This window comes from Pseudomonas sp. TNT3 (assembly GCF_010095445.2).
Taxonomy (GTDB): domain Bacteria; phylum Pseudomonadota; class Gammaproteobacteria; order Pseudomonadales; family Pseudomonadaceae; genus Aquipseudomonas.
This window is the reverse complement of sequence record NZ_WFGV02000007.1, coordinates 1-113,642: the sequence shown is the minus strand read 5'-3', so window position 1 is coordinate 113,642 and position 113,642 is coordinate 1. Positions and strand designations below refer to the sequence as shown.

At 55.8% G+C, this 113,642-nt stretch carries 108 protein-coding genes, 1 tRNA gene and 8 pseudogenes (1 of these 117 running past the window's edge); 52 read left to right on the top strand and 65 right to left on the bottom strand.

Features of this window, described 5'->3' with window-relative positions:
- Positions 1-1,401, bottom strand: partial view of a DNA cytosine methyltransferase gene (locus tag GBC55_RS06900; protein WP_162436536.1) — the 5' portion only. The gene continues 693 nt to the left of window position 1, outside the view; 1,401 of the gene's 2,094 nt are visible here — the first part of the coding sequence; the start codon lies at positions 1,399-1,401; its stop codon lies beyond the left edge, outside the window.
- 47 nt (positions 1,402-1,448) lie between these two features.
- Here GBC55_RS06900 and GBC55_RS06895 point away from each other — a divergent pair, with 47 nt between their 5' ends.
- Entirely contained in the window at positions 1,449-1,973 is a 525-nt protein-coding gene (locus GBC55_RS06895; protein WP_162436535.1) for a hypothetical protein, read from the top strand.
- Positions 1,974-2,053: 80 nt separating this feature from the next.
- Positions 2,054-2,608 carry a hypothetical protein gene (locus GBC55_RS06890; protein ID WP_162436534.1) on the top strand — a complete coding sequence of 185 codons (555 nt, stop codon included), beginning with the start codon at positions 2,054-2,056 and terminating at the stop codon, positions 2,606-2,608.
- A gap of 6 nt (positions 2,609-2,614) precedes the next feature.
- Here GBC55_RS06890 and GBC55_RS06885 read toward each other — a convergent pair.
- From GBC55_RS06885 to GBC55_RS06865, 5 genes and pseudogenes are all read right to left on the bottom strand, one after another.
- Positions 2,615-3,244, bottom strand: a pseudogene (locus tag GBC55_RS06885) (nucleoid-associated protein); the annotation flags it as partial.
- A 40-nt stretch (positions 3,245-3,284) separates the two neighbouring features.
- Positions 3,285-4,811 carry an IS66 family transposase gene (locus tag GBC55_RS06880; protein WP_162436532.1) on the bottom strand — a complete coding sequence of 509 codons (1,527 nt, stop codon included), beginning with the start codon at positions 4,809-4,811 and terminating at the stop codon, positions 3,285-3,287.
- A gap of 83 nt (positions 4,812-4,894) precedes the next feature.
- The gene (gene tnpB / locus GBC55_RS06875; RefSeq protein WP_162436531.1) at positions 4,895-5,230 is read right to left on the bottom strand and encodes an IS66 family insertion sequence element accessory protein TnpB; all 336 of its coding nucleotides are present in this window, start codon (positions 5,228-5,230) and stop codon (positions 4,895-4,897) included.
- The gene (locus GBC55_RS06870) at positions 5,227-5,559 is read right to left on the bottom strand and encodes a transposase (protein ID WP_223441328.1); all 333 of its coding nucleotides are present in this window, start codon (positions 5,557-5,559) and stop codon (positions 5,227-5,229) included. Before GBC55_RS06870 ends, tnpB begins: the two co-directional genes overlap by 4 nt.
- A 107-nt stretch (positions 5,560-5,666) precedes the next feature.
- A pseudogene (locus tag GBC55_RS06865) lies at positions 5,667-6,038 on the bottom strand (nucleoid-associated protein); the annotation flags it as partial.
- Between the two features lie 125 nt (positions 6,039-6,163).
- Between GBC55_RS06865 and GBC55_RS06860 the strand changes: the two are divergent.
- Positions 6,164-6,607, top strand: a complete 444-nt coding sequence (locus GBC55_RS06860; protein ID WP_162436530.1) for a hypothetical protein — start codon at positions 6,164-6,166, stop codon at positions 6,605-6,607.
- Positions 6,608-6,672: 65 nt separating this feature from the next.
- On the opposite strand, the gene GBC55_RS06855 is transcribed toward GBC55_RS06860, so the two are convergent.
- The 3 genes from GBC55_RS06855 to GBC55_RS06845 form a co-directional block, all read right to left on the bottom strand.
- Positions 6,673-6,906, bottom strand: coding sequence for a hypothetical protein (locus GBC55_RS06855; RefSeq protein WP_348650975.1), 234 nt, complete (start codon positions 6,904-6,906; stop codon positions 6,673-6,675).
- Positions 6,907-6,979: 73 nt separating this feature from the next.
- Positions 6,980-8,155 carry a hypothetical protein gene (locus GBC55_RS06850; RefSeq protein WP_162436529.1) on the bottom strand — a complete coding sequence of 392 codons (1,176 nt, stop codon included), beginning with the start codon at positions 8,153-8,155 and terminating at the stop codon, positions 6,980-6,982.
- A 275-nt stretch (positions 8,156-8,430) separates the two neighbouring features.
- On the bottom strand, positions 8,431-8,625 hold the full coding sequence (locus GBC55_RS06845; RefSeq protein ID WP_162436528.1) for a hypothetical protein: 195 nt from the start codon (positions 8,623-8,625) through the stop codon (positions 8,431-8,433).
- Between the two features lie 153 nt (positions 8,626-8,778).
- On the opposite strand from GBC55_RS06845, the gene GBC55_RS06840 reads away from it, so the two are divergent.
- From GBC55_RS06840 to GBC55_RS06815, 7 genes and pseudogenes are all read left to right on the top strand, one after another.
- The gene (locus GBC55_RS06840; protein ID WP_162436527.1) at positions 8,779-9,201 is read left to right on the top strand and encodes a phage regulatory CII family protein; all 423 of its coding nucleotides are present in this window, start codon (positions 8,779-8,781) and stop codon (positions 9,199-9,201) included.
- 255 nt (positions 9,202-9,456) lie between these two features.
- Positions 9,457-9,645: pseudogene (locus tag GBC55_RS06835) on the top strand (Rha family transcriptional regulator); the annotation flags it as partial.
- Positions 9,646-9,707: 62 nt separating this feature from the next.
- Positions 9,708-10,019, top strand: a complete 312-nt coding sequence (locus tag GBC55_RS06830; protein WP_162436526.1) for a hypothetical protein — start codon at positions 9,708-9,710, stop codon at positions 10,017-10,019.
- Between the two features lie 119 nt (positions 10,020-10,138).
- Positions 10,139-10,735: a hypothetical protein gene (locus GBC55_RS06825; RefSeq protein WP_162436525.1), complete on the top strand. Its 597-nt coding sequence runs from the start codon at positions 10,139-10,141 to the stop codon at positions 10,733-10,735.
- The gene (locus tag GBC55_RS06820; RefSeq protein ID WP_162436524.1) at positions 10,732-11,148 is read left to right on the top strand and encodes a phage tail terminator-like protein; all 417 of its coding nucleotides are present in this window, start codon (positions 10,732-10,734) and stop codon (positions 11,146-11,148) included. Before GBC55_RS06825 ends, GBC55_RS06820 begins: the two co-directional genes overlap by 4 nt.
- A gap of 69 nt (positions 11,149-11,217) precedes the next feature.
- Positions 11,218-11,349 carry a hypothetical protein gene (locus GBC55_RS29790; RefSeq protein ID WP_281508180.1) on the top strand — a complete coding sequence of 44 codons (132 nt, stop codon included), beginning with the start codon at positions 11,218-11,220 and terminating at the stop codon, positions 11,347-11,349.
- Complete coding sequence (locus tag GBC55_RS06815; RefSeq protein WP_348650974.1) at positions 11,333-11,716, top strand: DUF1799 domain-containing protein; 384 nt, start codon at positions 11,333-11,335, stop codon at positions 11,714-11,716. Before GBC55_RS29790 ends, GBC55_RS06815 begins: the two co-directional genes overlap by 17 nt.
- Here GBC55_RS06815 and GBC55_RS06810 read toward each other — a convergent pair.
- Positions 11,713-12,003, bottom strand: a complete 291-nt coding sequence (locus GBC55_RS06810) for a hypothetical protein (protein ID WP_162436523.1) — start codon at positions 12,001-12,003, stop codon at positions 11,713-11,715. The two genes, GBC55_RS06815 and GBC55_RS06810, sit on opposite strands and share 4 nt — an antisense overlap.
- Positions 12,004-12,351: 348 nt before the next feature.
- Here GBC55_RS06810 and GBC55_RS06805 point away from each other — a divergent pair, with 348 nt between their 5' ends.
- Together GBC55_RS06805 and GBC55_RS06800 are read left to right on the top strand one after the other, a co-directional pair.
- On the top strand, positions 12,352-13,116 hold the full coding sequence (locus GBC55_RS06805) for a C40 family peptidase (protein WP_162436582.1): 765 nt from the start codon (positions 12,352-12,354) through the stop codon (positions 13,114-13,116).
- Between the two features lie 24 nt (positions 13,117-13,140).
- The gene (locus GBC55_RS06800; RefSeq protein WP_162436522.1) at positions 13,141-13,278 is read left to right on the top strand and encodes a hypothetical protein; all 138 of its coding nucleotides are present in this window, start codon (positions 13,141-13,143) and stop codon (positions 13,276-13,278) included.
- On the opposite strand, the gene GBC55_RS06795 is transcribed toward GBC55_RS06800, so the two are convergent.
- Complete coding sequence (locus tag GBC55_RS06795; RefSeq protein ID WP_162436521.1) at positions 13,268-13,531, bottom strand: hypothetical protein; 264 nt, start codon at positions 13,529-13,531, stop codon at positions 13,268-13,270. The two genes, GBC55_RS06800 and GBC55_RS06795, sit on opposite strands and share 11 nt — an antisense overlap.
- Positions 13,532-13,728: 197 nt before the next feature.
- Between GBC55_RS06795 and GBC55_RS06790 the strand changes: the two genes are divergently transcribed.
- The gene (locus GBC55_RS06790) at positions 13,729-14,148 is read left to right on the top strand and encodes a GNAT family N-acetyltransferase (protein ID WP_162436520.1); all 420 of its coding nucleotides are present in this window, start codon (positions 13,729-13,731) and stop codon (positions 14,146-14,148) included.
- Between the two features lie 75 nt (positions 14,149-14,223).
- On the opposite strand, the gene GBC55_RS06785 is transcribed toward GBC55_RS06790, so the two are convergent.
- The gene (locus GBC55_RS06785) at positions 14,224-15,102 is read right to left on the bottom strand and encodes a hypothetical protein (protein WP_162436519.1); all 879 of its coding nucleotides are present in this window, start codon (positions 15,100-15,102) and stop codon (positions 14,224-14,226) included.
- Between the two features lie 152 nt (positions 15,103-15,254).
- On the opposite strand from GBC55_RS06785, the gene GBC55_RS06780 reads away from it, so the two are divergent.
- The 9 genes and pseudogenes from GBC55_RS06780 to GBC55_RS06740 all read left to right on the top strand — a co-directional run bounded on the left by GBC55_RS06780 (position 15,255) and on the right by GBC55_RS06740 (position 22,205).
- The gene (locus GBC55_RS06780; protein ID WP_162436518.1) at positions 15,255-15,677 is read left to right on the top strand and encodes a hypothetical protein; all 423 of its coding nucleotides are present in this window, start codon (positions 15,255-15,257) and stop codon (positions 15,675-15,677) included.
- Positions 15,678-15,729: 52 nt separating this feature from the next.
- Positions 15,730-16,332, top strand: a pseudogene (locus tag GBC55_RS06775) (tail assembly protein).
- A 27-nt stretch (positions 16,333-16,359) separates the two neighbouring features.
- Positions 16,360-16,986 carry a hypothetical protein gene (locus tag GBC55_RS06770; RefSeq protein WP_162436517.1) on the top strand — a complete coding sequence of 209 codons (627 nt, stop codon included), beginning with the start codon at positions 16,360-16,362 and terminating at the stop codon, positions 16,984-16,986.
- A 59-nt stretch (positions 16,987-17,045) separates the two neighbouring features.
- Positions 17,046-18,419, top strand: a pseudogene (locus GBC55_RS06765) (phage tail protein); the annotation flags it as partial.
- A 9-nt stretch (positions 18,420-18,428) separates the two neighbouring features.
- Complete coding sequence (locus GBC55_RS06760) at positions 18,429-19,532, top strand: hypothetical protein (RefSeq protein ID WP_348650976.1); 1,104 nt, start codon at positions 18,429-18,431, stop codon at positions 19,530-19,532.
- A gap of 157 nt (positions 19,533-19,689) precedes the next feature.
- Positions 19,690-20,508: a hypothetical protein gene (locus tag GBC55_RS06755; protein ID WP_162436515.1), complete on the top strand. Its 819-nt coding sequence runs from the start codon at positions 19,690-19,692 to the stop codon at positions 20,506-20,508.
- Positions 20,509-20,914: 406 nt separating this feature from the next.
- Complete coding sequence (locus tag GBC55_RS06750; protein ID WP_162436581.1) at positions 20,915-21,241, top strand: phage tail protein; 327 nt, start codon at positions 20,915-20,917, stop codon at positions 21,239-21,241.
- A gap of 59 nt (positions 21,242-21,300) precedes the next feature.
- Positions 21,301-21,726, top strand: coding sequence for a cell wall hydrolase (locus GBC55_RS06745; RefSeq protein WP_162436514.1), 426 nt, complete (start codon positions 21,301-21,303; stop codon positions 21,724-21,726).
- A 224-nt stretch (positions 21,727-21,950) separates the two neighbouring features.
- Positions 21,951-22,205 carry a hypothetical protein gene (locus GBC55_RS06740; RefSeq protein ID WP_162436513.1) on the top strand — a complete coding sequence of 85 codons (255 nt, stop codon included), beginning with the start codon at positions 21,951-21,953 and terminating at the stop codon, positions 22,203-22,205.
- Positions 22,206-22,781: 576 nt separating this feature from the next.
- Here the strand turns inward: GBC55_RS06740 and GBC55_RS06735 are convergent.
- From GBC55_RS06735 to GBC55_RS06725, 3 genes are all read right to left on the bottom strand, one after another.
- Complete coding sequence (locus tag GBC55_RS06735) at positions 22,782-23,462, bottom strand: SOS response-associated peptidase family protein (RefSeq protein ID WP_162436512.1); 681 nt, start codon at positions 23,460-23,462, stop codon at positions 22,782-22,784.
- Between the two features lie 2 nt (positions 23,463-23,464).
- The gene (locus GBC55_RS06730) at positions 23,465-23,791 is read right to left on the bottom strand and encodes a hypothetical protein (protein ID WP_162436511.1); all 327 of its coding nucleotides are present in this window, start codon (positions 23,789-23,791) and stop codon (positions 23,465-23,467) included.
- Positions 23,792-24,000: 209 nt separating this feature from the next.
- Positions 24,001-24,372: a hypothetical protein gene (locus GBC55_RS06725; RefSeq protein ID WP_162436510.1), complete on the bottom strand. Its 372-nt coding sequence runs from the start codon at positions 24,370-24,372 to the stop codon at positions 24,001-24,003.
- Between the two features lie 380 nt (positions 24,373-24,752).
- Here GBC55_RS06725 and GBC55_RS06720 point away from each other — a divergent pair.
- Positions 24,753-24,830: transfer RNA gene (locus GBC55_RS06720), tRNA-OTHER, on the top strand.
- 197 nt (positions 24,831-25,027) lie between these two features.
- The gene (locus GBC55_RS06715; protein WP_162436509.1) at positions 25,028-25,336 is read left to right on the top strand and encodes a hypothetical protein; all 309 of its coding nucleotides are present in this window, start codon (positions 25,028-25,030) and stop codon (positions 25,334-25,336) included.
- 169 nt (positions 25,337-25,505) lie between these two features.
- Here GBC55_RS06715 and GBC55_RS06710 read toward each other — a convergent pair whose 3' ends face one another.
- The 11 genes from GBC55_RS06710 to GBC55_RS06660 form a co-directional block, all read right to left on the bottom strand.
- Positions 25,506-25,694 carry a hypothetical protein gene (locus tag GBC55_RS06710; RefSeq protein WP_162436508.1) on the bottom strand — a complete coding sequence of 63 codons (189 nt, stop codon included), beginning with the start codon at positions 25,692-25,694 and terminating at the stop codon, positions 25,506-25,508.
- A 240-nt stretch (positions 25,695-25,934) separates the two neighbouring features.
- Complete coding sequence (locus tag GBC55_RS06705) at positions 25,935-26,363, bottom strand: hypothetical protein (RefSeq protein WP_162436507.1); 429 nt, start codon at positions 26,361-26,363, stop codon at positions 25,935-25,937.
- A gap of 65 nt (positions 26,364-26,428) precedes the next feature.
- Positions 26,429-26,713 carry a hypothetical protein gene (locus GBC55_RS06700; RefSeq protein ID WP_162436506.1) on the bottom strand — a complete coding sequence of 95 codons (285 nt, stop codon included), beginning with the start codon at positions 26,711-26,713 and terminating at the stop codon, positions 26,429-26,431.
- Positions 26,714-27,015: 302 nt separating this feature from the next.
- Positions 27,016-27,246, bottom strand: coding sequence for a hypothetical protein (locus tag GBC55_RS06695; RefSeq protein WP_140671772.1), 231 nt, complete (start codon positions 27,244-27,246; stop codon positions 27,016-27,018).
- A 111-nt stretch (positions 27,247-27,357) separates the two neighbouring features.
- A complete protein-coding gene (locus GBC55_RS06690; RefSeq protein ID WP_162436580.1) occupies positions 27,358-27,579 on the bottom strand; it encodes a hypothetical protein in 222 nt (73 codons plus the stop codon).
- Positions 27,580-27,650: 71 nt separating this feature from the next.
- Positions 27,651-29,300 carry an ABC-F family ATP-binding cassette domain-containing protein gene (locus GBC55_RS06685; protein ID WP_162436505.1) on the bottom strand — a complete coding sequence of 550 codons (1,650 nt, stop codon included), beginning with the start codon at positions 29,298-29,300 and terminating at the stop codon, positions 27,651-27,653.
- A gap of 266 nt (positions 29,301-29,566) precedes the next feature.
- Positions 29,567-30,613: a DNA topoisomerase IB gene (locus tag GBC55_RS06680; RefSeq protein ID WP_162436504.1), complete on the bottom strand. Its 1,047-nt coding sequence runs from the start codon at positions 30,611-30,613 to the stop codon at positions 29,567-29,569.
- Between the two features lie 74 nt (positions 30,614-30,687).
- Positions 30,688-31,767 (bottom strand): molybdenum ABC transporter ATP-binding protein, encoded by a 1,080-nt coding sequence (gene modC, locus GBC55_RS06675; protein ID WP_162436503.1) that lies wholly within the window; start codon positions 31,765-31,767, stop codon positions 30,688-30,690.
- Between the two features lie 3 nt (positions 31,768-31,770).
- Positions 31,771-32,451 (bottom strand): molybdate ABC transporter permease subunit, encoded by a 681-nt coding sequence (modB, locus tag GBC55_RS06670; protein ID WP_162436502.1) that lies wholly within the window; start codon positions 32,449-32,451, stop codon positions 31,771-31,773.
- Positions 32,452-33,219 carry a molybdate ABC transporter substrate-binding protein gene (gene modA / locus GBC55_RS06665; protein ID WP_162436501.1) on the bottom strand — a complete coding sequence of 256 codons (768 nt, stop codon included), beginning with the start codon at positions 33,217-33,219 and terminating at the stop codon, positions 32,452-32,454. It lies immediately after the preceding gene.
- A 298-nt stretch (positions 33,220-33,517) separates the two neighbouring features.
- A complete protein-coding gene (locus tag GBC55_RS06660) occupies positions 33,518-34,579 on the bottom strand; it encodes a nitronate monooxygenase (protein ID WP_162436500.1) in 1,062 nt (353 codons plus the stop codon).
- Between the two features lie 191 nt (positions 34,580-34,770).
- Between GBC55_RS06660 and GBC55_RS06655 the strand changes: the two genes are divergently transcribed.
- Entirely contained in the window at positions 34,771-35,754 is a 984-nt protein-coding gene (locus GBC55_RS06655; RefSeq protein WP_162436499.1) for an MDR family oxidoreductase, read from the top strand.
- A 109-nt stretch (positions 35,755-35,863) separates the two neighbouring features.
- On the opposite strand, the gene ada is transcribed toward GBC55_RS06655, so the two are convergent.
- The 5 genes from ada to GBC55_RS06630 form a co-directional block, all read right to left on the bottom strand.
- Positions 35,864-36,928, bottom strand: a complete 1,065-nt coding sequence (gene ada / locus GBC55_RS06650; RefSeq protein ID WP_162436579.1) for a bifunctional DNA-binding transcriptional regulator/O6-methylguanine-DNA methyltransferase Ada — start codon at positions 36,926-36,928, stop codon at positions 35,864-35,866.
- An 86-nt stretch (positions 36,929-37,014) separates the two neighbouring features.
- The gene (gene alkB, locus GBC55_RS06645; protein WP_162436498.1) at positions 37,015-37,680 is read right to left on the bottom strand and encodes a DNA oxidative demethylase AlkB; all 666 of its coding nucleotides are present in this window, start codon (positions 37,678-37,680) and stop codon (positions 37,015-37,017) included.
- A gap of 3 nt (positions 37,681-37,683) precedes the next feature.
- Complete coding sequence (locus GBC55_RS06640; protein ID WP_162436497.1) at positions 37,684-38,391, bottom strand: 2OG-Fe(II) oxygenase; 708 nt, start codon at positions 38,389-38,391, stop codon at positions 37,684-37,686.
- A gap of 108 nt (positions 38,392-38,499) precedes the next feature.
- Complete coding sequence (locus tag GBC55_RS06635; RefSeq protein WP_178114276.1) at positions 38,500-38,676, bottom strand: hypothetical protein; 177 nt, start codon at positions 38,674-38,676, stop codon at positions 38,500-38,502.
- 28 nt (positions 38,677-38,704) lie between these two features.
- Positions 38,705-39,007 (bottom strand): DUF1883 domain-containing protein, encoded by a 303-nt coding sequence (locus tag GBC55_RS06630; protein WP_162436496.1) that lies wholly within the window; start codon positions 39,005-39,007, stop codon positions 38,705-38,707.
- A 211-nt stretch (positions 39,008-39,218) separates the two neighbouring features.
- Between GBC55_RS06630 and GBC55_RS06625 the strand changes: the two genes are divergently transcribed.
- Together GBC55_RS06625 and GBC55_RS06620 are read left to right on the top strand one after the other, a co-directional pair.
- The gene (locus GBC55_RS06625; RefSeq protein WP_162436578.1) at positions 39,219-39,575 is read left to right on the top strand and encodes a hypothetical protein; all 357 of its coding nucleotides are present in this window, start codon (positions 39,219-39,221) and stop codon (positions 39,573-39,575) included.
- Between the two features lie 73 nt (positions 39,576-39,648).
- Positions 39,649-39,879: a hypothetical protein gene (locus tag GBC55_RS06620; protein ID WP_162436495.1), complete on the top strand. Its 231-nt coding sequence runs from the start codon at positions 39,649-39,651 to the stop codon at positions 39,877-39,879.
- A 10-nt stretch (positions 39,880-39,889) separates the two neighbouring features.
- Here the strand turns inward: GBC55_RS06620 and GBC55_RS06615 are convergent, their stop codons facing one another.
- Positions 39,890-40,171, bottom strand: a complete 282-nt coding sequence (locus GBC55_RS06615; RefSeq protein ID WP_162436494.1) for a hypothetical protein — start codon at positions 40,169-40,171, stop codon at positions 39,890-39,892.
- Between the two features lie 140 nt (positions 40,172-40,311).
- Positions 40,312-40,500: a hypothetical protein gene (locus GBC55_RS06610; protein ID WP_162436493.1), complete on the bottom strand. Its 189-nt coding sequence runs from the start codon at positions 40,498-40,500 to the stop codon at positions 40,312-40,314.
- A 290-nt stretch (positions 40,501-40,790) separates the two neighbouring features.
- On the opposite strand from GBC55_RS06610, the gene galU reads away from it, so the two are divergent.
- Both galU and gorA read left to right on the top strand, forming a co-directional pair.
- Positions 40,791-41,630, top strand: coding sequence for a UTP--glucose-1-phosphate uridylyltransferase GalU (gene galU, locus GBC55_RS06605; protein WP_010460715.1), 840 nt, complete (start codon positions 40,791-40,793; stop codon positions 41,628-41,630).
- 341 nt (positions 41,631-41,971) lie between these two features.
- A complete protein-coding gene (gene gorA, locus GBC55_RS06600; protein ID WP_162436492.1) occupies positions 41,972-43,330 on the top strand; it encodes a glutathione-disulfide reductase in 1,359 nt (452 codons plus the stop codon).
- Here gorA and GBC55_RS06595 read toward each other — a convergent pair.
- Positions 43,327-44,337 carry a DNA-binding protein gene (locus GBC55_RS06595; RefSeq protein WP_162436491.1) on the bottom strand — a complete coding sequence of 337 codons (1,011 nt, stop codon included), beginning with the start codon at positions 44,335-44,337 and terminating at the stop codon, positions 43,327-43,329. The genes gorA and GBC55_RS06595 overlap by 4 nt on opposite strands.
- Before the next feature lie 215 nt (positions 44,338-44,552).
- Here GBC55_RS06595 and GBC55_RS06590 point away from each other — a divergent pair, with 215 nt between their 5' ends.
- The 3 genes from GBC55_RS06590 to ahpF all read left to right on the top strand — a co-directional run bounded on the left by GBC55_RS06590 (position 44,553) and on the right by ahpF (position 48,146).
- Positions 44,553-45,491, top strand: a complete 939-nt coding sequence (locus tag GBC55_RS06590; protein WP_162436490.1) for a site-specific integrase — start codon at positions 44,553-44,555, stop codon at positions 45,489-45,491.
- 404 nt (positions 45,492-45,895) lie between these two features.
- A complete protein-coding gene (ahpC, locus tag GBC55_RS06585) occupies positions 45,896-46,459 on the top strand; it encodes an alkyl hydroperoxide reductase subunit C (RefSeq protein WP_010460707.1) in 564 nt (187 codons plus the stop codon).
- 124 nt (positions 46,460-46,583) lie between these two features.
- Positions 46,584-48,146, top strand: a complete 1,563-nt coding sequence (gene ahpF / locus GBC55_RS06580) for an alkyl hydroperoxide reductase subunit F (protein ID WP_162436489.1) — start codon at positions 46,584-46,586, stop codon at positions 48,144-48,146.
- A gap of 147 nt (positions 48,147-48,293) precedes the next feature.
- Here the strand turns inward: ahpF and gloA are convergent, their stop codons facing one another.
- Positions 48,294-48,815: a lactoylglutathione lyase gene (gene gloA / locus GBC55_RS06575; protein ID WP_162436488.1), complete on the bottom strand. Its 522-nt coding sequence runs from the start codon at positions 48,813-48,815 to the stop codon at positions 48,294-48,296.
- Positions 48,816-48,960: 145 nt separating this feature from the next.
- Between gloA and GBC55_RS06570 the strand changes: the two genes are divergently transcribed.
- Positions 48,961-49,485 (top strand): DUF4946 domain-containing protein, encoded by a 525-nt coding sequence (locus GBC55_RS06570; RefSeq protein ID WP_162436487.1) that lies wholly within the window; start codon positions 48,961-48,963, stop codon positions 49,483-49,485.
- A gap of 164 nt (positions 49,486-49,649) precedes the next feature.
- On the opposite strand, the gene GBC55_RS06565 is transcribed toward GBC55_RS06570, so the two are convergent.
- Positions 49,650-50,015, bottom strand: coding sequence for a histone-like nucleoid-structuring protein, MvaT/MvaU family (locus GBC55_RS06565; RefSeq protein ID WP_162436486.1), 366 nt, complete (start codon positions 50,013-50,015; stop codon positions 49,650-49,652).
- Between the two features lie 231 nt (positions 50,016-50,246).
- Positions 50,247-51,782, bottom strand: a pseudogene (locus GBC55_RS06560) (EAL domain-containing protein).
- A 440-nt stretch (positions 51,783-52,222) separates the two neighbouring features.
- Between GBC55_RS06560 and hppD the strand changes: the two are divergent.
- Positions 52,223-53,299, top strand: a complete 1,077-nt coding sequence (gene hppD / locus GBC55_RS06555; protein ID WP_162436485.1) for a 4-hydroxyphenylpyruvate dioxygenase — start codon at positions 52,223-52,225, stop codon at positions 53,297-53,299.
- A 123-nt stretch (positions 53,300-53,422) separates the two neighbouring features.
- Here the strand turns inward: hppD and rarD are convergent, their stop codons facing one another.
- The 4 genes and pseudogenes from rarD to GBC55_RS06535 all read right to left on the bottom strand — a co-directional run bounded on the left by rarD (position 53,423) and on the right by GBC55_RS06535 (position 57,410).
- Complete coding sequence (gene rarD, locus GBC55_RS06550) at positions 53,423-54,304, bottom strand: EamA family transporter RarD (protein WP_162436484.1); 882 nt, start codon at positions 54,302-54,304, stop codon at positions 53,423-53,425.
- A gap of 316 nt (positions 54,305-54,620) precedes the next feature.
- Positions 54,621-55,168 (bottom strand): annotated as a pseudogene (locus GBC55_RS06545) (aldo/keto reductase); the annotation flags it as partial.
- 154 nt (positions 55,169-55,322) lie between these two features.
- On the bottom strand, positions 55,323-55,829 hold the full coding sequence (locus tag GBC55_RS06540) for a hypothetical protein (protein WP_162436483.1): 507 nt from the start codon (positions 55,827-55,829) through the stop codon (positions 55,323-55,325).
- A gap of 567 nt (positions 55,830-56,396) precedes the next feature.
- Positions 56,397-57,410, bottom strand: coding sequence for an aldo/keto reductase (locus tag GBC55_RS06535; protein WP_162436482.1), 1,014 nt, complete (start codon positions 57,408-57,410; stop codon positions 56,397-56,399).
- A gap of 339 nt (positions 57,411-57,749) precedes the next feature.
- Between GBC55_RS06535 and GBC55_RS06530 the strand changes: the two genes are divergently transcribed.
- The 3 genes from GBC55_RS06530 (at position 57,750) to GBC55_RS06520 (ending at position 63,709) form a co-directional block, all read left to right on the top strand.
- Complete coding sequence (locus GBC55_RS06530) at positions 57,750-59,717, top strand: hypothetical protein (protein ID WP_162436481.1); 1,968 nt, start codon at positions 57,750-57,752, stop codon at positions 59,715-59,717.
- Between the two features lie 171 nt (positions 59,718-59,888).
- Entirely contained in the window at positions 59,889-62,090 is a 2,202-nt protein-coding gene (locus tag GBC55_RS06525; protein ID WP_162436480.1) for an autotransporter outer membrane beta-barrel domain-containing protein, read from the top strand.
- A gap of 137 nt (positions 62,091-62,227) precedes the next feature.
- Positions 62,228-63,709, top strand: coding sequence for a hypothetical protein (locus tag GBC55_RS06520; RefSeq protein ID WP_162436479.1), 1,482 nt, complete (start codon positions 62,228-62,230; stop codon positions 63,707-63,709).
- A 51-nt stretch (positions 63,710-63,760) separates the two neighbouring features.
- Here the strand turns inward: GBC55_RS06520 and GBC55_RS06515 are convergent, their stop codons facing one another.
- The 5 genes from GBC55_RS06515 to GBC55_RS06495 form a co-directional block, all read right to left on the bottom strand.
- Positions 63,761-64,510 (bottom strand): fimbrial protein, encoded by a 750-nt coding sequence (locus GBC55_RS06515; protein ID WP_162436478.1) that lies wholly within the window; start codon positions 64,508-64,510, stop codon positions 63,761-63,763.
- Between the two features lie 411 nt (positions 64,511-64,921).
- Positions 64,922-67,429 carry a fimbria/pilus outer membrane usher protein gene (locus tag GBC55_RS06510; RefSeq protein WP_162436477.1) on the bottom strand — a complete coding sequence of 836 codons (2,508 nt, stop codon included), beginning with the start codon at positions 67,427-67,429 and terminating at the stop codon, positions 64,922-64,924.
- 31 nt (positions 67,430-67,460) lie between these two features.
- A complete protein-coding gene (locus GBC55_RS06505) occupies positions 67,461-68,216 on the bottom strand; it encodes a molecular chaperone (RefSeq protein ID WP_162436476.1) in 756 nt (251 codons plus the stop codon).
- Between the two features lie 86 nt (positions 68,217-68,302).
- A complete protein-coding gene (locus tag GBC55_RS06500) occupies positions 68,303-68,860 on the bottom strand; it encodes a fimbrial protein (RefSeq protein WP_162436475.1) in 558 nt (185 codons plus the stop codon).
- A gap of 270 nt (positions 68,861-69,130) precedes the next feature.
- Complete coding sequence (locus GBC55_RS06495; protein WP_162436474.1) at positions 69,131-74,242, bottom strand: RHS repeat-associated core domain-containing protein; 5,112 nt, start codon at positions 74,240-74,242, stop codon at positions 69,131-69,133.
- Between the two features lie 454 nt (positions 74,243-74,696).
- Between GBC55_RS06495 and GBC55_RS06490 the strand changes: the two genes are divergently transcribed.
- The 7 genes and pseudogenes from GBC55_RS06490 (at position 74,697) to GBC55_RS06460 (ending at position 87,563) form a co-directional block, all read left to right on the top strand.
- Complete coding sequence (locus tag GBC55_RS06490; RefSeq protein WP_162436473.1) at positions 74,697-76,502, top strand: hypothetical protein; 1,806 nt, start codon at positions 74,697-74,699, stop codon at positions 76,500-76,502.
- 58 nt (positions 76,503-76,560) lie between these two features.
- Entirely contained in the window at positions 76,561-78,906 is a 2,346-nt protein-coding gene (locus tag GBC55_RS06485; protein WP_162436472.1) for a hypothetical protein, read from the top strand.
- A gap of 125 nt (positions 78,907-79,031) precedes the next feature.
- Entirely contained in the window at positions 79,032-81,836 is a 2,805-nt protein-coding gene (locus GBC55_RS06480) for a hypothetical protein (RefSeq protein WP_162436471.1), read from the top strand.
- Between the two features lie 66 nt (positions 81,837-81,902).
- Positions 81,903-85,826 (top strand): RHS repeat protein, encoded by a 3,924-nt coding sequence (locus GBC55_RS06475; protein WP_162436470.1) that lies wholly within the window; start codon positions 81,903-81,905, stop codon positions 85,824-85,826.
- Positions 85,826-86,587: an RHS repeat-associated core domain-containing protein gene (locus GBC55_RS06470; RefSeq protein WP_162436469.1), complete on the top strand. Its 762-nt coding sequence runs from the start codon at positions 85,826-85,828 to the stop codon at positions 86,585-86,587. Before GBC55_RS06475 ends, GBC55_RS06470 begins: the two co-directional genes overlap by 1 nt.
- A gap of 145 nt (positions 86,588-86,732) precedes the next feature.
- Positions 86,733-86,975 (top strand): annotated as a pseudogene (locus tag GBC55_RS06465) (RHS repeat-associated core domain-containing protein); the annotation flags it as partial.
- A gap of 345 nt (positions 86,976-87,320) precedes the next feature.
- Complete coding sequence (locus tag GBC55_RS06460) at positions 87,321-87,563, top strand: hypothetical protein (protein WP_247266874.1); 243 nt, start codon at positions 87,321-87,323, stop codon at positions 87,561-87,563.
- Between the two features lie 60 nt (positions 87,564-87,623).
- Here GBC55_RS06460 and GBC55_RS06455 read toward each other — a convergent pair whose 3' ends face one another.
- Positions 87,624-88,364 (bottom strand): response regulator transcription factor, encoded by a 741-nt coding sequence (locus GBC55_RS06455; RefSeq protein WP_162436468.1) that lies wholly within the window; start codon positions 88,362-88,364, stop codon positions 87,624-87,626.
- Between the two features lie 53 nt (positions 88,365-88,417).
- Positions 88,418-88,702 carry a LuxR family transcriptional regulator gene (locus GBC55_RS06450; protein WP_281508179.1) on the bottom strand — a complete coding sequence of 95 codons (285 nt, stop codon included), beginning with the start codon at positions 88,700-88,702 and terminating at the stop codon, positions 88,418-88,420.
- A gap of 348 nt (positions 88,703-89,050) precedes the next feature.
- Here GBC55_RS06450 and GBC55_RS06445 point away from each other — a divergent pair, with 348 nt between their 5' ends.
- On the top strand, positions 89,051-90,238 hold the full coding sequence (locus tag GBC55_RS06445) for a pyridoxal phosphate-dependent aminotransferase (RefSeq protein ID WP_162436467.1): 1,188 nt from the start codon (positions 89,051-89,053) through the stop codon (positions 90,236-90,238).
- Between the two features lie 113 nt (positions 90,239-90,351).
- On the opposite strand, the gene GBC55_RS06440 is transcribed toward GBC55_RS06445, so the two are convergent.
- The 7 genes from GBC55_RS06440 to GBC55_RS06410 form a co-directional block, all read right to left on the bottom strand.
- The gene (locus GBC55_RS06440) at positions 90,352-91,329 is read right to left on the bottom strand and encodes an NAD(P)-dependent oxidoreductase (protein ID WP_162436466.1); all 978 of its coding nucleotides are present in this window, start codon (positions 91,327-91,329) and stop codon (positions 90,352-90,354) included.
- A 21-nt stretch (positions 91,330-91,350) separates the two neighbouring features.
- On the bottom strand, positions 91,351-92,649 hold the full coding sequence (locus GBC55_RS06435) for an MFS transporter (protein WP_162436465.1): 1,299 nt from the start codon (positions 92,647-92,649) through the stop codon (positions 91,351-91,353).
- A 104-nt stretch (positions 92,650-92,753) separates the two neighbouring features.
- On the bottom strand, positions 92,754-93,740 hold the full coding sequence (locus GBC55_RS06430) for a sugar kinase (protein WP_162436464.1): 987 nt from the start codon (positions 93,738-93,740) through the stop codon (positions 92,754-92,756).
- The gene (locus GBC55_RS06425; protein ID WP_162436463.1) at positions 93,733-94,515 is read right to left on the bottom strand and encodes a TIM barrel protein; all 783 of its coding nucleotides are present in this window, start codon (positions 94,513-94,515) and stop codon (positions 93,733-93,735) included. Before GBC55_RS06425 ends, GBC55_RS06430 begins: the two co-directional genes overlap by 8 nt.
- Before the next feature lie 91 nt (positions 94,516-94,606).
- A complete protein-coding gene (locus GBC55_RS06420; protein WP_162436462.1) occupies positions 94,607-95,632 on the bottom strand; it encodes a LacI family DNA-binding transcriptional regulator in 1,026 nt (341 codons plus the stop codon).
- 122 nt (positions 95,633-95,754) lie between these two features.
- Entirely contained in the window at positions 95,755-96,363 is a 609-nt protein-coding gene (locus tag GBC55_RS06415) for a LysE family translocator (protein ID WP_162436461.1), read from the bottom strand.
- A gap of 52 nt (positions 96,364-96,415) precedes the next feature.
- Entirely contained in the window at positions 96,416-97,255 is an 840-nt protein-coding gene (locus tag GBC55_RS06410) for an AraC family transcriptional regulator (RefSeq protein ID WP_162436460.1), read from the bottom strand.
- Between the two features lie 275 nt (positions 97,256-97,530).
- Here GBC55_RS06410 and GBC55_RS06405 point away from each other — a divergent pair, with 275 nt between their 5' ends.
- Positions 97,531-99,732, top strand: coding sequence for a fibronectin type III domain-containing protein (locus GBC55_RS06405; RefSeq protein ID WP_162436459.1), 2,202 nt, complete (start codon positions 97,531-97,533; stop codon positions 99,730-99,732).
- A 43-nt stretch (positions 99,733-99,775) separates the two neighbouring features.
- Here the strand turns inward: GBC55_RS06405 and GBC55_RS06400 are convergent, their stop codons facing one another.
- The 3 genes from GBC55_RS06400 to GBC55_RS06390 all read right to left on the bottom strand — a co-directional run bounded on the left by GBC55_RS06400 (position 99,776) and on the right by GBC55_RS06390 (position 104,878).
- Entirely contained in the window at positions 99,776-100,417 is a 642-nt protein-coding gene (locus GBC55_RS06400; RefSeq protein WP_162436458.1) for a DUF1345 domain-containing protein, read from the bottom strand.
- 189 nt (positions 100,418-100,606) lie between these two features.
- Entirely contained in the window at positions 100,607-103,705 is a 3,099-nt protein-coding gene (locus tag GBC55_RS06395) for an efflux RND transporter permease subunit (protein ID WP_162436457.1), read from the bottom strand.
- A 15-nt stretch (positions 103,706-103,720) separates the two neighbouring features.
- Positions 103,721-104,878 (bottom strand): efflux RND transporter periplasmic adaptor subunit, encoded by a 1,158-nt coding sequence (locus GBC55_RS06390; protein ID WP_162436456.1) that lies wholly within the window; start codon positions 104,876-104,878, stop codon positions 103,721-103,723.
- A 294-nt stretch (positions 104,879-105,172) separates the two neighbouring features.
- Between GBC55_RS06390 and GBC55_RS06385 the strand changes: the two genes are divergently transcribed.
- Together GBC55_RS06385 and GBC55_RS06380 are read left to right on the top strand one after the other, a co-directional pair.
- Positions 105,173-105,874: a response regulator transcription factor gene (locus tag GBC55_RS06385; RefSeq protein WP_162436455.1), complete on the top strand. Its 702-nt coding sequence runs from the start codon at positions 105,173-105,175 to the stop codon at positions 105,872-105,874.
- A gap of 4 nt (positions 105,875-105,878) precedes the next feature.
- A complete protein-coding gene (locus GBC55_RS06380) occupies positions 105,879-107,180 on the top strand; it encodes an ATP-binding protein (RefSeq protein WP_162436454.1) in 1,302 nt (433 codons plus the stop codon).
- Between the two features lie 108 nt (positions 107,181-107,288).
- On the opposite strand, the gene GBC55_RS06375 is transcribed toward GBC55_RS06380, so the two are convergent.
- Complete coding sequence (locus tag GBC55_RS06375; protein ID WP_162436453.1) at positions 107,289-107,816, bottom strand: tetratricopeptide repeat protein; 528 nt, start codon at positions 107,814-107,816, stop codon at positions 107,289-107,291.
- 138 nt (positions 107,817-107,954) lie between these two features.
- Between GBC55_RS06375 and GBC55_RS06370 the strand changes: the two genes are divergently transcribed.
- Positions 107,955-108,728 carry a class I SAM-dependent methyltransferase gene (locus GBC55_RS06370; protein ID WP_162436452.1) on the top strand — a complete coding sequence of 258 codons (774 nt, stop codon included), beginning with the start codon at positions 107,955-107,957 and terminating at the stop codon, positions 108,726-108,728.
- A 60-nt stretch (positions 108,729-108,788) separates the two neighbouring features.
- On the opposite strand, the gene GBC55_RS06365 is transcribed toward GBC55_RS06370, so the two are convergent.
- The 4 genes from GBC55_RS06365 to GBC55_RS06350 all read right to left on the bottom strand — a co-directional run bounded on the left by GBC55_RS06365 (position 108,789) and on the right by GBC55_RS06350 (position 111,747).
- Positions 108,789-109,742 (bottom strand): D-2-hydroxyacid dehydrogenase family protein, encoded by a 954-nt coding sequence (locus GBC55_RS06365; protein ID WP_162436451.1) that lies wholly within the window; start codon positions 109,740-109,742, stop codon positions 108,789-108,791.
- A 13-nt stretch (positions 109,743-109,755) separates the two neighbouring features.
- Positions 109,756-110,781 carry an alpha/beta hydrolase gene (locus GBC55_RS06360; protein WP_162436450.1) on the bottom strand — a complete coding sequence of 342 codons (1,026 nt, stop codon included), beginning with the start codon at positions 110,779-110,781 and terminating at the stop codon, positions 109,756-109,758.
- Between the two features lie 85 nt (positions 110,782-110,866).
- On the bottom strand, positions 110,867-111,301 hold the full coding sequence (locus GBC55_RS06355) for a YqaA family protein (protein WP_162436449.1): 435 nt from the start codon (positions 111,299-111,301) through the stop codon (positions 110,867-110,869).
- Positions 111,301-111,747, bottom strand: a complete 447-nt coding sequence (locus GBC55_RS06350) for a DUF411 domain-containing protein (protein WP_162436448.1) — start codon at positions 111,745-111,747, stop codon at positions 111,301-111,303. The genes GBC55_RS06355 and GBC55_RS06350 overlap by 1 nt, the downstream gene beginning before the upstream one ends.
- Between GBC55_RS06350 and GBC55_RS06345 the strand changes: the two genes are divergently transcribed.
- Positions 111,746-111,952 carry a hypothetical protein gene (locus GBC55_RS06345; RefSeq protein ID WP_162436447.1) on the top strand — a complete coding sequence of 69 codons (207 nt, stop codon included), beginning with the start codon at positions 111,746-111,748 and terminating at the stop codon, positions 111,950-111,952. The genes GBC55_RS06350 and GBC55_RS06345 overlap by 2 nt on opposite strands.
- 4 nt (positions 111,953-111,956) lie before the next feature.
- Here the strand turns inward: GBC55_RS06345 and GBC55_RS29785 are convergent, their stop codons facing one another.
- Positions 111,957-112,091 (bottom strand): hypothetical protein, encoded by a 135-nt coding sequence (locus tag GBC55_RS29785; protein ID WP_268932905.1) that lies wholly within the window; start codon positions 112,089-112,091, stop codon positions 111,957-111,959.
- Positions 112,092-112,250: 159 nt separating this feature from the next.
- Between GBC55_RS29785 and GBC55_RS06340 the strand changes: the two genes are divergently transcribed.
- Entirely contained in the window at positions 112,251-112,439 is a 189-nt protein-coding gene (locus tag GBC55_RS06340) for a hypothetical protein (RefSeq protein WP_162436446.1), read from the top strand.
- Between the two features lie 21 nt (positions 112,440-112,460).
- Here GBC55_RS06340 and GBC55_RS06335 read toward each other — a convergent pair whose 3' ends face one another.
- The gene (locus GBC55_RS06335) at positions 112,461-112,832 is read right to left on the bottom strand and encodes a fe2+ zn2+ uptake regulation protein (RefSeq protein ID WP_162436445.1); all 372 of its coding nucleotides are present in this window, start codon (positions 112,830-112,832) and stop codon (positions 112,461-112,463) included.
- Between the two features lie 244 nt (positions 112,833-113,076).
- On the opposite strand from GBC55_RS06335, the gene GBC55_RS06330 reads away from it, so the two are divergent.
- On the top strand, positions 113,077-113,642 hold a 566-nt coding region (locus GBC55_RS06330), incomplete at its 3' end, for a penicillin acylase family protein (protein ID WP_281508178.1).

The following is a 113,642-nucleotide window of genomic DNA, read 5'->3' as shown; positions in this document are numbered from 1 at the left end:
GAACACCGTCGAGATGCCCATTGCATGGGCAGCACCGGCCGGGCGCTGATAGTTGCCACCGCTGGTGATGGTTGGCAGCGGCTCATCGAGCGCCTTGCCTTCATCAGCAAACCGGAACTTCACCAAGTGCGCAGCGGCAACGGCGTACTTTCCGCCGGAAGCCATGATGGTGCCGAGCGGCTCATGCTGGTCGGCAGTTCGGGGCGCGGAGCCTGGCTTGTCACCATTGCCCAGCTGAACAAGTGTTGCAGCTGAAAGTGTCAGTTCACCGCGGTTGGCGCAGGTCACCGTCGGCAATGGTGCGAGCGGGTCGTTGATCCGATCACTGCCCTGGTGCGTGGCTGGCGCGATGATGGGGCTGGCCATGGCGAACGATCCGCCGCGCGGCCAAGAGGTGACGGTGCGCAGCGGGTCGTGTGCTGACTGCACGCTTTCGCCGGACCAGTTCGCGATCGGCACGATGAACGGGTCAGCGGCATCGATGACGAACTTCTTCATGCCCTTGGCGATCCGCCGCAGTGTGGCCGGCGCCAGAGGCTTCGGCCGGTCGAAGATGCTTTTGCTCGGGATGCTCCAGTCGATGCATTCTGCGGCGGTGCGCCACTTCTTCTGGCCCTTCACGGGGTACTTGGCGTGCGTCGGTGCTGGCCAGACAATCGGCTCGCCGTCGCAACGGGCGATCATGAACAGGCGTTCGCGGCTGGTCGGCGCGCCGAAGTCACAGGCTTTGATCACGCGCCACTCGACGACGTAGCCCAAGTGCTGCAGCTCGGCGACAAAGGTTGCCCAGGTCTGCCCACGGCGTTTTGGGTCAGGTACCAGGAACTGCTGGTGAACCGGGACGACTTCGCCCAGATCTGCAACGCGGTTAATCATGCTTTTAGGTTTGGTCGGGTGCGGAATCAGGTCCAAAGTAACGACCCGCCCGGTCACCTTGCAGCGCTTGGCAATCAGCGGCCCCCACTGGAGGATCTGCTTCACGTTCTCAAGGCTGATGACGCGGGGCTTCTTCTTGCCAGCCCACTTCAGGCCGATCCATGACAGGTTCCGAATCTCCCGCTTACGTGGCTGACCGCCTGCTGCCTGGCTGTGATGCGTGCAGTCGGGCGACATATGAAACCAACCGACTGCCTTGCCGCCGCACTCAGTGTCCGGATCACCCTCGAACACGTCGGTGGTGTAATGCAGTGCGCCTGGGTGGTTGACGGTGTGCATGCTGATTGCTTGGGGGCTGTGGTTCTTGGCTACGTTTACAGCGCGACCAAGACCAATTTCCAGCCCGGTACCGGCGCCGCCGCCACCGCAGAAGAAATCGACAACGATCTCATCGTCCTGAGAGGTGAAGCCAAGTCCGTATTGGGTTTTGAAATCGAAGGGGTGTTTCTTCTGGTGTGCGGACATAGGGGATCCTCGCCGGTATAGTTCCGGAATCTACAGGGGAGTGGGTTATGAGCTGGGAAGTCGTTTCTTGCTGGATCGAGCATCACCCAGGACTTGCGTCGTGGGTTCAGGCTGTCGGGTCAATCGCCGCAATATTGGCGGCTATCTGGATAGCAAGCCGCGATTCAAGACTGAGAAGAAGAGCAGAGATTGAGGTCAAATCACATTCCATTGTTCGGGCGAAAACTGTTGTGGGCGATGCAGGCCGCCGCGTCTACTCAGCGATCGAAACGGTGAAGAAATTTATTGTCACTCCTGATCTGATGGGATCGATATCCGCTGACTTGAACCAAACTCAGCAGCACTTAAAAGAAGCTATGTCGAGTCCTGGAGTTGATTCGGAAATATATACTCTGATTTTTTTGGCCAGAACCGCGGTTGAGGAAGTTGCTCAGGTTATGCAGATGATAGAAAAGAAAATGGACCTCGAGAAGAGGTTGGTAGAACAAGCCGAAATCGCATTGAATCAAATTACCGCTGCATACGAATCATTAAAAATAATGAGTAGCCTTCTTAGAGTCAGCTCATCTTGAGTGTTCAGTGCGGAACTGGTGGAATGCTCACGCTGCCCGCTCGCAACTCTTTGCATTGCTATAGTTTATGGAGGTCGTTTGTGACAGAGTTGAAAGATCTAATTCCTATGGCCGGTCCTGTGATGGCCGCTTTAATCGCGGGATCCATATCGTTTGTTGTTACGGTTCTTGCCAAAGACCAGAAAACCTCAGAGTTTAGGCAATCGTGGATCGACTCTCTGCGTTCAGAAATTTGCGAGCTTGGGGCAAATTTGATTGCCATGAAAGATATTATGGAGTTGTTTGATCAATCAGATAAGCAAAAAAAACTCGATTATCTTATTGAGCGGCATGATGACTTTGTAAAAATGGAAAAATGCATGATGAGTATTCGTCTGCGTATTAATCCTGTGGAGTGTGTAGAGCTTGTTGCTGTACTAGATCGGATTCAGTCACAGTTAGATAAAGATGATATATCTGAAGAGCTGGTGAGTGAGTTCGTTAAAAAATCACAGAAGGTTTTAAAAAGTGAATGGGAGAGAGTTAAGCGCGGCGAATTATCTTTTAGGTTGTTGAAATGGGGTTCTTCAATTTTGGTCGTTTTGGCGTTAGTCGCTGTTGCGATACGCTTCACTTCGTATTTGCAGTGGCCCTAAAAATAACTAGGAAGTAGCACGTTTGATTTGCTCGGTAAGCTGAGATGGCAGGCCGCGCAATGTCAGCGTGCCGCCAGCTTCGTCGAACTCAACCTTTGAGCCCAGTAGGCCGTGTTCGAAGCTGATCGACATGCCCTCGCACCGGCCGGTGAAGCGCCGAAATTTGTTCAGGGTCTTCTTGTCCGGCGGCAGGGAAGCTGACAGCCCGTAGTCATTGTCGCGGATGAATTCGGCAAATGCCTTTGGCTGCTCATCGTCGAGCACCTCGGACAACTCGTCGAGGGTAAGCGGTTCGCTGAGCTTGGCTTGGGCCATCGCGTAGCTGACCAAGGTGTTGGTCTTCTCTCGGGCAGATTCCTCGCCGAGGTCTTCGCTTTCAACGAAGTCGCTGAACGCCTTGAGTAGGGTGCGGGTTTCGCCCGGGCCGTCGACGCCTTCCAGCGCGCCGATGAAGTCGCGGAAGTACTCGCCGACCTTGCGTCCCTGCTTACCCTTCAGATACGAGATGTACTGGCGCGATTGTGGGTTGTTCTGCCACTCGCTCAGATTAATTCGAGCCGCCAAGCGGATATGGTCTAAGTCGAGACGCTTGACCGTCATCAAGTGCAGCCCTTCGGTCATGGTGACCGCCTCCGTTTCCTGCATCGTAAGCGTCCGCCAAACACACCTTGTGTGATTAAACGGGCGCCCACCTGTGCGGCAACAGCTCGGTTATCTCACTCGCACGCTGCGTCGGCAGGCGTGTAAGAACATCCTTCAAGTAAGCATACGGATCATGTCCGTTGAGCCGCGCCGACTGGATCAAACTCATGATCGCCGCTGCACGTTTACCGCTGCGTAACGAGCCCGCGAACAGCCAGTTCGAGCGCCCAAGAGCCCACGGCCGGATTTGATTCTCGCACCAGTTATTATCGATGGGCACAGCACCGTCATCGAGATAGCGCGTCAGCGCTATCCAGCGTTTGAGGCTGTAATCCAGGGCCTTGGCGATGGCCGAACCCTCAGGCACAAGCTGTCTTTGGGCGGTCATCCAGGTATGAAGTGCGTCGGCGATTGGAGGTGCTTTTTCCTGCCGTATTCGCTGTCGATCACCCGGTTCCAGGTCGCGGACGTCTCGTTCAACTTCGTACAAGGCCGCGATGTAGTGCAGCGCTTTTTCGGCGATCTGGCTCTTGTTGGTCGCATGCAAGTCGAAGAACTTTCGGCGGGCATGGGCCATGCAGCCGATCTCCGTAACGCCCAGTTCAAAGCCTGCCTTGTAGCCGGCAAAGTCATCGCAGACCAGCTTGCCGTTCCAACTGCCCAGGAAGGCTCGGGCATGTTCGCCAGCGCGGCTTGGGCTGAAGTCGTAAACGACCGCCGCCAGGTCAGAGAACTGACTGGTGGCATAGGCCCAGACATAAGCGCGATGAGTTTTTTTAGCGCCAGGCGTCAGCATTTGTACCGGCGTCTCGTCGGCGTGAACGATGCCGTGCGTCAGCACGGCTTCGCGCAGCGCATCGACTAGTGGTTGGAGTTGCACGCCGCAGTTGCCCACCCACTGCGCCAAGGTCGAACGGGCGATGGGCAGCCCGGCGCGACCGAAGATTTTTTCCTGACGATACAGCGGCAAATGATCAGCGAACTTGGCCACCATGACATGGGCCAGCAGGCCTGCGGTCGGTATGCCTTTGTCGATGACGTGCGCAGGTACCGGCGCCTGGATTAGCGTTTCGCACTGCTCGCAGGCCCATTTCCCACGGATGTGACGCTCGACGGTGAACACGCCGGGCGTGTAGTCGAGTTTTTCACTGGCATCTTCGCCGATGCGCTTGAGAGCACAGCCGCACTGGCAATGGCTGTTGTCCGGCTCGTGATGGATCAGCGTGCGAGGAAATTGCGGCGGCAGCGCTGCGCGCTTAGGTTGCTGGCGCACTTTGGCTTCGACGGGTGTCGGTTGCAGCGCCTCAAGCTCGGCTTCGATAGCGGCAATATCAGTATCGATCAAATCGTCGAGCAAGCTGGCCTGATCTGGACTTAGTTGCTCGCTGCGTTTGGCAAACTTGAAGCGCTTGAGCAGCGCGATCTCGTGGGCCAGCTTCTCGTTGACCGACTTTTGATGATTGATCTGCTTGTCCATCGTCTCGACGCGCTGGATCAACTGCGCCGCCAAAGCACGCAGTTCTTCAGGGTTTAATTGATCGAGATTCGGATGCGAAGTCATGCCGCCGATTTTGCCAGAGTGGGCTATGGGCGGCGATAGACTGATGCGCCAATTGCGCTGGCAAGCAGGCCATGGCAGGCGAGTTAGAGCACCGTGATGGCTCCTCCGGAACCGACGCGTTGCCAAGGTAAGCCGAGCACCAAGGCTTGAAGTTGCTCTGCATCCAGCTCGACTTCAGAGCCGTGCCGCACGCCAGGCCAAAAGAAACGTCCTTGATTTAAGCGCCGGGCAGCAAGCCAAATCCCCAAGCCATCATGCACCAGCACTTTCATGCGATTGGCACGACGGTTGGCAAACAGATAAGCACAGTGCGGCTTCGCCGCACCGAACACCGCCACGACCCGCGCCAGCTCAGTTTCAGTGCCGGCGCGCATGTCCATGGGCTCGGTGGCGAGCCAGATGGAGTCGATGCGGATCATCGCAGCAGGTCTCGCAGGAAAGCAGAGCACGCCGCTGCATTTTCTGCCGGCCAACTCACCACGACTACGCCTTTTGAATGCGGCACTTCGATTCGGATCGTGGCAGGAAGGGCCTGATGCATCGGCAACGGCGGCGATGTCTTAACCGGGATGAAGGCGGTTTGAAGTGTCAGGCTTTTCTGCGCATGCACGCGTATCCATTTATGGACGAGGTTGGCGTTGAGGTTGTGGGTCAACGCGACATTGGCAATCGAGGTGTCAGGCTGCGCGCATTCGGCGATGACCTGGGCCTTGAAGGACTTTGAATAGGAACGGCGTTCTTGTGGCATAGGCGTCCGCTTAAAAAGGCTAAAAATGGTGTCCACTTAAATTTAGGTGGACACCATCGCCTCAAGCGACGGTGTCAGGAAGGTGTGTTGCCCGGACGGTTACCCTGCATCAGCGCGATGACAAGGTAATCGGTCAGACCTTGCCGGTAGTGACAGATGAGGGCGTGCCCGCCGGTAGTCAGGTTTGACTCTTCCATCAGTTTGGTCAGGTGTTCGACGGCGATGACACTGAATTTAAGGAAGTCGGAAACACCAGCCAGGTACTTGCCAAGCCAACCACTGAATGGGTACGCACCCGACTCCGCGTGAAAGAAACCCCAGCCCTTGCCTGCGGTGGCGTTGTAGCTTTCGTTGAACTGGCTCATCAAGTCGTCACGAGCTTGGCTCTCGACCTGCTCGGTGCCGCCGAGAAACAGAGCAGCCGGGCTGCCGTCTGGCTTCTTGTCGATTTTGTGAATTACGCTGTGGAGTACGGGCATTGCAGTTACCTCAGGTAGGCGCCGCCCTCCGTGACCGGATGCGACACAGTGGCAATTTGGGGTTATATGGTCTAAGAAGGTCTAGCACTGTCGAGCTACGACAAACTAAAAATAGGTGTTGATGAATGGATTTCGCTCAAGAACCAGATGTGTTTGTAAATTACTTGTCGAAAATTGGGCGTGATTACAATCACGCAAAGTCCAACTTTCTCGGTTACATCGATCACTGGAAGCTCCTGGCGGAGCGTAACTACGGCCATCTTGTGATAATTGAGCACCTACCAGATGAGCGTGGTTACAGCGGAACGATCCTCGGGAAACCGTTTGCCATCGAAATCACTCCAATTGCCGTAGAGGCGGAAGGCCGCGTTGAAGCGATTGTGACCGTACCGCACCTTGGCGGAGGTAAAACCGAAATTGGTCGATTTCGGATCAACCGCGACGGCGCACTAGCAGATGGTGACGCTCAAAATGGTGGGAGCCACGACGACTACATGAGCGTCAAAATCTTTATGGGAGTTTTAAAGCAAGTATTGGAATTCTCGGTTCGGGCTGGTCACTCTTCATGACTTAGCCTTGTTGCCTCACGGTTGAAGGCGATCTTTAGTTTCCGCGACACGTTTTCGGGTATCACTTATTCGTGTCGCGGCGGATCAAGCATCGGCAGGCACTTTTGAGGCCCCAACTCATGTATCCGGTAAATCATCAGCGTGATAGCCTCGCCCTGTTCCTCGATGCCGCTCCAGGCCATCAACTCAGCGAGTGCTTGGCGTGTTCCGGCCATACAATGCAGCCTGATTTCTTCCTCGCCGCGAGTCTTTCGCCTCGCCGCAGTCTTTGCCGATCGTTCTTTCTGTGCGGCTGCCATGGTTTACCTCTTCGATTCCGCTGGCCGAGATTTCGCGCCAGGTCTGTCGTTTGGGCTGCAACGCGGAACTGCCTCATGTCGCTACTTTGCCCGGATGCCTGGCGCGAAGCCAAGCGCGAGCAGTGTCGAGATCCACGTCGAAGCCCAGGGCGACAATCTCGACGATGTCTTCAACCGGCGGCGCGGTTGAAGTTACATCGTCTGATTCGGCAGAGACTGCTTTTTCGCTGATAGGAGTGCATTCGACTGTCTCTACCGCCATAGATGCAGCCGCGGGGGTGGCTGGAGCTGGTACGGTAGCTTGGGCTCGCAGACGCGCTAACTCTTCTTGGTCACGCTGATATTGCGCGTCGCGTTCGCGCTGCTGGCGCTGTTGCTCTTCCTGCTGCTCACGCTGATTGCGTTGCTGTGCTTCCATGTCGCGGCGCTGCTGGTCCAGCTCGTCTTGCTGTTGCTTCAAGCGCTTGCGATCTTCTTCGGCGCGCTGCTTGCGCAGTTCCTCGGCTTCAGCGTCTGCAATGCGTTGTTTCTCGCGTAGTTCGTCGAGTTCTTTCTGCTGGGCCAGTAGCTTGGCGGCAGCCTCTTCTCGTTCAACGGCAGACTTGTGCAGCGTTTCAAGCTGCTCAATAGCGCTGTCGCGAGCGATGGTGCCTTCAGCTTCAAACTCGGCATACTCTTCGGGCAGGATTACCGACACCTTGACGCCTTGCAGGACATTGGCGATATCGGCAGCGCTCCGGCTGGCATATGCAGCCGCGACAGAGATGAATCGGTTGATCTTTGCTCGAATGGTCTCAATACGCTCAGCCTCGATACGCTCGCGTTCGGCTTTTGCGTCAGCTACGCGCTTTTCCTCGGCCTTAATGGCTTCGTCGACAGGCGTTTCGATCGCCAGCACTCGATCCTTCAGCGCCTCGCCGAACTCCTTAACCTGGTTGACGCGAGCCTGGGCATCTTTGACTTTTTGTTGATAAGGAACGAGCGCCGTCTTGGTGGTTTGTGCCAGGGCATAGCGCACGTCGCGGATATCGGTGCGGACTTCCTTCGCATTCGCCAGACCTTCGCTGGTCGAGCAGTCAACAACCAACTTCGCGTAAGTGGTTTCCAGACGCACGATTTGTTCTTCGTGTGGCCGATATTCTGCGATGTCGGTGACGGCTACTGTTGGGGATACAGATTTTTGCGCATTGACGCTTTCACTTGCTTCGAGCGTTTCTTGGGCGTGTGTTTTCTTAGTATTTGCGGGCATGACAATTCCTCGCCGCGCGGTGCGCAGCGTTTGTAGGTGTGGGTTATTGAGTTACGCGGTCAGCGAGGGCGCTGAGCAACATCAGGAAGGCGACGAGGGCGAGCACAGGAAGGGACCCACGCCAGATCAGCAGGCGCCGGGCGCGCTGCCGGCTGTTCATTGGAGAAACCTCTGAGCGACTTGCGGGAGCTGACAGACGCCAGATGCTTCACGCTTGATGTTGTAAGCCAGCATCAAAAGGAGCAGGCCAGCGGCGAGTAGCCAAAATACTGGCTTCATGGCCGAATCCTGACTGCGATCCGGCCGCCCTTCATGGTGGCCGCCAAGCGCTTCGGGAGGCTCGCAACTGCACGTCCGCGCGGCTGACCAATCACTTCGTTAAACGGAAGACCGAAGCCAAGCATGACCAGCTTCGATTCGATCTCATCAAGCTGATCTTCGATCAGAGATTTAACTGGTGGCGTCGTCATGCTGCGGCTCCCTGTTTGTTTGAATTGTTGTAAGAGGCGTAAATCTGGTCGATCCGCGCCCGGTAAGGGACCCACCTGCTGCCTTCTATTCATGAACCAATTCTTGCCCACCCTCTGCCTGGGCTCCACGGAAACAAAATTGAGGTTTTACGAATGGAAGATTTTCTGAGGACCTGTCAGAGCACTGTTCTTGATAACGAGGCAAAGGTCTTGGCGTCGAAGATGGGTGTCCCTCACGTCGGCTTGCTCCAGCGCGCCAACCCTGACAACGAAGCTCATCACCTGACCATTGAGCATCTGTTCGGGATCTTGCTTCACACCGAAGACATGCGGCCTCTTGCAGCGCTTGCAGACGCTTTCGGCTTCGATTTGGTCGCGAGAAATGCTCCAAAACCGCAGGAGCTCACCAAATCCATGATTGGTGTCGGCAAAGAATTCGCCGACCTGACCATCGCAGTGCACGAAGCGCTGCAAGACGGCAGGGTGTGTCAGTTCGACAAATCAACGATTCGCCGTGAGATCAGCCACATCCGGGAAAGCCTGGACGTGATGGATGAGTCGGTGAAGGTCGCCTGAAGATTTCGCATGCGAAATGTTTTGGCTTGCGTGAGCCGAGAAGGATTTCAGCCGTTCTTTGAGATGTGGAGCACTGCCTATCCACTATTAGGAATAGCTAACAGAAACCCCGGGCACAAAAAAGCCGACGGTCGAGGTCGGCTAATTCATTGAAACTTTGTGAGATCGACTATGCAGAGCCAACCAACTTCAAGCAATACCCTGAATCAGGTCGCGACACAATTTGTTAATTCTGAAAACGTGTCGCGGACCACGATGTGCTCCCGCGAGATCGCCAACGTCAGCGGTAAACGCCACTACAACGCGAAGCGCGATATCGTTTCAATGCTCAAAGACCTGAAAGTAGATGTACTCAGTTTTGAGGACATCTACATCGATGGCCGCAACAGGGAACAGATGCAGTACCTGCTCGATCGCGAGCACACCGATTGCCTGCTAACCGGCTAGACAAAGTAAACTCGACGTAATAGCGTTGTGCCTTAACTTTTCAGCTGTGAGCGAAGTATATGGATATGCGCGGCATTGTTACGTCGGTTGGCATGGTGGCTTTCTTTTCAGCTGCTGCGTATGCAGACACCGATGTAAAAAAAGAGATCATTGACCGGTGCAAGGCACAGATGGGGACTTATGGATCTGCAATGGTGAAGGCTTGCGTTGATCAAGATATTGAAGCCGTAGCCGGCATCAAGCAAATCCCCGAACAGTACAAGCCGACAATAGCGCGTTGCATGAAGCAAATGCGTCAATACGGTTTCTCCATGGTGAAAGCTTGTGCCGATCAAGATATTGAGGCGGAGAAAGCCCTCAACGAATACTGAGCGAGAAAATGTGTGATTCCTTGAATAGACGACTAATAGTATTGGGAAATCAAACTCGCCGTCGATAGCCCGCCATTGAGCGGGTTTTTCCTATCAGATTCCTGTCTGTGGAGTTCATCGTGTTTTCCAAACACTCACGCCAGTCCGGCAGCTTTGCACTAAGCCTTGCCGAATTCGCGGCCCAGACCACGGAAGCCATCGACGTCAGTCTGCGCGAGATCATTATCGAAGTCGGCAGTAGCGTCATTCGCATGTCACCAGTGGGCAACCCCGAGATTTGGGCGCAGAACGCGGTAGCCAACCAGTACAACAAAGCTGTGGACGACCACAACAGCGATTTGCGTAACGATCCGGCGAACCTGACGAAGGCTGGGCGGCTAAAGCCGGGACGCAAGTTGAAAGATGGTATGGACATCGTCGCCCCTGAAGGTTACGTGGGTGGCCGGTTCAGGGCGAATTGGCATCTATCAATCGATATCGTCGAAAACGTTACTTTCGATGAGGTAGACCCGAGTGGGAACGAGACAATTGCAGCACTGGTTTCGGCCGTAAGCGACTTCACTGCCGGCCAGACTGCCTACCTCATCAACAACCTGCCTTACGCCATTCCACTTGAGTTCGGTCATTCGACCCAGGCACCGGGTGGCATGGTCCGCATCACCGTCGCGCGCTTCCAGCAGATAGTCGATGAAGCCATCAGGAACAACCAGGTATGAGCCACAACATCATCGCTTCGATCTACGAAGCCAGGTTGATCAACTGGGCAAAAGCTCTGCCGGTACCGCTCAAGGTCGTCGTCGAGAACGAAGCCTATAAGCCATCTGACGGCGAGACATATCTGAAGGCTTTCACGCTGCCAGCAGGCACAGCAAGCAACACGCTCGGCGGTGATCACAAACTATACACCGGCGTGTTTCAGGTCAGCATCGTGACGCCTTCGGGCAAGTACCGCGGCGCGGCTGGCGCATTGGCTGATCAGATCGCCGCCTTGTTCCCGCTGTACGAGCGCAACACGAAGGGCGCACTGACCGTGGTAACGATGACACCAGTCGATCCTGGCCCCGGCATTGCGGACGACACCACCTTCATCGTGCCTGTGTCGTTTCTGTACCGCGCCGACTCGAACTAACCCGCCCGTTGGGCAAACTCAGAACCCGCCATTGAGCGGGTTTTGTCATTTCTGCAAAGAGGAAAACCTATGAGCGTCAAGATTCCCAACGGCACCACGTTCGAGATCGCGGCCACGTTGAGCCTTGCGAAACTCTTCACTGCCATCAGCAACGCCAAACCGGCGGTGCTCACTGCGGCCGCGCATGGCCTGCAGTCGTAAAAGCGTACAGCGAGGCCTTCGGCAAAGCTCGCTTGGGAAACTGACCGCCGCTGCCCGCGCGCTTTACGAGTCTGACGGCGACGCCGAACAGATGGCCTTGTTCGGATTCTCGCCAGAGGACTATGACGAAACCTTCGAAGTCTGGCCGGACAACTGGAAGGCGTTCCTCGTCATGGATTCGATGGGGACGCAGTGGCGCACTGGCGCATGCGGCGCAACTGGACTCGATTACGGTGTCCTGCCCGATGTGATGAAGCTCGTCGGGGTCCCGGTGAAAGATCGCCCGGGCATGTTTCAGGACATCCGCATCATGGAGTCTGAGGCCATCGCATCGATGGCCGAATCGAGACAGCGGATAGGAACCTAAAGCCCCAAGCCTTCAGTGAGGATGCGACCGTTTATTTGGAGGTAAATCATTTCTTTCAACTCTGGTTCTTTCGAAAGCTCTTCTGCGATCGCCAAGCAACGCTCCTTTTGAGAAACAGCAGGATCGAGCTCAGGCCTCAATTCTCCGTTTGGCTGATGAAGCTGCTCGGAGATTAATTGGCTGTCCACGGCCGTTCCTTTCAAGCCGAAAAACAAATCGTGCATGTTCTTTGAGGCAGGCCCATAGAGGCTTGAAAGAATTCTTTCCGCGCGTTCTTCGTTAGTCATAAAAACCATAAAAATCAGTTGGGTAAGCTTACTTTTTACTTGGCGATTTACGACTGGTCAATACAAAAAGCGTTGTGCCATCTGCCGCCGATTGTTTTCAGGTTTGCGGTTGAATTTGGAGCGTAGCTTGGAGCACTTATGAACATTGCAGAACTCGGCATCAAGGTCGACTCGGCTGATGCCGCCCACGCTGCGACCGATCTCGACAAACTGACAAAGGCAGGTGATCGCGCGGAGCAATCCGCCGTCGGCCTGATGAAAGAGATGGAGGCGCTGGAAAAGTCCCTCTCGAAATCCGTTGCCGTTTGGTGGATTCCCCGCCGTCTCCCTGATTGCACGGAGCTGATCATGCGCAAACATATTTTGAATTCGATTCAGGAGCATGCGGCAGCCGAATACCCGAAAGAGTGTTGCGGTCTTCTGCTGAGGATTGGCCGCAAGCAACAGTACTTCCCGTGCCGGAACGTCTCGACCGAACCGAACGAAGAATTTCGTATCGATCCTGAGGAGTATGCCGCAGCAGAAGATATAGGGGAGGTGATCGGCATCGTTCATTCACACCCGGACACTACCAGCCGGCCGTCACCGCGTGACTTAGCTATGTGCGAAGCGACCGCGATGCCATGGCACATCCTGAGTTGGCCAGAGGGTGATCTGCGCACGGTGGTGCCGACAGGAGATGTAACGCTGCTCAAGCGCCCATTCGTTCACGGTGCCTGGGATTGCTGGCAGGTCTGCGCGGATTGGTATAGGCGCGAGTGGGGGCTGGAATTTGAGGCTTTCAAGCGCACTGATGGTTGGTGGGAAAGCACTGAAAACACAAGCCTGTACGAAGCGAACTACGAAGACGCCGGATTCTACCGGGTCGACAAACCGCAGCGCGGCGACATGATCGTGATGGAAGTCGGGAGGACAGTTTACCCGAATCACGCGGGCATCTTTCTCGGTCCTGATCCAGCGCTATCCGGTGAAGATTCAGCCACCTTCGGACCCGGTCCTTTTTTGCTCCACCACCAATACGGGCGCCCTAGCGAAATCATCGTCTACGGCGGGCCGTGGCTTCAACGAGCTCGCCTGATCCTTAGGCACAAAGATGCACAATTAACCACATGATGCGGCGGCGCCGCGGAGAGATCCATGATCAAAAATATCGCGAATGACAAAAAGGATAAGAATGGCACGCCATTGTGGGTGCTGTGCAAAGATGGCCGCTTGTTTCTTTCCGCTGACGCGGTAAAAAAAGCGGCCATCAGTAAGGCTTACATCAAGAGTTGATTTCCTGATGTTTCTTCGCAAAATCTGCCTCACTCAGTGCAACGGAAGGCTTGGCGTTCGGAAAGGTTGATTTGTAGATTTCCTCAACCAACTCCACACCATGTCCCTTTGCGCGAGACCCCTCAACTGCTATAGCAAGGTTGCCTTGTGTCAGTTCTGGTGCCAATTGCGCCAAAACTCTGGACAGAGCCATGACAGCGTTTGTCAGCTGCAAAATTGCCTTGTCTGGCTCGATTATGTACCCGTCGCTCATATTACTTTCCTTGCGTTATCCGCGCCGAAATTGGCGCAATCCCAGTCCTTGGGCTTGCAGGCAAAGGACTGGGAAATCCGTTGTGTGGCGGCAGTAGGCTACTACGGTGGCTGGCGGGGCGTTACTGGCATTCCATCCAGCTGTCCCCATGTTGAAGAACCATCTAGGATTGAGGGTTTGGTATTGGGGTATTTGAGATGCAGGAAAGCATCAAGCTGATGCGTAGCTCAGACTGGGCATGCGCTGAACAGATGGTACTTGGCGATCCAGATAGATCATTCGCAGACGCTAAATGTAATGCTGAAGAGTTCGAACTCCTGATGATTGAGTTCAATGGGAAAAAGACTGGATTCGTTCTTCTGGGATATTGGAACGATGACGAGGAAAAGACTGTTGAAGTGTCGAAGTTCCTCGTTCTTCCGCCTCATCGTGGAAAAGATGGTATTTCACTGGCTGCTGCGAGAGCAGTCTTCTCGCTGATGAGTCACCGCAGCTATAAAAATTACACGCTGCAATCGCTCAATTCTAAGGCTTCCCATTTCTGGAGGAAAGCGTTGTCGGGAATGAAGTATAGGGAAGACGGTAACCTTTTTAGGATTGGAGAATGGGATTACTAACGCGGACCGCAAGAGCCCAGCCCCGCGCTGGGCTTTTGCATTTGGTAGCTAATTAAAGGTCTAGGTCGATCGGGACTATTTTTTGAGAGTGTCCAAGCGTTCCTCGGTCGGCGAGCGGCCTTGGCGCGCTGTACTTGTGTCGTTTTTCGAGCCTTCGTCATGCAGTGCGTTGCCGTTGCCGTTGCCGTTGCCGTTTTCGCTTGGAGGTAGAGCCTCCGACGCAGTCGGATTTAGGCTTCCGTGCTGAAGAGTCTCTGGCTGCGGGATGCTCACACGCGCTTGAGCGGGATTATTGCTCTCGCTTTGTGGATTTTGATTCTTAGATTTTACTTGTACGAATGCGGCGGTGCACAACCCAATAAATATGGCGCTAACCAGGATCATCCCAACAATAATGGTCCGAGCAGCGATTTTTCTGATTTTTTGATAACCAGGCTCACCATTCTTCACTAAGTCCCAAGTTACCTTAAGCAGCGGGGTGGCACTGTCCCGAATGTCATCACTGAACTTTGCGGCCTCATTGTATCGGCGATCGTTAAAAAGCTGCCGTGTTTTTAGGATGTTAGCCATTAGCGTGGCCTCCGCGCCATCCGGGAACTCTTTGATGTGCGTCGGGTTCAGCCTCATCTGGATTTTTGAAAGGCTCTCTACCACTTTTCCATAAGCATCGCGAGTTTCAAGGTGGCGTTCACGTCTGAGTTCTACTAGAGTTTTTTCCTCCTTATCGTTATGTTCATAGAGCTTGTTTCCATCAACCCTCACAAGCTCGCGGACCGCAGCTGTGTAGGTTGCGATCTCCTCACGCAGCCCATCAATCCATGCGAGACGGAATTCTGAAACCTTATTTTCCTTCGCGCTAACGAGATTCAGGTAGGAGAAGAAGCCGGCCAGCAAGGCCGCTGTGATCACGCCGAATGCGACGAAAATAGTTGGTGGTATAGAAAAACTATCCATGTTTGTAGACGCCTTGAAAACTGCAATTATTAAAAAGATTGTGGCGTAATGCTACTATGGCTAGGTCCAATCCGGTCACTGCTCTTTCGTCCCCGCTGGATGCCCGAATAGTACCGCGCTACAGTCACGCCTTTTCAGGACAAGGAAGAATCATGCGGATTTTGATAGGGGCGGTGGTTTTTGCGTTGCTGACTGGGTGCGCTTCGTCCGCGATACCCGTCAATCAGGCCGAGCCGGTTCCGAGCGATGAGCTCTATGCCTTTCAAAGCAAGCCAGCCGGCGAAAGCGGAAAACTAACGGTAGTCAGAGACTCGGGTGCGGTTGGGTCTGGATGTGACATCGTTGTTTACGTAGATGGCCGTAAAGCGGCAAAAATCGGAACGGGACAAAGGGCAAGCTTTTATCTTCCCCCAGGAACTCCCAACTTGGGTGCCGGACTTGCAGGCTCGGGCCTGTGCGGGGGAGCCGCTATCCGGACCATTTCAGCAAGCGTCCAGGTCGGCAAAGAAAACCTCTACCGAATCAGCGGCGACATGGCTGGATTTTATATAGGGCCTTACGTCGATTACCAATGAGCATCATCCAATCAGCGGCCCTCGGGCGGTTTTTTGTTATTCGGAGAAAGTCATGTCGGCGACGGCTACACATCATCACCCTATGACAACGATCAAGTTGTCCGGATCCCTGGCCACGAAATTTGGCCGCATGCACCGGCGTTTACTAGATTCCGGTCAAACGTGGGAAGCGTTCAAGGCGTTAAAAGCGACTCTTGAAGGGTTTAATGAGGAAATTCAACGACTGGACAGGCTTGGAATGCGCTTCGCAATTTTCCGTAACTGAAAAAATGTTGGGGAGAGCGAATTCAGCTTGGGTGGTGCCAGTGAAATTCGAATTGTTCCAATCATCGGAGGCAGTAAAAGAGGCGGACTGATCCAAACGATTCTTGGGGCAGTAATGATTGTTGCGGGGACCTTTCTTTCAGCAACGCCGTTTGGTGCACCACTTATTGGTGCAGGAATTGGCTTGGTCGCAGGCGGAGTGATCCAGATGCTGAGCCCGCAGCAGGGCGGTCTTTCGCAAACTTCATCCCCTGAGAACGCCCCGTCCTACGCCTTCGGCAGCGCTAAGAACACCACAGCCAGTGGCAACCCGGTCCCAATCTGCATCGGCGACCGCCGATGGGGCGGCATGATCATTTCTGCATCGATCCACGCCGAAGATAAGATATGATTATTTTTTTTACAGTTGAAAACGGTCATGGAAGCAAAAAAATTCTTTAGAGGAGCGGTCAACCATCTTTCGAGGGCGACAGATCTCTTTGCAAGAGCTCAATCAAATACTGATTGTTATTTTTATTGTGCTTTAGAGCTTCGTTTCGGTATAGAGTCAAGGCTGCGGGAGTATTTGCAGTATCAATCGCACGTCGCTCAGAAGAAGAAAAATGGATGGCAAATTGCGGCGCTTGGGAGAGATGTAGAACAGGCTTTTTATGGATGCACAAAAGAGGTTCGTGTTGAAATATGGTCCGACGGTTTTCCAATGATTCGATGCAAGTACACTCCCGTCACGCCACAGTTGCGTGCTATTGGAGAGCAGCTGGGTAACTATCTTCACGCCCCGAAAACTGATGATCTCCGAGAGATGGAGCAATGGTCTGATTTTGAATCCAAGCTCGATCTGGGCTTGAGGCTTTTAACATATTCCTGCAGCGGGATTCTCCTCGGTGTTCCACTGGTCAGCCCAAGTGCGAAAAAAGGTGTAAATAAAACTGCTAATATGAATTTAAGTCTGTCACCAGATCAAAATGACTTAATGAAAGAACTTTATCGCCAGAAAAAGCAGATCGAATTTAAAGTAAGTTACGGTGATCCTGTGTCGTCCTGATCTTAAATTTTATATTAAGCCCGCCAACTGAGCGGGCTTTTTTTCGCCTGGAGGAAAGCATGGGCGCAGCACAAAAGATTGATATCCACGGCGAGAAGGGCGGCAGCAGCAAGCCAAAGTCGCCAACTGAAGCCAGCGACAGTCTGCGCTCGACTAACCTCGCCAAGATGCTCATTGCTGTGGGAGAGGGCGAGTTCGATGAAGTCCCGACCGACTACAGCGTCTATCTGGACAACACCCCGATTCGGGATGCGAGCGGAAACTACAACTTCCCGAACGTGAAATGGGACTGGCGCCCCGGATCCGTCGATCAGACCTACATCCCCGGCATCCCAGCGGTTGAGAGCGAAACGTCGCTCAACGTTGAATTGCGAAGTGGTAACGCGTGGGTCCGTTCGATCACGAACATTCAACTGTCTGCCGTCCGCTTGCGTTTTGCTTGGCCCGCTCTGCAACGCCAGGACGATAACGGCAACATCGTAGGTTACCGCATCGAGTACGCAATCGACGTAGCCACCGATGGCGGCGCCTATCAACAGGTCGCTCTTGATGCTGTAGACGGCAAAAGCAGCACTCGTTACGAGCGCTCGCGCCGCATCGACTTGCCTACCGCTACCACCGGCTGGCAGATCCGCGTTCGCCGCCTCACGGCGAACCAGAACAGCAACAAGATCGCTGACACCATGTTGATCGCCGGTTACACCGAAGTGATCGACACGAAGCTGCGGTACCCGAACACCGCGTTGCTCTACATCGAATTCGACGCTGAGCAGTTCACCAACATTCCGGTCGTCACCGTGAAATGTCGTGCTCGCAAATGGCAGGTGCCGAGCAACTATGACCCGATCGCTCGGACGTACACCGGCACTTGGGACGGCACCATGAAGCAGGCTTGGACGAACAACCCTGCGTGGGTCACGTTTGGCGTATGCACCGAGGATCGCTTCGGCCTCGGCAAGCGCATCAAGCCGTTTATGGTCGATAAATGGGAGCTCTACCGGATTTCCCAGTACTGCGACCAACTGGTGCCGAACGGTCTCGGTGGTACAGAGCCCCGTTTTCTCTGCGACATGAACCTGCAGGGCAAGGCCAATGCCTGGTCACTGCTGCGCGATATTTCCGGCATTTACCGTGGCATGACTTACTGGGCCCAGGGGCAGCTGGTGATGCAGGCCGACATGCCGCGCGCACAAGACTTCGACTACGTTTTCACTCGCGCCAATGTCATCGACGGGAAATTCTCCTACGGCAGCGCTTCGGCGAAGACCCGATACACCCGTGCCCTGGTGAGCTACGACAACCCGGCGAACAACTATGACACCGATGTCATCCCGTTCGCCGACCTTGACCTTCAGCGTCGTTATGGCGACCGGCCAACCGAATTAAGTGCAATCGGTTGCACGCGTGCATCCGAGGCACAGCGCCGCGGCAAACTAACCACGATGTGGTCTGTGAAGATGCAGGTCAACGCACATGGTCAGTACATCGCGGCCGGTATGGGGAAAGACACAGTTTTTTATTGTCGTGCCGTTGGTGGACTTGCAGCGAGAAACCGGAAAAAAGCCGGGCGTCACCTTGGCTGGCGGCGTCCTGTCTTGGGCATACTCCTATGCCACCAACGGTTGGGGATACTTCTCGGCGAACTGCAGGATCTATTATGGATATTACTGATGGCGAAATTTTCTAAGGACAGCGGCCAGCTGCTGTTTGACACCGACTTAATCTGTTACGGCCTCATAAAAAGTGGATCAATGGCGTATCAGCAATCATGGACGCGCAGATATTTGCGCTCAGCTCAGTTGGACCCAAATAACGGCGCTAACTGGACGGCATCGGTGGTGACCTCGGGAACAGCCGGCGCGGATAGTCTCTACGGGTTCACGGTATACAACTCCCTATCACCGATCGTGTTTATCACCGGTCCCGGCTGTATGGTGGGTTCGGCCAGAGCAGGGGCGGCGCTAACATTCTTTTATTCAAACGCCGACAGCAGCACCAGGTTTTACTGCTTTGATTTGATGCAAGACAACATTCCCGGTGGGCCGTATTTGAAGACGCGGACTCCTGACGGGGTGATCACATTCAATTCACTCCAGCCTCCAGTCAATGTCATCGGCGCTGTTCAGGCCCCCGGGCCTGGCGGCCTGGATCGTTTCGGCCGTTACATCACCACCTACGGCGGTGGCTATAACCGACATCGACAAGCGGCAGCAGGGGGGGAAGTCACAAAGGTGGATTCAGTGGTCGACATTGGGCTTGCCCCGGGAATTGAATATGCGGCCTATCTTCCTTGGTCGCGCACGTGCGGGATAAGCGACTTGTATGGTGGCAACGCGTTCCCACATACGATGTACAGCGGTTCGGAAGGCGCCTACGGCCGCGTAGGCGGTATATCGTTCATGTTTGGCGCTACAGGTGGGACTACGCAGTCTTACCCGCAGACATCCGGATATGCGCTGTACTATTCGTTTTTTAACTTGCCGACTGATCGCTTTCCGGTAGCGTTGATTATTACAACAGGCGGCCTTCCATTTCCTTATAACTGATTAGTTCCGAGTAGGCCCGCCAAGCGCGGGTTTTTTATTGACCAAATTTTGGAGTGTTCGATGCCTTGGCTAAGAGGTGGGACAGTTACGGTTACCAAAGGATCGACGACAGTCACCGGCATAAAAGCGGACTTTGCTGCTAACTGTAGAATCGGTGATGCGTTTGGGCGGACCCGACGGCATAACTTACGAGATCGGGAACGTTGCGAGTGCGACGGTCATTTCAATTGTTCCGGCCTATAAGGGGACGACGGTAGCCGGTGCGGCTTATGCAATCATGCCCGTGCAAGGCTATTCGAAAGCCCTGGCCGACAAAGTGCGCGACATCGTAAACACCTACGGCGAACAGCTGGCGGCACTGAAAACGACGGGTAACTATGACATCTTGCCAGCTTCCAAGGGAGGTACTGGGCTCAAAGAACTCTCGTTAGTCATTCTCGATCTGCTAGATGATAAAGATGCTACCGAGGCGCGCGAAACATTGTCTGCTGCGAAATCGGGTGCAAACAAAGACATTACTGCACTGAGCGCACTGACTACAGCGCTCTCGGTGGATCAGGGCGGTACAGGTGCAAAAAATAAGGAAGATGCGCGTGTTGCCTTTGGTTTGAAAAATGCTGCGCTTGCTGACATTGTTGGTACGATGGCTGCTGGTGCTATCATGGAAGTAGGCACTAACGCGACTGGACAATACATCAAGTTTTTTGGTGGGTTAGCCATCGTGAAGTGTGCTCCTTTCAATCTGCTGGCGGCAGAAAATGCGATTACAGTAAGCAACGTTAACCTCCCAATTGATTTTGTTGGGGATTATCAGGTGATTGCTACAGGTATCCCAACTGTTAGTAACACCCAATACGGTTATCCTAGTGGCTATGTGAATACACCTTATCAAGCATCTATTGTCCATTTGAATGGACCAAATGCACAGACAATGGTTACGCGAGTGACTTGTATTGGCTTCTGGGAGGCAGTTTAAAAAGGAACTATAAATGCATATCAAGATGCAACCAAAAAGAGACGATACTGCTTATGTTGCTGCGAGGTTTGGCGAAAAGTTGATCATCGATAATGAGGAATTTGATTTCTCTAGAATTGCCGATGGAGAAACGCTACCAGTCCGAGCTATTTCATGTAATCGATTTGCAGAAGATGTTCAAAGAAAGGATGGTGTACTGCGCCTGGCACTTTTTTTACCCAACCCTGTAAATTACAGCCAAGCTCAGGCGTTCCCCGCGCCGCTGAATGATCCCGCTGATGGGCAGCTTGTATTCCCTAAAGCGCTCCCGAATGAAAATGGTGAGTACGATCCAACACCTGAATATGACAGCAATATCCCAGTTACGTCTGGTGTGATTGACTGGCCCCAGCTGGTGACCAAGGCTATGAAAGAAGCTGCCGAGCGTGAAGCAGAATTGCTTGCGACCAAAAGCGCCTTGGCTCAACGCAATGCGAGCGCTGCGTTACGCATAACGCGCATTGAAGACCGCATTAAAACTCTGGGCTACGGCATCGAAGCTGGAAAAGCGACAGAAGTGGATGAAGCCGAACAGGCGGCGTTACTGCTCAGTCTGAGTGCTTGGAAGGGATACAAATTCGATCTGGGCAAAGTCACCTCACAAGCAACATGGCCGAGCGCGCCCGTTTGGCCGATCGAACCTCCCGTACCAGACATTGCCGCCGACCCTGAGTTGTTGATCGAAACGCAGTAACTACCGTTCCGTGTCCGCCACCCGCCTTGAGCGGGTTTATTTTTGTCTGGAGAAAAGTAATGACCATTACCGAACATGATCGCGACATCCTCGCGCGCACGCTGTGGGGCGAAGCTCGCGGCGAAAGCCTTGTTGGTTTGATCGCGGTAGCCTGGACCATTCGCAACCGCGTGAACGACGGGAAAACTACATCGTGGTGGGGGGAGGGTTATGCAGGAGTGTGTCAAAAGCCGTGGCAGTTCAGTTGCTGGAATCGTAACGATCGGAACTACGTCTACCTCAGCGGCGCGAAGACGATTCCGTTCCGCGAATTTGCCCAAGCGCAGATCGCTGCTGACTTGGTGATGGCGGGGAAAGCGCCGGATCCAACAGGCGGTGCAACCCACTACTACGCGACGACGATGTCAAATCCACCAGCTTGGGCCAAAAATGCAAATCAGACACTAAAACTTGGTAGCCACATCTTTTTTAATAATGTGCCATAAATCTTGTTGGAGTAAATCTTCAGCTTTTGATAAGTGTATATTGATGCGTTCAAATCTTAAGGGGGCAATGCTAAATTAGAACTTGTGCACAAAATCTGTAAAATAAATGAGAAATATGCTTTCGTTTATTGCTGGGTGGAATAATTCTAGTTTCTATTTAATATTTCGTGCGTGTAAATGCGGTCTATTATCCGGAGGGGGGGTAATGTCTGGAGGTGGTCCGTATGAAAGCTCTAGTGGTGTTCTTTGCAATGCTTTTCTCTGTTAGTGCCTATTGTGGAGAAAAGGAAGACTGCGTTCAAGTGTGTGTGGATGCTCTGGATAAATGTCCAGGTGCGAATACTAATCCCAAGTGTGGTTTCGACTACACAAAATGCGAAAATGCATGTACTAGCAAATATGGAGCTTTGTTGATTGATGATCCATTTCGTGAGGTTGTATTGTTACAACCGTCTGCAGATGCGCGCGATCTGAAGTAGTCTTCGATTTCTAAGCTTGATAACAGCCAGCGGTTTGATCGCTGGCTGCGTCAATGAATATGCTAATGTCAATCTGGAATGCGAAGATTGTCGTTATCTTTCGCCTTTTTTTTAGACGAGTACCATAATTCGAACAGTACCATTATCACTATTCCGAAAATATACAGGGTGAGGAAGTAGTCAAATGTAAACTTTCCGAAGAAGCATATTGCTAAAGCAAAATATAGGTTAATCCCACTGTTTGCTCCATGTCTGATGAGGAGGGAGAAGTGGTCCATTTGTCTAATGCCATCTGGCACTGGAAAACTGCCTAATTCAGAAGCTATAGATACTAAATAAGGTACAAGCAAGCAGGGTAATGTTAACGATAGCGAAAGTAAAAGTAAAAGTAGCTTTATAATGTCCAGGTTGGTAAATAAATCTCTGTTGAAGAAAAAGATTATAAGGCAGCCTGGTGCGAATACCGAAAATAAGACAATGGTTGTCGCAACAATTGAGGGTATGTTGAGTAATTTTAAACTGTCTGATAGCGGCACCATTCACATCCTGTTCTGGGAAAGTCGCGTATTTTTCACTTTAGTCTAAAGGGCGAATAAGCTCGTGGCCATGATTTCTCACATTTCCCACTGTGCGGCCTACTTTGAACCACTCGAACGTCTCGGTCGGCTCCCCTTGGAGGAGCACCATCTGTTCGGCGCGCTCGTTTGGCGTAGCCGGGTCCAGCCACTCTCGAGCAAGTTCAGGTCTCAATGCCACCGGCCGACGGTCGTGGATGTCCACCATACCGCCCGCACTGTCAGCAGTGATGATGACAAAGCCGTCATGCACGCCTGGTTCATGATCAGCGTTAGGGTACTGTCCGATAGCGGCGCACAGAATCGGTGTCTGATCCCTGTGTCGTATGAGGTAGGGCTGTTTCTTCGGACCACCCTCATCGACCCACTCGAACCAGTTGTTGATCGCGATTATTGCTCGGTGCGGCCAGATCGCCCGAAAGAAGGGGCCGTGAGCGACTTTCTCCACTCGGGCATTGATCGGCGCAGCGCGGTCCTTTGCCCAGTGCGGTCTCCATCCCCACCGAACCATATCCGCGTGCAGGTAATCACCCTCTTGGTGGAAGATCGCGAGTTGAGTAGTAGGGGCGGCGTTGTATCGCTCGAACGGCTGATCGCCTGCGTTGTTGACCAGCGGGTTAGGCATGCTCAGCGCTGCTACGAATTCGTGGATACCGTGGTATTGGGATAGTCGTCCGCACATGGTCATCTCCTGTGATTCAGCTTGAGCGCCTGCAGCTCCCGAATGACGGCTTCTTTCTGGTCAAGAATCCGGTTCAGACGCTGAATATCGGTCAACTGCTCGGTGGTCTCCGATTCGAGGTTCGCGATCCACGCTCGCTTCCTTTGGAGATCGGCGGACAGCTCATCGTTCATTGTGATGAGACCAGTGATATTTTCCTTTGCTCCGCGAATTTCCAGCTTCAGAGCCTGAATATCTTCCTCGAGCATGCTCGCGTAATGCTTCAGGGTTTCGAGCCTGGTCGGACAGCCAAGCCAATCGCTGGTGTCTTCGATTTCATGCGGTTCCACGATCACACCTTTCAAGTACTGTTTGGATGTACAGTGCTCGAGGCAGGGCATCTATAGCGAGGGAGACTCGACGAGCTGCTATCTGGTCTGTGTTCGTTTGGCAAAAAGCCTGCGAAAAAACGCGATTCGGATCTGGCATTGAAGCGATAGGACGGAAGTGTTAGCCGGGCATTCCGAAAGCCACGAAGCGCCCGGTCTCATCTGCGTTGTTAAGTGATTACGCCCAAAAGTTTGGCGCTGTCATACGCCATGGGAGGGGCGTCCGACGAAGTGCGTCGATTTGTGAACCCAACACAAGCTTCCAGCAGAGTCAGATCTTGAATGTCCCCGCGGGTTACCAATTCATAATTGGTCGTGTCGATGACGACAACTGAATCCTTCGTACAGTCGAATCCCGTGTCTTTGCAAAGCAAATAGCAAATTTCTCTAGCGCTGGCTCCTGATTGCAAGGCGCAAAACGATGCCGTTTCACTCCAGAACGAATTTGGAGCAAGCGTTTTGAGGCTTCTGATGAATGCGTCGTTCCGGCTGCCGAAGCTGTAGTCGCGCTTGATCGTGTAGGTAATGATGAATTGATTCATGATTCGTCCTTGATCGCGATGTGATGGTGAGGACGTTACCTTCGATTGATTTGGGCTTCAAAAAACGTTGGTTTCTGGATGTGGCGTGGGAATTATTTTCTCAATCGGCAGGACGCCGGAGATGGGATTTAGACTGAGAATGATTGCTTAGGAGGCTGCAATTCCCTGTGTGGAATGTCCGGCACCAGGGGCTGCAGTGAAGCGGGTAGTATGCGTGATCGGCATAATCCAATTCGTTTGAACGCTCCGACGGCTGATCTTTTTTAGCGAGAAGGCGGGCGTTTTCCGGTCCGCAATGAATTATAGCCATACGAAAACATTGGCTCACATTGGCTCTTCCTGAGGACAATTGCGGACCGGAAAACCTATTGGAAGCCGCAGCCTGATTGATTTTCCCTCGGGACTTAAAATCCCCCGCTCGTAAGGGCGTGCCGGTTCGATTCCGGCTTCGGGCACCATCTTAAATCAAGGGTTTGCGGGCGTAAGCTGTCGCAAACCCTTGTTTGTTTCTGATCCGCATTCGTCCCTTCATAAGCCCAGCCATCGCGCTGGGTTTTCTGTATCCGCCGTTCGTCCATCGTCTGGCACTTACGATCCTCGGCCGTCTCTCAATGCTAAGCACGCGCAATTCTGCGTTTCACAAGGGAGAGCGAGTATGGACATTGATGAAAATGCACCTGGGAATATTTCCCAGAAGGGCGTAATGAGTGGCACCGATAACGAAACGGGCCACGACCCTAGAAGAACTGATCCAGAGGTCCCGTTACCGGCGGACGATGAGTCGCCGGTCGATGAAGACATGGCCGACGTTGCTGCCACTGACTCGGTATCGAGTGAGCATCCAGAAGCGGGTACGGCCAGCCGCGTCGCTAACCCGAAGGCCGACCCACAGATGAACGATCAGGACGAAAATGAACAGGAGGCTCGCGGCATGCCTGCTAGCGATCCTGAATCAGGCGCTTGAATGAGTTCGACTGCTCTAGCGTAGTAAAACGCGAAAGCCCGGCACCAGGCCGGGCTTTCTTTTGCACGTGGCCAAATCCTTTTGGCTGATTGCAGTGTGATTGGGCAGTGTGACGAGCACGTGACGGGTAAACAAAAAAAAGGTGACGGATTAGAGATGACTCAAGCAGTCAGCCCGCCATCGCAATTCTCAGCGCTACCGATGCCTCGAGCAATTTGTTGGCCTGATCCGACACGGTCGTTGACAGGACATCATTCCCATCGTCTTTGAGCATCGTGGCTAAATCGAGCAGTTTTCCCACCTCAATCTCTACGACACGAACGGATTCGGTTATCTGGTATTTGAGTGAGTGAGCCATGGGATAAGCCTATTTTCAGATTCGTGGCGGTCATCAATTAAACCTCGCAACCCTACTACTTCGCCAATTCCGATCCGGTCCAGCGCCCGATTTAAAGAATCCAAAGCCTCATGGTGCACGCTTGATGTCGCTGTCGAGTAAAGCACTGCTCGGCAGTTTACCCGAATGAACAACAACCTGACGTAGTCTCTGCAGGGGTGTTAGCTGCACCTTTGTAATGTTCAGCCAACTACCTGGCCTTTATCTGGTTTTCCAACTACCGCCGCCGGTTTCACAATCGATTTTTGACTGATTCAACTGCTCGGCCCCGTAGTAGTACGTGGTGATTTGGGCATTGTTAGGGATGTTGACCGACTGGCTGTTTTTGTCCTTGCTGATGGACTGGGGATTCGCCAGGGATTCTTGCGTCAGTGTGGCCAGGCAGGTGGCTTGATAATGATCACCACATTGTTCGACTTTTTTCTTGGTGCTGGTCAGCATCTCCTTGCTTTCATTGCTGCATGACCAGTCGATGGCGTCCACCGGCATGCCTTCGTATTCGTAACAAGTGTGGGATTCAACAACCGGGACCGAAGGGCTCTGGGACCGGGTCATCACGTCACACCCTTGGGCCATGACCAGGTTTGGACTCAGGCTGACGATGACGAGAAGCAGGAATCGACTGTTCATCAGGATTTCCTCTGCAGCAAGGGCGGCTGAGCACCGATGACCGGATCCAGCCGCCGACCCTCAAGCTAAACGAAAGGTTGACCGGTAAATCCGCGAGGCAATCGCTGTCGTCCGGCCAGCGCGGTGAGGCGCTCGACCCAAGCCGCGCGCCAGTCATTGGCGGTATGCGTGACTTTGGTTTTGCGTGCAGCCCGGCGTGCCGAGTTGCGTTGATCTTTGCGTGCATCTTTGTACGCGTCGGTGTTTCGGCAGCTTCTGCATTTCACCCGGTTCAGTTCGCGCGTTGAAACCAGGTTTTTGCCTTGGTGACCGCAGGCAAGATGCCCGCTGACGCTGAAGTGAGTAACCATTAGACGTCTCCTTGTGACGTGTATGGTTTTGACCCTCTGTGCTCGACGACGTTCGATGGTCCGAAAAAAGGCAAAAAAATGGCCCGCATGCGGGCGGGCCAAGGGGATTCATCAAAGGAGTGATTCCACCTTAGGGCAAGCAATGTGAAAGCAACGTGAAAGGTATGGGCAAAAAAAATCCCGGCGCGGGGCCAGGCGGTATTTGCAAGAGCACTCAGACAAGGACGCACCCGGTAGCGATAACGCCGCCGTTCATGCGTCCTGGATCAGGCCATGCCCGCGAATCGAGTATCCCGATCAGACTATCTGAAACGTGGCAGCGGCCGGTCGACGGGTTTGAGCGAAGACAGTGTGTTGCGGATCAACGGTGTGTCTTTCTCGATATCGTTCAGGCGATCACGGATTCGCAGGGCAGTCGGATGTCCGCCTTGGTGATCGACCCAGTCGGCGATTTCCTTGCACGCCGCAGCCAAACGCGCCTGGCGTGAATCAAGCAAGGTGAGCAGGGTGGTGATGGACTCTTTTTCGGACATGTAACACCTCCGTTCAAGAAACCTGGCAATGGCAGCAAAAAGCCCGCGAGGTGCGAGCTTTCTGCCGATGGGGACGCTGTTCCTTCAGCTTTTTCAGTATAGACCCGCCTTTCAGCCTTGTCGGGCCGTCACGCGGGACCTGGCATTAAGCAGCTGGCATGCGCGCCGGGCGTCTTCTTCAAGATCGAAGCCGTCACCGATGAAGCCGCGAGTGCGGGAATCGGCAATTCGATACCAGACAGCGGCGTCGGGGGGTTGATGACTGACTTCCCCGGCTCGGCGGCCATGGATGATGATCTTGTTGCAACGCTTAACGACGAAAATGTCTTCCATGGCACCACCGCAGCTGATTTCTGTCACATCAACTATAGAAGCCATTTGCAATCGTGCAAAACCAGGACGGTTCAATTCGTCTGATCGCGCTCATCCATCGTCGATAAATGCCATCCCTGCGACGCCCAGTTGAGGGCATGAGTCGGTGCCAATGCGGCGAGAAAATGCTGATCGTGAGAGACCGCCACGATTGCTCCGGGAAATGCCTGCAACGCTGTTTCAAAGGCTGATATGGATTCCAGGTCGAGGTGATTGCTCGGCTCATCGAGCAGCAGCAGTTGCGCGGGTGTTTGCCGCCACAGCGCAATAGCGATCGCAGCCTTCAAGCGTTCGCCGCCGCTGAGTAACCCGCTCGGTTGGGTGACGTGGTTGGCGCCCAGGTGTAGATGTGCCAGATGGCTACGCAACGTGCCTTCTGTCAGTGGTGTATCCAACAGCGCCAGTTGTTCCAGGATGGAACGCTGATCATCCAGTAACGCCAGTTGCTGATCCAGAAAAGCGCAGGGAACGTGAGTACTGCACTGTCCACTGACTGGCTCGACTTCCCCCGTGAGCATCCGTAACAAAGTCGACTTGCCGCAACCGTTCGGGCCACTCACAACGATTCGCACGGGCCCCGCGAGCGAAAGGCTTAAAGGCGCTGCGTCTGCTGGCTGCCAAGGCAGATGCACGTCAACCAGCGTCAGTACTTGCCTGGTCGTCGGGATCAGCGTGCCGGGCAAGTACACCATCACGGGCTCATCGAGCAGTGTTCTGGCGTTGGCATCGGATACCCGAACATCGAGCAGGTTTTTGCGGGCTTTATGTGAACGGTGAATGGGCCCCATCGCATCCATGGCCGCGCCCTTCATTTTTGCGCGTTCGAATCCCGATACGTTGGCGCTTTCAGCCTTTTTACGGGCGCAGGCAGCGTGTCGCTGAACCGTGTCGTGCTCACGCTGCAAACGAACCCGTTCCCGCTTGCGATCAGTGCGTGCCCGATCAAGCGTCGCACGGCTCGCCGCTTGGTCGATCGCTCGTTGGGCCCGGAACGCCTCATGGTTGCCGCCAAAGACGTTTGATCCAAGCGGCGTGAGTTCGACGATTCGATCAACCTGATTGAGCAGCTGTCGATCATGGCTGACAACAATCAACCCGCCGCGCCATTGTGCAAGTTTGCGCTTAAGCCACTGACGTCCTTCCGTGTCCAGATGATTAGTGGGCTCATCCAGCACCAGCAATTGCGCCTGCCCGAGAAACGCGCCGATCAACGCGATCCGCGCTTGTTGTCCGCCGCTCAGGAGGTGAGTCGGGGTGTCGTGCCGAACGTCGAAAAGCCCTGCTTCGTCCAGCTGCGAGCGCAGCCGGTCCGCCACATCCCAGCGTTCAGCCAGGGTCTCGAGATCTTCATCCGAGGCAAAACCCAGACGCACACGCGACAACGCCATCAGCGCATCTGCGGTACCCGTCGACTGGGCGACCGTTTGCTCGACGTGTAGCGAAAATGTTTGCGGCACATACCCCACCTCAGCTTGGACATCCAGTGTTCCTGAGGTGGGTTTGAGTTGTCCGGCAATCAAGCGGGCAAGCACGCTTTTGCCAATGCCATTTCGGCCGACGATGGCTGTATGAACGCGGTCGAAGCTCAGGGTCAAGGCGTCGAAAACAGTTTCGCCATTGGCGAACTTGAAACCCAGATGGTTCAGTGAGACGAGTGCAGGCAGACGCGTGACGTGAGTCATAGGCACCTCCGGAAAATGTCGAAAAGACCAACAAGCGCCGTTGGCAGCTTGTCGTGGAAACATTTTTGGAAGGCTTAGTTGTTCACGTCGAAGGTCATCCTGGAAGGAAGGAAGGAAGGAAAGGCGGCTAGCCTAGACGAGGATTCAGCATCGATCAAGATCCCCGTAGGAGCTGCCGAAGGCTGCGATCTTTTGATCTTGATCTTTTTTTACACAGGAGAAGATCAAGATCAAAAGATCGCAGCCTTCGGCAGCTCCTACAGGGATTACTGCAGTTCAGCGTTCTGAGCAGCTTCGACCATTTGCTCCAGAAACATCGCCAGCCCGACTTCCTCAGCCCGCAGTCCTTTGCGCGTCCTGGGTTTCGGCAGTTCGGCCAGCGCACCCAGCAGAAATCCGTCCAGTACCGCCGGATGGATGTAGCACTTGCGGCAGACCGCAGGGGTGTTGCCCAGCTGTTTGGCGACGTTCTTCACCATCTCCACCACATGCCGCTTGGCATCCGATTCCGGCTCCCAGTGCAATTCGCGCAACACCGACAACGCCAGCGCGCTGCCGGCCCAGGTGCGGTAATCCTTGGCGGTGAAATCTGCGCCAGTGAGGGATTGCAGATAGGCGTTGATGTCGGAGGAGCTGACGGTGTGGCGCTCGCCGTTTTCGTCCAGGTACTGAAACAGGTTTTGCCCGGGAATCTCCAGGCAACGCTTGATGATCCGAGCCAGGCGCCGGTCTTTCACCGTGATCTGGTGTTCAACGCCGCTTTTGCCGCGGAATTGAAACAGGATGGCACTGCCATTGACCTCAACGTGACGGCTGCGCAAGGTGGTGAGGCCATACGAACGGTTGTCACGAGCGTATTGGGTATTGCCGACCCTGATCAGAGTGGCGTCAAGCAAGGTAATCACAGTGGCCATGACTTTCTCGCGACTGAAGCCTGGAGCCTCCAGCAACGCCTCAAGCTGTTTGCGCAGTTTCGGCAGGGCCCGTCCGAAATCCCTCAGGCGTGAGTATTTATCTGCGTCGCGTACTTCGCGCCAGCGCGCGTGGTAACGGTATTGCTTACGCCCGCGTGCATCGCGCCCGGTGGCTTGCAGATGGCCACGCGGGTCGGCGCAAATCCACACATCAATGTAGGCCGGTGGGACGGCGAGGGCATTGATGCGTTTGATTTCATCCGGGTCAGTGATGCGCTGACCTGAAGGATCGAAATAACAGAACTTGCCGCGCAATTTCTTGCGCGTGATTCCAGGCTGCGTGTCATCGACATAATGCAGGTCCGGTGGCAGCACATCAGGCAACGCGGTATCGGGCATGGCGGTTTTCCTTGGCGCAAATCAGGGGCCGTTACAGCCATTGACCGCGCACTTTTGCAGTCGTGCCAGCGGATTTACGCCAGCACGGCCACCGCCTTGATCTGCGCCCAGAGTTGCTGGCCCGGGTGTATGGCCAGTTGGTCTCGGGAAAAACGCGTAATGCCTGCCAGCAAGGGTGTTCCCGCGGCGTCCAGGCGCACCAGCACGTGAGCGGCGTTGTCCGCACCCATTTCACTGATCACCGTGACGGGCAGGCGATTGAGGATGCTGCTTTGCTCGACACTCTGCAGGCTCAGGCTGACATCCCGTGCGTGAACTTTGCAGCGCAACGCCTGACCTTGGGTCATGGGCGCGTGGGCCACGCGAATGCTCATGTCGGTGTTCGGCAGTTGCAACGTCAGCAGTTGGTAGTCAGCGTCATAGGCACTGACATGGCCTTCGATCACCACGCCGGCGTCACCGCCCATCGCCAGCGGCAGGTCCAGGCGCGCGAGGGTTTCACCAATCGGGCCGCTGGCCAGCGCTTTACCGTCGTTGAGTAAAACGATGTGGTCGGCCAACCGCGCCACTTCATCCTGAGAATGGCTGACGTACAAAACCGGGATGTCCAGCTCATCGTGCAACCGTTGCAAGTAAGGCAGGATTTCGTTTTTTCGCTGACTGTCGAGCGCTGCCAGCGGCTCGTCCATCAGCAGTAGTTTCGGACTGGTGAGCAGGGCACGAGCGATGCCGATGCGCTGACGTTCGCCGCCTGACAGATGCTGGGGATGCCGGTCCAGCAGATGGCCGATCCCGAGCAGTTCGGTAGCGTGGGCCATGTCGACCCGGCGTTCTGCTTTCGGGATGCGCTTGAGACCGAACTCCAGATTGGCCAGCACTGACAGGTGAGGAAACAGGCTGGCTTCCTGGAAAACATAGCCCAGCGCGCGTTTATGCGGCGGGACGAAGAGGTGCTTTTCGCTGTCCTGCCAGACTTCATCGTTGACCTGGATAAACCCCAGATCAGCTTTTTCCAGGCCGGCGATGCAGCGCAAGCAGGTGGTCTTGCCGGAGCCGGAGTGCCCATACAGCGCGGTGACGCCACGACCCGGCAACTGCAGGTCCACGTCCAGAGCGAACCCGGAATAACTGAGTTTAAGGCGCGTATGAATCATCGATCAGCTCCAGCCCGTTTTGGTTTTGCGGCTGGAATAGAGCGCCAGCAACACGGCAAAAGAGAAGACCAACATGGCACCGGCCAACCAATGGGCCTGGGCGTATTCCATGGCCTCGACGTGATCGTAAATCTGCACTGAGACCACTCGGGTCTTGTCCGGAATGTTGCCACCGATCATCAGCACCACGCCAAATTCACCCACGGTGTGAGCAAAACCGAGTATCGCCGCCGTGATGAAGCCGGGTCGCGCCAGGGGCAGGATCACGCTGAAAAACGTGTCCCAGGGATTGGCGCGCAACGTTGCAGCGACTTCCAGTGGGCGGGTGCCGATGGCAGAAAAAGCGTTTTGCAGCGGCTGAACCACGAAGGGCATCGAGTAGAGCACTGAGCCGATGACCAACCCTGCAAAACTGAAGGTGAGGGTGCCGAGACCAAGTGACTGGGTGAACTGGCCGATAAACCCGTGCGGGCCGAGTGCCAGTAACAAGTAAAAGCCAATCACCGTGGGCGGCAGGACCAAAGGCAGGGCGACGATCGCCCCGACCGGTCCGCGCAACCAGGACGAGGTGCGCGACAGCCATAACGCGATCGGAGTGCCGATCACCAGCAGGATAACCGTCGTCAGCGACGCGAGTTTCAGGGTCAGCCAGATTGCGGCGAAGTCGGCACTCGATAGCGTCATTTAGAGTTGGTAACCGTAGGACTTGATGAGAGCGGCGGCTTTTGGACCTTTGAGGTATTCAACCAGCGCCTTGGCGGCCGGGTTGTCCTTGCCTTTGTTGAGGATCACCGCGTCCTGCTTGATCGGGTCGTGCATGTCGGCCGGAACAATCCAGGCCGAACCGCCCGTGACTTTGCCGTCCTTGTAGATCTGTGAAAGGGCGACGAAGCCCAGTTCGGCGTTGCCGGTGGAGACGAACTGATAGGCCTGAGTGATGTTCTGGCCTTCAACGATCTTGCCTTTGACCTGGTCGGTCAGGCCCAGTCTGGCCAACACCTGGCTGGCCGCCAGTCCGTAAGGCGCCGTTTTCGGGTTAGCGATGGACAGGTGCTGATACTGGTTGTCGCTCAACACTTTGCCTTTGCTGTCGACGTAACCTTCCTTGGCCGACCACAGCGCCAGCGTGCCGATGGCGTAAGTGAAGCGCGAGCCCTTGACCGTATCGCCTTCGGTTTCCAGTTTTTGCGGGGTGGTGTCGTCTGCCGAGAGGAACACCTCGAACGGCGCACCATTCTTGATCTGGGTGTAGAACTGACCCGTCGCACCATAAGCAGCCACTAGTTTGTGCCCGGTGTCCTTTTCGAAATCAGCGGCAATGGCCTGAATCGGAGCAGTGAAGTTGGCCGCGACGGCCACCTGAACTTCGTCAGCCTGGGCAGAGCCGAAGGCGAATACCGCGATCAGGCTGGCAAAGGCTGTGGGGGCAAAACGTGAGGCGCATAGGGTCATGAAACGGCTCCGTAGTCGGCAGGACAGCGAGGTGGGTAAACGCTATGTAGCGAAATATATAGCGAAATGCCTGCAAACGGAACGGGATTGTATACATCTGATTGGCGATAAACCGTATAGCAGCTGGCGAAGCCTGCGTTCGCCTCTGTTGTGGCGAGGGGATTTATCCCCGTTGGGTCACGCAGTGGCCCCAAATTTTTACGACTGCTGCGCAGCCGAACGGGGATAAATCCCCTCGCCACAGAGCCGCCGAACGCAGGCTTCGCCAGCCGCTACACGGGGCGAGATGTTGCCTGACCTAACGAATCAACTTCGCCAAGCCTTCTTCCGCCAATCGCCGGGTCAGCTCTGCCGTGGTCAACTCCACCCCAAGCGTGAATGCCTGGCCCGCCCACAGGTTACTGAAATCCGCTTCTCCTTTGGCCCGCAACGGCATCAAAGCGCCACCCGCAAGTGGGAAGGCCGGCGCTGTGTTGCTGATCGGCCCGAGTTCGCGCATCACCCGATTGAGAATTCCCCGCGCCGGGCGCCCCGTGAAAATATTGGTGACGGCGGTTTCACTTTCTTTGGCCGTTCGCAGCGCCTTGTGGTGTGACGCGCTGACCTTGGCTTCCGGCGTAAACAAGTACGCTGTTCCGATCTGCACCGCCGACGCGCCCAGCAGAAAAGCCGCCGCGACACCGCGAGCGTCGCTGATGCCGCCTGCTGCAATCACCGGCACAGTCACCGCGTCGACAATCTGTGGCACGAGCACGAAGGTGCCCACCTGGCTGTTGAGATCATCGCTCAGGAACATCCCGCGATGGCCGCCGGCTTCATAGCCCATGGCGATGATCGCATCACAGCCGTGACGCTCAAGCCATATGGCTTCTTCGACGGTGGTGGCCGAAGACAGCACTTTCGCGCCGGTCGCCTTGACCCGGTCCAGCAACGATTTTTCGGGTAGGCCGAAATGAAAACTCACCACAGGAGGACGGAGCGCTTCGATCACTTCACAGGTGGCGTTATCGAAGGGCGCGCGATTGGACACCGGCGTCGGTGCGTCGAAGTCGACACCCAACTCGCGATAGTACGGTTCCAGCAGGTTCTTCCAGTCACGGGTACGCTGGTCATCTGGTGCGGGAGGTTGATGGCAGAAGAAGTTGACGCTGAACGGCCGCTGGGTCTGCTGGCGAATGGTCGTCAGTTCCTCACGCAACTGATCGGTACTCAGCATGGCGGCGGGCATCGAGCCCAGGCCACCGGCATTGCTGGCAGCGATGACCATGGCCGAGCCGGTCGCACCGGCCATGGGGGCCTGAATGATGGGCAGTTCGATCCCTAACAGGTCGAGAATGCGCGTGTCTGGCCATTGACTCATTGGGTGTGCTCTCCGGCGAAATAACAGGACAGGGCAGTGGAGCTGAATGTGTATCTTAATGCCTGACGCAAGGCCAGCCCAACCCATCGCCCGCCACATCAAACCCGGATTGGCTTAAAGTCGGGTAGGGCAACACAGTGCCAAGTGCTATTTGGACGGCACCCACTCTGCAAGTTTTTCAGGAGGCATCAATGTTCAACGGCATTCTGATCAACAAAGATGACAGCGGTTACCAGGCCACACTGCAAGCGATCAATGACGATCAATTGCCCGAAGGCAATGTGACGGTGCGCGTGGCTTACAGCACGCTGAACTTCAAGGATGGCCTGGCGATTACCGGTAGCAGCCCGGTGGTGCGAAAATTCCCGATGGTGCCGGGAATCGATCTGGCCGGTACTGTCGAAAGCAGCGAGCATCCGGACTACAAAGTCGGGGATAACGTCTTACTCAATGGCTGGGGTGTGGGTGAAGGGCACTGGGGTGGATTGGCACAAAAAGCGCGCCTGAACGGCGACTGGCTGATTCCGTTGCCCGAGGCGTTCACAGCGGCCCAGGCGATGGCCATTGGCACGGCGGGCTACACGGCGATGTTGAGTATCCTGGCGCTGGAACACAACGGTGTGACGCCGGAACAGGGCGAAGTACTGGTCACGGGTGCCAACGGAGGCGTAGGCAGTTTCGCCATCGCATTGCTGAGCAAGCTGGGCTATCGGGTGGTCGCGTCCACGGGCCGGACTTCCGAGCATGAGTACCTCAAGCAATTGGGTGCCAGTGACATCATTGAACGTGCCACATTGTCCGAGCCGGGCAAGCCGTTGGCCAAGGAACGCTGGGCGGCGGTCATCGATTCAGTCGGCAGCCATACCCTGGCCAACGCCTGCGCCGCCACAAAATCCAACGGAACCGTTGCAGCGTGCGGGCTGGCACAAGGGATGGATTTCCCGGCATCTGTTGCCCCTTTCATTTTGCGCGGCGTCACCCTGGCCGGTATCAATAGCGTGACCCAGCCAAAAGCCAGGCGTGTGCTGGCCTGGGATCGCCTGGCGCGGGATCTGGACGTCGCATTGTTGCCGCTGATCAGCCACGAGATCGGATTGAACGAGGTCATCGAGGCCGCTCCACGGTTGCTGGCGGGTCAGTTGCGGGGGAGAGTGGTGGTGGACGTTAATCGCTAAACTTAAAAGATCGCAGCCTCGTTTCACTCGACAGCTCCTACAGGTATACGCATAACCCTTGTAGGAACTGTCGAGTGAAACGAGGCTGCGATCTTTTGATCTTGAAAACCTAACGACTCTCACGCTCCAACAATTGCCGCTTGCGCTCAACCCCCCAGCGATACCCTGAAAGATCGCCATCGCTGCGCACAACCCGGTGGCAAGGAATCGCCACCGCCAGGCTGTTAGCCCCACAGGCTTGAGCCACGGCGCGGTAGGATTTCGGCGCACCGATACGCTGCGCGATTTCGGCATAGCTGGCCGTACTGCCTACAGGAATCTCGCGCAATGCCAGCCAGACCCGCTCCTGAAACGCGGTACCGCGCAGATCCAGCGGCAAGTCCAGGCCCAGCGCCGGGGCCTCGATAAAGCCAACCACCTTGGCGATCAGTTGCTCGAACGCGTGATCAGCGCCAATCAGATTGGCTCTACGGAATTTGTCCTGCAGATCGCAGACCAGTTGATGCGGATCATCGCCCAGCAGGATCGCGCAAACGCCGCGTTCACTTTGCGCCACCAGGATCGCCCCCAGCGAACACTGGCCGACGGCAAACCTGATGTCGTTGTTTTGGCCGGCGGCTCGGTAATCAGCAGGTTTCATGCCCAGCACATGGTCCGCCGCTGCGTAAAACCGGCTATTGGAATTGAAGCCGGCGTCGTACAACGCATCAGTGACCGAGCCGCCATTGCCCAGATGCTCGCGCACTTTGCGAGATCGATGTGCGCGGGCGTACTCCCTGGGCGTCAGCCCGGTCACGGCCTTGAACACCCGGTGGAAGTGAAAGCTGCTGAGCCCTGCCGCTAACGCCAGGTCACTGAGCGCCGGTAGCTCCTCGGCCTCTTCGATCTGCCGGCAGGCAGCGGCGACCGTGGCCGCATGCTGCGCCGCGATCTCGCTCTGATCTTTTGCTGCGCGTTTGCTGGGGCGATATCCCGCGGCCTGGGCCAGTTCGGCGGTGTCGAAGAATTCGACATTTTGCGGGTTGGGCAACCGCGCCAGACTGCTGGGCCGGCAATAGACGCCGGTGGTTTTGACCGCGTACACGAATTGCCCGTCCGAACGCGGGTCGCGTGCAACCACGGCGGCCCAGCGCGGGTCGTTCTCGATGGTGATCCTGGTCGAATGAGTGGTCATTGCGTCATTTCCGTTGCGACGTTTCATTCAGACTAAGTCCTGGGCCCATCCACCACACTCCGGTGCTTGCGGTTGAATTCGGATGTTCATCGGGCGGTACGAAATGTGAAGTTGATCCGTTGTTCGCCCAGTCGCGGGTGCTGACCTTCCTTGATAGGCAAAACGCCGTGATATCGCAAACGGTCGACACCGCCCCAAACCACAATATCGCCATGCAGCAGCGGCACTCGTTGGCATTTATCGCTGCGTTCAAATCCGCCGAACAGGAACATCGCCGGCAACCCCAGGGACACCGAGACAATGGGCGCCTCGTAGGACGTTTCGTCCTTGTCCTGATGCAATGACATTTTTGCACCGGGAACGTAGCGATTGATCAAGCAGGAATCCGGCACGAACGCTTCAAATCCGGCTTCTCGCGCTGCCGCTTGGGCCAGCTGGAAAAACACCTCGGGCATGTCCGGCCAAGGCTCGCCACTTAGCGGGTCTTGTCGGGTATAGCGATAGCCACTGCGGTCGGTCGTCCAGCCCCAGGTGCCGCAACTGCTCATGGCTGCCGACATGGTGAACCCGCCCGGCGTGACCATCTGCCGAAATGGCGCAGCCTTCAGCACCGCCTCGAGTTCAGGCAGTAATCGATCCAGCCAGGGCAGGGCGAAGCCCCTGAGCACGTAGGACTGTTTCCCCATCTGCTCGCGCCTGGGATGTTGCTCGGGTTCGAGGTTGGCGAACATGTCTAAAGTAGTCGGGTTCATGGCTCATAACGCGTCGTGAAAGATGATGCCCAAGGTGTGCCGCTTTCCAGTGTGCAGACGACTCACGCCATGGCGCAGGGTAACGCGGTAGTAACCGCGGATGCCTTTGACCGGACGTTGATTGACCGCAAAGATGACCCCGTCGCCTTTTCTCAGGCTGATGACTTGCGGGCGCGACTGCATTCGTGGGCGCTGTTCGGTCAGCACAAATTCGCCTCCTGTGAAGTCTTCATCCGGTTCTGACAGAAGAATCGCCACTTGCAGCGGGAAAACATGTTCACCGTACAAATCCTGATGCAGGCAGTTGTAGTCTTGAGGACCGTACTGCAGCAATAAGGGGGTCGGACGTTCCTGACCAGCGGCATGGCAGCGCTGAATAAACGCTTCATGTTGATCGGGGAATCGGGTGGGCAGGTCCATACATTCGTACCAGCGATTGGCGATCGCCACCAGACGAGAGTAGAGCGCGCGACGCAAGCGGCTGACGAGTTCAGGCAGTGGATACTTGAAGTACTTGTACTCGCCACGGCCAAAGCCATGGCGAGCCATCATGACTTGAGAGCGGAATGGCTCGAATTGCGAATACATCGCGCTGATATCCGCGCAATCCTCATCGCTCAACAACGACTTGATGACGGCGCAGCCATCCTGGTCGAGTTGCTGTTGCAGACCGTCCCAGTCGAATCCATCGAGCGAACGCTCATCAAACATGTCCTGACTCCTTAACGCAGGGTTAAAGGTGGCAGTCTGGGACGGGCTTGCGGCGGAATCACTCCGGCGCTTGCGGTCGAACTCTGGCAGGCGCCGGTCGCATTGCTCCTACAGCGCTTTGCTCACGCTAATTTCGCTGATCACGTCGTCGCCTTGGCCGTGAATCACATCCAGCGCAGCCTTGGCTTCTTCTGTCGTGCCGTTTTCGAGCTGTGCAAACTCGAATCGACGTTCGCCGTTGAGTTTGTATTTGATGACGTATTTGGTCGTTTGGGCCACGGTCATTCCTGCTGTCTTCATGTAGGAGCGTTACTCAACTCAGTTTCGAGTTGGAGCGGCGGATGATCTTGATCGAATGTGTCAGGGTCGGTTTGCGGGTCACGCTGATAGCCCGGTTGCTGACCGTGTCGATCGTGATGTTCCAGAAACCGGTACTCGGTGCAGTAATTCGCGCCGGGAAAGTGTCAAACGCTCCGCCGTGATACGTATGACGGCCACCATTTTTGAAGCTGCGAAAGTTGGCGTCGTTCATCAAGCGGATGTTGCAGGTTTGGGAGCATTGAATGACGACGATGTCGTCTTCGTTGAGGTGCTCGCGCTGGTGGATAAATTTCATGAGGCGCCTCCAGAAGGGCTTTTTCTACAAAATCAAAACGATAGCTTGGGCGATGGGCGCAGTTTATCAGCCCGAACAGGTTATTATCCGGCCGCCGTGGTCCACTTTGACAATTAAACCGGTTATTTGGAGATCCATGAGCGATAAACGCAGTGAGCTTCGGAGAAAAACGGCATTTGTGCTGTCGGAGGCTCTTTATCGGAGGTTTTGTATGAAGTGGGGTGTGTTGGTTTTGCCATTGGCGTTGTCGATCGGTGGTTGCGCAAGTGTTTCGGAGATCAATGAAACGTTGCCGACCATGAGCGTGATCTCAGGCAAGAAGCCCCAGGAGTATGCGCAGTGCCTGACCGAGAAGCTGGCCAGTAGCCGGGGCGCTCTGCAAATCGAACCGCACAAGGACGGTGTCCGAGTGATCGTTCCGCAAAAGCTGACCTCTGGGCCGGCCGCGGTGTTTGATATCGAAGATCGCTCAACGGGCAGCAGCATCAAGCTGCACGAGCGCATTTCCAATGTGCCGTTGCGCCCATGGGATGTTCGAAATGCCGCCACGGCCTGCATATCGGGCTGATAAACTACAGTCCGCACGCATAGATGCCGTCAAAGCAACGCTTTGGCGGCATTGTCATTTCTGGAGTCGAGTAATGAAAAGAGAGCAGGTACGGGAACGTCATGCAGAGGGCCTGATTTCTGCCACGCATGTGATTCAGAACCCGGCCAATTCAGGGGAGTGGATCGTTTTTTTCAAGAAAAGCGAGGGGCGTAGCTACTTTCTGGTCGATGAAAACGACGAAGTCGAATCCTTCAGTCGTCTCGACGATTTGATCGAGACCGTTCGAGGTCTCGGAATCAAATTCGCCGAAATCCACATGTAGGGCAGGGGCCTTACTTGCACACCACCACGACACTGCGGTTTTTGAAGTTGCCGACATCGACGCCTAAGGTCTTGTCGCTTTCCTTGAGTGAGGGTGTGCCGTCAGTGCCTACGATTCGATAGCCGGTACCGGCGCACGATGCATCGGCTTTCTCGTAACACGTTGCCCAGGAATTGGCTTCCCCGGAGCAATCGATCGCAAGCCCTTGTTCCCCGTTGTTCAGGTAGGTTGTTTCGGATGTTGCGCAGCCGCCAAGGGCCAATAGTGCGATCAGGGGTAAGAATTTATTCATGTCGTTGTCGTCGTCAGGATAATGGGGCTAAGCCTGTGACAGCGCTGGCATCAAAAGGTTATAGCGAAAGGCCACTTCGTTGCGGATCATCACAAAAAAGCCCTGCACAGTGCAGGGCTTCTGTCACGAATAAGTTCAAATCAGGTCTTGTCTTTACCGCGTCGCTTGGTGGGCGGGTGTTCGAGTTGCAACACTGATGCCACTTCAATCGCGCTGGCTTCGGTCGGGAACGGCCCGGCAATACTCTCGCCATTAGCGCCAGCCACCCACCATTGTCCGTCCTTCGCCTGATTGATCAGGAACCCGTTGACGCTTTTTGCTTCCGACATCTATCTGCCTCGTTGGCTTGGTTCAATACGCAATGATAGCGCCAAATGCCCTCAGGCGGTGCCGATCGGCGTATGGTGATCCGACGCCTGCCCGATTGCCGGTACAGGCAGGACGGACGATCTCTGCTATCTATAGGAGCCGGCGCGATCTACAAAACCGGTTTGCGGAACTATCCGACAGAATATTTCTCTATGATGGCATCGGTTAGCCAGCGCGGGGCATTGTAAGGTGCCCGCCGCCTGATTAGACTGCGCCGAAACTCGTACACACAGCCCTTACAAGGACTTTTATGATCAAGAAATGCTTGTTCCCAGCAGCCGGTTACGGTACTCGCTTCCTGCCAGCGACTAAAGCCATGCCCAAAGAAATGCTGCCGGTGGTAAACAAGCCACTGATCCAGTACGGCGTTGAAGAAGCCCTGGACGCTGGGTTGACCGAAATTTCCATCGTGACCGGTCGCGGCAAACGCGCACTGGAAGACCACTTCGATATCAGCTACGAGCTGGAAAACCAGATCAAAGGCACCGACAAGGAAAAGTACCTGGTCGGTATCCGCAAGCTGCTCGACAACTGCTCGTTCTCCTACACCCGCCAGACCGAAATGAAAGGCCTGGGCCACGCCATCCTGACCGGTCGTCCGCTGATCGGCGACGAACCGTTCGCCGTGGTGCTTGCGGATGACTTGTGCGTCAACCTTGAAGGTGACGGCGTGCTGACCCAGATGGTCAAGCTGTACAAACAGTTCCGTTGCTCGATCGTCGCCATCCAGGAAGTCGATCCGCAAGAGACTCACAAGTACGGTGTGATTGCCGGCGAGATGATCCGCGACGACATCTACCGCGTTCACAGCATGGTTGAAAAACCAAAGCCTGAAGACGCGCCGTCGAACCTGGCCATTATCGGTCGCTACATCCTGACGCCGGACATCTTCGACCTGATCGAGCAGACCGAGCCAGGCAAGGGCGGTGAAATCCAGATCACCGACGCGCTGATGAAACAGGCGCAGAACGGCTGTGTGATGGCCTACAAGTTCAAAGGCAAGCGTTTCGACTGTGGTGGCGCTGAAGGCTACATCGACGCGACCAACTTCTGCTTCGAGAACTTCTACAAGACTGGCAAGGCCTACTAATAGCGCCTGACCTGCTTGTATTGAAAAAGCCACCTTCGGGTGGCTTTTTCTTGCCCGGTGGTTACGGAATTTCCTCAAAGATCACGCTTATCCCTGTAGCAGCTGCCGAGCCTGCGAGGCTGCGTCCGGCTGCGCAGCAGTCGAAAAACCTGCGTGCAAGGTGCATCTGCTGGACCGCGATGTCTGATTTTACGACTGCTGCGCAGCCGGACGCAGCCTCGCAGGCTCGGCAGCTGCTACAGGGGGCTGTGTTTGGTGGGGTGGGTTCGTTCCAAAATCGTGTATTGCGCTTGCCCGCCCGGCGTCTGCGGGTATGCTGTTGGCCTGCCTAGGAGATTGAGATGGCCTACGATTTTGACCTTTATGTAATTGGTGCCGGTTCCGGCGGTGTGCGTGCTGCGCGTTTTGCGGCGGGATTTGGCGCGAAAGTGGCAGTGGCTGAAAGCCGCTATCTGGGTGGCACCTGTGTAAACGTCGGCTGTGTGCCGAAGAAATTGCTGGTCTACGGCGCGCATTTTGCCGATGACTTCGAGCAATCGTCCGGATTTGGCTGGACACTGGGCGAGGCTGATTTCGATTGGGCGACGCTGATCGCCAACAAGGATCGCGAGATCAACCGCCTGAACGGGATTTACCGCAACCTGCTGGTAAACAGTGGCGTGACCTTGCATGAAGGCCACGCCAAGATCGTCGATCCCCATACCGTCGAGATCAATGGCGCGCGCCATACCGCAAAAAACATCCTGATTGCCACCGGTGGCTGGCCGCAGATCCCGGAAATCCCAGGGCATGAACATGCGATCAGCTCCAATCAGGCGTTCTTCCTGAAAGAGTTGCCCAAGCGTGTACTGGTCGTCGGTGGCGGGTACATCGCGGTTGAATTTGCCGGGATTTTCCAGGGGCTGGGCGCCGAGACGACATTGCTGTATCGCGGCGATCTGTTCTTACGCGGTTTCGACGGTTCGGTGCGCAAGCATTTGCAGGAAGAGCTGACCAAGCGCGGCATGAATCTGCAATTCAACGCCGACATCGAGCGTATCGACAAGCAGTCCGACGGCAGCCTGAAAGCGACCCTCAAGGACGGTCGCGAGCTGCACGCCGACTGTATTTTCTACGCTACGGGTCGACGTCCGATGCTGGACAACCTGGGGTTGGAAAACACCGGCGTCAAACTGGACAAGAAAGGCTTTGTCGAAGTCGACGAACAGTATCAGACGGCTGAGCCTTCGATACTGGCGCTGGGCGATGTAATTGGTCGAGTGCAGCTGACCCCCGTCGCACTCGCCGAAGGCATGGCCGTTGCGCGTCGCCTGTTCAAGCCTGAGCACTATCGTCCGGTGGATTACAAAATGATCCCGACGGCAGTGTTCAGCTTGCCGAACATCGGCACTGTCGGTTTGACCGAGGAAGAGGCGCGGGACGCCGGACACGACGTGGTGATCTACGAAAGCCGTTTCCGTCCGATGAAACTGACCCTGACCGAATGCCAGGAGCGCACCCTGATGAAACTGGTGGTGGATGCCAAGACCGACAAGGTGCTGGGATGTCACATGGTCGGTCCGGACGCGGGTGAAATCGTCCAGGGCCTGGCAATCGCCCTGAAGGCGGGCGCCACCAAGCGTGACTTCGACGACACCATCGGTGTGCACCCGACTGCCGCCGAAGAGTTCGTCACCATGCGAACGCCTGTCGCGGGTTAATCGGCCTCCGCTGTGGCTGGCGCTGTCGCAACGACAGCCGCCAGTCGCACGCGCTCATCGAGACTCGCCTGAGTCTTGAGCAATTCAATCTCCAGCATCTTGTTCGCCTGCGACTGCTCCTCGACGCTCTGTTTGAGTGACTGGCTTTCCAGTAGTGCTGCACGCAAGCGTTCCTGGAGGAGGGTGCGTTCGGTGTCGATCCGGTTGACCTGTTCGAGCAACTGATCCTGCCGGCTGTGCGTTTGCTTGAGCTGTTCCTGCAGCAGGCTCAATTCGCGCAACGTTCCGCGGTTTTCCGTCAGCAGGCGCTCATTGTCGCGGTGCAGCTGGGTGATTTCGTCCTGACGCACCAGTGCGCTTTGCTGCGCCTGACGCAACTCCATCTGCACCTGTTGCACCTGTCCTTCGTGACGTCGCTGCTCCTGCTCGCGTTGCTCTTTGACCGCGTTGCGGTAGTGCTCCAGAGCGTCCCGGGCGTGCAGGTGTTTCTCTTCAAGGGAGCGGATCTGCTCATCCTTGTCTTGCAGCCTTAATTCGAAATCGGCCAGCGCCTGGTTCAGCCCGGCGTTGCGGGTCTGTTCGGTTTGCAGCAGGGCCACGGTGTTCTGCAGCGTGTCCGATTCCTGTGTCAGCGCCAGCGTCTGAATCTCGTACTGATGATGCAGCTCGGTGTTGGCTTCCTGAGCCTGAGCCAGCTGCGCATCCAGCGCGTTCTTTTGCTGTTCGAACTGGGCACGAGCCTGGTCGATGGGCTCCTGGGCCTGTTCCTTGAGGCGCTGCGCAAGGCGAGAAACCAGCGCTGTCAGCTCATCGTCGATGGGTTCGGACGTGGATTCTGTGGGTTCTACGCCGTCATCCAGTTCTTTGAGATAACGGTGAATAGTGGTTTTAGAGCCGGTATTGCCCATCTCGATGCGTACCGCGTCGATGCTGGGATGCTCGCCCCGGGCAAGGATTGCCAGGCGTGCCGTTTGAACCACTGCTTTGTTGATGCCACCGCGAGCCATGCGCTCTCCTACGATTTCGTACTGTGGTACATACCACTAAAAACAGTAGTGTACCACGCTGATTGTAAAGTTAAACAAGGTAAGTTCATGATGCGGGATATACTGGTATTATCCCGTGTCAGCGCATTTTTGACGCGTTTTCACCGCTATTTCCGTACACCCCAACCCCGTAGGAGCAAGCGTTGCTCCCACAGGCTCTGCGCAAGGCCATTTCCATGAGTGATCTCGATCGATACCTGCAAGCCGCCACACGGGACAACACCCGTCGCAGCTATCGCGCGGCCATCGAACACTTTGAGGTCAGTTGGGGTGGCTTCCTGCCTGCGACTGCAGACAGCGTCGCGCGTTATCTGGTGGCGCATGCCGGTGTGTTGTCGATCAATACGTTGAAGCTGCGTTTGTCGGCGCTTGCGCAATGGCACAACAGCCAGGGCTTCGCCGATCCCACCAAGGCGCCTGTCGTGCGCAAAGTGTTCAAGGGCATACGCGCGCTTCATCCGGCTCAGGAGAAACAGGCCGAGCCTTTGCAGTTGCAGCATCTTGAGCAAGTGATTGCCTGGCTGGAGCAGGAAGTGCAGACCGCTAAATCTGAGCACGATCAATCGGCACTGCTTAGGGCCCGACGCGATACGGCGATGATCCTGATGGGCTTCTGGCGTGGCTTTCGCAGCGATGAGCTGTGCCGAATCCAGATCGAGCACGTTCAAGCGAGCGCCGGCACCGGCATCAGCCTTTACCTGCCTCGCACCAAGGGTGACCGCGAAAACCTTGGCAAGACGTACCAAACGCCAGCGCTGCAGCGTTTGTGTCCCGTGCAGGCCTATATCGAGTGGATCACCGAAGCCGCGCTGGTGCGGGGGCCGGTGTTTCGGGGGATTGACCGTTGGGGGCATTTGAGCGAGGCGGGCCTGCACCCTAACAGCGTGATCCCGCTGCTGCGTCAGGCGCTGGAGCGCGCAGGCATTTCTGCCGAGCATTACACTAGCCATTCGCTGCGACGCGGATTTGCTACGTGGGCACATCAGAGCGGATGGGATTTGAAGTCGCTGATGAGTTATGTCGGCTGGAAGGACATGAAGTCAGCCATGCGTTATGTGGAGGCGAGTCCGTTTCCAGGCATGACGCGACTCACGGAAAAACCGTTGGCACTCTGACGCTGCATATCACCCTGAAGCAGCTGTCGATCCTGGCTCTTGTGGTGAGGGGATTCAGCGAAACGTCGCACCGCCTCGTTGATTTGCGCAGCAACCCCGAATTCCGGTTATCAGGTGAATCAGGCATATCGCGCGCACTGGTTTTGCGACGACTACGTCGCCGAACGGGGATAAATCCCCTCGCCACAAGTGCTCAGCTCCAGGCTCCAGGCTCCTGGCTCCTGGCTCCTGGCTCTTGGCTCTTAGCGCTCACCGAACCCCGCTAGATACCCATTTCTTCTATTAATACAGTCGGCTAATAGCCAAAACCAATCAGCAGCATGAGCTTTGCCAATGAGCCATCGGGGAATTGAATAGGTAGGATTCATTCCATCAACTTTTCAACCCCTGACGGAGAGTCACCGATGCCTATCATCAACAGCCAAGTAAAACCATTCAAAGCTGACGCATTCAAAAACGGCGACTTCGTAAAAGTGTCGGACGCTGACCTGAAAGGCAAATGGTCTGTCGTGTTCTTCTACCCAGCCGACTTCACTTTTGTTTGCCCGACCGAGCTGGAAGACCTGGCTGATAACTACGACGCATTCCAGAAGCTGGGCGTCGAGATCTACAGCGTTTCCACCGACACCCATTTTGCCCACGCTGCCTGGCACAACACGTCGCCAGCCATTGGCAAAATCCAGTACACCATGATCGGCGACCCGACCCACGCCATCTCCCGCAACTTCGACGTACTGATCGAAGACGCCGGTCTGGCTGACCGTGGCACTTTCGTGATCAACCCTGAAGGCCAGATCAAAATCGTCGAGCTGAACGACGGCGGTGTGGGTCGTGACGCTTCCGAACTGCTGCGCAAAATCAAGGCTGCCCAGTACGTCGCTGCTCACCCAGGCCAGGTTTGCCCAGCCAAGTGGAAAGAAGGCGAGGCCACTTTGGCTCCGTCTTTGGACCTGGTCGGCAAGATCTAAGTCTGTGACACGCACTATCAGGGCGGTATCCCGCACCTAAGTAAGCTGCACCGCCCTCAAAAACGCCCGGGCGAGATTCGCTCGGGCGTTTTTTTTTACGAATTCAAAAAAGGAAATCGCCCGTATGTTGGACGCCAATTTAAAAGCCCAGTTGAAGTCATACCTGGAACGGGTCACCCAGCCGATCGAGATCGTTGCCTCCCTCGACGACGGTGCGAAATCCCGTGAAATGCTCGAACTCTTGAAAGACGTTGCCAGTCTTTCCACACAGATTACGTTGCTCGACAACGGTGACGATGCGCGCAAACCATCGTTCTCGATCAACCGCCCGGGTGCCGATATCAGCCTGCGTTTCGCCGGCATCCCCATGGGCCACGAATTCACCTCGTTGGTGCTGGCCCTGCTGCAAGTGGGTGGCCACCCCTCGAAAGCCAGCGCTGAAGTGATCGAACAGATCCGTTCCATCAAGGGCGAGTTCAGCTTCGAGACGTACTTCTCGCTGTCCTGCCAGAACTGCCCGGACGTGGTCCAGGCGCTGAACCTGATGGCGGTGCTGAACCCGAACATCCGTCACGTTGCCATCGACGGCGCGCTGTTCCAGGCTGAAGTCGATGAGCGCCAGATCATGGCGGTACCAAGTATCTACCTCAACGGGGTAAATTTCGGTCAGGGCCGCATGGGCCTGGAAGAAATCCTCGCCAAAATCGACACCAGCGGTATCGAGCGTCAGGCGGAAAAAATCAGCGCCAAAGAAGCCTTCGATGTGCTCGTGGTCGGCGGTGGCCCTGCCGGTGCTTCGGCCGCGATTTACGCTGCCCGTAAAGGCATTCGAACCGGTGTTGCGGCGGAGCGTTTTGGTGGGCAGGTGCTGGACACCATGGCCATCGAAAACTTCATTTCCGTACAGGAAACCGAAGGGCCGAAACTGGCCGTGGCGCTGGAAGAACACGTCAAGCAATACGACGTCGACATCATGAACCTGCAGCGTGCCGACAAGCTGGTGCCGGGCAAGCATGGCGAACTGCACGAAGTCCACTTCGCCAGCGGTGCGTCGCTGAAAGCGCGGACCGTGATTCTGGCGACCGGTGCGCGGTGGCGTGAAATGAACGTCCCGGGTGAGCAGCAGTACCGTAATAAAGGCGTGGCGTACTGCCCGCACTGTGACGGTCCGCTGTTCAAGGGCAAGCGCGTGGCAGTGATTGGCGGCGGTAACTCCGGCGTCGAAGCGGCCATCGATCTGGCGGGTATTGTCGCTCACGTGACCTTGCTTGAGTTCGACGTGCAACTGCGCGCCGACGCCGTCCTGCAGCGCAAATTGCACAGCCTGTCCAACGTGACGGTGATCACCAGTGCGCAAACCACGGAAGTGACCGGTGACGGTCAGAAGGTCAATGGCTTGCGTTACAAGGATCGTCAAACTGACGAATTGCGAGCGGTAGAACTGGAAGGCATCTTCGTGCAGATCGGTCTGTTACCGAACACCGATTGGCTCAAGGGCACCATCGAGCTGTCGCCACGTGGCGAGATCATTGTTGATGCGCGAGGCGAGACATCGATGCCGGGTGTGTTTGCTGCGGGAGACGTGACCACGGTGCCGTACAAGCAGATCGTGATTGCAGTGGGCGAGGGTGCCAAGGCTTCGCTTAGCGCGTTCGATCACTTGATCCGCACGTCGGCCCCGGCGTAAACACCGAGGCTGAAAAAACAAAAACCCCATGAGCGATCATGGGGTTTTTTTTAGATCAAAAGATCGCAGGCTTCGCCAGCTCCTACAAAAACCAGGTCCGGCTCGACCCTGTAGGAGCTGGCGGAGCCTGCGATCTTTTGATTTCGCTTACATAGGCGCTGGCTGAATGATCTCGACCCAGTAAGCATCCGGGTCCTTGATGAACGCCAGGCTCTTCATGCGGCCGTCGTTCAGGCGCTTCTGGAAATCGCAACCCAGCGCTTCAAAACGCTCGCAGGCAGCCACGATATCCGGAACCGAAATGCAGATATGGCCAAACCCACGTGGGTCGGTGTTGCCGTTGTGGTAAGCGAAATCTGCGTCGTTCTCGGTGCCGTGGTTGTGCGTCAGTTCCAGAATGCCAGGAATCGACTTCATCCATTCGGTGCGCGCGGCAGCGTCGGCAGGGATCTGGTTTTTATCGACCAGTGCCAGGAAGTACAGGCTGAATTCGGCGTCCGGGAAGTCGCGCTTTTCAACCAGCGAGAAACCCAGGATGCGGGTGTAGAAATCCAGCGACTTGGTGATGTCCTTTACCCGCAACATGGTGTGGTTGAAGACGAACTTCTGGGTCGCGGAATCAGGTTGGGCGGTGACGCCAGGGAAGGTGTTCAATTCGTGCAGGCTCATGGGCCCTCCGGTAAATAAGTGGGGCTAACGAATGGCAGCAATGATACGCAAGGCTTGGGACATCACCAAACCCAATGCATCCGCTATTGCCTGACGGGCGGGCGCAGCTCAGACTTTACCGCTCCACCCCTGAGTGTTTAGCGTAATGTCCCGATTTCGTGTATCGACCCTCGTCTTGATTGGCTCACTGTCTGCCGTGACCTGTGTTCACGCGCAGACACCGGTGATCACCTGGCCAATCGGTTGGGAAATCGAAGCCATCGTGCCCGACGACGCAACGTCCAAGGTTTCGCGCCAGCGTGCAGTGAAAAACGATCAGGACGGGTCACCGACACTGGTCATGGAGTTGACCATGACGCAGGTGGAAAGCGGGCATCAAGTCAACCTTGAGGGGGTGTTGCTGGAGATGCGCAAAGCCGTCCAGAAAGACTTCTTCCAGAGCGGTTATCAAAGTGTTTGCAACAAGATTCACGAGACGCGCTTGAGCCGTTTAGCGGCATTGGAAACCACCTGCACCATCACACAAAACGGGCGGCATGTGCTGTCACAAACATTGGTTGCCGCGGTGGATGGCGATAAGGCCTATGTACTTTCGTATGCGGGACAGGCGCAGATTTATAAGGCGAGCCAGGAAGAAATAGCGGCGGCCCGCAACAGTTTGCAACTTTAACCGAAGGGGCAACGCGTGACGCGATCGATGATGTTTGGATGCCCAAAAGGATTAAGCCGAAAGTTAGTCGGGCGCTACCGATTTAACATTCTTTAGTCCATGTCTTTTAGTGTGCCCATGAAAAAGCCCTGCAGGGCAGGGCTTTGTTTTATCACGGAGATGCTTTAACCGCGCAGCCAGGCGTCAACGGTGTCGGCACCGTATTGTTCCTTCCATGCTTTCAGGCCGCGGTGGTTGCCGCCCTTGGTCTCGATCAGCTCACCGGTGTGCGGGTTCTGATAAACCTTGACCACGCGTGCGCGGCGGGTTTTAGGTGCCGAGGCCTGTTGCAGGCCGGATCTTGCCGGGTTCGGATCGAGAATGGCGATGATGTCGCGCAGGCTTTTGCCGTAAGTTTTCATCAGTCCCTGAAGCTTCTCTTCGAATTCGATTTCTTTCTTGAGCCCGGCGTCATTCTTCAGTGATTCCAGCTGTTTGAGCTGCTCTTGAAGGGCCTTTTCAGCTGCACGAAATTCAGCGAGTCTGGACAAAATCTATACTCCAATAGTGTGTTTGGCTAATACCTACCGCAAACAAAGCTATAAGCCAAGAGCCTTGAAGCGACCCGGTGATAGTGGCTCGCCCTGCCAATTTTGCACAGGCAACAAAAAGTGTAGTAGTTAATGCGCCAAGAGTAAATCATGATATTTTCTTCATGTAACAACAGTGAATGTCTGAAACATTTTGGTGCATTGTCTCGTCGGGTGTATTTAAGCTGCTAGTTAATGGTCACTTAATTTAATAATGAACTGCTCGCCAGGCATCGGCCGGCCGAACAGATAACCCTGCAAATAGTTCACGCCGTGAGCAGTCAGGTAATCACTTTGCTCCTCGGTTTCCACGCCCTCGGCAACGATGCTCAGGTCGAGCTTGACCGAGAGCTCGATAATGCTGTCGAGGATGTGCCGGGACAGGGCATCGGCGCCAATCATGGCGACAAAACTCTGGTCGATTTTCAGAAAGTCCACGTTGAATTCGCGCAGGTAACCGAGGCTCGAGTGGCCGGTACCAAAGTCGTCGATGGCGATCATCACGCCAAGCGCGTGAAGTTGTTCGAACAGTTGATGGGTGATGGCCGTGGGCTCGATCAGCTCACGTTCGGTCAGCTCAAGTACCAGGCTGATGGACTCCGGCGCGAAGTTGGCCAGGAACTCGCGACAATCCTCAACCAGTTGCAAGTCCTTGCAGTGCCGGGCGGTGATATTGATGCCGATATGGAACGGCGCCTCGAACGATCCTGACAGCGGCGCCAATAGCGCTGCAGTTTGGCGCATCAGTGAGCGGGTCATCGGCACGATCAGCCCGGAGTGCTCGGCGAACGGGATGAACAAATCGGGTCGTACCAAGCCTTCCTTCGGATGGTTCCAGCGCATCAACACTTCGGCGCCGGACCACTTCTTGTTGTCGCCAAGAACCACCGGTTGAAAATAAGGAATGAACTCCGCGGCTTCCAGCGCGCGTTGCATTTCAACGCTGGGCGATGTCGAGCGCTTTTGCAGAACATGTCCGATCAGCCCGGACACAACGCCGAAAAAAATCAGCAAACTGAACAGCGGCGGGTACTCACTGAGCATGTATCGCCAGGTCTCACCTTCAGGAAACCCCGCCGCCACGGTGAAGGCATAGCGGGAGGAGTTCAGCGTGGTTTGCGCCACCGGTATAACGGGAAGAGGACCTGCGTGGTATTTCCCGTCAGGCGACAGCCAGTTCGATCCGACCTGTAACAGCAGTATCGTCTTGCGGCCGATCAATCGCAGTACGTTGCTCAGGTGATAGCCGTCCAGGGTGCTCAGTGCACCGCGCTGCCCGTCGCTGAGCCGATACACCAGCAGCGCAGTGCCGGGGGTGACCGGGTTGCCGTTCATGAGCCACAGTTTGCCTTCGGTGTAATCGCCGGGGTCGATTTGTTCGTTGATCTCCCCGAACAGCGAACTGCAATAAAGCGTGTTGTCCTTTACCAGATTGGTCGAGCGCACAAACGGACGGCGTGTGACCTGTTCGCGTAATGCCAGCGTGACGCTTTTGCAGGGTTGGCCAGCCAGCGGCAGCAATACCTGCGCGGCCTGGGCGGTGTTGTCGAGCATCAGATCAAATTGGCGGACGGATTCTTAGGCCGTCAATGCGGCACTTTGCTCCAGTACGCGCTGCGCCTGCATATAGAGCATGGCGCTCCCCAACAGCACCGGAAGCACACCACTGAGCAGGGTCACCGCAATCCGGGCACCGCGTTTACGACGGGTTCTGACAGTCAATGGCATTTGTGAAACCTGGACGATGGAAGAGGGCTCTCAAATGCGGGCAAGGCGACGACACATTTCCCTGAAGAGTTCAGCTAAGGCCCATGATAGTTGGCCTTTTCCGCTTTTGCCGGAGAACGTCATGCCATTTTCCAATGTAACAAACCCCTTGCACACCCGGCGCGAAAGGGGATTTGATAGAGAAGGCGGACAAATATGTTTACGCTGTGTAGAATCCGGTTACGCATATAAGAATAATCGTCTTCTGGCAGCAGAAGCCTCGCCCGCATCAGCCTTGGGTCGACAATGAAGAGTTTTGGGTTCCAATTGATCTACGGTGACTTCCTCGCCCGCAGCGTGCGGGGCATCTCCTGCGCGCCACCCGCCGGTCTCAGCATTGCTAGCAACTAACATTTGTTAATTTCAGCTGTTAATTCTAAAAGCATGATGAGGCGCCAACCATGGCAGATTTATACGAAAACCCAATGGGCCTGATGGGCTTCGAGTTCATCGAATTCGCATCGCCAACCCCGAATACCCTGGAGCCGATCTTCGAGATCATGGGCTTCACCAAGGTTGCGACCCACCGCTCCAAAGACGTGCACCTGTACCGCCAGGGCGCGATCAATCTGATCCTCAACAACGAACCTCATAGCGTGGCTTCCTACTTCGCGGCCGAACATGGCCCGTCGGTATGTGGCATGGCGTTTCGGGTCAAGGATTCGCAAAAGGCCTACAGCCGTGCGCTGGAATTGGGCGCGCAGCCGATTCACATCGAGACCGGTCCGATGGAATTGAACCTCCCCGCGATCAAAGGCATCGGCGGTGCGCCGTTGTACCTGATCGACCGTTTCGGCGAAGGCAGTTCGATCTACGACATCGACTTCGTGTTCATCGAAGGCGTTGACCGCAATCCGGAAGGGGCGGGCCTGAAGATCATCGATCACCTGACCCACAACGTGTATCGCGGTCGCATGGCGTACTGGGCGAACTTCTACGAGAAGCTGTTCAACTTCCGTGAAATTCGTTACTTCGACATCAAGGGCGAATACACCGGCCTGACCTCCAAGGCCATGACCGCGCCGGATGGCATGATCCGCATCCCGTTGAACGAAGAGTCGTCCAAGGGCGCCGGGCAGATCGAAGAGTTCCTGATGCAGTTCAACGGGGAGGGCATCCAGCACGTGGCGTTCCTCAGCGATAACCTGATCGACACCTGGGATCGCCTGAAGAAGATCGGCATGCGCTTCATGACCGCGCCGCCAGAGACGTATTACGAAATGCTTGAAGGCCGTTTGCCAAATCACGGCGAGCCGGTGGATCAGCTGCAAATGCGCGGGATTCTGCTGGACGGTTCGTCCGAGTCGGGTGACAAGCGTCTGTTGCTGCAGATCTTCTCGGAAACCCTGATGGGCCCGGTGTTCTTCGAATTCATCCAGCGCAAAGGCGATGATGGTTTCGGCGAAGGCAACTTCAAGGCGCTGTTCGAATCGATCGAACGTGATCAGGTTCGTCGTGGTGTGTTGTCCACCGACTAACTGAGCTAACGCTATACCTGTGGGAGCTAGCCTGCTGGCGATTGCGGTCTTTCAGCCAACATCAATGTTGAAACTGAAGATGCTCGCTAGCAGGCTAGCTCCCACATTTGTTTTCTTTTGGGCCTAAGGCCGCCGCTGCCGCACCATGTGTTTGAACCCTTCAAACATCAGCACCAGCACCGCCATCCAGATCGGAATGTACGTCAACCATTCCCCGCCCTTGATACTCTCCCCGAGCAGCAAGGCGACCCCGAGCAACAGCACCGGCTCCACATAGCTCAGCAACCCGAACAGGCTGAACGGCAACAGCCGGCTGGCGATGATGTAGACCACCAGTGCCGAAGCACTGATCACCCCGAGCATCGGGATCAGCAGCGACAGCCACGGGTATTGATCGAACACGCCGAAGCCTTGTTCACCGCTCTGCACGAACCATAAAGCCACTGGCAGCGTCAGCGTCATGTCCAGCCACAACCCGCCGAGATTGTCCGTCGCCAGGCGTTTGCGCAGTACGAAATAAGTGGGGTAGCCAATCGCGACCAGCAACGTTGCCCAGGAAAAACCACCGACCTGGTAGACCTCATTGACCACCCCGAGGCAGGCAAAAAATACCGCGATCTTCTGCAGGTACGAGAGGCGTTCGCCATAGGCAATGCGGCCTGTCAGGACCATCGTCAGTGGCAACAGGAAATAGCCCAGCGACACATCAAGGCTGTAGCCATTGAGCGGCGCCCACATGAACAGCCAGAGCTGCACACCCACCAGTGCCGAGGAGGCGATCAGGCCGGCAGCCAGCTTTGGTTGTGCGACGAGACGTTTGAGAAGGCCGACCACATGTTTCCATTCGCCGGAGACCACCATGAACACCGTCATGCACGGCACGGTCAGCAGCATGCGCCAGCCAAAAATCTCCACTCCGCTCAAGGGCGTGAGCAGGGACGTGTAGTAGTACATGACGGCAAACAGCACCGAGGCTGTGACCGATAGAGCGATACCTTTAGACAACTTGTCCTCGCGAGGTTGAACGTGAAACTGGGGGGCGGAGGATACGTGGTTTTGGCGCTAATTATTGACCAACTGATCAACAACCATCGACTGTGTGCTCATTCCCTTGCAGGAGCAAAGCTTGCTCGCGATGAGGCCAGTGCGTCCAACATCACTTCAGGCTGATACACCGCCATCGCGAGCAAGCTCAGATCCCACAGCAAAACTGTGTCCCAATCCAACCCATGCTCCCACAAACCCCTGTGGGAGATCCTATGTTGCCCAGCAACTCTAAATTCTTAGGCTGACAGGTATTCGCTCTGATTTTTCATCAGAGCAAATGCCACTCGACAATGCCAGCGCCGCGACCCTCAGTGTAGTGCTGGATCTGTTTGACGATGCGCAGGGATTCCACCCGCCATTCGGTTTCCAGATTGCGTTTATCCGCGCGGCCTGCGCGGCTGTTGGCGTCCGGTTTCGCATCGGGGGCGTATTTACCACTGAGCACGCCACGCGCCAACGGGCTGTAAGGCACAACACCGAGGCCATAATTTTGCGCCGCCGTGATCTGCTCGGCTTCAGCCTGGCGATTGACGATGTTGTACAGCGGCTGACTGATCACCGGCCGGTCTACGCCCAGTTTATCCGCCACGCGAATCACTTCAGCGATACGCCAACCACGGTAGTTCGACAGCCACCCACGATTTCCTCGGAGCGACCATTGGTATAAACGTCAGCGATGTCGATGAAATTGATGCCCTGGTCCCAGGCCTTGTCGATGATCCGCAGGGAGTCTTCAGTGCTGGTCTGTTCACCAAACATCATGGTGCCCAGGGTGAGCGTGGAAACCTGCAGACCCGAATACCCCAGCGTGTGGTAGCTCATGAAGAAATCCCTTTACCAATGAGAAAGGCATAATCAAATACCAGAACAACTGCTGAGGCAAACGGAAAAGTTCACTGTATTTAATAGGGAAGGGGATTGCCCAATACTACGTTCCGGTGATCTTGACTCTCACGCCTACGTATTTACCCCGAAATTAGTCGCGTTCGATTATTACGCAGCTTGCCTGGTTAGTGAAATCCGGTTTTGTACCTTCGTTTTTGACCTTCATTATGCCAGGAACGACGACTTCTCCATCTTTGGTGTTCCAGATAGTTTCAAATTTAACCCAGTCTGAAAGTTGGGCGCCGCCAGTTGGCGCAGTGTCAGTGGGTTGTTTTATTGTCTTAAAGGTAAAACTCCAGTTATCTTTATGATCCGAGCACCAGCCATGGTCCATAATAGTAATAGTCAGCGCGGAATCTAGGTTTTTTAACATAACCAGGTCGTAGTCATCCGTGTAGCAACCTTTTAACCTGTTTAGCATGTGCCAGCCTGTGGTCGTAGGTAAGTGGCACCACTCTTCATCTACGGTTCCGCTAGCTTGAATTTCGCTTAAAATAACTTCTCCGTTGAAAGGCTCATTAGCAAAAGTGGCCTCGCTGGATAGCATGAGCGCAAATCCTGTGAACATCGCAGCCTTGAAAAGGTTAATAAAGTTCATACTTCCTCCTGTCATTAATCGAATGGCCTAAGTAGGGCCACGGAACAAACACTACCATGATTCCCTAAGCGCGAAACCTAGCACTTCTGTTAGGTATGCGGCCAAGGTACCTGTCAACATTGACAGTATCGGCTTTCGAAAAATGCGTGCTTAATTTACCCAGGCTTCAACTGGGCCGGCAGAGCGACAGTGCATTTTTTTGCAGTGCTCGACGTGATCCACGCTGCCAGACAGTCATGACTGAATACCCACTTGTTTTGGAGAATTCGATATGGCAGTTTCGGAGAGTCAACTTAAAGCGCAACAAGTGCGGGATAACTACAGGAAGCTTCGTGACCGATAGAGCGATACCTTTAGACAACTTGTCCTCGCGAGGTTGAACGTGAAACAGGGGTGCGGAGGGTACGTGGTTTCAGCGCTAATTATTGACCAACTGATCAACAACACATCGACTGTGTGCACATTCCCTTGCAGGAGCAAAGCTTGCTCGCGATGAGGTCAGTCCGTCCAACATCCATTCAGCCTGACACACCGCTATCGCGAGCAAGCCCAGCTTCTACGGTTATCTCAAACCGAACGCGATCCACGCCCCGAGACAAAATGGCTCACATCATTGAACCCCGGTGTCGATGCATGCCCCGGTGTCACCAGCGAATCAATGAATGCCTCATCCTCGGCCGTGATCCTCACCGCCTGCGCCTTGGTGTACGCATCCCATTGTGCTTCGGTACGCGGCCCGACAATGGCTGAGGTCACAGCGCCATTGTTCAGCACCCAGGCAATCGCGAACTCGACGATACCGACGCTGCGCTTTTGAGTGTAGTGCTGGATCTGCTGGGCGATGCGCAAGGATTCCACGCGCCATTCGGTTTCCAGAATGCGTTTATCCGCGCGGCCTGCGCGACTGTTGATATCCGGTTTTGAATCAGGTGCGTACTTGCCACTGAGCACCCCACGCGCCAAGGGACTGTAGGGCACGACGCCGAGGCCATAATTCTGCGCCGCCGTGATCTGCTCGGCCTCAGCCTGGCGATTGACGATGTTGTACAGCGGCTGACTGATCACCGGCCGGTCTACGCCCAGTTTATCCGCCACGCGAATCACTTCAGCGATACGCCAGCCACGGTAGTTCGATAGCCCCCAGTAGCGAATTTTGCCCTGGCGAATCAGATCACCAATGGCCGATACCGTGACCTCCAGCGGCGTGTTGTGGTCTTCGCGGTGCAGGTAATAGATGTCCACATAATCGGTACCAAGGCGCGTCAGACTGGCATCGATGCCAATGAAGATATGCTTGCGGCTGAGGCCGCTGCGGTTCGGCACACCGTCAACCGGGCCGAAGCCAACCTTGGTCGCCAATACCCATTCGTGGCGATTGCCAGCAATGGCTTCACCCACGATTTCCTCGGAGCGACCGTTGGTATAAACGTCAGCGGTGTCGATGAAATTGATGCCTTGGTCCCAGGCCTTGTCGATGATCCGCAGGGAATCCTCGGTGCTGGTCTGTTCGCCAAACATCATCGTGCCCAAAGTCAGGGTCGACACTTGTAAACCCGAATGACCCAGTGTGCGGTAACTCATGAAGAAGTCCTTTTACCATTGGGGAAGGCTCAATCAAATACCAGACCAGCTGCAAGGATCAAACTTAAATATCGAATCCTCCAGACCCGCATTGCAGGAGCGGGGAGGGCGGCGATCCGACTCGCGGGCGTGAAATTTCACCGCCCCTGACGCGAAAAAATGTGGGGCTACCTGTCAACTTTGACAGTTACGCCGCTGAAAAAAAAAGAGCTTACTTCACCCAAGCGCAGAACGACGGGATGTACTTGGGTAGTGCCCGGCAGTAATTCGGTCTGCTTTTCCGGCCCAAATGCGATGGCAAGTCCATGGCGCCAGATTATGAATACGGAGAGCGACACTATGGCTGGTCCAGAAAAAAAAGAGCAACGTCTTGCGGCTGGCGAGTCCTCGTCCGGTGGGGCCCAGCCGCTAGTGGTTCAGGATCCGGACGTCAAGCATATCGTGATCAACGGTGATGCTAACGGGCTGATACGTCGGGAAAAGCTCAAGACCGATCAAACAGTCACGATCACCACATGGGGCGGGACTCTGCCGGGAACCGGTGATGGTACTGATTATTTTCGCCTTGAGCGTGCGCGTGGGGGCAGTGAAGAGTGGACATTGATCGACGAGCTCGAATTTGAAGGGGGGGATATCTGGATTCCTCTGGTTTTTACTATCACCAAAGAATTCTTTCTGGACCCGGAAAACGAAGGCCCCTTTGACCTTAGATATGAGCATATAAGCCATCAAGGACCTACTGACCATTCCAACCGTGTTCGTATTTTTATCGACAAAATCCCTCCGAATGGCACGACATCTCCGAGCAAAATGATTTTTACCATCACGCCACCGATCAAAGATTCGACGTTTGGGGCGGATGACTTCCTCGAAGCCACAATTCCCGATTGGACCGGCGATCCAATCGGCACTCATATCGCCTTCGGCTGGATAAAAGGAGAGCTGCCCGAGAAACCCGAGGACATCGATATGATCGGTCCGCTACCTATTCTCGGCGGCGGCAAGGTACAAATCCCCAAGGCCAAGTTCCTTGCGGCGGGGGACGGCAACTGTTGCGCCGGCTATGTCCTGATTGACAAGGCGGGGAACGAAAGCAAGCTGTCTGAGTACGAGCTCATGTCAGTGGCGCTCGGTCCGTTGCCGCTCACGCCACTGCCCAAGCCTACGGTGACGGATGCTACCGGTGGTGAACTCCTTCGTGAGGACATTATCAATGGCGGTGTAATCGTCCATATAGACAAAGTCACCAACGGCAAAGCGAACGACAGCATCATCGTCAAATGGAAAGACCTGGAACTCAAGCCCGGCACGCCTGTAGGGCCTAATCCAACGACCGGATTCGATATCTTCGTGCCGTGGAATATGATCAAGCAAGCGTACGGCGATTCGAAAGGCGTTATTGATATTCCTGTGAGTTACACGGTACTGCGCGGTGTCGAGCCTTTTGGTTCTGCAGTTGAAACCGTCAAATGCAACCTGTCCAATGCCGGCCCTGATAACCCGGACCCGGAGCCTGGTAACCCCAATCTGAAAGAAGTGGCGGTTGTGGGTGAGTCCGCAGTAAAAAACGTGTTGATCAATTCCGATGAAGGCAAAGACGTATTTGCAGAAATCGAGCTTGTATTGCCGCTGGTAAATGATGATACATACCAGGTCATGTGGAACGGAAAACCGATCGGCCCTCCTTATGTTATCGATACCACCAACGACAAGGAAGAAGACGTTATCCGGATCCCGCTCGACTGGGACGTTATTCGCGGCGAAGGCCCCAGCGATGCCATGCCGATCTGGTATGTGCTGACCAACGCGGCCCACAGCAATCCGCAAGAACCGAAGCCCCGTTCAACGGTCGAGATCAAATTCCTGGTCTTGAAATTACCGACTGCCGAACCGTTGCACACGTTTCAACCTGACCGCTTCAACTGCAATTCGTTGCGCTGGAACGCAGGCCAGACCGAATACGGCTTTGAATACAGAATCCCGCCAAGTGCTCATTTGAAAGCGGGCGATGATGTCGAAGTGGTGTGGGAGGCTTATCAGAACTTTGCAGCGCCGGTACATCTGCCAGGGGCCAAGAAAACAGGAACATTTACCAATATCAGCGCAGAGCAGGCGCGAGACGGAATTGTCTGGCTCATCGAGCCTTACGACACCCATATCAAGCCTATCTATGTCAAAGATGTTTCGTTCGGCAAAGGCGATGTGACTTACACCATCAAGGACAAACCCGCTGCAGCAGCGCCTTCCAACACAAGGGTCGGGCTGTTACAGGGCGAGGGGAGTTGCGAAATACCTGCCAAGCCTTGAGCAAGTAAGCCCAGCAAAAGCACCGCCAGAAGAAACGGATGACCGCAGTCACCCGTTTCTTCTGGCGACGTATCTCATTGCTCAATAGTTCCTTCAGATAAGTCCTACATACCACGACGTTCACGATCTATAACCTGCGCGGCTTTCTGTTCACTTGCCAATGGGGTCTGTATGTCCACGGTTAACCTGTTCAAACTGCATCCGCTGTCCCGTACTTTGAAGCTACTGTCTATCGCGCCTTTGTTGCTGATCAGCGACCTGGGGTACGCAAGAGTTTTGAACCCTGGCCAGGTCTTGAACATTGACAGTAACACCGCCCCCGACAATTACGTATTGAACGGTGCGTCGACCCTGAATGCCAATGGTGGCGATACCCGTGATATCACCGTCAACAACTCGACTCTGAACCTTAATGGCACCACCGTTCAAGCCACCCGCGCCAATGGTGTGCATTTGAACGCCGGCAGGGCGAATATTGCCGGCGCTACCGTTTCAAGTGACCGGGTCGGTCTGGTGGTCAGTCGTGATCCGGCGGGGACTGAAGGATCTATTGCATCCGTCAGCAACAGTACGATCACCGGCGTAACCAACGGTGCCACGGTCAATGCCTTGAGCCACTTGACGCTGAACGAATCGACGCTCATCGGCACCGGGCCGAATGCTGGCGGCCTGCGCGTATTCGGTGGCACAGTCGAGGCCAATGGCAGCACGATCACCGGGAGCCGAAACGGGATCGATATCAACCCCGATAACGGACTCGACTCCGCCAGCTCGCTGGTCTTGAACAAGACCAAGGTCGAAGGCCTCAATGGCTCGGCAATTGTCGTGGATGCCGGCACTGCGGGGACGTCCCAGGCAAACATCGCCGTGCTCAACGGTTCTACGCTATCGTCCTCCAATGGCATACTGATGAACGTAGTCAGGGGCGCCGAAGCCAATTTACGGGTCGGCAGCAGCGCACTGGTCGGCGACATCGTCGCGGACGACGCCAGTATGGCCAATGTATTGCTCGAAGACTCGGCCACCCTGACCGGCCGTTTGCAGAACGTGCAGAACCTGGCTGTCAACAGCAATGCACGCTGGGTCATGATCGGTGACGGTTCGGTGCAAAATCTGGACATGAATGGCGGTGCCATCCAGTTCGGCAATCCGGGTGAGTACTTCAAGTTGAACGTGGGAACGCTGTCGGGTACCGGCGGCACGTTCTTCATCCACACCAATCTCCAGACCGGCCAGGTCGATACCCTGACCGTAGCCGGAAATGCCACCGGCAAACACACCGTAGAACTTGATGCCAGTGGTTCGGAACCTGTGGGCGCCGGCGCGATTCCTGTGGTCCACATCGGCAGTGGCGATGCGACGTTCAACCTCGCCGGTGGCGTCGTGAACCTGGGGGCGTACTCCTATGACCTGGTCAAGCTGAGCAACACCGATTGGTACCTCAATACCCTCACTCGCACCATCAGCCCGGGTACCCAATCGGTGATCGCGCTGTTCAATGCGGCACCGACTGCCTGGTATGGCGAACTCAGTACCTTGCGCAGCCGCATGGGTGAAGTGCGCATGGACCACGGCAAGGCCGGTGGCTGGATGCGTGCCTACGGCAACAAATTCAACGTCGATGCCAGTTCGGGTGTCGCTTACCAGCAAGTCCAGCAGGGTCTGTCGTTCGGTGCCGATGCGCCGTTGCCGATGGGTGACGGGCAGTGGCTGGTGGGTGTGCTGGGTGGTTACAGCAAGTCCGACCTGGATTTGAGTCGTGGCACCAGTGGCACTATCGATAGCTACTACCTGGGCGCCTACACCACTTGGCTGGATGAGCCGAGCGGCTACTACTTCGATGGCGTGCTCAAGTTCAACCGTTTCCAGAATGAGTCCGATGTGCACCTTAGCGATGGCAAGAAAACCAAGGGCAATTACGACAGTCATGGTATCGGTGGGTCCCTGGAGTTTGGTCGGCATATCAAACTGGCTGACGACTATTTCGTTGAACCCTTCACCCAATTGTCTGGTGTGATTATCCAGGGCAAGGATTACGACCTGGATAACGGTTTGTCCGCCGAAGGCGATCGCACCCATTCGTTGCTCGCCAAGGCAGGGGCAACTGCCGGGCGCAACTTCAAGTGGGATGACAAGACGGTTCAGCCCTACCTTCGCGCCGCCTTTGTGCACGAGTTCGCCAACAATAACGAAGTGAAAGTCAATGACCACTCGTTCAACAACGACCTATCGGGTTCTCGTGGCGAGTTGGGTGCTGGTGTAGCCGTGTCGCTGAGCGACAAGGTGTCGATTCATGCCGATTTCGATTACAGCAACGGCAACAAAATCGAACAACCGTGGGGAGCCAACGTGGGCGTGCGTTATCTTTGGTAAGCGCTCAGGGCCACGAGGCGAACGGCACTGGGCGCTAGCCCGGTACCTTCCCGTCACGGTGTTGACTGTTCATCGGGATTTGCGGATGCCCGGACTCCCGTCTGGGTGTGTCCGACTTTCAGCAAGGAGAACTCGAAATGTCAGCATCCGAATTCATGCATCAAATCGACCCAACGATGACCCCTCCGTGGACACGACCCGCTCCGCTGCCCGATGTACCGGGCGGGGAAACCAATCTGCTGCCCCGCAATGCCTGGGCAGATCCGGGCAATCCGCTGCGGGTTGAGTTCAAACCCTGGTATGACACGCCGCCTTCAGATGACGGGACCGAGCGGGTCGACGTTTTCCTGGATGACAATGAAACCGATATAATCGGCACCCGGACATGGCCTCTGCCCATGGACCCCGCCGACTATTTCATCGAGATAGCCGCCGGCAAGCTGCCTCAGGGCGAGCATCAGATCAGTTTCATCATGGAGAATTTCCAAGGGGTGTCAGCGCGGTCCCATCCCTTTACCGTCACCATCGACAAACAAGCGCCACTGCTCAACGCTTCTAGCGAATTGATATTCCCTGCTGAAGTCAGACCTCCCAACAGTATCGATATCGACTACCTCGCCCGCCCGGAAAATAATGACCAGGTAATCGCCACTGTTCCCGCCTACACCACCGCCGCGCCGGGCGACGTGGTGATCGCAACCTGGAAAAACCCCGCCAATAGCGCGTCGCAAGAACTGCGGAGCCAGCCGCTCACTCACCTGAATTATAACGACCCCGTTAAATTGACGTTCACTGGCGAATTCATTCGCGCGATGGGCGATGGACCGCGCGTGGTCTTTTATCGTGTTGAGGATCGTGCCTCGAACCCCAGTGCCGAATCTACACCCGTCGACCTGGACGTGGCCGCAATCCGGCCACCCCGTTTTGCACCAAACCCATGGGTCCTGGAAATAGAGGACGATCCCTCAGACTGGGGACCGCTCGATCCGTTAAACGCATTGAACGGGGTGACGGTGCGTATACCCGATAAGGCTGTTTACTTTAGAGACGACAGGGTAGAGGTGCAGTTTGGTGAGCCAGGTACGGCCGGTGAAATTACGGTGCCGGTACCTTGGGGAACAAAAGAGGTAAAAATTCCCCCGGAGAATGTGGCGGCCTATTTCAAGAAAAGCATGCTGGTTAACTACATTATCTATCCACCGGAGGGTTCCAACAAACCGTCCGACTTCCTGGAAGTGGCGGTGCGTGAATTTCCCCCCGCTCGATTTTCGCCCCCGCAACTGGTCTCACCTCACAGCGATCCGGTATTCAAGTCAGCCATTTCTGATTCGGGTCTGCCGGCTCATCAGCGAACGTGGAATTTCATCAGCACGCGCAGCTTGATCACCATCACTGTCAGCGGGCGTGACCAAGGCAATGTAACTAGATCAAGAACGGTTCTGAATAAAGAACCTGTCACCCTCGCGCAAATGACGGGCGGTGTACCGGCGACGCTGCCAAAGGACTTCATGATGAGTCTCAAGTCAGACGAGCGCTTCAAGGTGTTGACGCAAGTCAGTTTCGACGACGGCGAGAGCTGGTTTCCGTTTCCCGAGTTGACGCCAATGTTGCGCTCATGATTTTGAGGGCCTCGTGTCACGATCAAGCCCCTTTGTACAGGGGCTTTGCGCCTACTGGTAGGTGAGGGTGAAGCCCAATGAGCCTTCTGCTACACCCGCGCCAATCTGAGTACTGTCGTGAGTTTGAAAAAACGAGGCTTTGAACTCGAGTACCTTATCGACACCGTTTTCGATAAAGCCAAACGGAACATCGGTGCCCAAGGGCACCGGTGCTCCGGTGTCTGCACGCAGTACTTGTATTCCCACTCCTTTGGCTGTCGAGCCCGTCCCCAGAGTGAACACGCCATTGCTGCCATCCCCGACTGGTAAAGAACCGTTTGCCCCGTCAAGGCGAATGTGCGCAACCGCCTTGTTTACATCCCCAGGGTCCGATTCGCAGTTGGTCAGGGTGATCGTGAAAGCAGTTGGGGCAGTGGTGTAGCCAATGTGGGTGAAGTCAGAGGTGTTCCATGTGCCTAGCGGGACCGGGTCAACGCTGACGGGTTTGGCGCCCACGGTGCATTGAGACTGCATGACCGTGCCGCTGATCCCGTAGCTGAAGCCCTTCCCGATGCCTGTAAAAAACCCATCGAACAGCTGCTGGTTCAGAGCGTGTGAGCCGGGTGGAATGGCCCCGGTTTTTACCAGCGTTACGTAGCTCCTCAAGTTACTAAACGCAATGGCAGCAGTAGGCAGGTGCGTGTTTTCGGCTTCAAAGGGCACGATCGGCAACCCACCTATGGGTGTGAACGAGTTGGTGGCTACCCCATCGAATGGTCGCTCCAGTCTGATGCGTGCGCCAACACCCGGAATGTTGGTCATGAAAATATTTCCTCTGGGGTCTGCGCCACCGAGGGGCTCATTGATGCGATGGCTGGGAGGGGCAGTCGCAATGGCGCTGAATCTTAGCGTTGTGCTGCCATCATTAGTACAGGAGATGCTTGCGCCGCTAGGGTTGGGCGCTATGACAAATGTGTCGATGGTGCCGATAACGCTGCCGATGCGCGCGTCTCGCGGAACGTAAACGTTGGCGACATTAGCGACGTAGTTGATCGGCCCGGGTGTCGCGGTGGCCCATGAGCACGTGTTCGCCTCGGCAGGCTGAATAAACTGATAGCCGGCAACCAGCCCCAGTACGCACATCCACGGTCGTGTAGATGATTTCATAACTGTTTTCCTTCAATGAGCGAGGCGCTGGACATCAAGCCCGGCGCCTTTTTGAATGAGTACGTCTCAATGGCAAGCCAGGGTCTGCAATCGGTAGCCTTGAGCCTGTTCCATGCCTTGCGGGTCGACTTCCAAGCGGCATTGTTGTTCGCTCTGATCACCCCAGCGAACCTCGAGGCTTTGTGGTTGGTCATGGGTACTGAGCATGACCTGGCCAGCCTGGCCGACGATGCCAAGCACTGCTTTGTCAGCGTCCACAACTTGTGCGCCGAAGGGCAGCGGTTGGCCGTTGAAGGACGCGGTGATGACCAGGCGATTCACTGCGTGAGCCGCGAACGTGCTCTTGACCACAGCGCCACGGCGAGGCACGACCTGGGCAGTGCCATTGTCGATTTCGACTTCGGGGCCCAATTGATCGGTGTCCAGTTCTATTTGATTGACGCGATAGGGGCGCAGGTATGGCGCCAATGCATAGCCGTCTTCACTGGTGCGCACGCCCGGTGCGTTGTTGATGCCGACGTTCTTGACACCCGGCACATGGATCAGGCCCGCCGTTTCGCCCATATAAGGGCCAAATTCGATACCGTCGCCGTGCAACAACGCTGCACCGCTGGCATTGATGGACAGGTTCCGGTACTCGGTGCCTTGATTCAGACCCGCGCCGAAGCTTCCGACCGGCGTCTGGTAGCCCAGGGACAGTTCGGCTGAGCGTTGCAGGCCATCTTCATTGGCCACGGCAGCTCGATAACTGAGGCGGCTTTGATCGAGGTTGCCGCTCACGCTGGCGCGCTGGCTGAAGGAATCGCCATTCTTTTGCAGGTCGAACGTGGCGGAGGCGCTATGCCCAAAGTCCAGCGGCAGGGAAACGCTGAGCCCCACCTGACGGTCGCTGTAGTCTTGTTTATCACTTAGCGACTGGCTGGCGAACAGGGAGTAGGTGACACGCTGATACTGTGTATTGAAGCTGAATTGAAACTGGCGACGCTGATAGTCGGTGCGCCAGAAGTCTTCTTGCGAGAGTGTCAGGTTCACCGAGCTACGGGTGCCGATGTTCTGATAGACCGCAGCTTCCATGCGGCTGCGACGGCTGCCCCTATAACTGGAATCCTGACTGCGCTGGCGCACCGCTTCATCGAAGTCCCGATACCCTTCTGTGGAGTAGCGATATCCAGCGAATCGCAGGCTGGTGCGAGTGGGAAAGGTCTTGCCGTATTTGATCGCGTAACTCATCCCCTGTACCGAGGCTACATCTGCGGAATCGATGTCCGCAGCGGAGCGGGTGACGTCCAGCGCCAGTGCACCGATCGCCCCCAGGTCCTGGGCCAGGCCGACGTTGGTTGCCCGGTAGTATTCACCCGCCAGCAACCCTCCATAAACGGTCTTGCCGCCGCCAAGGCCCATCGCGATTGTGCCTTGCCACAGTAACGGATCATCGATGTGACTGGCCGCGTTGTAACGACCGACTGCGGCGTTGTAACGCCAGGTGCCTTCGCGCAGCAGGTTGCCCAGAGAGGCGTAAGGCTGGATGAATCGCCGGACCTGTCCATCGGCTTCCGTCAGCACAATTTCCAGTTCGCCGCTGCCGCCGCCAGTGCTCAAATCATCGATTTCGTAAGGGCCTGCACTGACGTAGGTGGAATAGATCGGGTAGCCATTCTGCCTGACTTCCAATCGGGCACGGGTCAGCGCAACGCCGCGAATGATCGGGGCATAACCTTGCAGGACGTCTGGCAGCATGGCGGTATCGGTGGCAATCAATGCCCCTGTGATCGGCAGACTTTTAAACACATCACCACCGGTGAACGCTTCGCCCAGGGTCAGGTTGGCATTCATGCCGGGCAAGTCCCGCTGTGCATAGGTGTAGGCCCGGGACCATTGGCGATCACCGTGACTGCCCTGAGTGCCCGTCTGGTTGGTTCGAAAGCGCCAGGCACCCAGATTGACGCCGGCGTTCAGGTACACATCCTGGCTGTTGTTATTGCCGCCGTAGCGGCTGGAGCCTTGCTGCGCCGACACCTGATAGTTGACGAAGGCAGCGTTAATGCCTTCATCCCAGCGCTCGGGGTCAACATGGCCGATCACGTCACGGCGCATGGCGATTTGTGGAATGGAAATGCCCAATTGCAACCGGCCACCGTCAAAATCGGTGCGGGCACCGGGAATCAGCGCCGTCACGTCAACGCAGCCCGCTTCGAGCAGTTCGGGATCGGCCACCGCATCGAGGCGAACGCCGAATCGGGCGAGCAAATCTGCACTCAGGCAGGGCGACAGTGATGCCGTGCCCGCCTGCGTGAATTCGATGTCATGCAGCCCTTGGTATTCCTGATTGACCCGAACCTCGACGCGATAGCGCCCCGGCCCCACGTCCTGGGCGTTCGCCAGCACTTGCAGCGCCAAGTACCCGGCGTCTGCTGGCTGTCCAGCGCCCTGATGCATGAAGCCAGACTGAAACGCCATGGGCGATTCGGCCCATGCGGGTTTGATCTCCAGAAGCGCTGCGCCGCTGCCGATGAAAATAACGTGGGCTAGGCGCAGGCGCGCAGGCACGCACCATCGACCTGGGGAGGGGATCATGATTATTGTCCTGGCAGTTGTTCGATGGGTATCAGCGGCCGGCTTGAATCGGCAGGGAGATCAATGGGGTCGTGCCGCCGTAATCGTTGAGGGTAGAAAACGACACCTGCATGCCGGGACCAGGTTTGACGTTGCCCAGGTCATATGCTTGACGATTCAGTGGTGCGGCCATCTCCGTGGGATCCACACGGTGGGACTGTCCATTCACCGTCACTTCGAGACGATTGAAGGTGTAGTGGAAGGGTGTCGGATTGTTCACGACCAGCTGGGATTTGCCACCGAGGGTCTCAAGCGACCATTGCAGGTCCTTGATACGCACATTGGGTGTGTCCTTGATCTGACTGGGGCGGTAGAAAAACTTGATGCGCGTACGGATGGCAATGTTCAGCACATTGCTTTGTTCGCTACTGGCCTGGGGGATTTCCTGGGCGTTGAAGTAAAAGAGCGACTCGCGATCGGTCGGCAGGGAATTGGGCAGCGCGTTGATTTGCAATTGCTGCTCCTTGCCTGGATTGACCCGAAACAGCGGAGGCGAGGTCATGAAGGGCACGGCCGTCGTCGTATCGTCGGCGCTGGTGTTGACCCAGGTTTGCACGGCGTAGGGTTTATCGCTGGGGTTGGCGACGATCAGTGAGACGCTACGTTTTTCACTGTCAAAGACGACTCGCGTGCTGCTGAGGGTCAATGCGGCGTAACTCAAAGGCGCATGAACGGCCAACAGCAGCGCAGTGATGGCGCAAGAGAGTGCCGCTCTGTCGCGGCAGAGTGATTTAATCGATCCGAACATGGGATACCTATGAACGATGCGCACGCTTGCGCGAGGTCGTTTGCGTCCCTGAGCGCAGAGAGGGCTTTGCGCTCAGGGACACGCAGTTACGGCAGGGTAACGACGAAGTTAACGTTGGCGATGACTGGGCCTTGTGCGACATTCACACTGGTGGAGCGATATTTAGCGTTGAAAATCATTCGGGTTTCGCCTGTGGCGTTTAGCGGGTAATCCTTGGACTGAGTACCGCTATCAACGTGCTTGCCGTCGTTGTCGTTGATCGCAAGTGCGACGCCTGTAGCTCCGCCGGTTTGAATGGCGTAGTACTTGCCACCGGTACCGGCGTTACCATGCGTGCTGTCAAATCGAACCTTGGCCATGTCGCCGATCGTGATGGCGCAAGCAGCACCATCCTTGATGCGCAGTGCAAATTCGCGCCCGCCCACTTCTTTATCGGTAGCACCGCCAAAGTCAATGACCGAGACGCTGCCCAGATTGATCGGGCCCGGAGCACCTGTGCCTGGATCGATAGGTTCGATAGGGCAAGTATTAGCGTTGATGTTCCCGGTGAAGTTGATTTGGCCGGTGCTGTCAGCAGCGAAAGCGGCAGTGCCCACCAGGGTAGTAGCCAGACCCAGGGTCAGTGCCAGTAAAGACTTCTTCATTTAGCAATCCTTGTTTTATAACCGGTGCAGTGAAATCGAGACAGCACCGGTTTCGCCCGCTGAAGCGCGGGCAGTGATTAAGTGATGAGGGTGAGCGTTGTCTCGGGGGCGAGTTTATGGAGGGAGAAGGGCGGGGGATATGAGAGAACTCTCAAACGAAGGAGTAAGAAGTAAGAAGTAAGAAGTAAGAATTAAGCAATATGAAGGGTTTACAATAACGCCAGGCAACATGCTTGATGATGTCTGGCGCTTTGAACCACTTAAGTTTTTCTAGAGTGCAGGAGGTTTGGGCGGTCGATACCATCCGTCATGAATGTAACCATAAAATCTTATAGTCGATCTTCCAGTAAATCCTTGTAGTCGACCTGTTTGTCTTAACTGGCCATCAAATCGCGGCGTGTGCGTAGTCGATGTCGACGTGTGGGTTTCTCCTCCGATAAAAGCGGGAGCCTCGATTGTTTTTGTAAACGTTGTCGGTGTCGTTGTCGTTACGTCTCCAGCGGATTGATAAGCGAAAGACATGGCCTCATTTGATGCTTTAGATAAAGGAGAAGTCGCCGAGTCAATAGCAAATGCTTCTGCGTCAGAAGCGTTAGCGCTCGAATTGGCGAGTCGAGTGGCTGTAACCCCTGAGGGTGCACCTGTTTCTGCCGCTGCCGCGCTACTTGTTTTCGATATCGCTGCGCCTTCAACATACTGAGCAAATTTCAACAATTGAACTTGAGGCATTGGTGGTTTAAATGTTTTTAGTGACGGCAAAGCAATGAAGGAGATGCCATACCCTGCGTAAGACATCACCTCAGATGTGAGCGGGTCTCTCATAAACGTCGTGGAGGCTTCGAGCAGTGTACCAAAGAGAAAGAACGCCCCATTTGCAGCCCAGACAGATCCAGTGCTGAAGGCTGCGCCCGTTCCTACCGCTGTTGAAACCGTTGCTGCCGTCGTCTGGGCGCCGAACATTGCACCGACTTGCAGCACCAAGGTGCCTGTGGCAGAGGCGGTCGAAACTTTTAATGCGGCCGCTAACGGTCCAGGGTTAACCGTAACAATCGATAGCAGAACCCCGACCAGTATGGCGCCCACTGTAAGCCCGACCCCCAAATAAACGTTATTAATTGCACGGCCGGCGGCTGCATGCCCCGTCGGATCACTAAAGGCAATCGGGTTGCCCGCGCAGTACATATAAGCGTTAATTCCACCAGCGCCAAATGGGCTCATAGAGTCCGGACTGTGAAAGCGCATGAGGCCGGGGTTATAGGCTCTATAACCTCGACCGAGCAGGTACCAGCCACTGGCCGGGTCGCGCACTTCACCGTTGAAAGCCAGCAGGCTTTCTAGCCTGTTGTCACTGCTAAGCTCGCCGTAAGGGGTATATACCGCCGTGCGCAATTCAGTGTCCTGACTTTCGGCGATAATCGAGTTTTTGGCATCGGTCAGTAGTAGCAAGGTTTTCGAATCGTCCCCCGGCACTTGTTGACCAAGTGCTTGCCCCCGAGCGTGGAGCAATTGGGTGTGTTGGCCTTGATGCATCGTATCGCTTAGTTGATTGCCTTCATAAAAGCGTAACGTTTCAACATCGCCCTCCCGCTTGACCGCCAACAGATGATTATGCCCGTCATAACGGTAGGAACTGACGGGCTGACCTTGCGCGGTTGCAACTCCTAAAAGGCGACTTTGACTGTCGTATTGCAACTGTTGACCCAATTCATCATGAGTCAAGTTGCCGTCCGCGTCATAACTGAATTCGGTTTGGAGACTCTGATAGGCAGGGTGACTATGGATAGCGCTCACCAGTTGGCAAGGGTCGTCCATTGCAAATCCGAATTCGACAGTGTCCTGGCTACCATCATTGAAGTCGGTTTGACTGTAAATGATGTTGTCCAGCGAATCGAACTCGAAATACTGCTTGACGATGGCATTGCCAAAGCGATCCTTTGGCAAGTCATCGCCTGAGCACTCGTAGATTTCCATCCGGCCGCGCAGGTCGTATTGGAAGGTTTCCAGCAATGCGGTTTTGCCGTCCACACTCAGATGCCGGGTCTGCAGGTTTCCATCGGCCAGATAAGTCAGATCGATACTCCGTTCCGCCTGTAACTTTTTCCCGGATGAGTTACGCAAAGTCAGCGTACGGTTTTTTTCTCGGCCAAGATCATCGAAGGACAGAGTCGTAACGAGCGCGTTACCCGTGCCCAGGTCTGAGGTCTTGGTGCGATAGAGGCGGCCAAGCGGGTCGTATTCAAATTCGCTCTCAAGCTGACGTTGGGTGACTTTAGTCAGCCGTCCGGTTCCGACGCCAGTGGCCGGGTTAACATCATATTCTGCGTGGGTGGTCTGTTCACCGACATCCGTTCGCGTCAGTTGCCGGCCTTTCAACGAACTGGTGTAGCGAGTGACCCATGGTTTTGGTGTGCCAGGTTCAGTCCAGGTCTCGACACTCAAATGGCCAGCACCGTTATAGGTGAAGTCATAGGTACCCTGGTCATTGCTTGATTTTTCGAGGTTGCCATTGAGCAGGTCATAGTTGAACGAAGCGTTATCGTCTTCCGCCTCGACGGCGGTGGGTTTGCTGGTCAGACCAGGTTTATATTTATATTTGATCGTTTTACCCGCAGCAGTTATTCGTTGATGCGGCTGAAGCCGGCCACCCTCATACTCCAGACGCTCTAACCGCGGACCGACGATAACGTGCGTCAATCGTTCCAAACCATCGAAGCGTTGCTCCCCCACGGTCACGGGTTCCAGTGCATTGTTGCCGGGTTTGACTGTTATGGCGGTCGGCAGCTCGGCACAGCTGTGTTCGGCGTACCGATGACCGACGACTGTCCTGTCAGGCAGAATGGTGCTGATCATTCGACCCTTGCTGTCATAGCTGTAGCGGGTGACTCGACCTAACGGGTCAATTTCCTCGGTAGTGTTGCCGTGCCCGTCGTACTTGTACTTGTGCAAGCTAACGCGTGTTTTTCCATCGAGTGCAAAGCGCTCGGTCTTGACTGGATTGTCGAAGCGATTTGTGAGGGTCACGGACTTGCCTATGCCCTCAACCCAGCTTTCAGTGACAAACGTGATTGGATTTTTTCGCGTGTAATTTGTCACGCCGTTGGGACCTGTGGCGCTGTCTTGCTGCCCCCAGTCGTCGTAAGTAAAGGTGCTGGTCAGACGCAGGTCGGTTTTGCCTAGCCAATCGACCTCGGTTTCACTTTGCAACTGACCCCATGCGTCGTAATTGGCTTCATAGATAACGCGAAATACTGGTGTACCGCCGTCGGCGTTATCGATGTCCTCAAGCTCTTCCTTGGTCGCACGGGCAAGCCCGTCAAACCATGTACGGGTTTTGACTTTTTTAACGTCCGTCAATTCCTGATAAGCGAGCTCGGTCACAGGCTCTTCGCCAGGACAAGCCGGGCAGACCAGATGGTATGTGAAGGTCCGGGTTGCAGGGAATCCACTCTCTGGTGCCTCGGTTTCGCTGAGAACCCGACCTAATGCGTCGTAGGTGTAACGTAGTTGTTCGTCCTTGTCGCTGACGAGCAACGATTCACCGGTTAGCAGTGAACGCTCCAGATTTACGGATTTGCTGACATCGTCGAAATCAGTCGTGAATGTTTCCTCGGTGTAGAGGACTGCTTCACCTGCAAAGGTCGCATACGTCGCTTTCTCGATGCTGTACTTGTAGTCGGTAAACAATGTTTTCTGCTTGTTACCGTTAACCAGCGTCATCGACTGACGTTGACGCTCCCCGTGCCTGAGGTGATCGTCAGGCTCATTGAAGTAACTATAGACACAGCGCTGAACCAGGGCTTCGGCTTCGTCCCCAACTTCCAGTACTTGTTCTTCAACCATTAATATCGACGGTGTGGTGGCTGTGCTGACAGGAGGGTGCGTCGCATAACGATATCGTGTACGCATTGTCGGCGCACCGGCCTGCAGATCGGGAATCAGCGTCAAGTCCGAGGCCGGAGTAACGGTCTTGGAACGCACGTTCCGTACGAAACCGTATAGGTCTGCCGGGCATTCTCCCGGTACTCCTTTAGCCGGAAAGTATGTGATCGTTTCAGCAGTACCATTCGATGCACGCTTAAAAGTCAGGTTGCCGTGAATATCGTACTCACTGAGCTCTTTGTCCCGGCGCCAGGTGCGTGGGTCGTCGGTAATCGACCAGACGTTTGAAACCTCTTTGGCTAACTGGCACTGAGGTATTTGCTGATCAAACGATAGCGAATCGTCTGCATAGTAAGTCGTTCTGACGGCTTTACGCAGGTTGCCTTGTGTCGTTGCCTCAATGGTTTGCAGGTGAAAACGGTTGAAAATTCGAGTGACGGTGCGTACTGCACTACCGCCTACGATCAAGCTCTCGGTAGTCTCGTAGGTATAGGCTTCAGTAACCTTGTAGAGGTTATCCAGCCCATCGTCCTTCCATTCGATACTGGAGTTATTACCCAGGAAGTTACTGCCATCGTTACTATAACTGTATTTCACCGCAATCGGAGGTTGACCACCTCCAGGATCAGTGATGTGGTCCGTTACTCGCGGCAGGTTTTTCTGTCCTTGATTGCCGGGGAACCCGTGTCCCGAATCGTTGTACTGGATGAGCTCATGCCCGCCAACGGGCGTCCAGACTTCCTTGATGCACAATTGTTCGCGTTCAAGTCCGTAGAGAAAACGCCATCCCGCCCCGTTAATGGTGGGCAACTCGACGCGCGTCAACCGATTACCTTCCAGGTGCAGGATAAAAGTGGCCAGTGGCACATTGTTGATCGGTCTGACATTGATTTTAACGAAACCACTCCCTTTGATGACTTCCAGAATCACGCCCGTGCTATCACTGATGGTACTGAGCATTCGACCGTCGTGACCGTTGCCATAGGCCAGTGTCACTGAATGACCTACTGGCGAAAACATTTTCACGGGCATGGCCACTTCCGGGCTGGAACCCATTCTTTTAAGGATCTCCACAAGACCAGACTTGTGTACAATTTTGTATTCGCCGAATTGACGGTGTTCATCGGACTCCGCAAGTTCGTAGAATTTGAAACTCTCGATTTTCTGTTCTTTCAATTTTTGGCGACTGGGGTCCGGATTTTTTTTATCGTCCCCGTAATCGCCCGTGACGGCGAAAGTTTCTCCTGAATTGACGGAGATTATCCGTTTATCCGTCAGATATTCAGACATTGCCAGGCCCCATCCCTCACCATACCCGTTGTCGACGGTGCTGAGCGGATTGAACGCAAGTGTTAATGGAACGACGGGGCCGCAGAGGTTGTTGGTTTTAACTTCCGGCAATGAAATTGAAACGGTGTATAAACCAGTGCGTGAATCAACACCTGATTGAACGAAACTCAAGAAGTTAAACGCGTTGGAGTGGACAGCGGTAGACGCGGCCATGGGCGATCCCCTCATAGGGTAATAGAATCAGTTAATGACGATAGGAGTTGACGCAAGAAGATCTGCTGTATAGGTCGCCTGGCGCATTGTGAACCACGTCTCTATAGGTAAGGCGTGTACAAATACGTCGCACATCCTGTGCGTTCGCCATATCAACGGAGGTCGAAACTTTCATTGAGGTGCAGTGGTTCTTAATCGTGAGTACTTCGAATACCCACGACATTGCGAACGTCCAGTGCCCACGCATCTTACATGCCTTCTAATCTGTCTTGTCATTTCAAAATCGGCCAATTAATGGCCGCTCGGACAAAACACTAACAGCATTTTCGGTCGCGCGAACCTAACAGATCTGCTAGTACCAAAACTCGAAATTCAGGCGTAAAAACTGTTCTCAATGAACGCGGCGTCCACTCACCAGCCGACGATAAACGCATCAATGCAAGGAGTTCCAACCGTGGCCGATCCAAACCCTGCGCCGACAATCGACGCAATAGAAGCTGATAACACCATTGATCTCGTGAAACTGGGGCCGGCCCGGCTTATCACCTATATCGACTACGACGGTATCGCCGAAGGGCACTATGTTGATTTGAATTGGCGCGGCTGTGACCCCAATGGCGTTGTGTATGACGACCTGAGGTCTGGCGTAGAAGTGACCAAGGACAATCTGTCGACCAGGGGCGTGCAAATCGACATTGAAAACAAAACGCTCAAAGATGTGGATCAGGGCTGGGTATTTTACTCGTATCGGGTTGATTCAACCGGCACTGCGGGCGATGAGTCGAACCGGATCTTTTTTTACGTCGGCAAACGTCCCCGGGCCAAGCCGTACCTGCCGGTGTTGCAGATCAAGGAGTCCCATGACCTGCATCTGGACCTCGCCACTGTTGGCATGACAGCGGGTGTTTGGGCAGGGCCTTACGAAGCCATGGCTGCGGGCGATACCCTTAATTTCCACTGTCGTCGTTTCGATTCCAGTGGCAAAGAGCTGACGCCGGCGATTGAAAACTCCGAAACAGTGTCTAAAGAGCAGGTCGGTAAACCGTTCCCGCTGTTCCTCAGCAAGTCTGATCTGAACCGGATCGCAGGCGGCCGGATTGAAGTGAACTACGGCATCCAATACGTCGACACACCGGACGAAAGGACATTGTCGTCCCTGCAGGTGATACACATCATCCCGCCGACATCACCTGTGTTACCAGCGCTGGAGATCGTCGGCCATACCCCGGGCCAAGTGATCAGCCCGGCACGGTATGCCGACGGAATGCCGGTCCGAATCGCAGCCTATCCCGGCATGAGCGTCGGTGACCGGGTGTACTGTTACGCAAACTCTGAGGCGGACGATGCTGAACAGCTTGTCCTGGAAACGCAGGTAGATGCCTCAACGATTGACAAAGGCTTTATCGAGTTTTTCATCGATTCGCGGTGGTTGAAAGCCAGCAACGGTAATGCCATCGACTTGCGATACCAATTCGCCTGGATTGGTACCGCAATGTCCGCTCCTTCTTACCCCGCGACGGTTCGTGAAGCTTTGAACTTACCAATGGCAATCGTCGTAGGGGCTGTGCCCGGTGAGGATCCGGTAGAAGGTGAGGGTGAGCTGGACGTTTTTGCCCTCAATATCAAGGGCGTAAACATCAAACTTGATGAGCTGACCAGCTACCAGCCTGGTGACGGGATTGAGATGCTCTGGGATGGGTACGGCACAACAGGCCACTACATCGCCACTGATCCAATCCCGGAGGATGCGCGTACGTTCAACATCCCGCCCCAATACATACCGGCGAACTTCGGTAAAACAGTGCAGGTGTACTACCGGGTGACACCGAGAGGCGAGACAGCGGCTGAAACATCGGGTGTATTTGGTGTGCGCGTCTTGGGAATACCAGCGATAAGATACCCAGGTATTCAGTCCAGACAAGCGCAACAGGCTGGCGGAAAGATCTCTGTGAAAGCGGTGCCCGCTGCGGGTGAACTTTTCTCCTATCCAACAGGTTGGCCCTATATCCGTGCAGGCCAACACGTGAACGCCGTGCTGGTCGGGAAAAATATTGCGAACAACGAGCGCCTGACCCTTCCGATATTCGACAACCACACTGTCAGTGCATCCGAAGGCAGCAGCCAGAAGCTTGAGATATACGTGAAACAAACTGAGTTGGCGAAATTCAAATTGGAACAAGTCGCCGTTCAAGCGACGATTACTTATGAGCCAGGTGCAGAAATAACTCTACGAGAAACGCATTTTACATTGGTTTCTTGATGTCATTTGTTTTGAAAAAACAAGTTTTTATAATTTAATTTAAGTGAGGTTTAACGTCATGGCTGTTAAAAAAGTAACGCAAGCAGAATACCTTGCTTGGATGGCCAGTTCATCGCGCATGAACGGTTGGGGTGCGTTCGTCGCCTACGATCGTGACAAGTGCAATCAATTGTTGCTCCAGGAATACATTGCAAAATTCGATGAAAATGAGTACGAATACGCGATCGATGACACATACGCAGATGGGGACACTATTTGGAATTGGGTCACCAATTATCAAACAGACGCGCCACGATTGAGTTTTGAAAATAATCCTGATGACGCTGGTAACAACGTCGCAGAGGCGAACTTGAGCATAGCGGTTGTCGGAGGCGTGACGGTCCAACTGACCGGTGCTTCCAAAAATCCCGAAGTGACCAAAATCAATTCTTATGATCCGCTAGACCACCCCGAGCTCAAGGCAGACAGGGTGATGCTTAGCGATATCCAGGGTGGAGTGGATAAAGATGGAAAGGTAGTACTTGACCTGGGGGCCGATGCGACACAGAGGCGCATTTGGGAGTTGAGTGGATCGCGCTACCAGCATGAGCGTCGTATGGGCGGCGCTTTTATGAAACGTAAATTCCGGGAAGCAGGCCCCGAGCGCAGTACGTTTACACTTGGACAACTGGCTTATACCGACCAGGACTATCTGAAGCCGCATAGATTCCAGTCACGCATTGTTATGGAACAGGGTGCGAATTTAGCGAAAGCATCTAAGTTTGGCAAAGGTGCATTGGAATTGCGCATTGCAATGAAAGACCAACCATTAGGTGGTTTTCCTGGGGATGATTGGTTGTATCCGTTTCCGAGTGATCGGCCGGAGGTTGATGCTAGTTTGATGATCGGTAATAAGCTGCTGATGCGTGAGATCATTGCCATTGGCGCCAAGCGGGTTTTTAACTCTGACGATGCGACGTTTGAAGAAGCGGTTGACGGCGGGGGAAACATTTGGAGACTAAAAGTTAGCCCCTCCAACGGTTTTTTATACGTGCCAACGACTGAATATTCTGCGGACCGCTATAGATTTCGGTGGTTCGAAATACCTATCTACATTAATCCCGACCATAGGTTGACCGTCACAAATTATGGTGATGGGAATATGGGGGTCGGCATGGGGACAGTCGAGCATGGTATCGGATGCGGTGTCTGGATTGGTGACGACTTGCAGATCAAGCAGTTTAGTATGGGTGTTAATATCAGCGGTACGTTTTCGTTTGAAGTTGATCCGGATCTTCGAAGGATTATCGTTAAGGTTGTGAACTTCAAGGTGGATGTTGCAGTCAAGGATAAAGGAGAAATATCCGATGCGGTCGCGGGGTTCATCAATGCTGAGAATTCACCTTTAAAACAACAGATCACAGAACATTGTAAGACTGAGGTTGCCAAGATTTTCGTTAATGCATTTGAGCCCATTGACGCGTTTGTGCTGCATAGTCTCTTATTTACCAGTAAAGACGCGATAGAACTGAAAAGTGTTCATGCCCCTGGTGATCTGGTTAGTTTTGGCTCCATTAGTCCACGCTTGACCACCTTTGCCATAAATCCTCAGGAAAAACTCCTCGGTTACGGCACTGCCCACACCTTTGCAACCTCACCCGTCACAACGGGGGTAAAGTGGAGTGTAAAAAACATTGATGGCACCACGAGCGGAGCCGGACAAATCAATGAAAGTACCGGGCGATACACCGCGCCCGGGCTTGACGACATTGATGGTACTTTCAAGCGGGTAAAAGTGACGGCCACTGCCGCAGGTCATACCAGCACAGCACTGGTAACGATTGCCGCCCGCGCTATTACCCTCAATCCGCTGGTGCAAACGTGTGATGCCTCCAGTGATGGCTCAGCGGAAACGGTAGCGTTTTCAGCCAATGCAATGACCGGCGCGTTGAAGTGGTCGGCAACGGAAGGCGAAATTCCGGAAGACGCTAATGAGGATCGGACAAACGTTTACACGGCCCCGTTGAAACAGCCGTTTGAGGATAAAACATTTACCATTGACGAAGTCAAGGTAACTAACACTACGGGGCAAGTACAGTCCTCTTTTGTTGTGGTGAAGCATAATAGGCAGGGCTTGACGATTGATGTTGAAGTTGACGGACAGGCTCCCGGGAAAGCGCAGTTTTCTGCATCGCTCGGTAGTAGACCGGTTCCTGATGCCGTTTGGAGTTGCTTTCCTGCGGAGGGCGCCGGTTCAATCGACCAGAACGGTCTTTATACTGCTGACCCTACCAGTCAACATCAATTTGTTATTATAACCGCCAATTTCACAATGAATGACTGGTTGATGGGCGATAACTTTTCTATACAACCCCTGCCCTTGGGAGCATTACCGCCAAAACCTGCCCCTGAAATCCCACAATAGCCCTAAGGGGTAATCGCGCAATCAACGAAACACCTTTTTTGTAGCCTGACGCAATTGTTCATTCCTCTGAAAAGTTCAGAGGACTTTTCACGCACGCCCACATTATTGTTTTGAGGATCATTATCATGGCCGGCAACTCACTTACCGATATTATAGAAAAAATGACTGCAGGCTCCATCATGGAAAAATGGGGAGCGATATGTGCGTTTGACCGCGAGCGAATTAACCTGATTTTACAACAGCAATGGTTGAAAAAATACGAGGGATTCAACCACATGCCGGGGTTTTCCGGGAAGATGTATTTAAATGATGCGCAAACAGAGGAGGGCGAACTGACTGATATTGTATTGGGTACACCTTTGTTGTCATTTGAACCCTCAGTGCTCAGTAACTCTAAAGCCATGCTAACACTCAGTATCCTGAGTGGGACGTTTACCGCCCAGGAAAAAAACATGGGTGTGATGTACAGCTACGCCATCACAGAAGCGCAAGGTTACACGGTCACGCTGCATTTGGATTTGTCGTACGTCAAAGGAGAGGTTGATCTGTTCGGCCGGGTGATCCTGAATATCTCCCAGGGCACCAAGTTTTCATGCAATCTGGCGGCGCCAGCTACCAGCCAGAAAAAGCTTGGGGAGTTCTTCGACGAGCGATTCAAGGCACTGGATCCTGAACGGCAAGTATATGAACTGGGGATGCTGAACCTGAGCGGGGTCAGTGATTTGCACCCTGACAGTTTCAAAATTCTGACGCAACGAGCGCCTGGCGCAGCGGTGGCCGGGGCTTTGAACGCTGCAGATGGCGCTGTCGTGGTGATGGTTAAACTTAAAGGCAGCGAACACGGTGGGGACTATCCGTCGCCTGAGACCTTCCCCTACCTCATTCCTGATGACGAAGAAAATGGACTCAAGAAGTACTCGGCGACGATGGTGCTGGCCAGGGAGTTCAGCGGGCGTTGTGAACACGAGAAGCTGGAGTTGATTCAGAGCCTGCTTTTCCCGGAGGGGAAAAACGTTTTCGTCGAGCATTCGCGTTTCGAGCCTCATGACATGGTTATTTTCGGTAGTCTGGACCCGTCTAAAACCTCACTGACCATCGAGCCCTCGGTATACAGCCTCAAGGCCGGTGGTGAACCGCTCACCTATCTAGCCTATTTGAACGGTGAACGTGTCGCTGCGCAATGGAGCGTCAAAAGCCTCAACACTTTCGCGTCCGGAGGTGAAATGGATCCTTACGGTAGATATATGCCAGTGGACGCAGATGAAATCGGTAAGGATGTTGCGCGCAATATTGTGACCGCGACCTTTATTGACCCGATAACAAGGCTGGAATATGTAACTTCGGCACTGCTGTTGGTTACTGCGGAAGACATGACCGTGTCGCCCAAGTCTGCGGCGAGGCGCGCAGGCGGTGAATCCGTGACCCTTGTCGCAACAGCGCTCAGTGGGAGTACCCTGACCTGGAGCAAACCGGTGTTGGGTGACTTGGAGGTCACTGGCAATGTAGCGATCTACACGCCGCCCACCACTATGGATCCGAAAGTTCCATTTGTTACCCAGAAGATCTCGGTCACCAACTCGGACGGTGAAACTGTAACAGCCAACGTGGTGTTGTCCGCTTTTGACGCAACGGTGACGATTAATCCTCCTTTTGTGAGCACGCTACCTCGCTCCGGCGTCGTAGAACTGAGCGAAAGTTCGGCCGCTCCACCTGAGTTTGAACGTCAGTGGTCAGTTATCTCTGGTGGCGGAAGCGTTTCAACGAAGGGTGTGTTCACTGCCCCTGCCGGCCGTTCAAGTGAGGTCAACGTTGTCCAGTGCCTTATTTATGCTCAGGGGTGGCTTGTACGCGCCGGATACAGCGTCATAAATAACCGCAACCATGTTTTGGAAGCCGGGTGGGACCAGCTCGACTCGTTTCACATAACGTCACGCAGAGGCGAAAGAAAATTGTATGCCAATGGCTATCAACAACTGGCCCTTGATATAAAACTCAAGACGAGGGGCGACGTGCCTATTACATTAGAGGATTTGTCTACCTTGAGAATCTTCTACATGGATTCGAATCAACAAGTTGTTGATTTGCCGGCAGGGCAAATCGGTGTTCCGAAGGGGAACGTAAAATGGGCTCAAACACGTGTGACCAATGATTACACACCGGCGGGCAGTACCAACGTCAAGTCGTTGACAGATAACGCTCCTGCCGCTGAAGATCAACATGTCTACGTTTACATGATGGCGAGAGATACGACCGAAATCACGAAGTTTTACGCCGTGTTTTATTCAGAGGGCAGACGCTACAGTTCGCTTGATTCAACACACGAACTCCGTTCCATTGAATTGCTTCCCGAACGCAGCCCTCCCGTCAGTTTCGCCAATTATACCCTCAAACGAAATCGTATTGAGGGCGGTGGGCAAAGTGAAAGTGACCAGGACGATGATCGTAATTTCGATTATTTTCTCGAAACGCTGGATTACTGGGAGTTATCTTTTAAACAGCCTTCAGGGAAAGTGCTGAAGTTCATGACGGCCAAACCGATGAATAAAGGTTCGCACGTTCAGTGGGAAAGTACGTTCGATAACGAGAGGATGTTCAGTTGCACGGGCTGGGCGTTTAGAGGGATGGGCAAAAAAAGCTTGCCGCCTGTAATGACGTACAGCCCGATACTGAAGTGCTCCACTCAAGTAGGACAGGCACTCAAATCTCAAATCAATAATTTCAATCTGCCAGAGGGGGATCTTCTTTTTTCCGTGGTTCGCCGCAAGGATGTCCGCCAGGACAGTGCTGGCGATTTCAACGAACTCAAGGCAGAAGGCATGCAGTTTTACATGACTGACGAGGAAGGCCATCAACATGCCATTGAGGTGAAGTTGAAACCAGCCGATCGGAATCGAATTCAGCTCAGAACGATTGCACCGCCCACTCTCTGACGACTGTTTTACAAGCGGTGCATCGCGCACCGCTTTTACCAAATTGTTGACTGACGAGATCGAACCATGAAAAACGAAGAAAAAACGGCACTTCACTCCAATGCTTTCAACTTTCGCAGCTTTGTACAATCCGGTGTCGACCCGCGCACCGGGTTATATACCGTGGCACTTTCGCTGCACGAAGTAGAAGCCAACGATCTGCGAGGTCCGGTACCCAAACTGTCGCTTTCTTTTAACCCGACCAATCCCTTGAACTACGGGTACGGGGAAGGGTGGAGTCTGGGTTTAACGCAGTTCATCACCGATTCACAAGTCATCTCAGTGTTTTCAGGCGAGACGTTCAAAGTCACGGGCGATTATGGGGACGATGCAGAAAACCCGGATGCCACTCGCCAGAAAATGAAAGAACAGAAAATCCAGAGCTTCAAATTCTACGAACTGTCCGACGATGATGCACAGCGCGAGTTTGGCGAGTACAAAGTCGTGCACGCCTCCGGACTGGTAGAAGTCCTCAAGCGCATGGGCTCAAGCCCGGAAGTGGCCATGCCGGTGAAAATGTACTCCCCTCAGGGGCATGCCGTTACATTGACCTATGGCGGCGGCGCGCAGGGACGGATGCTGAGTACCATCAAAGATAGCCAGGGCGTGTTGCTGGAAGTCATCAAGAGCTCATCCACGATTGAACTTCGAATCAAGCCGGTACGAGACGTACCGTTGGCAGTGTTCACCTTGGAACTGGACAGTGACCGGCTAACGCGCGTCAACTTGCCTGTCACCAACGACGCCGGCTGGCGTTTCGAATATGGGATCGAACGCGAGCAGCTGTGCATCAAGGAAGTCTGGACACCACTGGGTGCTCACGAGACCCTCTCGTATAACGACCTCGGCCACGGTTTCCCTGGTGGCAGCGATCGTCTGAACCTGCCCCGCGTCACTGATCATGTCACCGACCCGGGTGGTGGTCAGAACTCGATTACCGTGAAGTACAGCTACAGCGACAGTGGCAACAACTTCCTGGGTAAAAACTCGCCCATCAGTTGGACTGATGACGGGCTGGACAACCTCTATAAAATCCTCGGTACGTATGTATATGAGTCCACCGAAAAGCTGATGGTGGAGAACGACGCCGTTCGTACCGTCACCCGGACGTTCAACCGGTTTCACCTGCTGACGTCGGAAGTCACCACCCAGGGCACTCATCGTCAAACCGTCAAAACCACTTACTACGCTGATGATTCGTTGTCGTTTGACGAGCAGGTGCGTCAATGCCAGTTGCCGAAAGAGGTGGCAACACGCTGGAATTTGACTGATAACGCGACGCAATTTCGTGAAGACAAGGTAATCAGTGAGTACGACATTCACGGTAACCAGACACTTAGCGTTCAGGCCAACGGCATTACCGAAACCACATCTTATTACCCTGCCGATGGTGTGCCTGGGGTGTGGAAAGACCCCTACGGTTTTGTCCGTCATGTGAAAGAAAAAACCGTCTCCCCGGCCAAGGACCCAGCACTCGTGCCTGACTTGCAAGCCGGCGCCCCGGTTTTACGTACACGCTACAACTATGTCGAACAACCACCTCTGAGCACCAGCGCGACTCATTGGGTGGCTCTGGCCGAAGAACAATTGCTGGAAGGCACAGGCGAAACCGCACCGCTACTGGAGCGCACGACCTACACTTACTTCAACGAGCCGGGCACCCCGTTTCTGCATGGTCAGCCTAAACGCCAAGGGGTCGCACGTGGTGGCGCCAACGACCTTCACACTACGTTTACCGACTATGAATACAGCAAGCCCGCCGCCACTTTTGCGACTTTTGCCGGTGAAACCGTTTTACTCACCAAACAGACGCTGACCACTGATTTCGACAGCGTGCACAAAGAAATTCTCGAGGAGCGCTCGCTGCTCAATGGTGAGCCGATCCTCTCCAGTGATAAAGACGTCAAGATCCGTTATACCTACGATGCCTTGGGTCGGGTGCTTACCGAAACAGTGGCGCCTGACAGCGCGCTCAATAACGCCACACGTACTTACACTTACCGACTGATCCGCCCGGCTGATCAGGACCAAGCGCCGGTAACCGACCCGGTTACCCAGGAAGTCGAAGATGTCAAACAGGTAAAAAGTCGAACCTGGCTGGATGGCCTGGGTCGCCCAATCAGAGAGCAACGTCAGGATAAGGACAATGGCACCGCCGCTTTTCGCGACATTTACGAAGCCACCTATGACGCGCTGGGCCAGTTGACCACCGAGACCGAGATCGACTGGTTGGAGAAAACCGATCTCAAGCTGACCAGTACTTTCACCTATGACCTGTGGGGCCAGCAGTCCAGCGTCACCGGCCCGGACGGGGTCAAAAGTTTTACCGATAACAACCCCATCACCTTCACCAGTGAAGAATGGGTCGAAGGGATGGGCAAGACCAAAACCCTCAGTAATCGCTTCGAAAAACCGGTCACGGTCGAGCGCTTCGAGCTGGACGGCAAGACGCGTATCAGTTTGCACAGCTACAAATATGACGGGCTGGCACGGACCGCATCGGAGAAAAACGCAGCCAACCTGGAAACCAAGTACGTCTACGATGCTTACGACCGCATGATCGAGACCACGTTGCCTGATCGCAACAAGGTTGTGCGTGAATATGCAGTGCACAGCCGTGCAGACTTGCCGACGCTGATTCGGGTCGGTTCAACCGTGCTAGGGACCCAGGCGTTCGATGGTCTGGAGCGAATGACGAAGTCAGTCACGGGGGGGCGTGTCACCGAATATGAATTCGACGGCAGCACCAGCCAGCCAGATCGGGTCAAGCGGCCAAGCGGTGACGTGATTGCTTATACCTACATGCCTGAATTGACCGAGGAGCCAATCACGCGTGTCACCATCCCCAAAACGGCAGCGTTGACGGCGATCGAGTCGACTTATGATTACGATCCGAAAAATGCACGGTTGATCGAATCTTCGGAACAGGGCCTGGCGCTTTCCCGTACCTACGACAGCAACGGTGAAGTGATCACCGAAAAACGTACCCAGGGCGGCGAGCCCTATGAAATGACCTACGTGTACAGTCGACTGGGGCGTTTGGTGCGTTACACCGATGTACTCAATCAAGTGCAGCGATACGAGTACGATCAAAAAACCGGCCAACTCAACTGGACGGCGCTGGGTGAAGCAGGCCAACCGGGCTATATCAAGACGGACTTTACCTACAACGCCCAAGGGCAGACCGCCACCATTCACACGGTGGACGGCTCCGCAGATCAACGCCTCAAAATCACCCTGAAGTACGACGCTCAAGGTCGTGAGACGGTGCGGGAATTTGATTTCGGCGCATCGGCTTCTCGTCTGAGCCAGAGCTGGAATGGTCTGGATCAGATCGTGCACAAACTGCTGAGTGAAGGTGCCGATGAGGGCGGCGAGATCCTGCGTGACGAGCACTATGAGTATGAGTTGCGCGGACGTCTCGAGAATTATCAATGCGCCGGACCACAATCCCCCGTGCACCCTTGTGGCAAAACACTGAAATCACAAATGTTCTTTTTCGACGCTATCGATAATCTCGAAGAGGTTACCTCCACATTTGCCGATGGTGGTTCCATAAAATCAACGTTCGCCTATGCATACGAAGACCCGGCGCAGTTGAGCAGCATTACCGATGTACATTCAGAAAATCCCGATGATCCCCTCGTCCAGAAATTTGAATACGACGAAAATGGCAATTTGCTCGAGGACGAAGCGGGTCGACGCCTGGCTTATGACAGCCTGGGTCGCCTGGAAAGTGTCAGCGAAAAGGACGGTGGAACGCCCAGAGGTCACACATATGACAGTGAAGACAAACTCTCGTCAGTCGGCGGTGCCAGCAACGACGAACAGCGTTTTTACAATGGCGATACATTGTTAAACCTGATTAGCGGTGATCAAAGCAGCACCTTCGTGCGTGCCAACGAAACACTGCTCGCTGAGCAGCAGGGCGGTGCTGGCCCAAAGTCCTGATGCTGGCCAGCGACCAGAAAAATACGGTCCTGTCAGAGATGAGTGGTGGCGTGGCCAATACCATCGGCTATACCGCGTATGGTCATCAGAATGCGCAACGGCCGGTTGAAACGCAGCTGGGCTTCAACGGTGAGTTTAGTGAACCGGATACGGGTTGGCAGCTGTTGGGTAATGGTTATCGGGCTTATAGCCAGAGATTGATGCGGTTTCAGAGCCCGGACAGTTGGAGTCCGTTTGGGGACGGTGGGTTGAATGCGTATGCTTACTGCGAAGGCGAACCGGTCAGCAATGTAGACCGAGATGGGCACTCCATATGGGGGAATTTGCTGCGAGTGTTCAGGCCCACCACTAAGACTGTTTCTACAGATATCCCTGTAGACCTCGTGTTTACCTCTAAAAAAGGTGCAGCATCAGTCTTGGAAATTAAACCGAAAGACGTGACGCGACTGAACAAAACACGAAAGTTGCTGGAGCATAAAATTCTCAAAGCGAGGCGCGCAAATGAGGCAGTGGAGGGTATAAATAAAAATATTGATGAATTCAATCGTCTTGGAGAAGCATTACAGTACGCGGACAGCAATACTGGAACACCAGGCATTACCCGCGAGTCGAGAGAGTATTTTAAAGTGGGGGCTAGAGATTTCGATAAGATTCAAAGTAAGTTTTACAAACAAAAAATAGCGAATCAAATGCACGGTGCCAAGAACAGCGGTATTCGTGGCAAGGTGCAAAAAAGTTATCTTGGGGATGGATACAATTAATGGTGTCCATGTGACCCAGGATAGTTAGGAATACGGTGTATGCGGTGCAGGCGCATCGCATACATTTTTTATCCGATATACGATACCTTTAGTTGCGGAGGAATCGGTGACAGTAAAACAATACTCATAAGGCCTGCAGTCCCTATTGCTAGCCGTCGATGACAAAAACAGCTTGCTGTGCGAGATCAGTGCGCAGCAACGCCAGAATTACGCGTACACAGTCTACGGTGATCGCCCGAATGAATCGTCGAGCAGTCAGCTGGGTTACAACGGCGAGTTGCGTGAGGACAAATGGGGTTGGTATTTGTTGGGTAATGGCTACAGGGCGTGCAATCCCAGGCTGATGAGGTTTCATAGTCCGGACAGTTTGAGTCCGTTTGGGGAGGGTGGGTTGAATGCGTATGCGTATTGCGGCGGGAATCCGGTTATGCGTACGGATCCGACGGGGCGTATGGGTAAGTGGGTGAAACTGGCTACCGGCCAGTGGTCCGAAACTGTTATGTCGAGCGTAAACTCAGGGCCTTTAATGCCAAGCAGTCACTTGGCGCAAGTTCCTGTAGTGGCGAGGGTTGAGCTGCCTACTTCGTTTTCAGGCTCGGCTTCCCAACTTCAATCACACCGAAACGTTACTGCCGGCGTTATGCAGGATTCTGTCGTACAACAGCCAAGCGGATCTCATGTGCTTGTTACGACCCCAAGCAATGCTCGAAGTAGGTTGCAACAGGGCGACGCAGTGTCTGGCCAGGCACGTTCTGCAACAACAGTTAGTTTTAGCGAGATGGCAGAGCGTGTGCATTTTGATAGTAGTAAAAAACTCAACAAAAGTTGGGTAGGGGTCAATGAAGTTCCGGCCGATGCTACATTTGACTACAAAAGAAGAGGGGGTTTGATGTGTCGGCCTAAACAACTTGCCGAGGTGAAATCTTCTTTCATAAGGCAAGGGATTAAAGAGGCCAAAGTGACAGCTTTATCATGAGTAGATAAACGGAGTATACGTAGGTAAAACTCCCCGGTTTTAATCATGAGAATGCGGGGTTTAGCCTTTTAACCCACTCACCCTCGCAAACTCCACCAACGCACCGCCATGTCCAACCCCCAACTTGTCCATCGCGGTGCGTTTCTGCCGACTGATCGTTTTCTCACTGCGATTCAGTTGCGCGGCAATCTGGCGCCCCGACATGCCCTGCACAAACAATCGCACCACTTCCAGCTCCCGCTCCGACAACGCCGCCTTCGGTGCTTCGTCGGCATGACGCGGCAACGTCTGTGCGTCCAGCATCCGCTCAAAAGACGGACTCAAATACCGCCGACCTTTTGCCACTGCATGCACGGCCTGTTTCAACTCGGTCAGCGAGCTGTGTTTGTCGAACAAGCCGTTAACGCCGGTGTTGAGCAGCGCCTGGAGCAAACCCGGGTTACACAGCATCGTCATGACAATCAGCTTCACGTGACTGAAGTGTCGTTTGACGTAGCTCATCAGTTTCAGCCCGTCGGGGGACTGACTGTCGGGCATTGAGTAGTCGCACACCAGAATCTCGCAGGGATAGCGTTCCAACTGTTGAAGAAGTTCATCGGCATTGTACGCTTCAGCGACTACGGAGAAGGGTGAACCGATCGGTAAGGTCAGCGCCATTTTGACGCCTAGCAATACCACGGGATGGTCGTCGGCGAGGATGATCCGGTATGTAGTTTGAACACCCCGACCGGCTACGCCGCTGCGATGTTCTGGCATCGGGTTGTCGGTGGGTGTCAGGGCAGATAGAGGTCCGGGGTTCATGTGGCTTCTCGGTTCAGGCTGATTGGGGCACTGAACAGAAGGGTGGATCCGGATCAAGGCAAGTGAATCAGACCTTGCTCCAGTGCCTTGACCACAGCGGTCCAGCGCGAGCTTGTGCCGAATTTTCGGCGAATGTTGTTGAAGTGGTAATTCACACCGGCTTCGGTGCAATTGACGATTTGGGCGATCTCCCATGAGGATTTGCCTGCGGCGCTCCACTGCAGCACCTCTGCTTCTCGGTTGGTCAGTGATATGGATGTCGCGTGTTCGGGCACCTGAGGCTGAAAATGGACCTGGGTTGGCGATGACCGGACGGGCGTCACATTGGTACGGTTCATATCGGAATCTCCCATTTATCATCAATGATCGCGTGGGCGCGGAGGAATCTTCCTACTGCAAATTGGACAATTCACGCGGCCGCCTTCAGGCACGGTGTAGGTGGCTGGAGGTTCGGCCTATTTATAACGCGAAAAAAAAGCCACGGAACCTGTCACAAATTACAGGTAGGCGACTTTATCGACGTGCGGACTTCATGGCTGTAGTCCGATGGATAATGTTTTGTGGGACTTTTCCGGAGGACGACCGTAGGTACTGAATCGAATTTTTTTTGAATTGCACGCCCGAAGTGGCGCCTTTGGCGAATTGAGATAGGGTTGAATCAGGATTTCGCGCGACAGGAGAACCACATGCGCTATTCAGGCTTGACCCATCGCATCGCCGGAGAAGGCGCTGCGGCCTGGCACATTCATAACCGCGCACTGCAATTGCGCGAGCAGGGCGTCGACATCCTGTTGCTTTCGGTCGGCGACCCGGATTTCGATACACCCCAACCCATTGTTCAAGCAGCTGTCGAAAGCTTGCTGGCTGGTGACACCCATTATTCGGAGGTGCGCGGCAGACGAGGGCTGCGCAACAGCATTGCCCGCCGTCATCAGCGACACACTGGCCAGGTGGTGGACGCCGAACAGGTGGTTATCATGCCGGGCGGCCAGTGTGCGGTGTATTCGGTGGCGCAATGCGTGCTCGATCCCGGGGATGAAGTGATTGTTGCCGAACCGATGTACGTGACCTATGAAGGCGTGTTCGGTGCAATCGGGGCGAAAGTGGTGCCGGTGGCGGTGCGTTCAGAGTACGGTTTTCGGGTTGATCCGGAGGATGTCGCGGCGCTGATCACGACGAAAACCCGCGCTGTTTTGTTAAACAGTCCAAACAATCCTTCCGGTGCGAGTCTGTCGCTGGATATCTGGCGGGAACTGGCTTCGTTGTGCATCCGTCACGACCTGTGGCTGATCAGCGACGAGGTCTACAGCGAGCTGCTGTACGAGGGCGAGCACATCAGCCCGGCCAGCCTGCCGGGCATGGCCGAGCGCACCGCGACCATCAACAGCCTGTCCAAATCCCACGCCATGAGCGGCTGGCGAGTGGGCTGGGTGATCGGACCCAAGCTATTGGCTGATCACCTGGAACATCTGTCGCTGTGCATGCTGTTCGGCATTCCGGAGTTCGTGCAGAAGGCCGCACAACTGGCGCTGGATGAGGACTTGCCGGAGGTGACGCTGATGCGCGAGGAATACCGTCAGCGCCGCGACCTGGTGTGCGCGAGCCTTTACGGATGCGCGGGTCTGCGGCCGATCCGTCCGGACGGCGGGATGTTTGTGATGGTCGACGTGCGCCAGACCGGTTTATCCGCGCAGCGGTTTGCCGAATGCCTGCTGGAGGGGTATGGGGTGTCCGTACTGGCCGGGGAAGCGTTCGGGCCTAGTGCGGCGGGGCACATCCGGATTGGATTGGTGGTGGATCGGCTGAAGCTGGCAGATGCGTGTCAGCGTATAGCATTGTGTGCGTCGAACGTGCTGGAGGCGCGGCGGGCCTGATCAAAACATCAGAAGATCGCAGCCTGCGGCGGCTCCTACAGGTATTGAGTTCACCAGAAATTGTGGATGATTAAGTCCTGTAGGAGCTACCGCAGGCTGCGATCTTTTGACCTTCAGCCTTTCCAGACCCCGGCATTCACCAGATTTTTCGGCCGCTCACCCGCCAGCGCGGCCAGCAGATTGTCCACCGCACAGGTGGCCATGGCCTCGCGTGTTTCATGGGTCGCCGAACCAATGTGCGGTGTGGCCACGACGTTGTTCAACTGCAACAGCGGCGAGTCTGGATTCAACGGTTCCCGCTCGAACACATCCAGCCCGGCCGCCCGAATTTGCCCGTCACGCAATGCCTCGATCAACGCGGCTTCATCCACCACCTTGCCCCGGGAAATGTTGATGAAGATCGTCTCAGGCCCCATCAGCGCGAACTCTTCAGCGCCGATAAGCTTTTCGGTTTCCGCCGTTAGCGGTAACGTCAGGCAGACGAAATCGGCTTCCCGCAATAACTGCGCAAGGCTCCGGTACTGCGCATCGAAACGCTGTTCCACCGCCGGTTTCGGCGAGTGACTGTGATAGATCACCGGCATGCCAAATCCAAAGTGACCACGCTGCGCCAGCGCCTCGCCGATCCGCCCCATGCCGATGATGCCCAGGGTCTTGCCATGCACATCGGTGCCGAATTGCGCCGGGCCGACATTACGCGTCCACTCGCCAGCACGCACCACATTGGCCAGTTCTACCACGCGCCTGGCCGTCGCCAGGATCAGCGCGAAACCGGTGTCAGCGGTTGTTTCGGTAAGCACATCGGGCGTGTTACTGAGCAGGATTCGTCGTTCGGTCAGGTAGTCGATGTCGTAGTTGTCGACGCCTACGGAGACGCTGGCGATGGCTTGCAGATCAGGCGCGAGGTCGAGCAATTCGGCATCCAGCTTCAAGCTCGCGCCGAGCAAGCCGTGCGCCTGGGGTAGGGCTTCGCGCAATTGGGCGAGACCTTCGGCGTCAAGGCGTTCGATCAACGTCACTTCGGTCTGTTCGCGCAGACGCGCCATCAACAGCGGTGAGAGTTTCTTGTACAGAACAACCTGCTTTTTCATCGTTGTCATCTCAATTTCAATTCAGGAATGGGCCGCAGTGCGGGATGTCAGCGCGACCGTGGGCTGCTCCCGGTCGCTGGCGCCGGGCTTGAGAAAAATCGTCAGCACCACCGACAGCATCAAGGCGCCGCTCATGAGCAGGTATGACGCGCCCGGCGAACCGGTGGAGCTGTTCAGGTAACCGACCAGGTAAGAGCCGCCAAACGACCCGAGCGCGCCCATGCTGTTGATCAACGCCATGGCGCCACCCGCCACGTTGGCCGGGAGAATCTCCGGGACGATGGCAAAAAACGGTCCGTACGGCGCATACATGCACGCGCCGGCGATCACCAGCAGGGTGTAGGACCACCAGAAATGTTCGGCACCGAGGGCGTAGGAACCGTAGAAGGCAATCGAGGCGATCAGCAACGGAGGCCAAACGAAGCGTTTACGTTTTTGCAGTTTGTCCGAGCCCCAGGACACCAGCAGCATGGCGATCACTGCCGCGAGATAAGGCAGCGCCGAGAGCCAGCCGGCTTCGATCATGTCCATTTGCGCACCGGCCTTGAGGATCGACGGGAGCCACAGTACGAAACCGTAAACACCGATGCTCCAGCAGAAAAACTGCAACGCCAGGATGATCACTTTGGGTGAGCGAAAGGCTTCGGCGTAATTCTTCACCGCCTTGATGCCCACCTGTTCGGCGGCCAGGGCGCTTTCCAGGTCGTGTTTTTCCTGATCGGTGAGCCACTTGGCCTGGGCCGGACGATCATCGGCCAGGCGCCACCAGATAAACGCCCAGAGCACTGCGGGCAAGCCTTCAATAATGAACATCCAGCGCCAGCTGTAATGCTGCACCAGGTAGCCCGACACCACTGACATCCACAGCATGGTCACCGGGTTGCCGAGGATCAGGAAGGTGTTGGCGCGGGAGCGTTCGGCACGGGTGAACCAGTGACACAGGTACACCAGCATGGCCGGCATCACGGCGGCTTCGACCACGCCGAGCATGAAGCGGATGACGATCAGCCAGTAGGCGTTGGAGACGATGCCGGTCAAGGTCGCCAGGCCTCCCCAGAGGATCAGGCTGACGAAAATCAGCTTCTTCACGCTGTGTTTTTGCGCGTAGATTGCCCCCGGCACCTGGAAGAAAAAGTAACCGAGGAAGAACAGCGCGCCGAGCATGGAGGACAGGCCCGGTGTGATCATCAGGTCGGCGGCCATGCCGGAGGCGGCGGCGAAACCGTAGTTGGCGCGGTCGAGGTACGCCAGGCTGTAGGTGATGAACACGATGGGCATGATGTACCACCAGCGGCGGGCGGCAAGGGTTGCGGTTTTCATGGGGGTGCTCCTGAGCTTGTTGTTTTTGTCGCAGCAGGTATCGGGTTCAAATCTTCGGTGATTGGGCGGGCCTCATCGCTAGCAGGCTAGCTCCCACACTGGATCTACAGGCGACACAAATCCCCTGTGGGAACCAGGCTGCTGGCGATGGCGTTTTCGAATTCAACGGACATCTCGGACCGGGTCGGCAATCCCTCCATATCCCCGCGACTCTGCACCGCCCGGCTGCCAATCCAGTTGGCGCGTTTAACGGCCTCGGCAAAGCTGTGGTTCTCCAGCAGCGCGCTGATCATCCCGACGGCAAACCCGTCGCCGGCACCGACGGTATCGACCACGGTCGCCACCGGCACACCCGCGACAAATCCCTGATCCAGGTGCGTGCGGTAATACGCCCCGTGCGGCCCCAGTTTGATGGCCACCGCTTCGGCGCCCTGATCCAGATAAAACGCTGCAATGTCGGCCGGGTCATCGAAACCGGTCAGCAAGCGACCTTCACTCAAACCCGGCAGCACCCAGTGGGCGAGGGCGGCGAGGCGGTTGATCTCGGTGATCATCTGCTGTTCGCTGGCCCACAGGCTCGGGCGCAGGTTTGGATCGAAAGACACACTGCGCCCGGCCTCGCGCATGCGGGTCATCAACTCGACAGACATTTCCCGCGCGCTGGCAGACAGCGCCGGAGGAATACCGGTGGCATGAAGATGCCGAGCGTTAAGTAATTCCGGCTTGATCGATAGCGACGACAGATGACTGGCCGCCGACCCTCGACGAAAGTACTCGACCACCGGATCGCTGCCATCCTCGGCGCGGGACTTGAGCTGAAAACCGGTTGGGTGCAGGTTGTCGACAGCGACATGGCTGCAATCCAGGCCTTCCTTAGCCAGGGTGTCGATCACGAAACGCCCAAGCGAATCATCGCCGACCCGGCTAAGCCACGCCACTTTGAACCCCAACCGCGACAAACCAATGGCGACGTTGCTGTCGGCACCGGCAATGCGTTTGTGAAAGTGGCCAACTTTGGCCAGTTCACCGCTCTGCTCAGCGACGAACATCGCCATGGTTTCACCGAAGGACAGAATATCGATCTCAGACATGAGCGTTCTCCAGTCGGGATTGGCCCAGAAGGGCGAGGGCGGCGACATGCTCGGTGGTCAGCTGAATCAGGTCATCGCCTTGCAGTGGATATTCCGCCGCGCGCATGACGCCGTGGTCCATGTGTCGCAACAGTTGTTCCCATGCCTGTAGGTCACTCGCGGCAGGCGGGATGGCGACCAGTTTGCCGTCGGTGCGGCGGGTGACGGCTTTGCAGTGAACATAGCCGACATGGCGGCCCAGCAGTCTTGCAGCGCTGGCTGCCGATTGGTCCTGCCAGTGCCAGTTGCCGATGTCGAAAGTCATCTTGATCGGCAGCGTGTGTTGCTCGACATCGGCGAAAAAGCGCTGGAACGGTTCGATGCGACCGCCCTGCAGGGTCTGATCGTTTTCCACCAGCAACTGCACCGAGCTTTTGCTCAGCACTTGATTCAGGAACTGGAGGTCGCAGGTGTCGGTGAAGTAACCGAGGGACACCTTCAGCCATTTCGCGCCGAACGCCTGAGCGCGTTGCAGGGCAGTGATCAGCTCCGGATTGGGCTTCGACTGGCCGGCCAGCCACAGCTCCATGGGCGAGGAATAGACGCTTTCCAGTCCTTGGGCCTCAGTGGCGTCGGCCAGGAGCGCGGGGTCTTCAACGGTGAGCAATTCTTCGCGCCATTCGATGCGCGTGGCGCCGGCAGCGGCCAATATTTCGATGAAACTGCCCTGGCCGCGTTGGCGGACGAGGTCGGCACCGTAGCTGGAGAGGCTGATGGAAACGGGTGGTTTGTTCATTGTTTTTATACCTCTGAAACCGGTTTCATTTTTGTTCAAAAAAAAAGGCTGGTCGGGTAGAGATGTTCAGTGGCCGATGAGGCCATCCGTGTCACCGAGAATTCCCAAGCGTCGACCCCCGCACAATCAACCGCGCCGAAAAATCCAGCGTCCGCACCGGCCCGTCATCCCCCCGCAAACGCTTGAGCAAACACTCAAATGCGCTTGCACCGATCTCGGCAGTAGGCTGGGCGAGGGCGGTAATGCCGCTGCCCACCAACGGATACCAATCCAGGTCATCGAGGGCGATCAGGCCGACATCTTCAAACAGATTGCACGTCAATTCGCGCAACGCATGGGTGCTGGCCAGCGCTGCAATGCCGTTGGCGCAGAACAGTGCTTTCGGGCCATAGCCTGGGGTATCAAGGAAGGTTTTCAGCTGTGCAGTCAGGTCGCTGCCGGTCTCTACGAGGGTGCCGCGCAGTACCGGACGCTGGGCGATGTGCGCTTTGAAACTGCTGACCCGTTCGATCCGCGAACTGGTGCCGTCGTACGGTTCGGTGACCAGCAACACGTCGCGATAGCCGCGCTCTTCCAGGTGATCGAGGGCCATTGCGACGGCTTCCGGATTGTCCAGCCCGACCAGATCGCTTTCAAGCTGATCGACTTTACGGTCCACCAGCACCAGCGGCATTTCACGATGCAGTTCATGCAACGCATCGCGGTGGTGGCCAAGAGTGTTCACAATCAAGCCTTCGATGTTGTAAGAGCGCAGCAGGGCCAGGTGCTGACGTTCCTGCTCGTCATCGCGGTCGGTGTTGCACACCACCAGGCTGTAGCCGTGCTGACGGCAGGCGGTTTCCACCCCGTGCATCACGGCAATTGAATAGGGGTTACGGATATCGGCCACCAGCATGCCGATCAGGCGGGTTCGCCCGCGTTTCAGGCCGCGGGCCATCTGGTTGGGCCGGTAGCCCAATTCGGCAATCGCCTGCTCGATGCGCAGGGCAATGGCATCGGAAAGCAGTGCGCGGTCATCGCCAATGAAGCGCGAGACGCTGGCCTTGGAGACCTTGGCGTGTTCGGCCACATCAAGCATCGTCACGCGGCTGCGCTGGGCGGCGGAGAAGTCGTTCACGGTCTGAAACCTTTTTATTGGATTTGTAAGGTTCGGTGCATGGCACTGAAACCGGTTTCAGGAGACACCAATTGCCAATCTGTCGTCAAGCCCCAGTGTGGAAATGCGCCGACAAGTGGTGGTCACGCCAATACGCTCAGCCACGCAGAAATCAGCAGCAACACCGCCATGCACCGGTTGAACCGCTGAAACGACCGCGGGGTTCGCAGCCAACGTGTCGAGCCCGCGCCCAGCAATGCCCAGACGCCCAAGCACGGCAGCGAAATCAGGAAAAACGTAAGCGACAACCCGGCTACGTGCAGCAATCGTTGTTCACCTCCATCGGCGAAAACACTGACAACCGCGAGTGCCATCATCCAGGTCTTAGGGTTGATCAGCTGCAGGCTGGCGGCACCGACCATGCCTAGGCGGCGGTCGGCGCGTTGCGCAGAGAGGGGCTGGGCCGGGACCCTGAAAATTTGCCAGGCCAGGTAACTCAACCACATCACGCCTATCCAGCGCATAACGGTTTGCAGCGCGGGCAGGGCAACCAGTGACGCGCCGGCGCCGGTGCCGACCAACAGCACAATCAGCGCAGCGCTGGCGCACGCACCGAAAATGATCGGCATGGCCGCTGCCAGTCCATATCGGGCACTGTTGCTAAGCACCAGAATATTGGTCGGGCCCGGCGTAATCGACGCCACGAACGCAAATAATATGAAGGGTAGAAAAGTCGGGAAAGAAGACAACATCACGGCAAACTCCGGCGAAGATCATTGATACCGATCTTCGCTATCGTGAACGCTATCTGTCTGGAAGATTTGAGCAGCGCTTACGGTATAGCGCGGGGGTAAGCCCATAGGCGCGCACAAACCAGCGGCCCAGATGGCTCTGATCGGCAAACCCCAGTTCCATGGCCACTAACGCCGGTTGCTCACCTCGTGCCAGCATCCGACGCGCCGTGGCCAGACGTAATTGCACCAGATAGGCATGCGGTGCGATGCCAAAAGCGGCCTTGAACGCGCGGGTCAACCTGAAGCGATCGACGCCCGTCACCGCCGCGAGCTGGTCAAGGCCGATGTCGTGTTGCGCGTTGGCGTGCAGGTACTCCTGCGCTTTTTTCGCCACCAACGGCAGGCGCGGGTCCTCGCCGTAACGAGCGCGCCAGTGCAGATGTCGGGTAAGGCGTTCGAGCAACCCGTCGAGTGCAGTCTGGCGTACGATTTTCAGTTCACCCTGATGCAGGGCCCGGAATGCCAGGTCGGTGGCATGGGCCAGACGCACGTCAGTGGTCAGGGTATTGGCGAAACTCAACTGACTGCGGTCGGGGGCGTTGTCGAACACCGCATTGATTTCACGCTGCAACCATTGCGGATCGAGGTACAGCATGCGGTAAGTGAAACCGTCCTCGGTCGGTGCTTCTCCGTCATGGATATCACCGGGTTCCAGCAGGAATACCTTGCCCGGCGTACTTTGGTGTTTTGTCCGCCGGCAGTTGAACTGTTGGACCCCTTGCTCGGTGACGCCCACCAGAAAGCTGTCGTGCCAATGCGGGTCGTAGGCATGCCCTTTGAAATGCGCGCGCAGCGTCTCGATGCCGGTGTCGGCGTCCTGGGCCAGGTCGATCCAGTTGGGAGTGTTCATGCTGCACCTATGGGTCGGATCACCGAGCTATTTAACGTCTGTGTCGTTGGCTGTGAATAGAACGTTTGTGCATGGCTCAGTTGAACAGGCCTGCTGCGTTGTTGATCGAGCAGCCGAGACTCGTCTTTGCAGAGGGCCCACAGGTGCGCAGTTTGCAAAGTGATGCCGATCGCTAGCATATAAAACGAGTTGCGCAACTATCAGATCTGTGAGTGGCTCTGCGACAGCCGATGAGCGTTAATGGCTGCTCGAATGCCCACTCGAGAAACATCGAAATGACCTCTGACGAACAATCATTGTCCGACCCGGTATCACCAGGCCAGGTAATCCTGGTGCAGGCTACGGTGTCGTCGCTCAAAATAAGCTGGGTGTTTGAAAGCCCCCACAATCCTAATACAGGCGTGCGAATCAAGTGGGGGCGCAAGCCATACGACAGTGCGAATGATAAGTATCAAATGGACCTGCCGTTTACTACGCCAGCTGGAAAGTACACGATCACAGCGTTAGCGCCGGACACCCTCTATGAGATCTTTGTTTGGGGAACTGTCGGCGAGGTTGAATCTCGCAATAGAGGCAGGGTGGAAGGAAAGACCACACCCGCCGCTTCCGGGCCGGCCAGTCCGACGAATCTCAATGCATCGCCTTCCGGCTATAGCATGAAGTTGACATGGTCAGGCGCCGCCAATGCATCCAGCTACAAGATCAGTTACGGCACTGAGCCCGGCGGCCCGGCCACACAGGTTACTTCTATAACAACTGAGTCTACGATCAGTGAGTTGCGGTCCAATACCCCTTACTACTTCGAGGTTCGCTCGTCTAACAACAACGGCGATTCTGAACCGGCACGTGTCGTCAAGCAGACGTTGCCTGTGCCCCCGACACCTGCAGATCTGCGCGCTGCACCAGCGATTGTTTCGATGGACCTCACTTGGTCGGCTTCTGCAGGCGCGGCTTTTTACATCATTCACTACAAAGTCGAACCTGATGGTGAGTATCAGCGCCAGGACACAGACGTCGCCCACCACACGCTAACGGGACTCACCAAAAATACGTTGTACGCCGTCATGGTGTCCGCGGCCAACGCCAACGGCGCTTCGTTGCCAGCGCACATCACCCAAAGAACTCAGGAAGGGCCAGAATTGCCTTCGACCCCAGGCGCTATTTCGACGTTCCCGACCCGCGACACCGTACAGGTTATTTGGGAGCCGCCGCGATCCGCTGAATTTCAGGTCAGCTATGGATTGGAAGATCATGAGCGTGAAGTCATTGATACCCAGATAACGAAGAACATGACGTATACGTTTCGAGGTTTGCAGCCGGATACCCGATATTTCATCGATGTCAGCGGTTCCAATGCCAGCGGAGTGTCTGAGCCTCGCAGTAATTCCTTCACGACCAGGACGTTTGAAGCGCCACGCAACTTGTCTGCCATCGAGCTGACCGATGAATCGGCCACCTGGCAATGGAGCGCTGGCGCCGATTATCCGGCGGGTACCCGGTACGAGGTATATCTGGGAGATCGACGCCTGGACACGGTCCCCGATACACACTATGTCCTGACCGATCTGATCGAAAAGACTGAATACCTGTTCAAAGTCCGCGCGATAGCGGTGGAGGGTTACTGTTCTGACTATTTGACAGACAACTTCAAAACACTTGCTTATTCCGGAATGCTGATCTGCTCGCCAGGCAATTTAAAAGGCATTCGCCAATCTGCAACCATCGGTATATTGACGTGGGACGAGCCCTACGCGACATGTACTACATGTCCCGACGCGGTGGGTTATGAAATATCCGGCGCAGGCATCGAGACATTTGAGGTAACTCGCCCTCCCTGCGAAATCAAAAACCTGGATGCGCAGCTTGAGTATTGGCTGGCTGTTCGTGCAAAGGGCGGGGGCAATAATATTTCGCAAGCAAGCCGCGTTCTGATTGAAAGGCGTCCAGGAAAACCCGAAGCACTGCAGGTCACCGCCATTACCGCGTCCTACGCCACCTTATCGTGGAGTGTTGCGACGGATGACGTCGCGGTGTTGGGTTATCTGGTTTATCGCAATGGGACGTTCGTTGGCGCGACCTCCAGCTTTGAATATCATCTCCAGGCATTAGAACCCGGCACTGAATACACCGTTGAGGTGCGCGCACGCACCATTGCATTAACGCTATCGGACCCAGCGCAAAAACGTTTTTTTACTATTGAGGAAAATGACGGAGTGCCGAATGCGCCAAGCAACTTTCAATGCTCGCAAAACGGATTGCTCTCGACCCTGAAATGGGATGCGCCAACAGAGGGCGCGCAAGTGACCGGCTATCGCGTTGCCTTGACCACTCCAATGGGGATCGAGGTTGCTAGCAATGTCACCAGGCCGATGCTGCAAACGGTCCTGGTTCCACGAACGCGCTACAAAGTAGATATTGTTGCAAATAATGCAGCGGGGTATTCCGAATCGCTGCTTTCTGAGTTAACCACCAACTGAGTCAGAGCACTGGTTGGCGCGAAAAGTCGTGCGTTCTGTTTTTTCACCCAAACAACCCCGCCGCGATATTGATCGAAAAGCCCAATATCGCGGTGTTAAACAAGAACCCGATCAACGACTGCGCCAGGACGATCTTGCGCATGCCTCGCGTGGCGACACCCACATCGGACGTCTGTACCGCCACGCCGATGGTGAACGAGAAGTAAAGGAAGTCCCAGTAGTTGGGCGTCGTCAGCCCTTCGGCAAATCGCAATGCCTGTTCCTTGCCCTCCCAGGTATAGAACAGGCGGGCGTAGTGCACGCTGAAGATCACCCCGATCAACAGCCAGGAGCCGATGACGGTCAAGGCCGTGAAGCCGTAGTGCATCAGCTTGTGGGTGCTGTCCAGGTCCTTGCTGCCGGCCAGTTCGAAGGTGATGGTCGCCAGGCTCGCGATCGCGGCGATGCACACCACGAACAGCACCAGCCCGGCATTTTCATCTTCGATCTCGGCAATGCGCTTTACATCGGGTGCCTTGGCCCGAGAGGTAAGCCAGAGCATCAGCACCAGATACGTCCAGACGCCGGCGTTCCAGCCGTAAAGGATTTTACTGATGATGGAATCGGCCGGTGCCAGGATACCCACGGCGATGCCGAGGGTGGTGGCGGCGGACAGGCGAGGGTGGGTACGGGCGAGGAGGGGCATGTGGGCTCGATCGGCGAGGATGTGCAGACACCTTAGCCCAGCGTGGTCCGGTGTGACCATAACCCTGAAATGGTGCAAACCTTTGGGGGAGCGAGCCTGCTCGCGATGAGGCCATTACAATCAACAACCCTGTCGATTGTTAAACCGCTATCGCGAGCAGGCTCGCTCCCACAATTGATTTATGTTTGCTCAATGACCTTTATGGCGTTTGCGCACCAGATTCATCACCACCACAAAAAACACCGGCACGAACAGCACCGCCAATGTGGCGGTGATCATCCCGCCGATGACCCCGGTGCCAATGGCTTGCTGGCTTGCCGAGCTGGCACCGGTGGCAATCGCCAGCGGCACCACGCCGAGGATGAACGCCAATGACGTCATGACAATCGGTCGCAGACGCAAGCGCGCCGCTTGCAGGGTGGCATCGATCAGGTCGTGGCCTTCGTCATACAGACTCTTGGCGAATTCGATGATCAGGATCGCGTTCTTTGCCGACAGGCCGATGATGGTAATCAGCCCGACCTTGAAGAACACGTCGTTAGGCATCCCGCGCAACGTCACCGCCAGCACCGCACCCAGCACGCCGAGCGGTACGACCAGCAGCACCGACGTCGGGATCGACCAGCTCTCGTACAACGCCGCCAGGCACAGGAACACGATCAGCAGCGACAGCCCGAGGAGAATCGGCGCCTGACTGCCGGACAGGCGTTCCTGCAGCGACAGCCCGGTCCATTCCTGACCCAATCCGGCGGGACCTTGCGCCACGAGGCGTTCGATTTCCGCCATGGCTTCGCCGGTGCTGTGGCCGGGTTTCGGTTCGCCGGAAATACTGATCGCCGGATAGCCGTTGTAGCGCGTCAATTGCGCCGGCCCCTGGGTCCATTTGGCCTGGACAAAGGCCGACAGCGGCACCATTTTTCCGGCACTGTTTCGCACATGCATTTTCAGCAAATCGGCCACCTGACTGCGCTGGTCGCCTTCAGCTTGCACCACCACCCGCTGCATCCGCCCCTGATTGGGGAAGTCGTTGACGTAGGTCGAGCCGACGGCGGTGGACAGGACGTTGCCAATGTCGGCAAACGACACGCCCAGGGCATTGGCCTGCTTGCGATCCACGATCAGTTGCACCTGCGGCGCCTCGGCCAGGGCGCTTTCGCGCACGTTCATCAGGACCGGGCTCTTCTCAGCAGCGGCCAGCAACTCGGTGCGTGCCAGCATCAGCGTGGCATGGCCGAGACCGCCACGGTCCTGCAGACGGAATTCAAAACCGCTGGAGGTCCCGAGACCATCGACCGGAGGCGGCAAGACGGCGAACGCAACGGCGTCCTTGATCTGGCTCAGGGCGATGTTGGCCCGGTCAGCAATGGAACTCGCCAAGTCGTCACTGCCACGTTCGGACCAGTCCTTGAGGGTGGTAAACGCCAACGCGGCGTTCTGTCCGCTGCCGGAAAAACTGAAACCCAGAATCACCGTGCTGTCGCCAACGCCTGGCTCGGTGGCGTTGTGCGCTTCGATTTGTTCGACGACCTCGACCGTACGGTTTTTGCTCGCACCCGGCGGAAGTTGCACGTCGGTGATGGTGTAGCCCTGATCTTCAACCGGCAGGAACGAGGAGGGCAGGCGACTGAACATCACTCCCAGACCGATCAACAACACGCCGTAGATCAACAGGTATCGACCGCTGCGCTTGAGCGCGTAGGCAACCCAGCCTTGATAGCGCTCGGTCAGTTGCTCGAAGCGGCGGTTGAACCAGCCGAAGAAGCCGCCCTTGGCATGATGTTCGCCCTTGGCGATCGGCTTGAGCAATGTTGCGCAGAGTGCCGGGGTCAAGGTCAGCGCAAGGAACGCCGAGAACAGGATCGAGGTGGCCATCGACAGGGAAAACTGGCGGTAAATCACGCCAACCGAGCCCTGCATGAACGCCATGGGTATGAACACCGCCACCAGTACCAGCGTGATGCCAATGATCGCGCCGGTGATCTGCTTCATCGCCTTGCGCGTCGCCTCCTTGGGCGAGAGGCCCTCGGTGACCATGATTCGTTCGACGTTTTCCACCACCACAATCGCGTCATCCACCAGGATGCCGATGGCCAGCACCATGCCGAACATGGTCAGCACGTTGATCGAAAACCCGAGCGCCAGCATGGTCGCGAAAGTCCCCATCAAGGCGACCGGAACCACCAGCGTGGGAATCAGCGTGTAGCGAATGTTCTGCAGGAACAGGAACATCACCGCGAACACCAGCAGCATCGCCTCGCCGAGGGTGTACACCACTTTGGTGATCGAGACTTTGACAAAGGGCGAGGTGTCGTACGGAATCTTGTATTCAACCCCTGCCGGGAAGTAGCGCGAAAGTTCATCCATCTTCGCCCGCACCAGCGTTGCGGTGTTCAAGGCGTTGGCGCTGGGTGCGAGCTGCACGCTGACGGCGGTCGACGGCTTGCCGTTCAGGCGAGTGCCGAACTGGTATTCCTGACTGCCGATCTCCACACGCGCCACATCGGCGATGCGCACCGTAGAGCCGTCGGGATTGGCCTTGAGCACGATGTCGGCGAATTCTTCCGGGGTCGACAGCTGACCTTTCACCAGAATGGTCGCGGTGATTTCCTGGGTGCTGCGGGTCGGCAAATCACCAATGCTGCCGGCGGAAACCTGAGCGTTCTGCGCGACGATGGCCGCGTTGACGTCGGCGGGCGTGAGGTTGAAGCCGATCAGTTTCTGCGGGTCGATCCAGATTCGCATGGCCCGCTCGGCGCCGTACAGTTGCGCCTTGCCGACACCGTCCAGGCGCTTGATTTCGTTCATCACGTTACGTGCCAGGTAATCGCTTAGCGCCACTTCATCGAGCTTGCCGTCGCTGGAGGTGAGGGTGATCAACAGCAGGAAACCAGAGGAGACTTTCTCTACCTGCAAACCTTGCTGATTCACCGCTTGGGGCAAGCGCGACTCCACCACTTTCAGGCGGTTTTGCACATCGACCTGGGCCAGTTCAGGGTTGGTGCCCGGCTGGAAGGTGGCCTTGATCGTCGCGCTGCCCAGGCTGCTCTGGGACTCGAAATACAGCAGATGATCAGCACCGTTGAGTTCTTCCTCAATCAGGCTGACCACGCTTTCATCAATGGTTTGCGCCGAGGCGCCGGGGTACACGGCATAGATCTCGACCTGCGGCGGCGCAACGTCGGGGTACTGCGCGACCGGCAACTGCGGAATGGCCAAGGCACCGGCCAGCAGGATAAACAGGGCGACCACCCAGGCGAATACCGGGCGGTCGATAAAGAACTGCGGCATAAAAAAGCGTCCTGCTTACTGACCAGAAACCTGGGCAAGTGGAAGAGGGGTGTCATCGATCTGCACTTTTTCACCGGGACGGGCGTGTTGCAGGCCCTCGATGACGATGCGGTCGCCGGCCTTCAGGCCGCCGGTGACAATCCAGCGATCGTTCTGCACCGCACCCAGTTCGACGGGTTGCTGACCGACCCGCAGTTCGGAATCCAGCAGCAGCACCTGAGCGATACCTGCGCTGTCACGCTGGATGGCCCGTTGCGGCACGCTGATGCCTTGCTGATTGACGGCTTGCTCCAGGCGCACCCGAACAAAGCTGCCCGGCAGCAAATCAAGGTCCGGGTTGGGAAACTCGCTGCGCAGGATGATCTGGCCGGTGCCTGGGTCAACGGTGATGTCGGTGAACAGCAGCTTGCCCGGCAACGGATACAGGCTGCCGTCGTCCTGGATCAGCGTGGCTTTGGCCTGGCCTTGACCGACCTGCTGCAACTGGCCGGAGCGGAAAGCACGGCGCAGGTCGTTGAGTTCCCGGGTCGATTGGGTCAGGTCGGCGTGGATCGGGTTCAGCTGTTGAATCAGTGCCAGCGGGGTGGTTTCGTTCTGTCCGACCAAGGCCCCTTCGGTGACCAGGGCCCGTCCGATACGTCCGGAAATCGGCGCTGTGACGGTGGCGTAGCCAAGGTTCAGCTTCGCCCGCTCGACCGCGGCCTTGTTGGCGGAAACTTCGGCGGCTGTTTGCCGGGTCGCGGCCCGGGCGTTGTCGTAATCCTGGCCGCTGATGGCGTTGCCTTCGATCAGTTGGGCGTAACGCTGCTCTTGCAGGCGTGCCTGGAAGGCGTTGGCCTCAGCCTTGCGCAGGGACGCCTCGGCGCTGTCCAGGTCGGCTTTGAACGGCGCCGGGTCGATGCGAAACAGTACATCGCCTTTTTTCACGTCGCTGCCTTCACGGTAAACCTGCTGCAGCACGACCCCGGCCACGCGCGCGCGGACTTCGGCGATGCGCGGCGCGACGATCCGCCCGCTGAGTTCACTGCTGATCGACAACGGCCGTGCTTCGATAGTCTCGATGCGAACGGTGGCCAACGGCGCCGCTTCTTCAGCGACCGATGACTTGTCACAGGCGCTGAGCATCACGGCCAGTGCAATCAGGCTGAGCCTGGCGAGCAGATTCTTCGACATGTAATTACCCCAAAAATAACCACCAGCATGCTACTGGCAGGTGGCGAGGGTAGCGGTGAAGCTTTGTAGGTGCTGTGTGAAATTGTGTAAGGGTTTTACTCAGGTGTGTGCGGGGGCGTATATCCTTTGCAGCCTGAGACTTTTTTGCGACTGTAGGGCCGCCATCGCGGGCAAGCCCCCTCCCACAGTGACCGGGGATGTTCACCCAATCCATGTCCACATCCGATCCCTGTAGGAGCGGGCTTGCCCGCGATAGCGGCATAACTGGCGCCACCGTACTTTCTGGAAACACCCATGCCCAACATCCTCCTGGTCGAAGACGACACCGCGCTCGCCGAACTGATTGCCAGCTACCTGGAACGCAATAGCTACTCCGTGAGCGTGATCAGCCGCGGTGACCAGGTGCGCGAACGTGCGCGGCTCAATCCGCCGGACCTGGTCATCCTCGACCTGATGCTGCCGGGCCTCGACGGTCTGCAAGTCTGCCGTCTGCTGCGCGCTGATTCGGCCACGCTGCCGATTCTGATGCTCACCGCCCGCGACGACAGCCACGATCAGGTACTGGGCCTGGAGATGGGCGCCGACGATTACGTCACCAAGCCCTGCGAACCGCGGGTACTGCTGGCGCGGGTGCGAACCTTGCTGCGCCGCAGCAGCCTCAGCGAACCGCAGACCGCCAATGACCGCATCCTCATAGGCAACCTGTGTATTGACCTGTCCGAGCGCACTGTGACCTGGCGCGATCAGTTACTTGAGCTCTCCAGCGGCGAGTACAACCTGCTGGTGGTGCTGGCCCGGCATGCCGGCGAAGTGCTGAGCCGCGACCAGATTCTGCAACGCTTGCGCGGTATCGAATTCAACGGCACTGACCGCTCGGTGGACGTGGCGATTTCCAAGCTGCGGCGCAAGTTCGACGACAACGCGGGCGAGGCGCGCAAAATCAAGACCGTGTGGGGCAAGGGTTACCTGTTCAGCCGCTCCGAGTGGGAATGCTGACGCCATGTTCAGACTTCTGTTTCGTCTGTACCTGGTGACCATCGTCTCGTACAGCGCGGCGATTTACCTGGTCCCCGACCTGGTGATCAAGCTCTTCCATGAACGCTTCATGGCGTACAACCTGGATTACTCCCGAGGATTGCAGACGCTCATTGCCAAGCAATTTCAAGCGATACCCGAGGCGCAATGGCCGGCCCTGGCCGACGAGATGGACAAGGAATTCCAGCCACTGCACATCGTGCTGGCACGCAGTGACTCCAACGATTTCACCCCCGCCGAACAGCAACGTTTGCAGCGTGGCGAGAACGTCGTGCGCATCGGTGACTGGGGATGGCGCACGCTGGCCGTGGCGCCGCTGAACCAGCACATGGCCGTGCAAATGGTGGTGCCGCCGGACCCGCTCGACGTCAACCTGTTGTACTGGAGCATCAACGTGCTGATCGGCGCGACCATGCTCGCTTGCATGTTGCTGTGGCTGCGTGGGCACTGGCGTGATCTGGAGCGTCTCAAGGGGACCGCAGAGCGCTTCGGCAAAGGACAGTTGGGCGAGCGTACGAAGATTTCACCCCGTTCCAACATCGGCAGCCTGGCGAATGTGTTCGACACGATGGCGGGTGATATCGAGAGCTTGCTCAATCAACAGCGCGACTTGCTCAACGCTGTCTCCCACGAATTGCGAACCCCGCTGACGCGCCTGGATTTCGGCCTGGCACTGGCGCTGTCCGACGATATGCCGACCGCCAGCCGTGAACGCCTGCAAGGGCTGGTCGCGCACATTCGTGAGCTGGATGAACTGGTGCTGGAATTGCTGTCCTACAGCCGCCTGCAAAACCCGGCGCGGTTGCCGGAGCAGGTCGAGGTTTCGCTGGATGAATTCGTCGACAGCGTGCTGGGCAGCGTCGATGAAGAACTGGAGTCACCGGACATCGTCATCGACGTGCGGCTTCACGGGCAACTCGAACGCTTCAGCCTTGACCCGCGCCTGACCGCCCGGGCGCTGCAGAACCTGCTGCGCAACGCCATGCGCTATTGTGAAAAACGCATTCAGGTCAGCGTGCAGGTCGTGGCTCAGGGTTGTGAAATCTGGGTCGATGACGATGGCATCGGGATCCCCGACGACGAGGTTGAGCGCATTTTCGAACCCTTTTATCGCCTCGACCGCAGCCGCGACCGCGCCACGGGCGGCTTTGGCCTGGGGCTGGCGATCAGTCGGCGGGCGCTGGAAGCGCAGGGCGGAACACTGACGGTCGAGGCATCACCGCTAGGTGGCGCGCGATTCAGGCTATGGCTGCCAACGCCTGGCTGATCGTTCTTCAGGAGCACCACAAACCCTTCTCCAGACGCTACACACACGGTGGCGAGCAAGCTCGCTCGCCACAGTTCGTCACTCGACAAGATACTGTGCATTCAGCGATCAGGTTTTCGACGAGCCATTAATGGCCTCCGCCAGATCCTCGTACTCTTCGCACGTATTGCCGCAAATCAATTTGATTTCCTGCAACTGCTCCTGCGCCAGATCCAGCCGACCTTTGATCACATAGGCCTCGCCAAGGTATTCGCGCACTTGCGCGTACTGGGGGTCGAGCTTGACCGATCGCAGGTAGTACCCGATGCCTTCGTCGGTGCGACCGAGTTTGCGCGTCGCGTATCCGCGATAGTTCAGCGCTTTGGCGGTGTTCGGCTCCTTGAGCGTATCCAGCAACGCCAGGGCTTCCTCGTAGCGTCCGTCCCTGGCCAGGCGATAGGCGTAATCGGTGCGATCCGCGTCCGGCAGCAAGCTGCTGTTTTGCATCAGGCATTTTTGCTGCTTGCTGTCCCAGACCTGGCCTTTGGGGCAATTGGGCTTGGCCGGCTCTTCTTCATCGCCGTTGGCGAATGCAAAGGAGCTGGATAGCGCGGCGGCCAGCAACAGCGGGGTGCACCAGGCAAGACGAGTATTCATGGGAGCAATCCTCAGGGGTGATAGCTATAGAACACCGCAGCGTGAACAATTGTTCATACTTTCTGGCGATCTCTGTAAAGAAAGCTCAATCCCAGACGCTATGCTCGTTAGCATTCGTTGCCGTTCTGGAGCGCTGCCATGAAAGATCACGTCCACCATACTGCCGCTGCTGGCTACAAAACCGCTGCCGAGACGTACGTACGCGGTCGTCCGGACTATCCACCGCAACTTACTGTTTGGCTGACGGAGGTGCTCGGTCTGAATGCGCACACCACTGTCATAGACCTGGGGGCCGGAACTGGCAAGTTCACTGGTCGGCTGGTGGCGACCGGGGCACAAGTGATTGCCGTGGAACCGGTGGCGCAGATGCTGGAACTATTGTCAGCCGCCTATCCGCAAGCACTGGCTGTCAGTGGTACGGCCACGGACCTGCCGTTGCCTGATGCTTCGGTGGATGTTGTGGTGTGCGCCCAGGCATTTCACTGGTTCGCCAGCCGTGACGCCCTGGACGAAATCACTCGGGTGCTCAAGCCTGGCGGCAAGTTGGGCCTGGTGTGGAACCAGCGTGATACCCGCATCGGCTGGGTGCCGAAGCTGGATGCGATCGTCAATGCGCTGGAGGGTGACACGCCACGGTATTACACCGGCGCCTGGCGCGATGCGTTTCCCCATGACGCATTCGGGCCGCTGCAGGAGCAGCAATTCGCCCATGGACACACCGGGGCGCCGGAGGATGTGATTCTCAATCGGGTGCGCTCGACCAGTTTCATCGCTGCACTGCCGGCGATGGAGCGGGCAAAGGTTGATGAACAGCTGCGGGCGCTTATCGCATCCGAGCCTGAATTGCGTAACAAGGATGTTGTGACAGTGCCCTATATGACTGCAGCCTTCGTGGCCGTAAAAGGTGGTTGAATCGTTGTGGGAGCTGAGCCTGCTCCGGGCGGCGTTCCGACGATAAACGATGACTCGGTTTCAGCTCAGCAGCCGAATCGGCGCTCCGGCAGCCCAGGCTTGAATGTCTTCGATCATCTGCGAGAAAAACAGGTGGTAGTTCTGCTGGCTGACGTACCCGACATGCGGCGTCGCCAGTACAGTGTCCAGGGTCCTGAACGGATGATGAGCGGGCAGGGGCTCCTGTTCGAAGACGTCCAGTGCCGCGCCGGCAATGCGGTTTTTTTGCAGAGCCTTGATCAGCGCCGACTCATCGACAATCGGCCCACGAGCCGTGTTGACCAGCAGCGCGGTCGGTTTCATCCAGTCCAGTGCCTGAGCGTCGACGATGCCCCGGCTGCGATCGCTGAGTACCAGGTGCACCGATAACACGTCAGCCTGTTCGAACAATTCCTGTTTGCTGACGTAAGTGACATCTGCCTCGGCCGCACGCTCGGCGGTCAGGTTTTCGCTCCAGGCAATGACCCGCATGCCGAACACCTGACCGAAGCGGGCGACCCGTTGACCGATACTCCCCAGCCCCAGAATGCCCAGGGTTTTGCCGTGCAGATCACCACCCAGACCCTGTTGCCATTTGCCTTGGCGCAGGGCGTTGGCTTCGTTCACCAGGTTGCGGGTCGCGGCCATGATCAACGCCCAGGTCAGCTCCGGCGCCGCGTGCTTGTAGCTGTCAGTGCCGCATACCTGAATACCCAGCGCGCCTGCAGCTTTGATGTCCAGAGCGGCATTGCGCATGCCGCCTGTCACCAGCAGCTTGAGGTTGGGCAAGCGGCGCAGCAGGTCGTCATCGAAGCGGGTGCGTTCGCGCATCACACAGATCACCTGGAACGTTTCCAGGCGTTTGGCCAAGGTGTCATTGTCGGCTGGGTAGTCATGGACAAAGTGCACCTCGCCAATTCCCTCCAGCGCCGACCAATCCACTACGCCGCTCGCGACATCCTGCCAATCATCGATCACCGCAATCTGCACAGCCATCAGCCTTACCTCATCAACGAACGGGGTTGGTTTTGTTCAACCAGGCGAGCAGGGCCTGGTGGAATTTTGCCGGTTCTTCCATTTGCGGTGCGTGGCCCATGCCGGGGAATTCCACCAGTGTGGAATGGGGAATGAGTTTGGCGACTTGTTTGCCAAGCACATCGTAATGGCCGATTTTCGCTTTGACCTCTGGCGGGGCAATGTCCTTGCCAATCGCTGTGGTGTCCGAGGTGCCAATCAACAACAGTGTCGGCATCTTCAGGTTCTTGAATTCGTAATACACCGGCTGGGTAAAGATCATGTCGTAGATCAGCGCCGAATTCCACGCCACCAGGGTTTTGCCCGGACCTTTGGCCAGACCCGCATACATGTCTACCCAGCGGTCGTACTCAGGCTTCCAGCGGCCATCGTAATAGGTGCTGCGCTCGTAATCGCGGATGCCTTGCGCCGTCACCTTAAGTTCGCGCTCATTCCACTGGTCGACGGTGCGATAAGGGACGCCGAGGGCTTTCCAGTCTTCCAGGCCAATGGGGTTGACCATCGCCAGCTGTTCAACCTGCTCAGGGTATTGCAGGGCGTAGCGGGTCGCGAGCATGCCGCCGGTGGAGTGGCCCAGCAAGGTGGCTTTCTGGATGCCCAGGGCCTTGAGCAATTGTTGCGTGTTGGTCGCCAGTTGCTGGAACGTGTATTGATAATGCTCTGGCTTGCTGGAAGTGCAAAAACCGATTTGATCCGGTGCGATGACCCGATACCCGGCTTCGCTGAGCGCCTTGATCGACGTGTCCCACGTGGCACCGCAGAAGTTTTTGCCGTGCATCAGCACCACGGTGCGGCCGTTGGTTTTGCCTTCAGCGGCAACGTCCATGTAACCCATTTGCAGGGATTGGCCTTGAGACTCGAAGGCGAAATGCTTGACCGTGTAGGGGTACTCGAACCCTTGCAGCTCGGGTCCGTATTCCGGGCCTTCGGCGTGGGCGAGGGAGGGCAACGCAGCGGTCAACAGAAGGCCGGGCAGCCAGCGCGAGAGGGTGAGAGGCATGAGTAAGCTCCAGTGGAAATCGGCCGATGCTGGAACGGCTTGATTAGGGCGACATTAAACACAGGCAATGACCGCGCCAGATCGTTCAACCCATCCAGCCAAGGGTCGCCAGGGCCAACACCCCGTAACGAGCGCCTTTGGCGAGGGTCACGATCAGCAGGAATCGACCCAGGGGCTCGCGCATGACACCGGCCACCAAGGTGAGTGGATCGCCAATGACCGGCAGCCAACTGAGCAGCAGTGACCAGTGGCCATAACGTTGATAGTGAACGCGGGCTTTTTCCAGATGACGAGGGCTGACCGGGAACCAGCGCCGATCGCGAAAGCGTTCAATGCCGCGCCCCAGCCACCAGTTCACCAACGAGCCCAGGACATTGCCCAGGGTCGCAACCGCCAGCAGTGACCATAGCCAATACTTGCCGCTGAGCAACAACCCCACCAGAACCGCTTCCGATTGCAGGGGCAGCAGGGTCGCCGCGCCGAAGGCCGCGAAAAACAGCCCGATATAAGCGCCGAACATCACTGGGCGGGATAGTCCGCCACCACGACATCCGTACCGTCCTTTTTAAGGCCGATCACCTGATACGCATCGCTCATGCTGTCCATTTCCATGCCGGGCGAACCCATGGGCATACCGGGGGCGGCAACGCCCAGCAGGTCATCGCGCTTGCTCAAGGCCAGAACCTGATCGGCCGGAACATGACCTTCGACGAATTTGCCGTTGATCAGGCCGGTGTGGCAGGACGCCAGGCGCGGGGGCACACCGTGCTGTTGCTTGAATTGGCTCATGTCGGCTTCGACGTGATCCTCGACCTTGAAACCATTGGCTTCCAGATGGCTGATCCACTTTTTGCAGCAGCCGCAGTTGGCATCGCGATGAACTTCAATCGGGATCAAGTCGGCGGCCTGGGCCAGGGAGGAAATGAACAGGGCGCTCAGGGCAGCCAGTCGCAGGTGGGTTCGCATGGGCATCTCGTTTCGAATTGCGGCCAAAAAAATGCATTCTGACCATTTTCAGCGACCAGGCATTCAAGGAGTGTTTCGAATTAATTCAAAGCTCAACGACCTGATGATCGTAGATCAAGGCTGTCAGGCAGATGAAGCGAAGATGACAATGTTGTCAGGTTGGCCACTGAGCACCGGCAAGGGTGCTCAGGGTGAGAAGAAGTAAACGGTTAACGGTGCTGATAGTCACCCGGGCCGCCCCGGTCATAGTGGTCGTGATGCCCGCCGCCGTGTGGGAAAACGATGCAACCGCTCAGGGTTAAAAGGGCCAGCAGGGGAATCAGCCGTGTGATTCGACGGAACATGTGAAAATCCTCATGGTTAGCGCCGTGATAAAGCTAAAACTCTTCATCGGCTGTAACATGAGACCCCGTTTGCAGCATGCCATCCCCGGAATACGGTAAGGGCTTGGCATGCGACCGGATACAAACCGGATACATTTTCATCAGCTTCAGGAACTCGCAATGACACAGTCGCAACGTTTGAAATATTCGATTCTGATCTCGCTGGTGGTACTGGCGATCATGTTTGGCCTGTCCTATTTGCAGAACACAGGCGTTATCACTGAAAAAATGTTCCAGTACATCGCCATTGCCGTGGCGGTGATCGTGGTAGTGGTGAACGGTGTAATGCGTCGCAAGGTCAAGCCTTGAGCGACGCACCTTGAAAGTCGGTTATTCGCCGTGCAATGCGGCGAATGCCTGGGGGTTCAGGCGGTAGCTTTTGTCACTGTTGAGTTCGATCACGCCTTCGCTGCACAGGCGTTTCAACACTTCGCGCACGCTGAGAAACGACAGGGGGATGTCCAGATCCAGCAGTTGGCTGTGCAGCCCGCGGACACCCAGGGTGCGGTCGTGTTCGGCGGCGTTGAGTAAGGCGTCGATGACTTTCAGGCGAATCAGGCTGGTGCGCAGGCCGAAGCTCTTGAGCAGCATCCTGATGCGTTCGTTGCCATGGCGATCGGTACGTTGATCGAAAACGCCGGAGCCAATGGTGGTACTCATTGGCGCAGTGCTACCGTCCGTTGGCAGTTGCGAGTTGTGCATGCAAAAACTCCTTTTCAGAGCCTGATCCGGGAAATTATTGGTGCTCTCAATCAATAAGACGCATGAGCGTGGCAAATCATGAAGGCTCGAATGTAGAAATTTTGTCGACGCCGCGTCGACAAGTCGTGAGATGCCTTTGGTACGGGGTTTCATGCGCTAAATTTTTTGCCATTTGTTTCGTTCTTGGGGGATGAAGTGCGCTCCCACAATGGATCGCACCGGACATCTTCGATCAGGAGCGAGCGTGATTATTTCCAGGCAGTTAACCCGGTTGAGCCTTGCCGCCATTTTGGTGGGTTTAAGCCTTGCAGCGAACGCGCGCAGCCAGTCAGAGCAGGCCAGTGCAGACATCCGTCGAACCACGTTTGGTGTGCCGCACATTCGCGCCGATAACGAACGGGGTCTTGGCTACGGTATCGGGTACGCCTACGCGCAGGACAACCTGTGTTTGCTGGCCAACGAAATCACCACCGTCAATGGCGAGCGTTCGCGCTATTTCGGGCCTGAGCAGCTCACGGTCGAAGAACGTGAAAATCAGGTCAGCGACCTGTTTTTCACCTGGCTGAACACCTCCCAGGCCGTTGACGCTTTCTGGCAGGCGCAAACCCCGGCGGTGCGCGACCTCATTGAAGGTTATGTCGCGGGCTACAATCGCTCCCTTAAAGAAACCCGCGCGCAAGGCTTGCCCGCGCAGTGCCAGGGTGAGTGGGTGCGCGACATCACTGCCCAGGACCTGGTCAAACTGACCCGACGCCTGTTGGTCGAAGGCGGCGTCGGGCAATTCGCCGAAGCGCTGGCCGGCGCCACGCC

Coding starts and splice junctions, on each gene's coding strand:
- GBC55_RS06615 (WP_162436494.1), bottom strand. CDS start 40,171: ATGAATAAATTCTTACCCCTGATCGCACTATTGGCCCTTGGCGGCTGC.
- GBC55_RS06880 (WP_162436532.1), bottom strand. CDS start 4,811: ATGACTTCGCATCCGAATCTCGATCAATTAAACCCTGAAGAACTGCGT.
- GBC55_RS06395 (WP_162436457.1), bottom strand. CDS start 103,705: ATGCCGCAGTTCTTTATCGACCGCCCGGTATTCGCCTGGGTGGTCGCC.
- GBC55_RS06365 (WP_162436451.1), bottom strand. CDS start 109,742: ATGGCTGTGCAGATTGCGGTGATCGATGATTGGCAGGATGTCGCGAGC.
- GBC55_RS06370 (WP_162436452.1), top strand. CDS start 107,955: ATGAAAGATCACGTCCACCATACTGCCGCTGCTGGCTACAAAACCGCT.
- GBC55_RS06510 (WP_162436477.1), bottom strand. CDS start 67,429: ATGATCCCCTCCCCAGGTCGATGGTGCGTGCCTGCGCGCCTGCGCCTA.
- GBC55_RS06870 (WP_223441328.1), bottom strand. CDS start 5,559: ATGCCACAAGAACGCCGTTCCTATTCAAAGTCCTTCAAGGCCCAGGTC.
- GBC55_RS06445 (WP_162436467.1), top strand. CDS start 89,051: ATGCGCTATTCAGGCTTGACCCATCGCATCGCCGGAGAAGGCGCTGCG.
- GBC55_RS06855 (WP_348650975.1), bottom strand. CDS start 6,906: ATGGCAGCCGCACAGAAAGAACGATCGGCAAAGACTGCGGCGAGGCGA.
- GBC55_RS06710 (WP_162436508.1), bottom strand. CDS start 25,694: ATGGCTCACTCACTCAAATACCAGATAACCGAATCCGTTCGTGTCGTA.
- GBC55_RS06715 (WP_162436509.1), top strand. CDS start 25,028: ATGGACATTGATGAAAATGCACCTGGGAATATTTCCCAGAAGGGCGTA.
- GBC55_RS06450 (WP_281508179.1), bottom strand. CDS start 88,702: ATGAACCGTACCAATGTGACGCCCGTCCGGTCATCGCCAACCCAGGTC.
- GBC55_RS06790 (WP_162436520.1), top strand. CDS start 13,729: ATGCAGGAAAGCATCAAGCTGATGCGTAGCTCAGACTGGGCATGCGCT.
- GBC55_RS06480 (WP_162436471.1), top strand. CDS start 79,032: ATGGCCGGCAACTCACTTACCGATATTATAGAAAAAATGACTGCAGGC.
- GBC55_RS06755 (WP_162436515.1), top strand. CDS start 19,690: ATGCGTTTGGGCGGACCCGACGGCATAACTTACGAGATCGGGAACGTT.
- GBC55_RS06500 (WP_162436475.1), bottom strand. CDS start 68,860: ATGAAGAAGTCTTTACTGGCACTGACCCTGGGTCTGGCTACTACCCTG.
- modB (WP_162436502.1), bottom strand. CDS start 32,451: ATGACGCTATCGAGTGCCGACTTCGCCGCAATCTGGCTGACCCTGAAA.
- GBC55_RS06700 (WP_162436506.1), bottom strand. CDS start 26,713: ATGGTTACTCACTTCAGCGTCAGCGGGCATCTTGCCTGCGGTCACCAA.
- GBC55_RS06635 (WP_178114276.1), bottom strand. CDS start 38,676: ATGACCGTGGCCCAAACGACCAAATACGTCATCAAATACAAACTCAAC.
- GBC55_RS06335 (WP_162436445.1), bottom strand. CDS start 112,832: ATGCACAACTCGCAACTGCCAACGGACGGTAGCACTGCGCCAATGAGT.
- GBC55_RS06405 (WP_162436459.1), top strand. CDS start 97,531: ATGACCTCTGACGAACAATCATTGTCCGACCCGGTATCACCAGGCCAG.
- GBC55_RS06830 (WP_162436526.1), top strand. CDS start 9,708: ATGGATATGCGCGGCATTGTTACGTCGGTTGGCATGGTGGCTTTCTTT.
- modA (WP_162436501.1), bottom strand. CDS start 33,219: ATGACCCTATGCGCCTCACGTTTTGCCCCCACAGCCTTTGCCAGCCTG.
- GBC55_RS06570 (WP_162436487.1), top strand. CDS start 48,961: ATGTCCCGATTTCGTGTATCGACCCTCGTCTTGATTGGCTCACTGTCT.
- GBC55_RS29785 (WP_268932905.1), bottom strand. CDS start 112,091: ATGTTCCGTCGAATCACACGGCTGATTCCCCTGCTGGCCCTTTTAACC.
- GBC55_RS06620 (WP_162436495.1), top strand. CDS start 39,649: ATGAAAAGAGAGCAGGTACGGGAACGTCATGCAGAGGGCCTGATTTCT.
- GBC55_RS06660 (WP_162436500.1), bottom strand. CDS start 34,579: ATGAGTCAATGGCCAGACACGCGCATTCTCGACCTGTTAGGGATCGAA.
- GBC55_RS06355 (WP_162436449.1), bottom strand. CDS start 111,301: ATGTTCGGCGCTTATATCGGGCTGTTTTTCGCGGCCTTCGGCGCGGCG.
- GBC55_RS06380 (WP_162436454.1), top strand. CDS start 105,879: ATGTTCAGACTTCTGTTTCGTCTGTACCTGGTGACCATCGTCTCGTAC.
- GBC55_RS06515 (WP_162436478.1), bottom strand. CDS start 64,510: ATGACCAACATTCCGGGTGTTGGCGCACGCATCAGACTGGAGCGACCA.
- GBC55_RS06455 (WP_162436468.1), bottom strand. CDS start 88,364: ATGAACCCCGGACCTCTATCTGCCCTGACACCCACCGACAACCCGATG.
- GBC55_RS06695 (WP_140671772.1), bottom strand. CDS start 27,246: ATGTCCGAAAAAGAGTCCATCACCACCCTGCTCACCTTGCTTGATTCA.
- GBC55_RS06390 (WP_162436456.1), bottom strand. CDS start 104,878: ATGTCGAAGAATCTGCTCGCCAGGCTCAGCCTGATTGCACTGGCCGTG.
- tnpB (WP_162436531.1), bottom strand. CDS start 5,230: ATGATCCGCATCGACTCCATCTGGCTCGCCACCGAGCCCATGGACATG.
- GBC55_RS06690 (WP_162436580.1), bottom strand. CDS start 27,579: ATGGAAGACATTTTCGTCGTTAAGCGTTGCAACAAGATCATCATCCAT.
- GBC55_RS06485 (WP_162436472.1), top strand. CDS start 76,561: ATGGCTGTTAAAAAAGTAACGCAAGCAGAATACCTTGCTTGGATGGCC.
- gorA (WP_162436492.1), top strand. CDS start 41,972: ATGGCCTACGATTTTGACCTTTATGTAATTGGTGCCGGTTCCGGCGGT.
- alkB (WP_162436498.1), bottom strand. CDS start 37,680: ATGAACCCGACTACTTTAGACATGTTCGCCAACCTCGAACCCGAGCAA.
- GBC55_RS06590 (WP_162436490.1), top strand. CDS start 44,553: ATGAGTGATCTCGATCGATACCTGCAAGCCGCCACACGGGACAACACC.
- GBC55_RS06895 (WP_162436535.1), top strand. CDS start 1,449: ATGAGCTGGGAAGTCGTTTCTTGCTGGATCGAGCATCACCCAGGACTT.
- GBC55_RS06850 (WP_162436529.1), bottom strand. CDS start 8,155: ATGCCCGCAAATACTAAGAAAACACACGCCCAAGAAACGCTCGAAGCA.
- GBC55_RS06805 (WP_162436582.1), top strand. CDS start 12,352: ATGCGCAAACATATTTTGAATTCGATTCAGGAGCATGCGGCAGCCGAA.
- GBC55_RS06705 (WP_162436507.1), bottom strand. CDS start 26,363: ATGAACAGTCGATTCCTGCTTCTCGTCATCGTCAGCCTGAGTCCAAAC.
- GBC55_RS06410 (WP_162436460.1), bottom strand. CDS start 97,255: ATGAACACTCCCAACTGGATCGACCTGGCCCAGGACGCCGACACCGGC.
- GBC55_RS06760 (WP_348650976.1), top strand. CDS start 18,429: ATGTGGTCTGTGAAGATGCAGGTCAACGCACATGGTCAGTACATCGCG.
- GBC55_RS06340 (WP_162436446.1), top strand. CDS start 112,251: ATGACACAGTCGCAACGTTTGAAATATTCGATTCTGATCTCGCTGGTG.
- GBC55_RS06810 (WP_162436523.1), bottom strand. CDS start 12,003: ATGACTAACGAAGAACGCGCGGAAAGAATTCTTTCAAGCCTCTATGGG.
- GBC55_RS06525 (WP_162436480.1), top strand. CDS start 59,889: ATGTCCACGGTTAACCTGTTCAAACTGCATCCGCTGTCCCGTACTTTG.
- modC (WP_162436503.1), bottom strand. CDS start 31,767: ATGATTCATACGCGCCTTAAACTCAGTTATTCCGGGTTCGCTCTGGAC.
- GBC55_RS06795 (WP_162436521.1), bottom strand. CDS start 13,531: ATGAGCGACGGGTACATAATCGAGCCAGACAAGGCAATTTTGCAGCTG.
- GBC55_RS06840 (WP_162436527.1), top strand. CDS start 8,779: ATGGAAGATTTTCTGAGGACCTGTCAGAGCACTGTTCTTGATAACGAG.
- ada (WP_162436579.1), bottom strand. CDS start 36,928: ATGACCACTCATTCGACCAGGATCACCATCGAGAACGACCCGCGCTGG.
- GBC55_RS06640 (WP_162436497.1), bottom strand. CDS start 38,391: ATGTTTGATGAGCGTTCGCTCGATGGATTCGACTGGGACGGTCTGCAA.
- GBC55_RS06520 (WP_162436479.1), top strand. CDS start 62,228: ATGTCAGCATCCGAATTCATGCATCAAATCGACCCAACGATGACCCCT.
- GBC55_RS06815 (WP_348650974.1), top strand. CDS start 11,333: ATGGCCTGCAGTCGTAAAAGCGTACAGCGAGGCCTTCGGCAAAGCTCG.
- GBC55_RS06475 (WP_162436470.1), top strand. CDS start 81,903: ATGAAAAACGAAGAAAAAACGGCACTTCACTCCAATGCTTTCAACTTT.
- GBC55_RS06350 (WP_162436448.1), bottom strand. CDS start 111,747: ATGCGAACCCACCTGCGACTGGCTGCCCTGAGCGCCCTGTTCATTTCC.
- GBC55_RS06845 (WP_162436528.1), bottom strand. CDS start 8,625: ATGACGACGCCACCAGTTAAATCTCTGATCGAAGATCAGCTTGATGAG.
- GBC55_RS06750 (WP_162436581.1), top strand. CDS start 20,915: ATGAAAGAAGCTGCCGAGCGTGAAGCAGAATTGCTTGCGACCAAAAGC.
- GBC55_RS06610 (WP_162436493.1), bottom strand. CDS start 40,500: ATGTCGGAAGCAAAAAGCGTCAACGGGTTCCTGATCAATCAGGCGAAG.
- GBC55_RS06770 (WP_162436517.1), top strand. CDS start 16,360: ATGGAAGCAAAAAAATTCTTTAGAGGAGCGGTCAACCATCTTTCGAGG.
- GBC55_RS06800 (WP_162436522.1), top strand. CDS start 13,141: ATGATCAAAAATATCGCGAATGACAAAAAGGATAAGAATGGCACGCCA.
- GBC55_RS06595 (WP_162436491.1), bottom strand. CDS start 44,337: ATGGCTCGCGGTGGCATCAACAAAGCAGTGGTTCAAACGGCACGCCTG.
- GBC55_RS06360 (WP_162436450.1), bottom strand. CDS start 110,781: ATGCCTCTCACCCTCTCGCGCTGGCTGCCCGGCCTTCTGTTGACCGCT.
- GBC55_RS06740 (WP_162436513.1), top strand. CDS start 21,951: ATGAAAGCTCTAGTGGTGTTCTTTGCAATGCTTTTCTCTGTTAGTGCC.
- GBC55_RS06385 (WP_162436455.1), top strand. CDS start 105,173: ATGCCCAACATCCTCCTGGTCGAAGACGACACCGCGCTCGCCGAACTG.
- GBC55_RS06375 (WP_162436453.1), bottom strand. CDS start 107,816: ATGAATACTCGTCTTGCCTGGTGCACCCCGCTGTTGCTGGCCGCCGCG.
- galU (WP_010460715.1), top strand. CDS start 40,791: ATGATCAAGAAATGCTTGTTCCCAGCAGCCGGTTACGGTACTCGCTTC.
- GBC55_RS06780 (WP_162436518.1), top strand. CDS start 15,255: ATGCGGATTTTGATAGGGGCGGTGGTTTTTGCGTTGCTGACTGGGTGC.
- GBC55_RS06535 (WP_162436482.1), bottom strand. CDS start 57,410: ATGAGTTACCGCACACTGGGTCATTCGGGTTTACAAGTGTCGACCCTG.
- GBC55_RS06785 (WP_162436519.1), bottom strand. CDS start 15,102: ATGGATAGTTTTTCTATACCACCAACTATTTTCGTCGCATTCGGCGTG.
- GBC55_RS06345 (WP_162436447.1), top strand. CDS start 111,746: ATGGGCATCTCGTTTCGAATTGCGGCCAAAAAAATGCATTCTGACCAT.
- GBC55_RS06400 (WP_162436458.1), bottom strand. CDS start 100,417: ATGCCCCTCCTCGCCCGTACCCACCCTCGCCTGTCCGCCGCCACCACC.
- GBC55_RS06440 (WP_162436466.1), bottom strand. CDS start 91,329: ATGAAAAAGCAGGTTGTTCTGTACAAGAAACTCTCACCGCTGTTGATG.
- GBC55_RS06415 (WP_162436461.1), bottom strand. CDS start 96,363: ATGTTGTCTTCTTTCCCGACTTTTCTACCCTTCATATTATTTGCGTTC.
- GBC55_RS06735 (WP_162436512.1), bottom strand. CDS start 23,462: ATGTGCGGACGACTATCCCAATACCACGGTATCCACGAATTCGTAGCA.
- GBC55_RS06630 (WP_162436496.1), bottom strand. CDS start 39,007: ATGAAATTTATCCACCAGCGCGAGCACCTCAACGAAGACGACATCGTC.
- GBC55_RS06430 (WP_162436464.1), bottom strand. CDS start 93,740: ATGTCTGAGATCGATATTCTGTCCTTCGGTGAAACCATGGCGATGTTC.
- GBC55_RS06745 (WP_162436514.1), top strand. CDS start 21,301: ATGACCATTACCGAACATGATCGCGACATCCTCGCGCGCACGCTGTGG.
- GBC55_RS06470 (WP_162436469.1), top strand. CDS start 85,826: ATGCTGGCCAGCGACCAGAAAAATACGGTCCTGTCAGAGATGAGTGGT.
- GBC55_RS06820 (WP_162436524.1), top strand. CDS start 10,732: ATGAGCCACAACATCATCGCTTCGATCTACGAAGCCAGGTTGATCAAC.
- GBC55_RS06495 (WP_162436474.1), bottom strand. CDS start 74,242: ATGGCCGCGTCTACCGCTGTCCACTCCAACGCGTTTAACTTCTTGAGT.
- GBC55_RS06435 (WP_162436465.1), bottom strand. CDS start 92,649: ATGAAAACCGCAACCCTTGCCGCCCGCCGCTGGTGGTACATCATGCCC.
- hppD (WP_162436485.1), top strand. CDS start 52,223: ATGGCAGATTTATACGAAAACCCAATGGGCCTGATGGGCTTCGAGTTC.
- GBC55_RS06685 (WP_162436505.1), bottom strand. CDS start 29,300: ATGACTCACGTCACGCGTCTGCCTGCACTCGTCTCACTGAACCATCTG.
- GBC55_RS06505 (WP_162436476.1), bottom strand. CDS start 68,216: ATGTTCGGATCGATTAAATCACTCTGCCGCGACAGAGCGGCACTCTCT.
- GBC55_RS06655 (WP_162436499.1), top strand. CDS start 34,771: ATGTTCAACGGCATTCTGATCAACAAAGATGACAGCGGTTACCAGGCC.
- GBC55_RS06530 (WP_162436481.1), top strand. CDS start 57,750: ATGGCTGGTCCAGAAAAAAAAGAGCAACGTCTTGCGGCTGGCGAGTCC.
- ahpC (WP_010460707.1), top strand. CDS start 45,896: ATGCCTATCATCAACAGCCAAGTAAAACCATTCAAAGCTGACGCATTC.
- GBC55_RS06540 (WP_162436483.1), bottom strand. CDS start 55,829: ATGAACTTTATTAACCTTTTCAAGGCTGCGATGTTCACAGGATTTGCG.
- GBC55_RS06725 (WP_162436510.1), bottom strand. CDS start 24,372: ATGAATCAATTCATCATTACCTACACGATCAAGCGCGACTACAGCTTC.
- GBC55_RS06425 (WP_162436463.1), bottom strand. CDS start 94,515: ATGAACAAACCACCCGTTTCCATCAGCCTCTCCAGCTACGGTGCCGAC.
- ahpF (WP_162436489.1), top strand. CDS start 46,584: ATGTTGGACGCCAATTTAAAAGCCCAGTTGAAGTCATACCTGGAACGG.
- GBC55_RS06860 (WP_162436530.1), top strand. CDS start 6,164: ATGGATTTCGCTCAAGAACCAGATGTGTTTGTAAATTACTTGTCGAAA.
- GBC55_RS06680 (WP_162436504.1), bottom strand. CDS start 30,613: ATGCCCGATACCGCGTTGCCTGATGTGCTGCCACCGGACCTGCATTAT.
- GBC55_RS29790 (WP_281508180.1), top strand. CDS start 11,218: ATGAGCGTCAAGATTCCCAACGGCACCACGTTCGAGATCGCGGCCACG.
- GBC55_RS06625 (WP_162436578.1), top strand. CDS start 39,219: ATGAAGTGGGGTGTGTTGGTTTTGCCATTGGCGTTGTCGATCGGTGGT.
- gloA (WP_162436488.1), bottom strand. CDS start 48,815: ATGAGCCTGCACGAATTGAACACCTTCCCTGGCGTCACCGCCCAACCT.